This is a genomic window from Mycobacterium sp. SM3041, assembly GCF_039668335.1.
GTDB lineage: Bacteria > Actinomycetota > Actinomycetes > Mycobacteriales > Mycobacteriaceae > Mycobacterium.
This window is the reverse complement of the sequence record NZ_JAYXBQ010000044.1, coordinates 1-112,918: the sequence shown is the minus strand read 5'-3', so window position 1 is coordinate 112,918 and position 112,918 is coordinate 1. Positions and strand designations below refer to the sequence as shown.

The following is a 112,918-nucleotide window of genomic DNA, read 5'->3' as shown; positions in this document are numbered from 1 at the left end:
AGCCGTTCGGTGCGCAGGACACCACCCAGCCGGTCGGCCGGATCGAAGATCGTGATGCGTGCCCCCGGGTCGGCCTGGCGCAACCGGTAGGCCGCGACCAGACCCGAAATGCCGCCGCCGACAACGCAATACGTCTTACTCATCTACAGACTCACAGCGAGTGGGCCAGCGCCACCGCTTCGGTGACCACACCGGGATCGGTCGACGGCAACACACCGTGGCCGAGGTTGAAGATGTGCCCGGCGGCACCGGCCTCGACGGCACGGCGCCCGTCCGCGACCACCTGGCGGACGGCGTCGTCGACCACGCGCCAGCCCGCCAGCAGCACGACCGGATCGAGGTTGCCCTGCAGCGCCTTGCCCGGACCGACCCGGTGCGCGGCGTCGACGAGATTGGTGCGCCAGTCGACGCCGACGACCGTCGCGCCGGCCTCGCCCATGGCACCGAGCAACTCGGCGGTGCCGACGCCGAAGTGCGTCATCGGGACGCCGTGGTCTTTCAGGGCGGCGAAGATGCGGGAGCTGTGCGGCAGCACGTAGTCCCGGTAGTCGGCGAGTGACAGGGTGCCGGCCCAGGAGTCGAACAGCTGGATCGCGTCGACGCCGGCGGCCAGCTGGGCGCTCAGGAACTCGATGGTGAGGTCGGTCAGCTTCTCCATCAGGTCATGCCACGTCGCCGATTCGCCGAGCATCATGGCCTTGGTCTTCTCATGGTTACGGCTCGGGCCGCCCTCCACGAGGTAGGACGCGAGCGTGAACGGCGCACCGGCGAAACCGATCAGCGGCACGTCGCCCAGTTCCCTGGTGAGCAGGCCGATGGCCTCCGCCACCGGCGCCACCTGATGCGGCTCGAGCGGCTTGATGCCCTCGACGTCATCCGGGGTGCGAATCGGGTGAGCGATCACCGGGCCGACGTCCGGCACGATGTCCAGATCGATCCCGGCGGCCTTGAGCGGCACCACGATGTCCGAGAACAAGATGGCGGCGTCGACGCCGTGACGGCGCACCGGCTGCATGGTGATCTCGCAGACCAGCTCGGGGTTGAAACACGCCGAGAGCATGGTGTGGGTGGCGCGCAGGGCGCGGTATTCGGGCAGGGACCGGCCGGCCTGCCGCATCATCCACACCGGGGTCCGGTCCGGGGTGCGGCCGGTGGCGGCAGCCAGATAGGGCGATTGCGGCAGTTCACGACGGGTGCTCATCACCGCTAATGCTGCCATGTCCGCATCGGCCGCTTATACCCTGTCGCGCGGCCAAATATCGGGCTATCGGCGCGCCTGCTTACGCGACCGGCCTGATCGGGCTAGCGTCCCAGAATGTGACCTCCGCCGAGCCGGCCCAATTCCGCACTGCTGTTGCGGCAATGAACGCCGCCACCGTGCGCCCGGAGATCGAACTCGGCCCGATCCGTCCGCCCCAGCGGCTGGCTCCCTTCAGCTACGCGCTGGGCGCAGAGGTGCGTCATCCCGACGCCTCCGTGGTCCCGGAAAGCTCGGAGGGCGACGCCTTCGGACGTCTGATCCTGCTGCACGATCCCGAAGGCGCTGAAGCCTGGGACGGCACCATGCGTCTCGTCGCCTACATCCAGGCTGATCTGGACTCCACCGAGGCCGTCGACCCACTGCTGCCCGAGGTGGCGTGGAGCTGGCTGGTCGATGCGCTCGAGTCGCACGCCGACGGCGTCACCGCGCTGGGCGGCACCGTCACTGCCACGACGTCGGTGCGCTACGGCGACATCTCCGGCCCGCCGCGCGCCCACCAGCTGGAGCTGCGGGCGTCGTGGACCGCGACGTCGCTCGAGTTGGGACCGCATGTGCAGGCGTTCTGTGAGGTGCTCGAGCACGCCGCCGGACTGCCGCCTGCGGGCGTGACCGATCTGGGTTCGCGCACCCGCGCGTGACCGCATGACTGACGCTGATCCGGTCGAGACGTCTGACGACGATCCCGACATCACTCCCCTGCTGGCACCTGCCGACGGCGTGCCACCCGTCGCCGTCTACGCGAGCGACATCGCCCGCGCCGGTGAGCTTCTGGCGTCCGGCCACGGCGCATTCGCGATCGATGCCGAGCGGGCTTCGGGCTTCCGCTACTCCAACCGGGCCTACCTGATCCAGATTCGCCGTGCGGGTGCCGGCACGGTGTTGATCGACCCCGTCAGCCACGGCATCGACCCGCTGAAGGCGCTGGCGCCGGTGGCCGAGGTCGTCAACACCGACGAGTGGATCCTGCACGCGGCCGACCAGGATCTGCCGTGCCTGGCCGAACTGGGCATGAGGCCGCCGTCGCTGTACGACACCGAGCTGGGCGGACGGCTCGCCGGCTACGACCGGGTGAACCTCGCGGCCATGGTGCAGCGGTTGCTGGGGCTGGGGTTGAAGAAGGGCCACGGCGCCGCCGACTGGTCGAAGCGCCCGCTGCCGGCGGACTGGCTGAACTACGCAGCACTGGACGTCGAGGTACTGCTGGAACTGCGGGCCGCAGTGGCCGCGGAACTCGAGGCGCAGGGCAAAACCGAATGGGCCGCACAGGAATTCGAGTACATGCGGACTGTCGAACCGAGCCCGACTCGGCGCGACCGCTGGCGGCGGACGTCGGGCATCCACAAGGTTCGCAACGGTCAGGCCCTGGCCGCGGTGCGCGAACTGTGGCAGACCCGCGACCTGATCGCGCAGCGGCGGGACATCGCGCCCGGCCGAATCCTGCCCGACGCGGCGATCATCTCCGCGGCCGTCGCCAATCCGGACACCATCGAAAAGCTCACGGCGCTACCGATTTTCGGCGGCTCGCGACAGAAGCGCAGCGCGCAGGTGTGGCTCGACGCGTTGGCCCGGGCCCGGGAGGCCGATCCGCCGGCGTCCGAACCGAACAATGGGCTGCCGCCACCGGCGCGGTGGTCGCGCCGCAAGCCCGAGGCGTTCGAACGGCTGGAGGCCTGCCGCAGCGGGCTGACGCTGCTGTCCGAGCGGGTGTCGGTACCGACCGAGAATCTGCTGACGCCGGAGACCGTGCGGCGGCTGTGCTGGGACTGGCAGCCGGTTCCCGACGTCGCCGCCGCGGTCGATGAGTTCCTGGCCGCGGCCGGCGCCCGGCCCTGGCAGCGGGAACTCTGCGGCCCGGTCCTGGTCGCTGCCCTGTCTTCCTAGCCTTTTCCCGCGAGCGGCCGTGTCTGCACACGGTCTCGCGGCGTGTCGCGTGCATTTTGCGCACCCTCACCGCCGACGAGCGGTCACGGACTCCCGATGGCCGGCACCGTGTCGCGCGGATGGGCGTCCTGATAGCCGGGGCACGCGGTCTGGATTTTGAACGTGTGCCACCCCGATTCACCGCGATTCGGCGGCATGCGCCCGCTGACGGTGTAGGTGTCGTCGACCTTGATGCCGGTGATCTCTGCTGGGTCGGCGACGAATCCCGTCGCGTCGCCGTCACGCAGCCCGACCTTCTGGACGACGATGCGGCCCACCTGTGTGAGTTGAATCCGCACCACCTGACCCGTCTTGCCCCGCGCCAGGATGACCAGGCCTCCCCCGGCCGGCTGGCGGGTGCAGACGACCGTGCCGGTGTTGATGGTGTGCGGTTCCCCGTCGAAGACGATCGAGGTGACGGTCGGCGTCCCGGACTCGCACGCACTGATCAACAGCACACCGAGCACCGCCACCAGATCCGGGCGGTGGACGCGCATGTCGCAAGTGAACCAGTTCGCTTCGCGTTGTGCGCGCAAAAGCGAGGGGTCAGCGCGCGCCGAACGGCCGCCACAACAGCGGCGTGACGAACTCCAGGAAGTGCTCGAGCACCGCGTCGGGCGCTTCGATCTGCGGCCAGTGCGCGATGTCGTCGGCCAGCATCACGATGTCGGGGTTCGGGATGACCTCGCGGTACCTGGCGGCCATGTGAGCGCCGGAGTTCGGATCCGACGGGCCGTCGATCAGTCGCATGGGGATCGTCGTCTCGCGCATCGCGCGCACCCAGCGGTTCCGGTGGACGTAGCGGTCATTGATGAAGCGGCCGACCTGGTGCATGACTTTCTTGCCGTCGTTGTAATCGAGGATTTCGTGGAACTTGTCCATCAGCTCCTTCGACGGTTTGGTGTTGACGCCGAACATCTCGTTGATGGTCGGGTCGGCCAGGCGCCGTGACAACGGACTGCCCTGCAGCGGGCGCATGAGGTCGCCCAGCGGGGTTTGCGACATCGCCTTCTGCAGCAGGCGCGGGGTGTAGGACTCGACGAACAGCCCGCCGTTGAGCCACGTGACCGATTCGATGTTCAGATTGCCGTATACCTGATCGCCGAAGTGGTTGCGCGCCAGCAGTTCCTGGCCCACCGAGTCACCGAGGTCGTGGGCCAGAATGTGGACGGTCTGTGCGCCCAGGTGGTCCAGCAGTGCCTCGTGCATGTCGGCGTGATCGTGAATCGAGTACTGATACGCGGACGGCTTGGTGGAGAACCCCATGCCGATCATGTCCGGCGCGATGACGGTGAACTTCTCGCTGAGCGTCGGCCAGATCAGGGACCAGTCCCAGGAATTGAACGGGTAGCCGTGGATGAGCAACAGCACTGGGCCGGTGCCGAGTTCCAACCCGTCGCGGCGGTAGAAGATGTCGAATCCGAGGTAGTCGAAATACTGGCCGGCGGACTTCCAGGCTTCGAGTTCGTCGTGCATGGGGTTGAGCGTAGGCCGCGGACAGTCTGACGTCTCCGCACCGCGTCAGCCAGGCAAGTTGGCGCGCCGAATTACCATTGAGAGCACTGGACAGAGAAGGACATCGGGATGATTCGGCTCCTGCTAGTGCTCGGCGTCGTCGCGGTCATTCTCGCTGTCATCATGATTCTCGGCGGCGCCGCGCTCGGGGCGGTCTTCACCTCCGATCGCAAGGCGCGCCGCCCCCTACCGGCCATGACGCGGGCGTGGCTGTTGTCCATCGCCGTGGTGATCCTGGTCGGTGTCGCGACAGAGGGCATTCTGCTGCTGCCCGCCATGGGCATTGCCGCCATCGGATTGTTGATCACGCACATCGTGATCGACAGTCGGGCCGGGTCTGCGCGTGAACCGTCATCTCAAGAGCTGGAACGTGCCCGGCTCGTCGAAGAATTCGGAGTCGACGGTGTCGAGCTGCTCGACGGTGCACAGGCCGCCATCGAGCAGATCGAACGGTCGGAAGCCGCGGTCGACGGATGGCTCGGTAATGACCTCGACTTCACTGGCGACCTGACGGCGATCCGCGAAAACTGCCGGGCCACACAGGAACTCAATGGCTTGATCACGGAGCTCGGCGGGATCGCCGAGCCCGATTCGGACGATCTGGCGATGCTGGAGGATGCCCGGGCGAAAGTGCGGGAGCTGGGGTCGCGGTCGTGGGCGCGGGTGTATGCCTTGCAGGGCTGCGCCGAGAAGGCCGAGGAGATCGACCGGTCGCTGCGCGACGACCGCGCCCAGGCACAGCTCGCGGAAAAGCGCGACGATGTCCGGAGCCGCATGGCTGCCAAGCTCTATGGGATTGACGCGACGCCTTCGCAGACGCCGTCATCGTCGGTCGACAAGATCACCGCGCTTGCCGCGGCGTTCGCGGAGATCCGGCGCCAGTCCGGAAGTGGCTGACGGAATAGCCCGCTACTCCGTCAGGTGCGACGGTCATCCCTTAGCGGCCGCTTAGCTCAACACATCGGCGTCACAGGTGGTCCTCATCGACCGCGTCGACCGCGACGCACTCCCTTTATGAGTTCGTCCGCACGGTCAGGTTCGACCGCCGGCTCGCAGAGCGGCTCCGATCGGGCCATCTGTAGCAGCTCATCGATGCGATCGGCTTCCTGCCAGACCCTCGATGCGCGGCCAGTCGCAAGCTCGATGATCCGGCCGTCGTCACCCAACGTCACCGTGGTGATCCCACGAGAGGCGAGCACGGCGCCATAGTTGGTGTGGGCGAGTTCTCCTCGACCGCCGCAGCGGTCTCGGCGTTGAACACCACACCTTCCTCGATATTGAGAGCATCGACGTCGATCTCGCCGGCCAGGGCAGCCTCCACGCGGCGCCGCGATGCGGTGTGCTGAGTCGATACCGCCCTACCGATGCGGGCCCAGTGGTCGAGTTGTGGCTTGGCGGAACGGCGCTGTCGGGCGCCCTCGACGGCTGCCGCCTCGAATAGGTCCGCGGCCACTCGAATGACCCGATCATCGGCGTCAGCCATCACACACCTCCGCGTAGCGAGTTACTACAAGGGAAGTAACTCGCTAGCAATAAGGCGTTACAACTGTTCAGGGCGTGGCGAGGGACCGACCCCGACACTCACAGCGCGGGTAGATCGGCTGTTGTCGGTGGACTCCTATATACAGTCCTGTTCAGGTTTGTATGGGGAGGAAAGGAGCGCCGTGATCACCGGTGAGTTGAAGAGCAAGGTCGACCGTGTCTGGGATGCCTTCTGGTCTGGCGGCATCTCCAACCCGATCGAGGTGATCGAGCAGATCACGTACCTGCTGTTCATCCGCCGTCTCGACGACCTGGAGACTCTCGCCGAGAATCGCGCGCGGCGAACTGGATCGTCCGAGGGACTGCGGTTCGGGCCCGACCAGCAGGACCTGCGCTGGTCGCGGTTCAAGAACGACGAGCCAGGTGTCATGTTCGGCCTGATCGCCGACGGTGTGTTCCCGTTCCTGCGGGCACTTGGCGGTGATGGGTCCACTTATTCCGAGCACATGCGCGACGCCCGCTTCACCATCCCGACCCCGGCGCTGCTGTCGAAGGTCGTCGACATGCTCGACGACATCCCCATGGCCGACCGCGACACCAACGGCGACCTGTACGAGTACCTGCTGTCCAAGATCGCCTCGGCCGGCGTGAATGGCCAGTTCCGCACCCCGCGCCACATCATCGAGCTGATGGTGAAGATGACCGCGCCCGGGCCGACGGACGAGATCTGCGACCCGGCATGCGGTACCGCTGGCTTCCTCGTGTCCGCCTCGGAGTACGTGCGTGACACACATGATTCAGTCTTGACCGACGCCGCCCAGCGGAAGCACTTCCACAACAGCATGTTTCACGGCTACGACTTCGACTCGACAATGCTGCGCATCGGGTCGATGAACATGCTGATGCACGGCATCGAGGCGCCGGATATCCGCTACCGCGACTCGCTGTCCGAGGGCGCCTCGGAGGACGCCGAGAAGTACACGCTGATCCTGGCCAATCCCCCGTTCGCCGGCTCACTGGACTACGAGGCGACGTCCAAAGACCTGCAGCGGGTGGTCAAGACCAAGAAGACCGAATTGCTTTTCGTAGCACTGTTTTTGAAGCTGCTGAAGCCCGGCGGACGGGCGGCAGTGATCGTGCCCGACGGTGTGCTGTTCGGATCGTCCAAGGCGCACAAAGACTTGCGACGAATGCTGATTGAAGACCAGAAACTCGACGGCATTGTGAAGCTGCCGTCGGGCGTATTCAAGCCATACGCTGGGGTCTCGACGGCGATTCTCTTGTTCACCAAGACCAATTCCGGTGGCACGGATCATGTTTGGTTCTACGACGTTTCGGCTGACGGTTTTTCGCTCGATGACAAGCGGAACCCTATCGAAGCCAACGATCTGCCGGATGCGTTGTCGCGGTGGGCTTCACGGGACTCGTCGGAGTTGGAGCGGGCGCGCACCGAGCAGTCGTTCTGCGTGCCGGTCGCCGACATTGTGGCGCAGGGCTATGACCTGTCGCTGAACCGGTACAAGGAGATTGTGCACGACGAGGTCGAGCATCGACCGCCGCTAGAGATCATTGCGGAGATCGAGAAGCTGGAAGGCGAAATCGCGAGTGGGCTGGCCGAGTTGAAGGCGATGTTGTCGTGATCAGCGTGGGAGACATGCTCTTCGAGTACAAGGAACTGCCCGGAAACTCGTCAGAACCTCCCGTGTTGACGTTGACTGAGAAGAACGGATTCGTTCTACAAAGCGATCGCTTCAACAAGAGACTCGCGACCAACGACGTGAGCAAGTACAAGGTTGTTCGGCGCAACGATGTCGCCTTCAATCCATACTTGCTTTGGGCTGGGGCCATCGCACAAAACACCATCGTCGACAAGGGCATCATCAGCCCCCTCTATCCGACATTCAAAGTGCGTGACGGATTCGATCCGCGTTATGTTGCGCGACTCTTGCTTAGCCCGCAGATGGTGGCGAGTTACGACACCATCGCGTTCGGCTCCGTGCCTCGACGCCGCCGCTCCTCCGTAAGCGATTTTCTCGCCCTGCAGATTTCCGATCAACCACCGCTCCACGAACAGCGTCGTGTCGCCGCCATGCTTGACCAAGCTGATAGCTTGCGGTCAAAGCTGCGACGATGCTTGGCCCACTTCAATCAACTCACGCAGTCGCTATTCCATGACGCGTTTGGCGACCCGGTGGCCAACAACCACGACCTTCCCGTCAAGTGCCTCCAAGACTGGATCGATCCTAACCGACCGATCACCTACGGCATTCTTAAACCTGGACCTGAAGTCGAGGAAGGAATCCCCTACATTCGCGTTGCCGACATGAAAAACGGTGGCATAGACGAAGAAACCGTGCGGAAGACTTCGCACGAAATTAGCGATCAATACCGACGGTCGATACTGCAAGCGGGGGATCTACTGATGTCCATTCGTGGTCATGTCGGTCGGTTTGCATTCATTCCCGAGTCCCTTGCTGGCTCGAATATCACGCAGGATTCGGCGCGGCTCGCGATTACGGAACCCGCATCTGCGACATATGTCCGCGCGGCGATGGAAATGCCCAGCTTTCAGCATTGGATGGCACGTCGCACCAAGGGTGCAGCCGTACAAGGAATTAACCTTGGCGATCTAAGGCAGGCACCGATTCCGTTGCCATCATTCGAACAACAACAGATATTTGCTGCGATGTTGCGTGAGGTTCGGGTGAACGCCAGTTCCGTGGAGAGGCAGCTGTGGCTTGCTGACGGCGCTTTCGCCTCCCTCCAATCCCGCGCCTTCCGAGGCGAACTCTGATGCCATTCGCTGTAATCGACTTCGAGACAACGGGTCTGGTCCCTGAGCGCACCGACCGCGTCGTGGAGATCGGCGTCGCCCTTACTGATGATTCCGGCCGGATCGAGCACGAATGGACCACCCTGGTCAACCCGCATCGTGATATCGGGGCTACTCACGTCCACGGCATCCAGGCCTGCGACGTCGTTGACGCACCTGACTTCGCCGCCATCAGCGATTACCTGCTCGAAATGCTCACTGGCCGTGTGGTTGTCGCGCACAACGCCAGTTTTGACATGCGGTTTCTGCATTGGGAGCTCCAGCGGGCCCAGTACGTCATCCCCGAACGACCAGCCGCGCTCTGCACACGAAAATGGGGCGGGCGCATGACGGGGGCCGCCAAGCTCGCACACTGCTGCGAAGCACTCGGAATCTCACTGATCAACGCACACTCAGCAATTGGTGACGCTCATGCAACCGCCGAACTCCTGCCACACCTGCTCGCCTTCCACAGCGGCTCCCCCGAGTGGCGCTCCGACCTGGATCACTCGGCGACCTTCGGCTGGCCAGCTGCCCGCACACGTGCATCGCAACCTGCGGTCGCTCATCGTGGGCAGTCATCTGCGGACCCGTACTCGTGGCTGCGGTCCGTCCTGGGAGCTGCCTGGGTCCCCGCCACTCCTGAAGACGAAGCGTCTTACATGGTGGTACTCGATAGCGCCTTGCTCGACCGGGAGATCTCGCGCAGCGAGGGCAAACAGCTGCTGGCCTCCGCCGAAGCGGCGGGCCTATCCCGGGGAACCGTAGCGCGGCTGCACCAGGACTACTTGCGTGCTGTAGCGAAGGAAGCGCTGGCCGACGGCGTAGTCACCGACGAGGAGCGGTCCGAGCTAAATGCTGTCGCCGCTGCCCTGGGTTTCGGCCCACCGTATGTCGATGAGGCGCTGGCGTGGGCAGCTTCCGCAACGCCGGAACTGGTAGACGAGTCGACTGCCTTCACGCTACGCCTGGGCGACCGGATCGTGTTCACCGGCGAGATGAATCGTGGTCGCGACGAATGGGTTTCAGCGATCTGTGCTGCGGGCCTCGCGTCCGGCGGCATCTCCAAATCGACGCGTCTGCTCGTCGCGGCCGATCCTGACTCGCAGAGCGGCAAAGCTGCCAAGGCGCGCCAGTACGGGATTCCGGTGGTCAGCGAAGCGGCGTTCGAGAAAATGTTCGCCACATATCGGGCGGCATCGTGAATCCCACAGCGGCACAGTAATTTTTAGGGGAGATCGTGTTCGACGAGCGATGGATGGTCCAATTCTTGGAAAGGGTGCGCGCGGACAACAGCGAGCAGGGCATCCATGTCCTATACCGAATCCTCCCAGGCTCGACACCGAAGTGGGACACCGTCACCCTTCCGGTACAGAACACACGCGACCCGCTCATTGGCTTGTCGCATGTCCCGACGGCCACCGTCGTTTACGCGCGGTACCGGCCGGCAAAATCAGGCGTCAACTTTCTCGCGTTCGTGTTCTGGCCAGACGGATCGCACTGTGCACTATTCGGGGACAACAGCGGACCAATCCAGTCCGTCGTCGACGGCGCATCCAACTTCCGAATGACGTATCTGGCGCTCAGCAGAATCGCCTGGGACACGCCGATGCTGCCAGATGGTCATTCACCGGATAACTGGATAGTGCGTGCCGCGTTGAAGGATTTCGTCGCGGAGGTCACATGCAGTGGCCTTGTCGATAGCGGCGCCACGTATTGGCAAGTCGACAAGAACCTGCGACTCGGCATCGCGAAACGCATCGCGACGCTGCGGCGAGCAGCGAATCCTCACATCGCAGTGGTGACCGAAGGGCAGGACGAGTGGTACAAGCTCCATGATTTCGCCCCGTTTCTCGGCCGGCTCGACTGGTCAGATTTGGACTCCGTAACGCTGGCAACTGATCTCGGCTACACCAACGACGCGGCCCGTTGGTGGACGTCCCAAGGCATCGGGTGCCTGGAGCTGGTAGACCTCCCAACCACGCAGCAGAGTCTGTCCGCACTCAAGGTCAGATATCCGATCGTCGAGGGCAACGTGTGGAGCATGCTCGGCGCTTTCGAACGGGCAGTTAGCAACCACTATGTGTCTCCGGCAGACCGCATGCGTGCTCGCTGGCAAGCCGACGATCCTCAGGCCCTGTTGCATCTGACGCGGGAAGTCGTTGCGAACAACGCGAATAGGCGGGGACAGATGCTTATCGGGTATGCACGCACCGATAGCGGTCGACTGCAACAACTCTCGCAAGTTGCCGTGGACTACGCAGCCAACTCCATTGGTTTGGATCTCGCGGCCGTCCCTGATGTCGACCAGGCCGACGGCGTTCTCCTGATCGGAGTCAATGAGTGCGGTTGGACCGCCCAAGCCGTGAACCGTGACGGCGAGCACGGCGCAGCGGTGAGTTCAGCCGACGACAACCTCCAGTTCGTCGCCCCAATCGCAGACGCAGACAGCGTCGCCGCGCTGCGGCGGACTTTTACCGGGCACGCGAGTTTCGACGTCGACTACACACCATTCGATTGGCTACGGCGACGCATCATGTTCGGCGTCACACGAGCGCTGGAGAAATTGCCAGTGCAGCGCGACGCCATCCGTCCCATCACCGATGCGCTCGCGACACTCCTCCCCTCGCTCGATGTGGACGCCGACACGCAAGATGAGTCGGCCTCAATCGAGAGAATGCTCGATTTGACACTGCTGCTACAAACGATCGCCCATGCGAAACCCATTGTGGCGGCATCGCTTCCAGCGGACTGGCTGGATGACGCCGAGTCGGGCAACCACGATCCTGCGGAGTTGTGGCAGCTCATCGCCGAAGGTCTTGCAGGAGTCCGACAACTTAGGTGGGACGACTTGGGCGTCGGACCTTTAGCCGAAGCGTGGGCGATTCCCACCGCAGAAGCAACATGGTGGGGGGCTAAAGGGCTGGGACAGCGACAGTTGCTCATGCTCCCGGACGAAACCGAGTCGATGATTCGCGCCGCCAACGTGATCGTACGATTGTCTGACTCCTCCGCACCCACGAAGCATCTGCGCCAGCGGCTGGAACTGCTTTTCGGCCAAGATGTTCCGGTGTTGTGGAGCTTGGTGCCCTAGCATTGTCTGTCCCGTCCGATATACATGCCGGTTAACTACATCGAAGGAGCCAGCATGTCGAACGACTTTCCTCTGAAACCCGGCGACACCGGAACTGTCGCCCAGTTGAGCCTGTGCGCCGGTGGGCTGGTGCGCACCTGGACCGATTCGTCCCGGTTGTGGTCGGTTCCCGACGACCAGTACCTGCGTTCCGTCATGGGATCCGGAACCATCGCCCGCACGGCGCGTGAAGAGCACCGCTTCCGCGAAGTGGCGATCCTCTCCGAGGACACCGGCACCCTGTGGCTCCAATCGCGATTCCCGTCACCAACCGACGATGGCACGTTGCAAGTCCAGGGCAGCATTATCGAACTGCAGCCCGCCCATGAACCGTCGGAATCCACCTACGACGATGTACGCGAACTTCTCACCCAAGCGATCGGCCATGCGCTGAACAACAACGAATATCTGCTGGTCGAGCAGGGCGGATGGGACGCGCCGCCGGAGCCATTTTGCCTTTTCATCGTCATTCCCGACGGCGATGGCTTTGTCAGCATCATCGAAACCGCCCCTGCGCCATCAGCTTCAGAAATTTGGGCACCGCACATTGTGGCCGGAAATGAGAGCACCACGCTGTCCGCTCCAGCCAATGCGGAAACCATCGAAGTCGCTCCCCTGATCATGCTGGATGCCATCGCCACGTGGGGTTTCGCGCCGTGGGACCTGGCGTTGACTTTCGGCACCCGGCAATCACCCGCCGTCTGACGTCACTCACATGGGACTCGATGCGCACGTGGCGTGCAACTGTTTTCGCGACGGACTGAGTACCGAACCGCCAGTTCCTCGAAGCATGCTCACAGTCAACGAATGCGGCGATGTTGAACTGATCGACGAGCAGAACTGCGACTTCGATATGGCGAACGACGTCTACGACTGGACGATTCACGCGTGCACGCACGAGGACATGAAGTTCGTCAGCGAGTGGGTCGGAAATATTTCTGGTGTGGCGTGGCTGCGAAGTGTGGCCGTCGGGTTGCCCGTCGACCGGTTCGGCAATCTGGCGATGATCCTGGCCGGACTCAGTGGACTGATGGACAGTTACACACCAGCGAGCGAGATACGCCGAGCCCTCCCCGAACTGGAATTGCTTCTACAGGAAGGTCATCTGGGGTCGACCCGCACAATCAGCACCCTGAACGGGTTCGTTGTTGAGAACAAACTGGACTGGGGACCAATCGCGTTGGACGAATTTCACTCGCTCGGTCCGTCGCCATACTACGAGTCCCCGTGGCCCGACCTTGTCGAGTTAGGGGTTATCGGTTACGAATTCGTTGTACGCAGCCGCGAACAGCCCGCCAATGAACTGCTGCGCACCCGAATCTTGGAACAGAAGTGGGACCCCGAATCTGTTGAGTTCCGCCAGGCGCCGGACGGCCGCCCGACGTCACGCATCACATTCACAAATCTGCAAACCATGGAATCGGTGACGGCGCGGTCGTTCGGCGTATCGGCGCGGCTACCTCGACTCGGCAGAGTACTGGCGATCGCCGACAAGGATGAGCCTGAACCTGCTCTGGTATATCCCGAGACTCTGATCGTCGGTGAGCGCAGGGTCATGCTCACGGAAGCATGGTGGACGCTCAAGCGCCTCCATCGCCTCTTCGCGGCATCGGCAGCCACAGGCAATCCCGTCGTATGGCATTGAGAATCATCTCGACCAGTTCGTGGTGATCAGTGGGCGCCGGTACCGTTTCGTCCCCGTCGACCTAGCTGGGTGGACGGCGGCGATCCGGGGGCGATCGGTATGTGTCGTCTAGGGAACAACTACGGGGCAGCGTAGGGCCCAATTGCGTGTGGAGACGTACCCGGCGCGTAGCTCCAGAGGCGGCGCCCCTCAGGAGTCAGATTGGTGAACTCGTTCACCCGGATCAGCAGTTCAAACCCGTCGATCCTTGGATCGCGCTTGCGGTAGGCGAATCCTCCTGTTGGTGCCACACCAGGTGTAGGCGGGATGTTCGGGTCGAACTCGAGTACATAGTCGTTCCGGCGCATCATCTTTAGCCAAGCCGCATGGCGTCCCCGCTTGAAGTCGGACATGTCTCGACCGCCCGTGGCGATAAACTCGCCGTGGTCACGCAGGCGTTGATACGCCGCAGACTTGCCGTGTGGGCCTTTGGTCTCCCACGGCCACGCCTGGTTGACGATCTGACGGGTCGATTTCTGTCCCCCGTATGTCGTTTTGTGCCACGAGACAGCCTGTCGTGACACACCGTGAAAATCCGCAATCTCGGTCTGGTTGAAACCCTTTCGCCTCAGCTCTTCGATTTCCCCGAAGACCAGCGGTTGACGGTGGGTTGCCGTCTTGTATTTCTTGCCGCTCATACGTACTCCACTACATGGTTCGGTTCCTGCACGGGCCAATCGCGTTAGGCGTCCGCTGGTGTCACGATCGACCCTCAACTCTCTCGGACAGCGGTGACAACCTCGCGCGCCATCGACAACGGATGGGCCGGAAACTGGTCGTCGAAATCGGGCAGCTCGCTCATGTTCATCACGAAGCCCGTCTTCAGTCCGGTGTAGGGGTCGCGGGCCCAGCCGCCCATCGGGTCGTCGGCAGTGGGCTGCTGGAGCCAATCATTCTGCCGCGCAATCTCATACACCGCAGCGTCGCGCATGCCGGTGGTGTGACCTTCGATGAAGAAACCCTGAACCTGTTGCACATGCTCGGCGTGTAGGTGCAACGTCAGGTTGTACTGCACACCGCCAGACTCCTGCTTGATCTTCATGAGGCTGTACACGTACGGCACCCCGCTCGCCGTCCGCTCGACGTCGACCTCGATCAGCCCGGCCTGTCCGGCAACAACGGCGGCGGCTTCGAGGAGGCCGTCGATCATCTGGTCCTTGTCCAGCGGCATCGCATACCTGGTCGGGTAGGGCCGCGTCGTCACGGTCCCCGTTGCGTCGTCACTGAACAGGTAGCCGAACGCCTGAGTTTCGGGCGGGTCGTCGGGCAGCAGCCCGCTCTGTTGCCAGTAATCAGCAAGTGCCAGCGTCGGTCCGCCACCCCACAGGTTGACGCGCATCATCTACTCCTTCTGAATTTGTCGCTCAAGTCATACACGCCGACTCCGACATTCAGACAGGTGACATCTCTTCGAGCCCGACTTGTCGGTGGCTCGTGCGACGCTATGCGGCTTTCGACCGAACCGATGCAGGAGATACCGCACATGCCCGCACCTCAGCAGCAGAACTTCCGAGTGGATCTCGGCGGAGTCATCTCACTGCTCAGCAAGAACCTCTATTCCAGCCCGGGCGTGTACGTCCGCGAATTGATTCAGAACGCCTTCGACGCCACCCTCGCCCGCGACGCGCTCAGCGACACACCGACCCCGCGGACTATCACCATCTCGCCATTCGGCGTCACCTCTCCGGACTCCCCGGCCAACGAGTTCGCGATCACCGATGCCGGCATCGGCGTCACCGCCGATCAAGTCGAGCAGTTCCTGGCCACCGTCGGCGCGAGTTCCAAGCGTGACGAGTTGGCCCGTAGCAGGCGGACCTACATCGGGCAGTTCGGTATCGGTCTTCTGAGCTGCTTTCTGGCCGCCGACGAGATCACGGTCGTGTCCCGCAGCGCCACCGGCGCCGACCCGATTCAGTGGATAGGCAAAAGCGACGGCACCTACACGGTGCAGACCCTCGCCGATGAGATTGCCGTCGGGACCACTGTGCGACTCCGTCCACGACCGGACATGATCGGCTGGACCCGTGCCGAGCAGGTCATCCCACTGGCGCGCAAGTACGCCGAGTTTCTGCCGGCACAGCTAAGTGTGCTGACAAACACCGGTGCACAAGATGTTTCGCGACCCTGGCGAATCGACTTCGGCACCCATCGTGCAGAGATCGTGCGAGGGGTTCCACCGATCTTCGGCGGTCTCGGTGTCGGCAAGCAGTTCGACGCCATCGAGGTCCACGACACCGCTCTCGGGCTCGACGGCGCCGTCTACATCGGCGCGACATACGGTCGCTCGAAAGCCGCCGGGCGGAACCGCATCTACATCAACAACATGCTCGTCGACGACGCCGACAGCTCGCTGCTGCCCCCATGGGCGTTCTTCGCCTGGGCGGCAATCAATTCCACCACGTTGGAGCCGACCGCCAGCCGCGAATCGGTCATGAACAACCAGGCGTTGGCCTTGACCCGAAGCAAACTCGGCCGGGCAGCGTTGGGCTGGCTGCGAACGCTGGCCGACACCGACCCGCAACGATTTGCCGAGTTCGTCGTCGAGAACAACCTCGAACTGCGTTCCGCGGCAACGCAAGGTACCGATTCCGACAATCTGGAACTCGCCGAGGTCGTGCTGCCACAACTGACCATGCAGACGACCGAGGGCGCACTGCGATTGATCGACGTGGTCCAACGAAACCCGAATGTTCTGTACGCGCTGTCTGACAACGAGTTCCGTACCATCGCCAGTTTCAATTCCGGCGGCAGGATCGTCGTCAACGCCGGCCACACCCTGGACCAGGAGGTGCTGCTCCTGCTGCCGCAGGTGATGCCTGGCGTGACCGTCACCCGCGCATACCCAGCGTCCGAGGTCGCGGCGCTGGCCGATGCCCCGGCCGACACTGAGGCGGTGCCGGCGCTGGAATTGCGGGGTGCCGCGGCGCTGGCCGCATCTGGCTGCCGAGTGGCGGTGCGGCGGTTCCCGTCGACTGCGTTGCCCGCGGTGTTCGTCGGCCACGGTCAGATCGACGTAGCCTCGCCCGGGTACGGCAACATCACGCACCTTGTGCTGAATTGGAGTAACCGCGCCGTGCAAGCCCTCACACGCACCACCGATGACCTGGTGTTCGACCGGCTCATGCAACTGCTGTACGTCCAGGCTCGCATGGCCGCCCAATGCGACGGCACGGAGGACCGAGCGCTGCTATCGGAGGCCCTCGACGACGTCATTCTGCTCGCCGCGGGCGTGGACGGAACGGAGGTCGGGAGATGAGCGGGCAGGCAACAGCCGACGAATACGAGTTTCTCGGCGATGAGGCAGCCGGGGCAGGACGGTTGGAGAAGGCGCTGGATCACTACAGCAAGGCGCGACGATTGCGTTGCGATGCCCTGACGATGGCGTTGGCGGGCGACGATCTCGACTCGCAGTCGATGTCTACTTATGGCACCGATAGCGCCCGGTTGAATCAGAAGATCCGCACGATCGTGGACGAGTTGAATCCACCAAAGACGCTGAGTGAGCGGATCGCGGACCTGCAGGCCGAGATGAACGAGCATCTGACTTCGGGTCGGCTCGATCTCGCCGCTCACCTCAGCACCCAACTCGGCGCTGCGCAGGAGGAATTTGGCGACCTGGACGAGGCCGAGTCGGCATATCGATCCGCCGTGGTGCTCGCCCGGCAGGTCGACGCTCGTGATCCCGAGTTGTTGCTGCACACTTTTTGGGCGTTGATCGACTTCCTGCCGCCTTCCGAGGAATCGGTGGCGCTGGCCAAGGAAATGGCTTCGAATCTGATCGACCGCCGCGAAATGTACCACCCGATGCGGGCAGCTGATGCGGCGTACCGGCTCGCGCTGGCAGAGCTGGATTTCGCCGAAATCGCGCCGCAGCATGTGGATTCCGCGGTCGACGGCAGCACGCGGGAGGCAATCGAGATGCTCGACGGCGTCTGCTTCCACGACAAAAGCCAGGAGCTCCAGCGATGGGCGGCCGCGGTATTGCGCGCGGTCGGCCGCGACGCCGACGCCGACCGTTGGCGGGCCACGGCCGACCGCTACGAAGACTGGGAATGGTTCACGGACCAGCAGATTCCCGGGCACGTGCACCTATGGGACATTCGGGAGTGATCTCACGACCTCGCTAGACTGGCCCTGAAGTCAGCGAAGGGGGTCGCATGGCGGACTTGGGGGCGCACGGCTGCGCATCGAGACCGAGCCGGTCAAAGCAGCTGCAGACGAGTTTCGAACCATCGCCGATGAGTTGCGTGAAGAACTGCGCCAGCTTGTCGCGTCGGTCGATGACGTAGTCGAAGGTTCGTGGCGCGGCGAGGCCGCTCGGATGTTCGGCCGCGATTGGGATGAGTTTCGCGCCGCCGCAACGAAGATCGTCGACGACGCCGACGAGATCGCGATCCGGGTCGTCCAAAGCGTGGAGGCCTACGCAGCACAGGATGAGCGCGGCGGATCGATCGTTCGCAGCGCGTGGGATGAGCGGTAGGTCGCAATGACTGGGTACACCGTCGACGTCGACGCGCTCAATGAACTGCGGTCGAAAATGCAGGCCTACCTGGCGCACTGCGAGACATCGTTGAGCCGGGTGGAATCGCTTATCGGTCAGGTGTCACAGTCGTGGGACGGTGCAGCCGCCGAAGCATACGAGGCTCGCCACCGCGACTGGGTGCGGTCAGCGCACGACATGCGCACGGCGCTCGCGGACTTCACCGCGTGGTCCACCCAGGCCGAAGACGCCTACCGGACCGTCATGGCGATGAATCTGCGCATGGCCGGCCAGTAGCGAGCATCCATGGGTACTTGGGTTGTCGATTCAGACTGGTATTTCCTGACCGCGGCGATACTCGGCCGTGCGGGATCGAAGGTGGCTGGTGCTGCCGGCCTGGTCTCAGGCGCGTCGCACGGCTCCGGCCACATGGCCGGCAACGACCCGGTCGGGACGAAATGGGGATCGCGGTATGACAGCGCCGCGCGCGACGCTCTCGGTGGCGCCGATTCGCTGGCACAAGCCTGGTCCTCGCTGGCTGGACGCGTCTACCAAGCCGGAGTCAACCATGCGTGGGCTGAGTTCCACGCCGGCCGTCGCAAGATTCCCGTCCCGGCGAATCTGCCACCCCGACCGGCGATCTCTGAACCGTCGTCGACGATCTCCAGTTCCGTGGGTGCCAATGGCGTCGGCCTGACCGACATCATCCCGGGCTTGGTCGAGGCGGTCGGCAAGGAGGCTCCGAACGCAGACACGAAGGGCCTCGACGCCGCTTCGGACATGTGGCAACGGTTCGCAACGACGGTCGCTGAAGCTGTCAGTGACGTGGTGAATCAGGTCAGACGACCGGACCACGACATGCCCGACGCCACCGCGTTCTACGAGACAATCGCCAATCTGAGCGCTCCCGCGGATGCCGTCGCCGCCGACGGCCGCACACTGAGTGCCCTAACGCACAGCTATTCTGCAGCCACCAGCGCGATGCGCGCGAACATCGCCAGTGAGGTCAACAGCACCGCGATGTGGATGGGCGGGGCCGCGTCAGTCGTGGTGCTGTCGTCGGAAGTCACTGGCGGCGCGTCATTCCGAGCCGTGCCTGCGGCCATGCGCTGGAGGCTCAACCAGGCCGGCACCAACATCCGGAGCTACATCGCCGCGGTAGAAGCCGCTGCGACAGCCATTGACTCACTCACAGTTGCACTCGACCCGGCCAAAAAAGGTCTGCTTGACAACCAAAAGTTCGTCGACATCGAGATCTACGATCCCGACGGCACCAAGACCCATCACTACCGTATTCCCCTGTCCAAGTGGCTGGCCTGGCAGAACTACCTGCACCGCGGCGGCCAAGAGTGGGACTGGAATCGTTGGAGCTCCAACTACGACCAGCTTCAAGAGAACTCTGCGAACGGCTGGTGGTTCGACAAATACGCGGCCGAAGTGATGGGCTACAGCAAAAATGACGGGTGGACCGACCAGTTCGGCAGCCGCAAGTCGGATCTGGAGAAAGTGCCTGTAACAGGTCGGGTCTGGGACTGGGCCAATCCCGAATTGAAGCAGGTTGTGGAGAACAAGAGCGGACGGCTCGACATGGACCAACTGGCTATAGACGAGGACGCACTTGAAGCCGGCTGGGATGTCACCTACAACATCAACGCTAAACACCCGTACACCGCGGGAGAACTCGCAGCGTTACAGCGGCTACAAGACAAGTACCCAGACCAGTTCACAGTGAACCGACTGTGACCGACAGGAAGACCACCATGGGCTCTACCTTCGACTACGTCCCTACACAACTCACTAAGGCCTTCCGCGATGCACAGTCCAACGAGCAGTTCCTGGGCTGGCTGAAGATGCAGGAAGCCGTCATGGAGATCGAATTCCCGTACTACGACCTCCCCGAGATACGCGAGCAGATGTACACCGAAGCGAGCTTGGCGATAGTCGAACAGAAACTCCTCGACCTGTACGACAACCATCGAAGCGCCTTCTCGCTCGACAACGTCCACACGACCATGAGGTACGTCTACTACGTTGGCGAAACGTTTCGCCGTGCTTGTGAAGGGACATGGGTGGCCCTCCCCGTGGCCGACGCATACCTACCTGCGATTGACTTTCCGATGCGCGAAACCATGACTAAGCCAACAGACCTCGTAGAGGGGGCAGTCAACCGACGCGACGGGAAACACCTGACGAAGGTCTTCGGACACGCCGTGCGCAGCTATCGCGAGTGGACTGAAGCAGGCAAGCCCGAACGGACCTTCCGCGGCACCCTGCGCGAAGCCGACGAATAGGCGGGCCGTCCTAGTTTTTGAACCGAGCTACCAATCAGTCACAACTTGTCGGCTCGACATGCAACACTGCTCGGTTCGCCCGCCAGCAAAGGAATTCGCATCGTGACAACACCTCGACCATTGACCGGCAGAAGTTGACGATCATGTTGCTCACTACCAGTACAGTGACCCTGTGAGTCCGACTATGTTCGTGAATGAACATTCCGGCTGAGCGCGGATGAGCAATTTCGCATTCGTCGGTGCCGCTGAATGGCCCGACATCCAATCCGACTGCGCCCGCGCCGAGAGCTACCTGGCCTCCGATCCGCGCTCGGCCTGCATCTACGGCCGGCGCGCCATCGAACAACTCGTCGGCCTGCTCTACGACGTGATGGATCTGCCGCTGCCCTACAAGGACGACCTGGCCGCCCGGATCAACGAACGTCCGTTCAGTACCCAGGTGCCGCCGGCAATCGTTCACAAACTCAATCTGATTCGCAAAGCCGGCAATGCGGCGGTGCACGAACGGCGCGCGATCGCACCGAACATCGCGCTCGCGGTCCTGCGGGAGCTCCACCACGTCACGGTGTGGGCCGTCTACCACCACTCGGCCTACCCGAAGGCCGCACCGCTGAAGTTGCCGTTCGATCCGAAGCTCGCGGCCAAGGCTGCTCCCCTCAGCCGTGACGAGGTCGCCCAGCTGGCCACGAAGTTCAAGGCGCAGGACGAAGCCCACGCCAAAGCCCTGGCGGAAAAAGACGAGCTCGCCGCGGCCAAAGACGCCGAGATCGCTGCGCTGCGTGAGCAGATCAAGGCCGCCCAGGCCGCGAAGCAGCAGCCCGACGATCGCGACTACAACGAAGCGCAGACTCGCACCGAGTACATCGACCTCGATCTCGCCGAGGCAGGTTGGACGCTCGACCAACCGCGGGACCGCGAGTTCGAAGTCACGGGAATGCCCAGCGGCGGGATGGGTTACGTCGACTATGTGCTGTGGGGTGCTGACGGCCTGCCGCTCGCCGTCGTCGAAGCGAAGCGAACCAGCAAGAGCCCGCACGTCGGCCAGGAACAGGCCAAGCAGTACGCCGACTGCCTAGAGCAGATGACCGGCCGGCGTCCGGTCATCTTCTACACGAACGGCTATGAGCACTGGATGTGGGATGACGCCGGCGGCTACCCGCCCCGTCAGGTCCAGGGCTTCTTCACGGCCGACGAACTGGCCCTGATGATTTCGCGGCGCACGTCCCGTAAGCCGCTGCTTGGCGCCGAGATCGACTCCGCGATCGTCGAACGCCATTATCAGATTCACGCGATCCGCCGCGTCGGTGAGGAGTTCACCGCGCACAAGCGCGAGGCGCTGTTGGTGATGGCGACGGGGTCGGGCAAGACCCGCACCGTCATCGCACTGGTCAAGCAGCTGATGGAGGCCGGCTGGGTCAAGCGGGTGCTGTTTCTGGCCGACCGGACGGCGCTGGTCAACCAGGCCGTCGGCGCATTCAAGGAACACCTGCCGAACGCCACCACCGTGAACCTGGTGACCGAGAAGATCACCGACGGCCGGGTGTACGTCAGCACCTACCCCACGATGCTGAACCTGATCAATTCCGTCGACGACGGTCTGCGCCCCTTCGGCCCCGGCTATTTCGACCTGGTCGTCATCGACGAGGCACACCGATCGGTCTATCAGAAATACCGCGCTATCTTCGAGTGGTTTGATTCCCTGCTCGTCGGCCTCACCGCCACGCCCAAAGACGAGGTGGACCACAACACCTACCGGCTCTTCAACCTCGAAGACGGCATACCGACAGACGCCTACAGCCTCGACGATGCCGTCAAAGAGGGCTTTCTCGTTCCCGCCGTGGGAATTTCGGTGGGCACCAAATTCCTGCGCCAAGGCCTTCGCTACGACGAACTGACCGAAGCGCAGAAGGACGAATGGGATTCATTGGATTGGGGTGACAACGACAGCCCGGACGCGATGTCCGCAGAAGAGTTGGGGCGCTTCTGGTTCAACGCCGACACCGTGGACAAGATCCTGGCGCAGCTGATGTCACAGGGGCACAAAGTCGCCGGCGGCGACCGACTCGGCAAAACGATCATCTTCGCCAAGAACCAGGCCCACGCACAGTTCATCGCCCAACGGTTCGACACCCAATATCCCGAGTACGCGGGCACATTCGCACGCGTCATCACCCACAGCACCGAACGTGCGCAGAGCCTCATCGACGACTTCTCCATCACCGACAAGGCGCCCCACATCGCCATCTCCGTGGACATGCTGGACACCGGCATCGATGTACCGGACGTGGTGAATCTGGTGTTCTTCAAAGACGTCCGATCCAAGAGCAAGTTCTGGCAGATGATCGGCCGCGGAACTCGCTTGCGTCCCAACCTGTTCGGGCCCGGACAGGACAAGGAGAACTTCTACGTCTTCGACTGCTGCAGAAACCTGGAATTCTTCAATCAAGACCTGCCCGGTACGCAGGGCTCGCTACAGAAATCGCTGAACCAGCGACTCTTCGAAATCCGCCTCGGGCTGGTGACTGCGCTGGATTCCGCTGTTCCCGGGACGAATCCGCCTGAGGGCCATGGCACGGAATCTGAACGCGGCCTTCGCGTCGATACCGCATGGAGCCTGCACAAGATCGTCGTCGGCATGAACCTCGACAACGTGTTGGTCCGGCCCCACCGCCGACTCGTCGAACAGTACGCGCAATGGCCGGCGTGGTCGTCGTTGACGCATGAAGCTGCGAGCGACGTCGCCACCCAACTCGCCGGCCTGCCTTCCTCGGAACTGGACAACGACGAGCAGGCCAAGCGGTTCGACCTGCTGATCCTGCGCCGCCAACTGGCGCAACTCGACGGTGATGCTGTTGCCGCTGAACGGATCCGGACAAAAGTTCAGGACATCGCCGAGGAACTGCTGACCAAGACCTCGATCCCGTCGGTGGCCGCGCAACAGGCTCTCCTTGCCGACATCTGCGCCGACGAGTGGTGGGTCGACGTCACCTTGCCCATGCTCGAACTCGTCCGACTGCGGGTGCGGGCGCTGGTCCGCTTCCTGGACCCCGCTCAAAAGACTGTTGTGTACACCGACTTTCAGGACGAACTCGGTGAGACGACATTGATCGATCTGCCCAACGTCACGCCAGGGACCAACTGGGACCGGTTCAAAGCGAAAGCGCGGGCGTACCTCAGGTCCCATCTCGACCACATCACGCTGCAACGCCTGTACCGCAACAAGCCGCTGACGCCCGACGACCTGATCGCTCTGGAGCGCATGCTGCTCGACAGCGGCGTGGGCGATCCGGCCGACATCGACTTGGCGAAAGTAGAGGGCCTCGGACTGTTCGTGAGGTCGCTCGTCGGTCTGGATCGTGCCGCAGCGATAGAAGCGTTCGGGGCGTACCTCGACGGATCGCGCTTCACTGCGGACCAGATTCGGTTCATCAATCTCATCGTCAGCGAGCTGACGGCAACGGGCGTCGTCGCCGTCGCGCGACTCTACGATTCCCCCTACACCGACAAAGCGCCGACCGGCCCTGAAGAGGTGTTTACGGAAGCTGATGTCGACAACATCGTGTCGATACTGAACACCGTGCGAGCCAACGCAGCGCCCGAGGGTGGCGTCGCCTAGGTGCACAGTGAGCGCGAGGCTGACCCTGGTCGCACAAGTCTAGTCCAGAGCAGCCGCGTCAGACGCGGTGAGATGCGGTACCTCGATCGCCGCCGAGCGGCCCCAAAATGCCCGCGACACACCGCGAATCCGTGTACAAACACGGCCGCTCGCGGGAAATAAGGGGGCTACTACTGCGAGGCGATGTCGACCGAGCTGCCGAGGGCGGCGACCCAGCCGGTGACCTGGCGGGCGATGTCCTGGTCGGTCAGGCCGATGGACATCAGCACCTCGCTGCGGCTGGCGTGGTCCTGGAACTGCTGGGGCACGCCGACGTCGCGGCACGGCACGTCGATCTCGGCGCGACGCAGCGACGCCGAGACCGCGGAGCCGATGCCGCCGGCGACACCGTTGTCCTCAAGTGTCACAACGAGTTTGTGGGCCCGGGCCAGGTCGGCGATGGCCGCCGGGACCGGCAGCACCCAGCGGGGGTCGACGACCGTCACACCGATGCCCTGCTTGCGCAACCGGTCGGCGACGACGAGCGCCATCCGGGCGAACGCGCCGACGGCGACCAGCAGCACGTCGTCGGACAGGCCGTCGGCGGGCTCGGTCAGGATGTCGACGCCGTGCTGGCGGCGGACGGCGGGAATATCTTCGCCGACAGCGCCTTTCGGGAACCGCACCGCGGTGGGTCCGTCAGAGACCGCAAGCGCCTCGCCGAGTTCCTCACGCAGCCGGGCGGCATCGCGCGGTGCGGCGACCTGCATGCCGGGCACGATGCCGAGCATCGACATGTCCCACATGCCGTTGTGGCTGGCACCGTCGTTGCCGGTGATGCCGGCCCGGTCGAGAACCATGGTGACCGGCAGCTTGTGCAGCGCCACGTCCATCATGATCTGGTCGAACGCCCGGTTCAGGAATGTCGAGTAGATGGCGACGACGGGGTGCATGCCGCCCATCGCCAGACCCGCGGCCGACGTCATCGCGTGCTGCTCGGCGATACCGACGTCGAAGAACCGGTCCGGGAAACGCTGCCGGAACGCCGACAGGCCCGTCGGGCCCGGCATGGCCGCGGTGATCGCGACGATGTCGCGCCGCTTGGTGGCCTGCTTGATCAGCTCCTCGGAGAACACCGACGTCCAGCCCAGCACCGACTCGGCCGTGGACCGCCCGGTGTGCGGGTCGATGATGCCGGTCGAGTGCATCTGCTCGGCTTCGTCGTTCTCCGCGTGCGAGTAACCCATGCCCTTGCGGGTGACGACGTGCACGATCACCGGCGCGTTGAACCCGCGGGCATGCCGCAGCGCCGCCTCGACGGCGTGCTCGTCGTGCCCGTCGATGGGCCCGACGTACTTGAGCCCCAGATCGGTGAACAGTGCCTGCGGTGCCAGCGCGTCCTTGATGCCGGCCTTGATGCTGTGCACGCACTGGTAGCAGAACTCGCCGACCACGGGCACGCCGCGCAGCGCGTGCTTGCCCCGCTCCAGCGCCTTCTCGTAGCCGGGCTGCAGGCGCAGTGCCGCGAAGTGGTCGGCCAGGCCACCGATGGTCGGCGCGTAGCTGCGGCCGTTGTCGTTGACGACGATGACGATGGGCCGGTTGGCGGCCGCGATGTTGTTGAGCGCCTCCCAGCACATACCGCCGGTGAGCGCGCCGTCACCGACGACGGCGACGACGTGCCGGTTCCGGTAGCCGGAGAGTTCGAAGGCCTTGGCCAGGCCGTCGGCGTAGGACAGCGCGGTGCTGGCGTGGCTCGACTCGACCCAGTCGTGCTCGCTCTCGGCGCGGCACGGGTAGCCGGACAGGCCGCCCTTCATGCGCAGGGTCTCGAAGTCCGGGCACCGTCCGGTCAGCATCTTGTGGACATAGGCCTGGTGACCGGTGTCGAAGATGATCGGGTCGTGCGGCGAATCGAAGACGCGGTGCAGGGCGAGCGTCAGCTCCACGACGCCCAGGTTGGGGCCCAGATGCCCGCCGGTGGCGGCCACCTTGTGCACCAGGAATTCCCTGATCTCGGCGGCAAGTTCCGTCAGCTGAGGCTGCGACAGGTGCGCCAGATCAGCTGGGCCGCGGACCTGTTCAAGCATTCCGACAGTCTACGCACGCACTACGGGTAGAGCCGGTCAAGGCTGATAGATGTCCGGCACACCGTCGCCGTCGTCGTCGGCGGTCTCACGTTCGTGGATCCGGCGGTAGGCGGCGTTGCGCGACAGCAGCACGACCGCGGCCAGCATCCCGGCGATCACCGAACCGGCGAGCACGCCGATCTTGGCATCGGCGCCGGTGGCCGTGCCGGTGCCGAACGCCAGCTCACCGATCAGCAGCGAGACGGTGAAGCCGATCCCGGCCAGCATCGCCACCCCGGCGACGTCCAGCCAGCCCAGGCCCTCGTCGAGTTCGGCGCCGGTGAATCGCGCCAGCAGGAATGTGGTGCTGAACACACCGATGGCTTTGCCGAACACCAGCCCCAGCAGTACGCCGCCCGTCACCGGATGGGTGATCGCGTCCACCAGGCCGGGCCAACCACCGACGCTGACGCCCGCCGCGAAGAACGCGAAGACCGGCACCGCCACCCCGGCGGACAGCGGCCGCAGCGCGTGCTCGAACGCCTCGGCCGAGGCGTGCCTGCCCAGAACGGGTACCCCGAACCCGAGGAGCACGCCGGCCACCGTGGCATGGATGCCGCTCGCGTGCACCAGCGCCCAGGTCGCCACCGCGAGCGGCAACAGCAGCCACCAGTGCCGGATGCCGCGCTGCACGGCCGCGACGAACAACCCACCGGGAATCACCGCGAGCGCCAGCGCCGTGGGATTGAGGTGATCGGTGTAGAAGCACGCGATGACGATGATGGCCAGGAGGTCGTCGACCACGGCGAGCGTCAGCAGGAACGTGCGCAGCGCGGTGGGCAGATGTGTGGAGATGACGGCCAGGACCGCAAGGGCGAAGGCGATGTCCGTCGCGATCGGCACCGCCCAGCCGTCCAGATTCTCGGGGTGCCCGAGCGCCAGGTTCAGGCCCACGAAGATGGCGGCGGGTGCCGCCATGCCACCGACGGCCGCTGCGATGGGCAGCGCGGCGCGCGCCGGATCGCGCAGGTCGCCCGCGACGAATTCGCGCTTGAGCTCGACACCGACGACGAAGAAGAAGACCGCCAGGAGCCCGTCGGCCGCCCAGGCCGAGAGGCTCAGGTGCAGATGCCACGACGCCGGGCCGACCGCGAACTCGGACAGTGCGTGATAGCTGTGCGCGGCAGGCGAATTGGCCCAGATCAGGGCGACACCGGCCGCCAGCAACAGCAGGATGCCGCCGACGGTCTCCTTGCGCAGGATCTCGGTGAACCGCTGGGCTTCGGGCCAGCTGCCCCGGCTCAGCAGGCGCCGGCGCGTGTTGCGGTTGGTCATCGGGACTCTCCTGGGCAGCGTTGAACGGCGCCGACCAGGCTTCCCGGCACACCTGTCCGCTAAGTTAGCAGCCGGGCCGAGCACCGACAGCGTGCCCGCACCGCGCCGCTACGCGCCCTCCGATTCGAGGATGGTCTTCAACCGCTTGAGGTCATTGGTGGTGGCGCGCTTCATCGCCCCCGCCATCAGCGGCGCGACGAGGCGCGAGAAACCGCTCGGCGCACCGCGATTGCGCAGCCGCATCCGCGTGGTCTGCGCGTCGACATCGGTCCACTCGTAGATGGTTTCCATCGGGAATGGTCCTTCGGCGGTGCGCATGACGAGACGGCGGTCGGGAACCAACTCCACGACCTCGTAGGTGTACGTCAGGGTCCGGCGCAGAAACGAGGCGGTGAAGGTGAATTGCGACCCCACCGCCAACGGTCGGGCGGTGACCCAACTCGCAGACCGGATGTTGACGTACCACTGTGGGGCGTTGTCGGGTTCGGCGGCGTAGGCGGCCACGACACCGCGGGGCCGCGCAATGACGCATTCCACAGACACATCCACGGTGGCCATCAGGCAGCCCTTCCACTTGTGAAACCGCTAGCGCGTCAGCAGCGCCACACACTCGACGTGGTGCGTCAGCGGGAACGAGTCGAAAACCCGCAGGTTCGCCACCTCGTAACCGTGTCCACGGTAGAGACCGATGTCGCGCGCGAAAGAGGCTGCCTCACAACCGATGTGGATCACGCGGGGCACCCCTGCAGCGGCCAGCTGATCGATGACCTCGTGCCCGGCGCCGGTCCGGGGCGGGTCCAGCACCGCGACGTCGGCCGCCACCCGCTGGGTGCCCAGCGCCCGGCGCACCGAATCGGTCAGCACCTCGACGCTGCCCAGGTCGCCCAGCGCGGCCCGGGCGGCGCGCGCCGATCCGCGCGACGTGTCGACCGTCAGCACGCGACCCGACTCCCCCACCGCGCCGGCCAGTGCCGCCGCGAAAACGCCTGCGCCGCCGTACAAATCCCATGCCGTCTGGCCCTCGGACAGCTCCGCCCACTCGGCGACCAGGGCACTGTAGGTGGTGGCGGCGTCACGATGGGACTGCCAGAACGCCGTCACGGGCACGCGCCATTCCCGATCGCCGACGCGCTGCACGGCCTCGTACTCGCCCGAGACCACCTCGGTCAGGCCGCGTTTGGCGTTCTTTCCCGCGCCCTTCTTGGCGTGCGGAACGGACCGCACGACGTGCCGGTGTCCGGCGTCGTCGAGTACGACATGCAGGTGCGCGCCGGGCGGTTGCAACGGCAGATCGTCCAACATCCCGGCCGGCACCTGGGCACACGACAGGTCGGTCACCAGTTCGTCGCTGTGATACCGGTGGAACCCGGCGCGGCCGTCCGCGCCGACCTCCAGGCGCACCCGGGTACGCCACCCGGTCGGGCCGACGGTGCCGACCTCTTCGGCGACGAGGTCGCCCGCCTCATAGCCGCCGAGGCGCGCCAGCTGATTGGCCACCACCTCGCCCTTGAGCCGCCGCGCCGCGGCGGGATCGACGAAAGCCAGGTCGCAGCAACCGGATCCCTGTGCACCGGCGATCGCGCACAGTGATGCCACCCGGTCGGGCGAAGGCTCGAGCACCTCGACAGCGTCGGCGTGCCAGTACGACCCGCGCTCGGAGGTCACCTCGGCGCGCACCACCTCGCCCGGCAGGGCATGGCGGACGAAGATCACGCGGCCGTCGTGGCGCGCGACGCAGCTGCCACCGTTGGCCGGCGGGCCCACGGTCAGTGTTACTTCACTCACTCGATGATGCCCCGTCGGGTGTCACCGGGCGCCGAGCCCGGCGTCATGGTCACCTTCACGCGCTCGGACGAATTCAGCTGCCACGGAACGGAAGTCACCATCACATTCGGGATGAACAGCAGCCTGCCCTTGAGGCGCAGCGCGCTCTGGTTGTGCAGGATGTGCTCCCACCAGTGGCCCACCACATACTCCGGGATGAACACCGTCACGACGGTGCGCTTCGACTCGGCCGTGATGCGCTTGACGTAATCGAGGATGGGCCTGGTGATCTCGCGGTACGGCGAGGCGATGACCTTGAGCGGTACCGACACGTCGCTGTCTTCCCACTTGTGCACCAGCTCGCGGGTCTCGGCGTCGTCGACGCTGACGGTGATGGCCTCCAGGACATCCGGGCGGGTCGCCTTCGCGTAGGCCAGGGCCCGCAGCGTCGGCAGGTGCAGATTGGACACCAGCACGACGGCGTGGTTTCGGCTGGGCAGCACCACGTCCTCGTCCGGCCCCGATTGGGAGCGCAGCTCCTGGGCGACGGTGTCGTAGTGCTTGTGGATCGCCTTCATGAGGACGAACAGCAGGCTCATCGCCAGGATCGCGATCCACGCGCCGGCCAGGAACTTCGTCACGATGACCACCAGCAGCACGGCGCCCGTGCAGATGAATCCGATGGTGTTGACGACCCGCGCGCGCTGCATGCGGCGACGCTCGGACGCTTCGGTCTCGGTGCGCAGCAACCGGTTCCAGTGCCGCACCATGCCGATCTGGCTCAGTGTGAACGACACGAACACGCCGACGATGTACAGCTGGATCAGCGCCGTGACCTCGGCGTTGAACGCCACCACGAAGGCGATGGCGGCGAACGCGAGGAACAGGATGCCGTTGGAGAACGCGAGCCGGTCACCGCGGGTGTGCAGCTGCCGCGGCAGGTAGCGGTCCTGCGCCAGGATCGAGCCCAGCACCGGGAAACCGTTGAACGCGGTGTTGGCGGCCAGCACCAGGATCAGCGCCGTGACACCGGCGATCAGATAGAGCCCCACCGGGAAGCCCTGGAACACCGCCTCGGCCAGCTGGGTGACGACCGTCTTCTGGTGGTAGTCGGCGGGCGCGCCCTCCAGCTGGTCGACGCTGTCGGCCATCTTCAGGCCGATCTGCTTCGCCAGCACGATGATGCCCATGAACAACGACACCGCGATGGCGCCGAGCAGCAGCAGCGTCGTTGCGGCGTTGCGCGACTTGGGCTTCTGGAACGCCGGCACGCCGTTGCTGATGGCTTCCACACCCGTGAGGGCGGCACAGCCCGACGAGAACGCCCGGGCCACGAGAAAGACCATCGCGAAGCCCAGCACGTCGCCGTGCTCGGACTTGATGGTGAAACCGGCGGACTCGGCCCGCAGCGGGTGGCCCAGCACGAAGATCTGGATGAAGCCCCAGGCCAACATGATGTACATGCCGATCATGAAGGCGTAGGTGGGAACCGCGAAGGCAGTACCCGATTCCCGGATGCCGCGCAGGTTCAGCGACGCCAGGATCAGGATCGCCAGGACCGACAGCAACACCTTGTTCTGGGCGATGAACGGTACGGCCGATCCGATGTTGGACATCGCGGACGCCGTCGACACCGCGACCGTCAGCACATAGTCGACCAGCAGCGCGCTCGCCACCGTCAACCCCGCGGTGTGCCCGAGGTTGGTCGTGACCACCTCGTAGTCGCCGCCGCCGGACGGATAGGCATGCACGTTCTGCCGGTAACTGGCGATCACGATGAGCATGACTGCGGCCACCGCGAGACCGACCCAAGGCGCCATCGAATAGGCGGACAGACCGGCGACCGACAGCACCAGGAAGATTTCCTCCGGCGCGTAGGCCACCGACGACAGCGCATCCGACGCGAACACCGGAAGAGCGATACGTTTGGGCAGCAACGTGTGGGCGAGCTTGTCGCTTCGGAAGGGTCGGCCGAGGACCAACCGGCGCGTCGCGGTCGAAAGCTTGGACACGAGAGCCAAGGGTAAGCCCCAAGGGCCCGGGTTGTAGCGTTCGGACTGAGCTGAGGCATGAAATTCGCTTCAGGGCCGGCTTCCGGCCCAGAAAGGATCGGCTGGTGCGAGTAGTCGTGATGGGCTGCGGCCGCGTTGGCGCATCGCTGGCGGACGGATTGGCCCGCATCGGCCATGAGGTCGCCGTGATCGACCGGGACAAGACGGCGTTCCACCGGCTGTCCCCGGAATTCCCCGGAGAACGCGTGCTGGGCATGGGTTTTGACCGGGATGTGCTGGAGCGGGCCGGTATCGAAGAGGCCGGTGCCTTCGCCGCGGTGTCCTCCGGTGACAACTCGAACATCATCTCGGCGCGCGTCGCGCGCGAGACGTTCGGTGTGCAGCGCGTCGTGGCGCGTATCTATGACGCCAAGCGCGCGGCGGTGTACGAGCGGCTGGGCATCCCGACCATCGCGACCGTGCCGTGGACCACCGACCGGTTGCTGAATCTGCTGACCCGCGAGACCGAGACCACCAAGTGGCGCGATCCGTCGGGCAACGTCGGCGTCACCGAACTGTCCCTGCACGAGGACTGGGTCGGCTACCGCGTCACCGCGCTGGAAGGCGCGACCGGCGGCCGCGTCGCGTTCCTCATCCGGTTCGGCAGCGGCGTGCTGCCCGACGCCAAGACCGTCATCCAGGCCGGCGATCAGGTGTACATGGCCGCGGTGTCGGGCCGTGTCGCCGAAGCCATCGCCATCGCATCACTGCCGCCCGGCGACGACGTCGAAAGCCACTAGGAGCGCACATGAAGGTCGCAATCGCGGGCGCCGGCGCCGTCGGCCGCTCCATCGCGCGGGAACTGGTCGATCACCACGAGGTGACGCTGCTGGAACGCAATCCGGACCACATCGACGTCGACGCCGTCCCCGCGGCGCAGTGGCGCCTCGGCGACGCCTGCGAGATCTCGCTGCTCGAGTCCGTCAAGCTGCATGAGTTCGACGTCGTCATCGCCGCCACCGGCGACGACAAGGCCAACGTGGTGGTGAGCCTGCTCGCCAAGACCGAGTTCGCGGTCCCCCGCGTCGTGGCCCGCGTCAACGACCCGCGCAACGAGTGGCTGTTCGACGACAGCTGGGGCGTCGACGTCGCCGTGTCGACGCCCCGCATGCTGGCGTCGCTGGTCGAAGAAGCCGTGTCGGTGGGCGACCTGGTCCGGCTGATGAGCTTCCGCAAGGGCCAGGCCAACCTGGTCGAGATCACGCTGCCCGACGACACACCCTGGGGCGGCAAGGCCGTCAAGCGACTCCAACTGCCCCGGGATGCCACGTTGGTGACCATCCTGCGCGGCCCGCGCGTCATCGTGCCCGAATCGGACGAGCCGCTCGAGGGCGGCGACGAACTGCTGTTCGTCGCGGTGGCCGAGGTCGAGCAGGAGCTGCGCAACCAGGTGCTGAATCCGGGCTAATCCTCGGTGACGTGGTGTTCGGCGTCGCGGATGGCCTTCTGGGCCGTCCGGATGGCCAGGTAGGACGCCAGCGCGGCGACCGCGGTGAGCGGCCAGCCCATGGCGATCCGGGCCACCCCGAGCAGACCCGTCTGGTCCAGCCCGTACAGGTGGTTCTGGACCAGGAAGCGTGCCCCGAACACCAGCGCCCACACCGCGGTCGCGATGTCGAACGCCAGCACCGCCCGCCGGACGTCGCGCCAGCTGCGGTCGTGTCCGGTGACCCAGCTCCAGCCGTAGCCGACCAGGGGGCGCCGGATGAGGATCGAGATCGCGAACACCGCGGCATAGATCAGCGATGACCAGATGCCAAGCAGGAAATAGCCTTTCGAGGCGCCGATCACGTAGGCGATCAGCGCGCTGATCCCGACGCCGATGAAGCCCGACACCGCCGGCTGCACCGATTCGCGCCGCGCCAGCCGCCAGATGAGAACCAGGGCGGCGACGCCGAGCGCTGCGTAGATCGCGGCGGTCAGCCCGAAAAAGCTCGAGACGGGGACGAAAACGAGGACCGGCAGGGACGAATAGATGAGGCCGCTCAGGCCGCCCATCTGCTCCAGCAGGACGTGCGCCGTCAGTTTGGCGTCGCCGTCATCCTGCTGGGCCTCGATGTCGGCTTCGGCCTGCGCGTCGTTCGCGGTCCCCTTGTCGGGGAAGGTCACTTCTGAATCTCGTAATGCGGGTTGTAGATCGCTTTGGCCCCGCTGTCCAAGTTGCCGAGTCGTCCGTGCACCCGCAGGGTGCGCCCGGATTCGATGCCTGGGATACGCCGCTGACCCAACCAGACCAGCGTGACCGTGTCGGTGCCGTCGAACAGCTCGGCTCGCACGCCGCCCGAACAGCCCTTGCCGTTGGTCTCGACACACCGCAGCGTGCCGACCATCGTCACTTCCTGTCCGCGCGTGCAGTCCACCGCTCGCATGGCGCCGGTGTTCAGGGCCTCGTCGTTCAGCTCCTGGACATCGCTCTGTTCGAGGTCCTCGGTAAGCCGCCGGGTGAGTCGGCGTAAATAGCCTTCCGCCGTAGCCATGGTCTCTCCTGAGACTTGCTGCGAATCCACCGTGGACCCGCTATCTAACCAACGTCACGCTAGACCTCTTGGTTCCGATTCGCCATTTCGGCACGGGATATATCTTCGTTATCCCGCTCACTGGACGGCACGGCCGCCCGGACCCCCTTGCGTGCGCCGTCCCGGCCGCCGGGCACCATCGAGGGATGACGGCCAACTTGCAGGGGATGACCGCGGTACTGCTGCCCGGGACGGGATCGGACGACGACTACATCCGCCGGGCCTTCGGCGGCGCCCTGCTCGAAGCGGGTGCCGTGGTGATCGCCCCGCGGCCGCTGCCGGGCGACCTGATCGCCGGTTATGTCGAGGCGCTCGACGCCGCCGCGCAACACGGCCCGATCATCGTCGGCGGCGTGTCCCTGGGCGCTGCGGTCGCCACGAACTGGGCGCTCAAGCATCCCGAACAGTGCATCGCCGTCCTGGCCGCCCTGCCCGCCTGGACCGGCGAGTCCGACGGCGCGCCGGCCGCCCAGGCCGCCCGCTACTCGGCGCAGCAACTACGCGAGATCGGGCTCGATGCGGCGGTCGCCGGCATGCGCGCGGGCAGCCCGGCCTGGCTCGCGGATGAACTGACGCGGTCGTGGACGGCACAGTGGCCCGGCCTGCCGGATGCGATGGAAGAAGCGGCCGGTTATGGCGGGCCGACGCGCGAACAGCTCGCCGAGCTGCAGGTGCCGATGGGTGTCGCCGGGGCGGTCGACGACGCCGTGCACCCCGTCGCGGTCGCCGCGGAGTGGGCCGTGGCGGCTCCCCGGGCCGCGCTGCGGACCGTCACCCTCGATGCGATGGGCGAAGAGCCGACAGTGCTCGGTGACGCCTGTGTGGCCGCGTTGCGGGAGGCCGTCAGCCTCCTGTGATGGTGCCCATCTGCTGGGTGCGCAGCTGCTGCATGGCCGAGCCCTGCTCGCTGCGACGGGCGTCGGGCTCCCCTTCGGGCTGCTGTTGCCCGAACTGCTGCTGCAGCTGTTCGAGCGCCTGCTGAGCCTGCTCCATCTGCTGCTGCGCCATCTGCTGGGCCGCGGCGCGCAGCTGCTCCAGCAGCGGCTCGGACAGCTGCACCGGCAGCGGGCTGCGAACCGGCAGCGGGGTGTCGCCACGACGAACCACGGTGTCCGCCAACGAGGTTCGCGCCTCGTCGGCGATGGCGTCGATGGTCTCCTCGGTGCCGACGACGACACAGCGCACCATCCACCGGTAGCCGTCGGTCCCGATGAAACGCATCACGACCTGCGGCTGGCCGGGCTGCGGCACCGGCAGGCCCACGACCTCCCGGCCCCACGGCCCGTCTTCGATGCGCGCCTGCGCGTTGTCGTTGCGCAGCGATTCGGCCAGTTCCGCGGCGATCTCACGCCACAGCCCGCCGGTCTTGGGTGCGGCGTACGCGGCCACGGAGAACCGCCCGTTGGGCGTCATGATCCAGACGGCGTTCGGCACGCCCTGCTCGTTGACCTCGACGTTGAGCTGCGAACCGTCGGGCACCGGGACGAGCACGCCACCCAGGTCCAGGCGGGCCGCCTCGGCGTCGGCCGGGTCGTCGAAGTCCTCGATGTCGAAGGGGCCGTCTTCTTCGGGGTTGAACTCGAATGCCATCACAAACTCGCATGTCCGCCGGAGGAACCGTGGCCGCCCGCGCCACGTGAGGTGTCAGCCAGCCCCGCCTCGTCGAACGACGTGACCTCGACCAGCTCGGGCAACTCGACCCGCTGCACGAGCAGCTGCGCGATCCGGTCACCGCGTTTCACGATGATGGGCTCGCTGGGGTCGAGGTTGATGAGCGCCACCTTGATCTCACCGCGGTACCCGGCGTCGACGGTCCCGGGCGCGTTGACGATCGAAAGGCCAACGCGGATGGCCAATCCCGATCGCGGATGCACCAAGCCGACCATGCCGTGCGGAATCGCGACGGCGATCCCCGTCGGCACCAATTCGCGCTGACCGGGGGCCAGTTCGAGGTCGATCGCGCTGAACAGATCGACGCCGGCATCGCCGTCGTGAGCACGGGCCGGCATCGGCAGATCCCGGTCCAACCGAACTACCGCCAGAGAGGTGGACACGACCGCACAGACTACCCTTGGCGGCGTGTCAGACACGCGAGCAGCCACCCAAACCGTCCGCTATCGGGAGCGGTTGACGGTGCCTTTGTGGTGGTGGTTACCGGGTTTCGGGCTGGCGGCCCTGATCGCGCTGGAAGTGGTGCAAGGCGTGTCGGGCGTGCCGGCCTGGGCGCCGTTCGCCGTGCTGCTGCCGGTCGCTGCAGCGACGCTGGTGTGGATGGGGCGCATCGAGCTGCGGGTGGTGAGCACCGGCACCGGGCCGGACGCCGAGACCGAGCTGTGGGTGGGACCGGCGCACATCCCGACGAGCGTCATCTCCCGGTCGGCCGAGGTGCCGCGCTCGGCGAAGTCGGCGGCGCTGGGACGCCAACTGGATCCGGCCGCGTACGTCGTGCACCGGGCCTGGGTCGGGCCGCTGATCCTCGTGGTGCTCGACGATCCGGATGACCCCACGCCGTACTGGCTGGTGAGCACCCGTCATCCCGATCGGGTGCTGGCGGCACTGCAGGGCCGCTAGCAGCCCCATAAGACGCCCAATGGCCGGTCCCCGCACGCATTCGTGCGAGACCGGCCACTGACGTGAACGTGAATCCTCAGGCGGCGCAGTCGGTGCAGATCATCACGCCGTTCTTCTCGCTGGCGAGACGGCTGCGGTGTTGCACCAGGAAACAGCTCGAGCAGGTGAACTCATCGGCCTGCTTGGGCACCACGCGGACCGAGAGTTCCTCGCCCGACAGGTCAGCGCCGGGCAACTCGAAGTTCTCGGCCGAGTCGGTCTCATCGACGTCGACGACGGCGGACTGTGCTTCGTTGCGCCGTGCTTTCAGCTCCTCCAGAGAGTCCTCGGACACCTCGTCAGTCTCAGAACGCCGCGGGGCGTCGTAATCGGTAGCCATGGTCATCCCCTCCGTTACCTTGCAGCAGAGCTTTGTACCAGCGTCGAACGCTTCCGCCAAACGATTCGTGCCCGAAAAGCGCGCCGACTATATGTGATTTGCATCACATAAGCAAGAGGTGGTCGGCAATCATGCAGGGTGCGGTGCATCTAGAGTGCTCATGTGGTCGCACAAATCACCGAGGGCACGGCCTTCGACAAGCACGGTCGGCCGTTCCGCCGCCGCAATTACGTGCCCGCCGCCGTGCTGTTCGCGGTGCTGGCCGTGGCGACGCTCATCGCGTGGCTCGTCGTCGCGAACCAGCCCGCCGAAATCCACCAGGCGATCACCTGCAATCCCCCACCCGCGCCCACCGAGCCGAACCAGCCGAAGCTCGGCGACGAGGTGTCGCAGTCCTCGATGGTCAACGTGGTGCCGGCCAAGCTCGCCGACACCAAGATCAAGGTGCTCAACGCCAGCGGCCAGGGCGGCCAGGCCAGCGAGGTCGCCGGTGAGCTGCGCGACCTCGGATTCGGCCAGCCGGCGGCGAGCAACGACCCGGTGTACGCCAGCACCCGCATGGAATGCCAGGGCCAGATCCGGTTCGGCCCGGCCGGTAAGTCCGCGGCCGCCGCGCTGTGGCTGGTGGCGCCGTGCACCCAGCTGTTCCAGGACCAGCGCCCCGACGACTCCGTCGACCTCGCGATCGGCACCGAGTTCAACGAACTCGCCCACAGTGACGACATCGAGGCCATGCTGGCCAGCCTGAAGCCGGACGCCACGCAGCCGGCAGACACCTCGCTGCTGCCGAAGATCCACAGCGGGACCTGCTAGCGATAGTCGACCCGCTCCAGATGCCCGGTCAGCGCTGCGGCCACGCCGGGCGCCGCGGCGATGACCAGATCGTCGTCGTCCGCACCCGGTGCGGGCAGCCGCACGACGGCGCCCGCCTCCTCGGCGACCAGGGCCGCGGCCGCCCAATCCCACACGTGCACACCGGATTCGAAATACGCGTCGAGCCGGCCGGCGGCCACCATGCACAGATCCAGGGCGCACGACCCGACCCGGCGGATGTCCCGCACCTCGGCCAGCAGCTCGGCCACCGCGCGGGCCTGCTGCCGCCGCCGCTCCCGCGCGTAGGCGAACCCGGTCGCCACCAGCGCCATCGGGAGCTCGTCGATGACGTTGCAGCGCAAGGTTTCCCGCACCCCGTCCCGCGTCGCCACGGCCCCGTGGCCGCGCGCGGCCGAGAACACCTCTCCGGTCGCGGCGTTGGCCACCGCACCGGCGACGGACACGCCGTCGATCTGCACCCCGACCGACACCGCGTAGGCGCCAAGCCCGTACATGAAGTTCACGGTGCCGTCGATGGGGTCGAGCACCCACACCGGCACGCCGGCGGCCGCCCGCGCCGCGCCACCCTCCTCCTCGCCGAGGATCGCGTCGTCCGGTCGCAGCACTGCCAGGCGCTCACGCAACAGCCGCTCGGTCTCGGTGTCGACGACGGTCACCGGATCGGTCGGGCTGCTCTTGGTGCGCACCGCGCCGTCGTCCTGCTGAACGCCGGCGAAAACCTCGGCGCGCCGCCGGCGGACGAAGGCGGCGGCCTCTGTGGCCAACTGCTCGGCGAGTGCGCGCAGTGCAGCAGGTGCGGTGCCACTTCCGGGTTCGCGTGCTGTCATGACACCTATCGCAGCACACGCGGTTAGGGTGTGGGTCGCGCCCTCTTGCCCACCCCCTCCAAGGAGTGCAGATGACCGAGACGCCCACCGCCGCGACCGACGCCTCACAGCATCGAGCGCTGGGGATCGATGTCGGCGGCAGCGGCGTCAAAGGCGGCATCGTCGACCTCGACACCGGCCAGCTGATCGGCGAGCGCTTCCGCCTCCCCACCCCGCAGCCGGCGACGCCCGAAGCCGTGTCGGAGACCGTGGCCGCCGTCGTGCGTGAGTTCGGCTGGACCGGACCACTGGGCGTCACGTATCCGGGCGTGGTGACCGAGGGCATCGTGCGGACCGCGGCCAACGTCGACAGCAGCTGGATCGGCACCAACGTGCGGGACATGTTCGCCTCGCGGCTGGACGGCCAGGACGTGACGGTGCTCAACGACGCGGACGCGGCCGGACTGGCGGAGGAGAAGTTCGGCGCGGGCCGCGAGGTGAGCGGACTGGTCGTGCTGCTGACGTTCGGCACGGGCATCGGCTCGGCGGTGATCTACGACGGGGTCCTGTTGCCCAACACCGAGTTCGGGCACATCGAGGTCGGCGGCAAGGAGGCCGAGCACCGGGCCGCGTCGTCGGTCAAGGAACGCAAGGACTGGTCGTACGAGCGCTGGACCGAGGAGGTCACCAAGGTGCTGGTGGCGGTGGAGAACGCCATCTGGCCGGACCTGTTCATCGTCGGCGGCGGCATCAGCAAGAAGGCGGACAAGTGGGTGCCGCTGCTGAAGAACCGCACCCCGGTGGTCGCCGCGACGCTGCAGAATTCGGCCGGCATCGTCGGCGCCGCGATGGCCGCCGACGGCGCCTTGCATCGCCATTGACGGGCCGTTGACGGCCGCCAACGCTCCGAGACCGGCGCTGATACGGCTTCTGGCCACTATGTCGTTACAATGGTCAACGGCGGCCGCCTGAACGGATAGCGGTGATCATCCGATCGAAGATCGACGCCAATATTCGACAGCCGACGCTTTTCGGTGGCGCATGCCCACGCCACCGTTGTACGAAAGACCGAAAGGGTGGCCGTGGTAGCGACCAAAGCCAGCGAGACAGCCGACGAGCCGGTGAAGCGCACCACCAAAGCCCCCGCGAAGAAGGCCGCCGCCAAGGCTGCGCCGGCCAAGCGTGCCGCCAAGGCACCCGCGAAGAAGGCCGCCGCGAAGGCGCCCGCCAAGCGCGCGGCGAAGGCCGCCACCAAGCCCGAGGACGGTGGCGTCGCTGACGACGTGACCGATGTCGACGACCTCGCCGTCGAACCCGACGAGATCGACGTCGACGACGCCGACCTGGAACTCGACGACGACCTCGAGGCCGACGACGACGTCAGTGACGATGACGACGAGGACGACGCCGAAGAAGGCGAGTCCGAAGCCGAAGCCAACACCGAAGGCACCAAGGCCGCGCCGAAGGCCGCCGACGGCGACGACGCCGACGAGCCGTCCGAGAAGGACAAGGCCTCCGGCGACTTCGTCTGGGACGAGGAAGAGTCCGAGGCGCTGCGGCAGGCCCGCAAGGATGCCGAGCTCACCGCGTCCGCCGACTCGGTGCGTGCCTACCTCAAGCAGATCGGCAAGGTCGCGCTGCTGAACGCCGAGGAGGAGGTCGAGCTCGCCAAGCGCATCGAAGCCGGCCTCTACGCCACGCAGCTCATGTCCGAGCTGATGGAGAAGGGCGAGAAGCTGCCCGCCGCGCAGCGTCGCGACATGCAGTGGATCTGCCGCGACGGCGACCGCGCCAAGAACCACCTGCTGGAAGCCAACCTGCGTCTGGTGGTGTCGCTGGCCAAGCGCTACACCGGCCGTGGCATGGCGTTCCTGGACCTCATCCAGGAAGGCAACCTGGGCCTGATCCGCGCGGTCGAGAAGTTCGATTACACCAAGGGCTACAAGTTCTCGACGTACGCCACCTGGTGGATCCGTCAGGCCATCACCCGCGCCATGGCCGACCAGGCCCGCACCATCCGTATCCCGGTGCACATGGTCGAGGTCATCAACAAGCTCGGCCGTATCCAGCGTGAGCTGCTGCAGGACCTGGGTCGCGAACCCACGCCCGAAGAGCTCGCCAAGGAAATGGACATCACGCCGGAGAAGGTGCTGGAAATCCAGCAGTACGCGCGTGAGCCCATCTCGCTGGACCAGACCATCGGCGACGAAGGCGACAGCCAGCTCGGTGACTTCATCGAGGACAGCGAGGCCGTCGTGGCCGTGGACGCCGTGTCGTTCACGCTGCTGCAGGACCAGCTGCAGTCGGTGCTGGAGACCCTGTCCGAGCGCGAGGCCGGCGTCGTCCGCCTGCGGTTCGGGCTGACCGACGGCCAGCCGCGCACGCTGGACGAAATCGGCCAGGTCTACGGCGTCACCCGTGAGCGCATCCGCCAGATCGAGTCCAAGACCATGAGCAAGCTGCGGCACCCGTCGCGCTCGCAGGTTCTGCGCGACTACCTGGACTAGTCCCCCGCTTCAACGACGACTGCCCCGAAACTCCGGTGTCGGGGCAGTCGTCGTCTGCGTGGGTTCCAGCGGCCGCGTGCGCGACACCCCCGAAAAACCGGAAGCGGGAAAAGTCCTGTGTGTGAAAGGCTTTCGTGCATGCCGATCTCGCAGCACCCGCTGGGCCAGGCCATGCTGGACGTCTCGTCCGAATGCTTCGCCGCGATGGCCGACATCCTCACCGTGCTCGGTGACGACCTCGCCAACCGCCGGCCCGACCTGCCCGGTGCGAACAGCTGCTACGCCATCGTCAACCACTGCATCGGTGTGGTCGACTACTGGGCCGGCTCTTTCATTGCCGGACAACGCATCCCGCGCGACCGCGACAGCGAGTTCACCGCCACCGGGCCGGTCGACGAGCTGCTGGCACGGCTGACGGCCCTGCAGCAGTGCTTCCCCGGCTGGGTCGAGGTGGCGGTCACCGAGGGCATCCGGGACCGCGAGCTGGCCGACGGGGTGCGCGGCGGCACCACGCGCGCCTCGGTGCTGGCCACGGCGAGCCCGGAGTGGACGCTGCTGCACATCCTGCACGACATCGCGCAGCACGTCGGGCACATGGAGATCACCAGAGACCTGCTGCTGGCCGCCCGCTCGGACAGCTGACACGAATCGGCCCCCTCCTCCGCGGAGCAGGGGGCCGATCGCGCGACGGTGACCGTCAGTCGGTGCCGGCCGCGCCGGCAGTGGCGTGCGCCTTTGCCGCGTCGGCCTTGGCGGCCGCCTTCTCGGCAGCCGCGGCCTTCTTGGCGTCGGCCTTGGCCTTGGCTGCCGCCTTCTTCTCCTCTGCCTTGGCCTTGGCAGCGGCCTTCTTGGCTTCGGCCGCAGCCTTCTTCGCCTCGGCCTTGGCCTTGGCGGCCTCGGCCTTGGTGGGCCCGTCGACCTTGGCCTGGTCGGCCTGTTTGTCGTCGGCCTTGGCGTTCGCGTCGACCTTCACCGCGTCGCCCTTGACCTCCGCAGGCTTGACCTCGGCAGCCTTGGCATCGGAAGCCGGAGCGTCCGCCACCTTGGCCGGCGAGTCGCCCGCCTGCGCCGCGGCCGGGGCCTTGGCCGCAACCGGAGCCGGAGCCGGACCCGAGAACGCGGCCGGCGACACCGCTGCACCCGAGTGCGCAGCCGGAGCCTCGGTGCCGGCCGCAGGCGCCGGCGGGTGCAGCTTCTTCTGCAGGTTGTTGATGGCCGTGGTGACCCCGCCGATGACCTGGGCATTGATGGCGCGCGCGAACTTGGCCGTCGAGAACAGCGCGTCGGCCGCACCATGGTTGATCGCGGTCAGGATCTTGCCGACGTCACCGGTCTTGAACGCCGTGGCGACGTCCTGCACCACACCGCCGAGCTGACGGGTCAGGGTGCGGACCTGCGTCAGCACCTGCTCGATCGGGCCCTTCTGCATGCCGGCGATCTCGACGCCGTTCCAGTTCACCAGGTTCCAGCCGACCTCGGGGTTGCCCTCGACGACGACGTAGTTGGTGTTGGACAACGGATGCTGGGTGAACAGCATGATCTTCTGCTCGACGCTCAGATTCTTGGCGTTCATCATCGTCCAGATCATGATGGTGCCGCCGTGCGAGAACACCGCCGCATTGCGGTCGCCGTTGTCGTAGATCGTCTGCAGCGCACCGTTGACACGGTCCTGGAACTGATGTCCGTTGAGGCCCGTGGTGCTACCCGGTGCGCTCGGGATGAACGCGTCCAGGTTCGGGGTGATCGGGTTGAAGCTGACGTTCGGCGGCGGGGTCACCGACAGACCCGCCCACGCCAGCGGAGCCGTCAGGTAGCCGAACAGCGCTGCCCGTTCGGGCGTGCCCTCGTACATGCCGGCTTCGATCTCCTGGATGCCCGGCAACACCGTGATCGGCAGACCCAGATACTGCGACATGGGCACGGCCGTCTGCTGCGTCCGGACCATCGTCGAGGCGTAGATCGCGTCGTAGTTGTTGTCGCCGAGTTTGGCCGCGATGTCCTTGGCCTGCTGCTGGCCGAGGTCGGTCAGCGTCGGCCCGGGTGTCGAGGTGTCACCGACCCCCGACAGGTTGCCGTACGACTGACCGTGCCGGATGAACGTGATCGTCATGTTCTCGGCTGCCCATGCCGGCAGCGCCGACATGACCAGAAGGGCGCCCGCGGTCAGAGCGACACCGAGTCCCTTCAGCCCACGCGCGCGACGACGATGTCCCGCGCCTGAATTTGTGTGGTTAATGATGTCCTCACTGTCTCGGGGGATATTTACCCGCGCGGCAGTGCCAGCCCGGTAATGGTGATACAGGCCACAATCCCGGCCAGTGGACAGGTTTCGTCACAATTGACGAAACTTCGACGACGCAAATCGGCCCCCTTCCCGAGGGAGAAGGGGGCCGATCTGTGGTTACCCGACAGCGAGCTGTCAGTCGGCGCTTCCAGCGCCTGCGCCGGCAGTGGCCTTCGCAGACTCTGCCTTGGCCTTCGCCTCAGCCTTCTTGGCCTCGGCGGCAGCCTTCTTGGCGTCAGCCTTGGCCTTGGCCTCCGCCTTCTTGGCCTCGGCGGCAGCCTTCTTCTCCTCGGCCTTGGCCTTGGCAGCGGCCTTCTTGGCCTCGGCCGCAGCCTTCTTGGCGTCAGCCTTGGTCTTGGCCTCGTCGGCTTTGGCCTGGCCCTCCGCCTTGGCGGCATCGGCGCCGGCCTTGGCGTCGTCGGCCTTGGCTTGCCCCTCCGCCTTGGCGGCGTCGGCGTCGGCCTTGGCCTCGTCGGCCTTGACCTGACCGTCAACCTTGTTGTCCGACGCCGGAGCGTCGGCAACCTTGGCCGGCGAGTCGCCCGCCTGCGCCGCGGCCGGAGCCTTGGCCGCAACCGGAGCCGGAGCCGAGAACGCGGCCGGCGAGACCGCAGCACCCGAGGTCGGGGCGGTGGTCTGCGTGCCCGCAGCCGGAGCCGGCGGGGCCAGCTTCTTCTGCAGGTTGTCGATGGCCGTGGTGACCCCGCCGATGACCTGGGCGTTGATGGCCCGGACGAACTTGGCCGTCGAGAACAGCGCGTCCGCGGCACCGTGGTTGATCGCGGTCAGGATCTTGCCGACGTTTCCGGTCTGGAACGCCGCGGCGACGTCCTGCACCACCGAGTTGAGCTGACGCGACAGCGTGCGGACCTGCGTCAGCACGTTCTCGATCGGGCCCTTCTGCATGCCGGCGATCTTGACGCCGTTCCACTCGACCAGGTTCCAGCCGTCCTCGGGGTTGCCCTCGACGACGACAACGCCCGTGTTACCCAGCGGATGCTGGGTGAACAGCATGATCTTCTGTTCGGCGCTCAGGTTCTTGGCGTTCATCATCGTCCAGATCATGATGGTGCCGCCGTGCGAGAACACCGCGGCGTTGCGGTCGCCGTTGTCGTAGATCTTCTGCAACGCGCCGTTGACCCGGTCCTCGAACTGGTGACCGTTCAGACCGGTGGTCGGATCGGCCGCGGACGGGATGAACGCGTCCAGGTTCGGGGTGGTCGGGTTGAAGGCGATGTTCGGCGGCGGCGTCACGGTGATGCCTGCCCACGCCAGCGGTGCCGTCAGGTAGCCGAAGATGCCCGCGCGCTCCGGGGTGCCTTCGTACTTGCCGGCTTCGATCTCCTGCAGACCCGGCAACACCTGGATCGGCAGACCGAGGTACTGCGACAACGGCGTCGCCGTCTGCTGCGTCCGAACCATCGTGGACGCGTAGATGGCATCGAAGTTCCGGTCGCCCAGCTTGGCCGCGATGTCCTTGGCCTGCTGCTGACCGTCCGGCGTCAGGACCGGGCCCGGCACCTGGGTGTCGATGTTGCCCGACGTATTGCCGTACGACTGACCGTGCCGGATGAACGTGATCGTCATGTTCTCGGCCGCCCATGCCGGCAGCGGCGACATGACCAGAAGGGCGCTCGCCGTCAGTGCGACACCGAGTCCCTTCAGTCCTCTTGCGCGACGGCGCTTACCCGTCGCGTCTTCAGAATTCGTGTGGTTGATCATGTCCTCACCGTGTCGGGGATATTTACGCGCGCGATCGTGTCAATCCCCGGACGGTGACTCGGGCCACAATCCCGATGAGTGGACAGATTTCTCACACTGTCGTTCATTTTCCGTTAACCAACGGCGCCGGCCCCGAAATTTGCCGGCAGAACTGGGAAAACGCCCTCGGCGTCAGGCCGGTAGGGCACGGTGCGCGTCACCGCGCCGGCGGGCAGGGCACCGTACAGATGCGGGAAGAGCATCGAGGCCGGATCCGTCGGCACCCCGGGCTCCCAGCGAACCGGCGACCCCAGCAGGTCCGGGTCACAGACCAAGAGCAGCAGGTCGGACTGCCCGCGGTAGAGCCGATTGGCCGGCAGGTGGACCTGTTCCGGAGCCGACAGGTGCACGAACCCCACCTCGTCGAGTGAGGGTGGTCTGAGCTCGCCATCGAACTGGGCACGCGCCCAATCCGTTTCACTACACAGATGGACCAGGACTGTGGGCGCGGCGATCATGCGGTCAGCCTGCCGCGCCCGCAACTCCAACGATAGGTGAGACACGACACACCCGTGAACACCTGGGGAACAACGCTGGAATCCAAATCGTCTGAGAGAGTAGAGATGTGTAACCGGCAAAGCGCCCAGGCGGCGACGAGCAGAAGGAGGCGCCATGAACGCAACTCTGACGGGCCCGGCACTGACACGGGCCGACCGCTGTGACCGGTGCGGCGCTGCCGCCCGCGTTCGCGCTACCCTGCCGTCCGGCATGGAGCTCCTGTTCTGCCAGCACCACGCCAACGAGCACGAATCCAAGCTGGTCGAGCTCGCCGCCGTGCTGGTGGTCAGCGCCGAGACCGAGTGACCCGCCGGCCACCTCAAATACGGTCCTGATGGGATCTCTTCGGTAATGCTGGTCTGGTCATGAACGACCAGACGAAGCCGATCAAGCCGACACGTCACCACGTGTTACGGGTCATCCGACGCGCACTGTCGAAAAGCTGGGACGACTCGATCTTTTCCGAGTCGGCTCAGGCTGCGTTCTGGTCGGCACTGTCCCTACCGCCCTTGCTGCTGGGCATGCTGGGCAGCTTGGCGTACGTGGCGCCGTTGTTCGGCCCCGAGACGCTGCCGATGATCCAGGAACAACTGATCGGGACGGCGAAGAACTTCTTCTCGCCGAACGTGATCAACGAGATCATCCAGCCCACGGTCCGCGACATCGCCGTGGGCGCCCGCGGCGAGGTGGTGTCCCTCGGGTTCGTCATCTCGCTGTGGGCGGGCTCGTCCGCGATCTCGGCATTCGTCGACGCGGTCGTCGAGGCCCATGATCAGACGCCGTTGCGCCACCCGGTGCGGCAGCGTTTCTACGCGCTCGGGCTGTATCTCGTGATGCTGCTGTTCGTGATCGCGACGGCCCCGGTGGCCGCCATCGGACCGATGAAGATCGCCCAGCACATTCCCCAGACCTGGTCCAACGCGATGAAGTACGGGTACTGGCCCGCGCTACTGCTGGGCATCGTGCTGGCCGTGACCGTGCTGTATCGCGTTGCGCTGCCCCAACCGCTGCCAACCCATCGGCTGCTGTTCGGCGCAGTGCTGGCGACCGTGGTCTTCGTGGTGGCGACGGTGGGCCTGCGGTTCTATCTGACCTGGATCACCGCGACCGGCTACACCTACGGCGCGCTCGCGACGCCGATCGCGTTCCTGCTGTTCGCCTTCGCGCTGGGTTTCGCCATCATGATCGGCGCCGAACTCAACGCGGCGATCCAGGAGGAATGGCCGGCGCCGGACACCCACGCCCGACGCCTGCGCGAATGGCTCGAAGAAAAGGCCGAGACCCTCACGGGCGATCAGCCCGCCGATCAACCCGCCGAGCGGGTGGCCGAGCCGCCGGCCTGACCGGTTGCGGCTATTTCTTCATCTGTTCGTAGATGCGCTTGCAATCCGGGCACACGGGCGACCCGGGCTTGGGTGACTTGGTCACCGGGAACACCTCGCCGCACAGCGCGACGACATGGGTGCCCATGACGGCACTCTCGGCGATCTTGTCCTTCTTGACGTAGTGGAAATGCTTAGGTCGGTCGTCGTCCGTACCGTCGTCGACCTGTTCATCGGAATCGGTGCGTTCGAGGGTGTCGGTCTGCATGGATTCATTGTGGCACCTCAGGCGAACCGGTCGCGGCGGCACTGAGCCAGATGTGGGACAGTGGAGGTATGAAACACGGCCCTGAGCTGAGTTTCGACGACGACGGTCGGCCGGTCCTCATCACTCGCGCAGCACCCGCCTATGAGGAGCAGCACCGCGCGCGCGTCCGTCGCTACCTCACCATCATGTCGTTCCGCGTGCCGGCGCTGTTGCTGGCCGCACTGGCCTACAGCATCTGGCACAACGGCCTGATCTCGCTGGGCATCCTGATCGCATCCATTCCCCTGCCGTGGATCGCGGTGCTGATCGCCAACGACCGCCCGCCGCGCACCGCGCAGGAACCGCGCCGCTACGACGCGGCCCGCCGGGCGCCGATGTTCCCCACTGCCGAACGGCCCGCGATCGAGGACCGGCACCCAGTCATCGACGGCGATATCGAGTCTTGACCTCTACCTGAGTTTCCTTCTTTCTCCTTTCTAAGGACATTCTCAGGTCGACCTCGAAAAACCGCTGGTCAGAGGCCATGAGCCGAGAGGGCCTCGGGAACTTCTCCTGCCGCTGGGGCGTTGAAGCAAGTGACAGTTCGAGCTGAGCACGAGCAGGAGGCCGCAAATGGCAAACGCCACCACAAGCCGTATCGATTCCGATCTTGACGCCCAGAGTCCCGCCGCGGACCTGGTGCGCGTGTACCTGAACGGCATCGGTAAGACCGCTCTGCTCAACGCCGAGGACGAGGTGGAACTGGCCAAGCGCATCGAGGCCGGCCTGTACGCAGCCCACCTGCTGGAGACCAAGAAGCGACTCGGCGACAACCGCAAGCGTGACCTGGCCGCCATCGTCCGCGACGGCGAAGCCGCACGCCGGCACCTGCTCGAAGCCAACCTCCGCCTCGTGGTGTCGCTGGCCAAGCGTTACACCGGCCGCGGCATGCCGCTGCTGGACCTGATCCAGGAAGGCAACCTCGGCCTCATCCGGGCGATGGAGAAGTTCGACTACGCCAAGGGCTTCAAGTTCTCGACGTACGCCACCTGGTGGATTCGTCAGGCGATCACCCGCGGCATGGCCGACCAGAGCCGGACCATCCGGCTCCCCGTCCACCTGGTGGAGCAGGTCAACAAGCTGGCACGGATCAAGCGCGAGATGCACCAGAGCCTGGGACGTGAGGCCACCGACGAAGAGCTCGCCGAAGAGTCGGGCATCCCGGTCGAGAAGATCAACGACCTGCTCGAGCACAGCCGCGACCCGGTGAGCCTGGACATGCCGGTCGGCACCGACGAGGAGGCTCCGCTCGGGGACTTCATCGAGGACTCCGAGGCGCTCTCCGCAGAGAACGCCGTCATCTCGGAGCTGCTGCACACCGACATCCGGCACGTGCTCGCCACCTTGGACGAGCGCGAGCAGCAGGTGATCCGGCTGCGGTTCGGCCTCGACGACGGCCAGCCCCGCACTCTGGACCAGATCGGCAAGCTGTTCGGCCTGTCCCGCGAGCGGGTCCGCCAGATCGAGCGCGAGGTCATGTCGAAGCTCCGCAACGGCGAGCGCGCCGAGCGCCTGCGGGCCTACGCGAGCTGATCGCCGCCACCCAACAACTGCACACCCTGGTGCCCGCCGGAATATCCGGCGGGCACCGTTTTTTCCGGCCGGTCTGCCCGCCGTTGTCCACCGCAGGAATCACAGCGTCGATCGGCCGTGGTGGATGCCTGTTGACCCGGCCAAACCGGTAAGCTGGGCACCGGCGGAGGCCTGGAGGAATTTGGCATGAACGATCTGATCGATACGACCGAGATGTACCTGCGGACGATCTACGACCTCGAAGAAGAGGGCGTGGTGCCGCTGCGTGCGCGCATTGCCGAACGACTCGAGCAGAGCGGCCCCACCGTCAGCCAGACGGTGTCGCGGATGGAGCGCGACGGGCTGCTGCACGTCGCCGGTGATCGCCACCTGGAACTGACCGACAAGGGCCGCTCGCTGGCCGTGTCGGTGATGCGCAAGCACCGGCTTGCCGAGCGTCTGCTGGTCGATGTCATCGGCCTGCCGTGGGAGGAAGTCCACGCCGAGGCGTGCCGCTGGGAACACGTGATGAGCGAGGACGTCGAACGCCGGCTGGTCCAGGTGCTCGACAATCCGACCACGTCCCCGTTCGGTAACCCGATCCCCGGCCTCGCCGAACTCGGCGTCATCTCGACCGGTGACTCCGACGTCAGCCTCGTCCGGCTCACCGAGCTGCCCACCGGATTCCCGGTCGCGGTCCGCGTGCGTCAGCTGACCGAACACGTCCAGGGCGACACCGAGCTGATCGCCCGGCTCAAGGACGCCGGCGTCGTGCCGAACGCGCGCGTCACCGTGCAGGCCACCGAGCAGGGCAGCGTGCTGATCGTCATCCCCGGCCACGAACAGGTCGAGTTGCCGCATCACATGGCGCACGCGGTTCGCGTCGAGAAGGTCTGACCGGGCCCACGAGGCTCACGCCGACCTGCCGAAGATGCGCCGCGGCGGCATCTGCACGCCGAGGCGCTCGGCCAGCTTGTAGCCCGTCAGCGCCAACTCGCGGATCCGGTCCGGTCGCATGCCGTTTTGCAGGGCAGCGTCGAGCATGCCCGCCATCCGGTGCCCGCTGTCGACGTCCAGCGCGGCCTGCAACGCCACCCCGGCGAGCGGTCCGTCACCCCGGGCGTACGCGCTGAACGCCAGCAACACCAATATCTCCACCCGCCACGGCGCGGGCAGGGTGCGGGTCAGTGCGGCCCACACCGACTCGGCCGCGGCCGCGCACTCCCCGACCGCCAACGCGTACAGCGTGTCCCGCACCCGCCAATCCGTCACCGCGCACGCCAGGCGCACCGCATCGTCGTCGGGTAGTGGCAAGCCGTCCGGGGACCCGGTGGCACACGCCACCGCATGCTCGATATCCGCGCGCACCTCGGCATCGGGACGACCGCGGTAATCGACTGTGGCAGACCGCTTTTCGATCGCCGGCCGCAACGCCTCGGCACGCCGCGCGTCGGTGACGGCGACGACGTCGACGAGGTCCGCGCGCCGGGCGTAGAGGCGCCGGCCGTCGAGCACCGCGGCCATGGTGACGGGTGACGATTCGGGATCCTCGACGACGCCGGCGTTCCCGCAGCCGTCGGCGCACTGCCAGCGGCCGCCGGCCGCCACCCGGTCGACGACGTGCACCGCGAGCAGTTCGATGCCGCGCTCGGCCAGCGCCTCCTCGAGTTCGTCGGTCACGTCGCGATACATGTCCGCGCACATCACGCAGTCGACGCCGTGTTCGTCGACGATCACCCCGACGGCCGCGTCCGCATCTGCCGCGGCGGCCATGTCGGAGAGATGGCCGAGGGCCTCGGGCAGGGCCTCGAAGAATCCTGCCGAGAGGTCTACACGCAGGACCGCGCCCATCTCACCGCCGATGATGGTGACGAGGACCAGCGACTTCTCCGGCGCGAACCCCAGGACCGCGGGCACTGCCGCGATCAGGGCGCCGGGCCGGTTCAGTTGGAAATCGAATGAGCTGAAAGTTGTCATGCCCTGAACGTGGCAGCACGGTCCGTCAGGAATCGTCGGCCGACGCCGCCGGCGGCCCCGGCTGTGGATGAACTCGGATCTGTGGATAACGGGCCGCACCCGTGGTGTTTCCGCAAAGTTCGCCGATGATCCGGCTGCATGATCACGCGTGCCGTGCCAACCTGGCTGTCATGGGTTCCACGCAGGAGTTCGACCTCGTCGTCATCGGATCCGGTCCCGGCGGGCAGAAGGCTGCGATCGCCGCCGCCAAGCTGGGAAAATCCGTCGCAGTCATCGAGCGTGGGCGCATGCTCGGCGGGGTCTGCGTGAACACCGGGACCATCCCGTCCAAGACATTGCGTGAGGCGGTCGTCTACCTCACCGGAATGAGCCAGCGCGAACTGTACGGCTCCAGCTACCGGGTCAAGGAACGGATCACCCCCGCCGATCTGTTGCGCCGCACCACGCACGTCATCGGCCGGGAACAGGACGTGGTCCGCAACCAGCTGCTGCGCAATGGGGTCGAGCTGTTCGAAGGCCACGGCAGGTTCCTCGACCCGCACACCCTGGTCATCGAGGACCCCACCCGCGACGAGAACGTCAACATCAGAGCGCGGTATGTCGTCATCGCGACCGGTACCAAGCCCGTCCGCCCGGCCGGGGTGAAGTTCGACGAGGAACGCGTCCTGGACTCCGACGGGATCCTGGACCTCAAGAGCCTGCCGCAGTCGATGGTGGTGGTCGGCGCGGGAGTCATCGGTATCGAGTACGCGTCGATGTTCGCGGCGCTCGGCACCAAGGTGACCGTGATCGAGAAGCGCCCGACAATGCTGGACTTCTGCGATTCCGAGATCATCGAGTCCCTCAAATTCCATCTGCGCGACCTCGCGGTGACGTTCCGTTTCGGCGAAGAGGTGACCGCGGTGGACGTGGGTCCCGGCGGAACCTTGACCACGCTCGCCAGCGGCAAGCAGATCCCCGCCGAGACGGTGATGTACTCGGCCGGCCGGCAGGGGCAAACCGAGCACCTCGACGTCGGCCAGGCGGGCCTCGAGGTCGACAGTCGCGGAAGGATTTTCGTCGACGACAACTACCAGACCAAGGTCGACCACATCTACGCCGTCGGTGACGTCATCGGCTTCCCGGCGCTGGCCGCGACCTCGATGGACCAGGGCCGGCTGGCGGCGTACCACGCGTTCGGCGAGCCCTGTAAGGGCATGACCGACCTGCAGCCGATCGGCATCTACTCCATTCCCGAGGTGTCGTACGTCGGCGCCACCGAGGTCGACCTCACCGACAGCTCGATTCCCTACGAGGTCGGGGTGTCGCGCTACCGCGAACTGGCGCGCGGGCAGATCGCCGGTGACTCGTACGGCATGCTCAAGCTGCTGGTGTCCACCGAGGACCTGACGCTGCTCGGCGTGCACATCTTCGGCTCCAACGCGACCGAACTGGTCCACATCGGCCAGGCCGTGATGGGGTGCGGCGGGACGGTGGAATACCTGGTCGACGCCGTCTTCAACTACCCGACCTTCTCGGAGGCCTACAAGGTCGCCGCGCTCGACGTGATGAACAAGCTGCGGGCGCTGAACCAGTTCAGACGCTAGGCGCTGCAGCCGTCGTCAGGGGCGCCGGTGGCGCGGTCCGCGGGACCGCCCTCCTGGGCCCGCTGGTACAGGACCTGGATCTGCACATCGAAGGGCGACGAGTACGACAGGTCGTTGCCGCTGCAGCCACCGCCCTGCAGGCCGCCGACCACTCCCCTGACCTCGGTCGCCGACACCCACGGCGAGCCGCTGGTGCCGTCGACCAGTCCCGGGCAGCGCAGCGCCGGGAACCCGCGGTCGGGGCGCGATGTCGGCGCACTACAGCTGACCTGGCCCCCGCCGTCACCGAGCGGGTATCCCGTCACCGTGATCGGAACGTCGGGGCCCGGTGCGGCGCCGAGCACGAAGCCGCCGCCGGCGTGCCGTTCCAGCGTCTCGGTCGTGGCCGCGCCGCCGTGGCTGACCCGGGCGATCGCGAAATCGGCTGCCGGGTCCTGACTGCGAACCCAGCGCGGGTCCAGGTACACCGCATCGATGTGCCAGAAGTCGCCGGGGACGCCGCCGCGGTAACCGGGCGCGAACGTCGCGTCGAACGACGCGTCGAGGCAGTGTGCGGCCGTGATGATCAGATTCCCCGCCAGCGAATCGAGCACCGCGCCACTGCAGGTGTGCACGGAATCGCTGCCCAGGAACACCGCGCCGACGCGTGGATCGGGCCGGGGTCCCGGGACCACGGCCGCGCCGGCGGCGACCGTACCGGGGTCGCCGGCGCGGGGATCGGCCTTGATCGCAGGCGGGCTGCACGCGGTGGCCAGCAGCGCGGCGAATGCGCTCACGGCCAGTCGGGTGCGAAGCATCTGTCCGATCTTGCCCGATACCGACGGCACGAGCAGCACCTGGTGCACCATGCGTACTGCGGGCCGACACTGGGAACAACACAAGAATGCGCGACACTTGTAGGAGACACATCCGGCGAGATGTGAACGCACGACGGCAAGGAGTGTGAAGGTGAGCGAGCACGACGGGAACGCGAGCGGCCAGCGGCCCGACGACAGCCGGGGCCAGCAGTATCAGCCCGAGCAGAGCGGTATGTACGAGCTGGAATTCCCCGCGCCCCAGTTGTCCGCCGCCGACGGCCGCGGACCGGTGATGGTGCACGCCCTCGAAGGCTTCTCCGATGCCGGCCACGCCATCCGGCTGGCCGCCGAGCACCTGAAGAACACGCTCGACACCGAATTGGTCGCGTCGTTCGCCATCGACGAACTGCTGGATTACCGGTCGCGCCGGCCGCTGATGACGTTCACCACCGATCACTTCACCAAGTACGACGATCCCGAGCTGAACCTGTACGCGCTGCACGACACCGCCGGCACGCCGTTCCTGCTGCTGGCCGGGATGGAGCCGGATCTGCGCTGGGAACGTTTCATCACCGCGGTGCGGCTGCTCGCCGAGCGGCTCGGGGTTCGGCAGGTCATCGGGTTGGGCGCCATCCCCATGGCCGTTCCGCACACCCGCCCCGTCACCATGACCGCGCACGCCGGCAACAAGGAGCTCATCGCCGATCACACGCCGTGGGTTGGCGAGGTCCAGGTTCCGGCGAGTGTGTCGAACCTGTTGGAGTACCGGCTCATTCAGCACGGCCACGAAGCTCTGGGCTTCACCGTGCATGTGCCGCACTACCTGGCACAGACCGCGTATCCGCCCGCCGCCGAGGCATTGCTGGGTGAGGTCTCCCGGATCGCGTCGCTGCAGATTCCGCTGAATGAGCTATCGGAGGCGGGCGCCGAGGTGTACGCCAAGATCAGCGAGCAGGTGGAGGCCAGCGCCGAAGTCGCTCAAGTGGTCAGTGCACTGGAACAACAGTACGATTCGTTCGTCGCTGCTCAGGAAAATCGGTCGTTGCTGGCACGTGACGAGGAACTACCCAGCGGCGACGAACTCGGCGCACAGTTCGAGCAGTTCCTCGCCGAACAGTCCGGTGACGGATTCTCCGATCCCCAAGCCGGCGACGACGGCACTGTCGGCGACTGACCACGCGGTCGGCTTGGCCGACACCATGGGAAGGAGCTGGGACGATGCCCGATGGAAAGCCCAACCTGCACTCGGTGCGTGACGTGACGCCGCGGCTGGAGTACCGCACCATCCATGGCTACCGCCGCGCGTACCGGGTGGCGGGCTCGGGGCCGGCGATTCTGCTGATCCACGGCATCGGCGACAACTCCACCACGTGGGAAACCGTTCAGACGCGCCTCGCCCAGCGGTTCACCGTCATCGCCCCGGACCTGCTGGGCCACGGCCAGTCCGACAAACCGCGCGCCGACTACTCGGTGGCGGCGTACGCCAACGGCATGCGGGACCTGCTCAGCGTGCTCGACATCGAACGCGTGACGGTCGTCGGCCATTCACTGGGCGGCGGCGTGGCCATGCAGTTCGCCTATCAGTTCCCGCAATTGGTCGATCGCCTCGTGCTGGTCGGTGCCGGCGGTGTCACCCGCGACGTGAACATCGCACTGCGACTCGCGGCGCTGCCCCTGGGCACTGAAGCGCTGGCACTGTTGCGAATCCCGTTGGTACTGCCCGCCCTTCAGCTCGCCGGGCGTCTCGGCGGAGCGCTGCTCGGGTCGACCGGCCTGGGCCACGACCTGCCGAACATGCTGCGGATCCTCAACGACCTGCCCGAACCCAAGGCCTCATCCGCCTTCGCCCGGACCCTGCGCGCAGTGGTCGACTGGCGCGGCCAGGTGGTCACGATGCTGGACCGATGTTATTTGACCGAAGCCATTCCGGTGCAATTGGTTTGGGGCACCCAGGACGCCGTCATCCCGGCCGCCCACGGAGAACTCGCCCACGCCGCGATGCCGGGCTCCCGGCTCGAGTTCTTCGACAACTCAGGACATTTCCCATTTCACGACGACCCCGACCGGTTCGTGAAACTCATCGAGGAATTCATCGACACGACGGCGCCGTCGGTCTACGACCGTGATGCGCTGCGCGGACTTCTGCAGACCGGCGTCACCGCGAAATCGATCGACGCCCCGCAAGATACGAAGTATGCGGTTCTCGACGCCATGGAGACCGACGAGCGCAGCGCGACCTAGCTGCCGTCAGCCCGACGACGTCACACCGCGGTGCGCCCGCAGCGCCTCGATTTCGCGTTCGAAGTCCTCCGCGGACGAGAAAGAGCGGTACACCGACGCGAACCGCAGATAGGCGACCTCATCGAGGTCACGCAGAGGACCGAGGATCGCCAACCCGACCTCATGGCTCGGCACTTCGGGAGATCCGGTGGCCCGCACCGCATCTTCGACCTTCTGCGCCAACTGGTTCAGGGCATCGTCGTCGACCTGCCGCCCCTGGCAGGCGCGCCGTACGCCCTTGATCACCTTGTCCCGGCTGAACGGTTCGGTGACGCCGCTGCGTTTGACCACCGCGACGACTGCGGTCTCCACCGTGGTGAACCGGCGACCGCACTCGGGGCATGACCGGCGACGCCGAATCGCCTGCCCTTCGTCAGCTTCTCGTGAATCGACCACACGCGAGTTCGGATGCCGGCAGAACGGACAGTGCATCACCGCTCCTTCGCCGCACCGACAATCGACCGTTTCGAACGGTCTCGAGCCTACCCGTGCCGCTCTGACGCGGCCGGGCGCCGTGCCGATCGACGCGCGCACGGACTGTCCTCAGCCGACCGGCGCGATCAGCGTCTGCCCGGCGTTCAGGGCCACCGACGGCAGCTTGTTCAGCTCCTTGATGCGGTCGACGACGGCACTGACCGGCGCGTCGGGCGCCACCCGCCGCGCGACCTGCTGAATCGACTCCCCCGTCTGCACCCGGACCACCGCGAGCTGCGCGGGCACGGAGGCCGTCGAAGAAGTCGGCTGGACCGCTTCACCGAACTGCGCCACCAGACCCAGCCACACCGTGATCCCGGCCGCGACCAGGGCCAGCATCACCGTGGTCAACGGGGTGATCGGACTGCGGCGGTGCGAGGCACGCGACGTCAGCACGCCCGTACCGCGGTGCCGGAAGGCCGCGCCCGAGGGACGCGCGCCGGCCGGCCGCAGCCGGGCCTGGCGGTGCCGGTTGACATCTGAACGCCGAGGCACGGTGCGGACGACGACGTCGGTCGGGTATTCGCGGGTGATGACGGTCATGTCGGTTCCTCTCAGGAGTTCGTACATAGGTTCGATCGCTCTCGTGTTCGACTATATCGCCCAAATGTTCGAACGGTAGAACATGTGATCGAACTGTTGCGAACGATACGACCACCCACCGACAAGTTCCGTTCCCCGACTCCGCCACCCTTTTCACGACGTCACCACCGGATCACGCCCGCGACACGCCGAGCCGTCCGATCTCGAACACATGTTTGATGAATCGGGTGCGCTGGGCTAGATTCGTCTCCATGAGCGACAGCACCGATACCCCGGACACCCAGGCAGGCGGACGGTCCAGCAGCCTCACCGAGCGCCAGCGGACCATCCTCGATGTCATCCGCACCTCGGTCACCACGCGCGGTTATCCGCCCAGCATCCGGGAGATCGGTGACGCCGTCGGTCTCACCTCGACGTCGTCGGTGGCCCACCAGCTGCGCACATTGGAGAAGAAGGGCTACCTGCGCCGTGACCCGAACCGCCCGCGCGCGGTGGACGTGCGCGGCGCAGACGATTCGACCGGAGCCACCATCACCACCGATGTCGCCGGGTCGGACGCGCTGCCCGAGCCGACCTTCGTCCCGGTGCTCGGCCGGATCGCGGCCGGTGGCCCGATCCTGGCCGAAGAGGCCGTCGAAGACGTCTTCCCGCTCCCCCGCGAGCTCGTGGGCGAGGGCTCGTTGTTCCTGCTGAAGGTCGTCGGCGAGTCGATGATCGACGCCGCGATCTGCGACGGCGACTGGGTCGTCGTGCGGCAGCAGAATGTGGCCGACAACGGCGACATCGTCGCGGCGATGATCGACGGCGAAGCCACGGTGAAGACCTTCAAGCGCACGAAGGGCCAGGTGTGGCTGATGCCGCACAACCCGGCGTTCGATCCAATCCCGGGCAACGACGCGGTCGTGCTCGGCAAGGTCGTGACCGTCATCCGCAAGATCTGACGCCGGCCAGACCTACAGATGAGCCCCGCTGCAGTCGCTCGCAGCGGGGCTCAGTCGTGACTCCGGTCAGCCGCGGATGAACCCGTTGGTGACCGCGAATTCCTCACTGGCAAACCAGATTTGGACAGGCGCTTCGGCATATCCGGGCGATCCGGGCACCCAGTACAAACCCGACTCCGTGTTGGCCTTGATGTCATAGCCCTCGGGCGGCTCGGCACCGGTGGCCACACGGAACGACATCTGCGCGGTCTCGGGTTCCTCGGCCCCCAGCGCATGGTGTCTGCCGCTGGCGGGACCGGCCGCCACCGTCTCCTCCGGCGGTGTCGCGACCGCAGGCGGCTCGTGCACAGGAGGCTCGTCCACGGGCGTCTCGGTGGCCGGTTCCGCTGCCTGGGTCTCAGCCGCCTCGACCTCGGGGGCCTGTTCTTGCGGCTCGGGCGCGCGCTCGTCACCGGCCTGGGAGTCGGCGTCCCGGCCGTCGGCCGGCGCTGCCCAGACGCGGTCGCCGGGGTCCCGGGGCCGTAGGCCCGCGAAGCCCGCCAGTCCGGCCGCGGTGAGGCCTGCCGCCGCACCGCCGCGACGCAGGGCGTCGGGCAGTTGCACCGATGTCGTCGGCTCGTCGGCGGATTCGCCGGCGTCCGGCTCCGGCTCCGGCTCGGTGGGCTCGGCCGCGTCCACCGGCTGGGCCTCGGCTTCGGCCTGCGCCTCGGGCACCTCCTCGGACCACTCACCCTCGGCCGTCTCGGCCGGCGTTTCAGTGGGCTGTTCGGCCGCGAAATCCGGGTACACCGTCGGCGCGGTGTCGATGACATCCGGGTTGCTCTGGAACGCGGGGCCGCCGTGCGGGTTGTCGAACTGCTGGTCCTCGGCCGCGTACTCGTCGCCGTACTCGCTGTCGGCGCCGCCATCGGCATACTGCGGGTCGCCGTACTCGCCGTCGCCGAACTCGTGGTCGTCGTAGTCGTACGCGTCCTGGTCGTCGACGGCGTCTTGACCGGCATTCCGCCGGCGCCGCAGCAGTGCCGCGATCACGATGCCGACCACCACCAGCAACAGCGGGATGATCGCCAGCAGCCACCACCAGTGGAACTGGTACCACTTGCCGGACTCATCGGCCTGCGAGGTCACGCCACCCGGCAGATCGACACTGGGCACCTGGAGGCCGCTCAGTTGCGACGCCAGCTCGGCGGGCTCGGTGCTGAACGCCCGGGTGGACTTGTTCCACGAGATCGAACCGCCGGTGAACTTCTGGCTGACGACGTCGCCGTTGACGGTCTGGTCGGCGGTCGGTGCGCCGAGCTTGCCGGTGGCGCCGCCGAGCTTGTCCCACGCCGCGTTCATCGCGCCACGGACGACGAACGCGCCGTGCTCGGGCGTCCAGAAGATCGCCGGGTTGTCGGCGGCGGCGAAGGTGGCGATCCGGCTCGTCGGGGAAATGCCGCCGTCGGTCTCGTTGCTCGCCGGGAAGCCGAGATCGCCCTGCGGTCCGCCGGCCGCGCGGTACTTGGCCAGCACATCGCCGGTGATCGCGTGCGCCCCGGTTGCCGGCGAATAGAAGATGGTGCCGCCGGCGAAGTTCTGTGCCACGCCGTCGCCGACCTTGTACTGGGCCCCCTGCTCGTCCCCGAGCGTGCCTTGCGGCCCGCCGGCCGCGCGGCGTGCCGCGGCGATGGCCGTCGTCGCGTCGCCCGGCACGTCCAGCCCGGTCAGTTGGCCTGCCAGGTCGGCGGGCGTGGTGGTGAACGTCTTGGTCTTGGCGTTCCAGCTCACCTCACCGCCGGTGAAGGGCTGGGTGACGACGTCGCCCTTCCAGGACTCGTCGGCCGTGGGTACGCCGAGGGTGCCCGCCGAACCGCCCAGCTTGTCCCAGGCGGCGTTGATGGCGCCGCGAACCACCCAGGCGCCGTTGTCGGGCGTCCAGAAGATGACCGGCTTGTCGGCCGCGCTGAACGTGCTGTTCCGGCTGTCGGTGGCCTTGCCCGCACCCTCGTCGATGGTCGGGAAGCCGAGATCGCTGTCGGCGGCGCCGCCCAGCGCCTGGTACTTGTCGAGAATCGCGCCGTAGATGAGATGAGCGCCGGTGCTCTCGCTGAAATAGATCTTTCCGCCCGCGAAGTTCTGCGCGAACCCCGCGCCGACCTGGTAGACGTCGCCGTCCTTGGCGCCCAGCTCACCTGTGTCACCGCCCGCGGCATCCCAGGTGTGGGATATCGCCGCGTCGGCGTCGCTTTCCGGTGTCGCAAATGCCGTCGGCGCCATGAGCAATGCCACCGCGACAGAAAGGGCACCGATACCAGCCCATCCGCCGCGGGTTCGCAGCCCGGTCATCGAATTCCTCCCGCGGTCGGCAAAACTCCGGACACAATTCCGTCAGACAAACTCTCTTGATCGAGAGATTCTGTCAACTTTGCTTCAGTTCATGCCCATAGTGCGGGATATCCGGCGGTGACGCACCAGTGTGTCGCGGATCGATATGCGAATAAATTCCGCACGGTCAATTAGTTAAACGCCCAATCCGCGCCCGATGATCTCCTTCATGATCTCGGTGGTGCCGCCGTAGATGGTCTGGATCCGCGAGTCCAGGAATGCCCGCGCAATGGGATATTCGCGCATATAGCCGTAGCCGCCGTGCAACTGCAGGCAGCGGTCGACCAGCCGGACCTGCGCCTCCGTCGAATACCATTTGGCCATCGCCGCCTGGTCGATTGTCAGCTTTCGATCGAGATGCAGGCGAATGAACTCGTCGACCATGATTCGGACGGCCGTCGCCTCGGTCGCCAGTTCCGCCAACACGAATCGACTGTTCTGGAAGCTGCCGATCGGCTTGCCGAACGCCTTACGCTCCTTGGCGTATTGCAATGTCGATTCCAGCACGGCCTCCATCGCCGCAGCAGCCATCACGGCGATGGAAATGCGCTCCTGGGGCAGGTTCTGCATCAGATAGACGAATCCCATGCCCTCGACGCCGAGCAGATTCTCGACCGGGACTTTGACATCGGTGAACGACAATTCCGCGGTGTCCTGCGCGTCGAGGCCGATCTTGTCGAGGTGACGGCCGCGTTCGAAACCCGCCATGCCACGCTCGACCACCAGCAGGCTGAAGCCCTGTGCGCCCTTGTCCGGATCGGTCTGCGCGACGACGATCACCAGGTCGGCGTGAATACCGTTGGTGATGAACGTTTTCGAGCCGTTGAGCACGTAGTGGTCACCGTCCCGGACCGCGCGGGTCTTGATGCCCTGCAGGTCACTGCCGGTGCCCGGTTCGGTCATCGCGATGGCGCAGATCAGTTCGCCGCTGCAGAACCCCGGCAGCCAGCGCTGCTTCTGCTCGTCGTTGGCCAGCTCCAGCAGATACGGCGCGATGACGTCGTTCTGCAGCGTGAAGCCCAGACCGCTGTGGCGTCCCGCCGCGGTCTCCTCGCTGACGATGACGTTGTAGCGGAAGTCCGGGTTCCCGCCGCCGCCGTACTCCTCCGGTACGGCCATGCCGAGAAAGCCCTGCTTACCCGCCTCACGCCAGACCTCGCGGTCGACGATCTTGGCCTTCTCCCATTCCTCGCGGTAGGGCTCGGCATGCCGGTCGAGGAACGCGCGGTACGACTCCCGGAACAACTCGTGCTCAGGTTCGAACAACGTGCGGTCGTACTTGATGACACCCATGCGAGACCTCCGGTACTGGATAAGTTTGCACCAACTTATCCCAACCGGACGGTTGGTTGTGAGCGGGCCCACACCCGGCGCGTCGCCGGGCACGAACTAGCGCGACTGGCTACGTCCCGACTGGCTACGCGCCGACTGCGAACGGCCCGACTGCGACTGCGCACGACCCGACTGCGCACGCCCCGGAGCCTGCAGACCGCCCGTGCTGCGGCGGCGGCGACGCTGCGCCTGACCCGCAGTGGCCGTCTTGGCCGGCCGGTTTCCGCCACGCGGCGCGGGCGCCTCCTTGGGTGCGGGCGCGCGGTACGGCGCGATCTCGCCGACGAGCGCCTGCACCGACGCCGAATCGGCGACGACCTCCTGCGGACGGGCGGTGATACCGGCCTTGCGCAGCAGCTGCTGGGCGTCCTTGCGCTGCTCGGGCAGCACGACGGTGACGACGTCGCCGGCGCTCCCGGCTCGGGCCGTACGGCCCGAGCGGTGCAGGTATGCCTTGTGCTCGGCGGGCGGGTCCACGTGGACCACGAGCTCGACCTCGTCGACGTGGACACCGCGCGCGGCGATGTCGGTGGCGACGAGGACGCGCGCCTCTCCCGAGCTGAATGCGGCCAGGTTGCGGTCACGCGCCGGCTGAGACAGGTTGCCGTGCAGGTCGACCGACGGCACGCCGGCCTCGGTGAGCTGCCGGGCCAGCTTGCGGGCCTGGTGCTTGGTGCGCATGAACAGGATGCGCCGGCCGGTGCCCGACGCCAGCCGCTGCACCAGGTCGCGCTTCTCCGCCGCACCGGCGACGTGGAACACGTGGTGGGTCATGGCCGGCGGCGGCGCGTCGATCTCGTCGACCGAGTGGGTGATCGGGTCGGACAGGAAGCGCCGCACCAGCTTGTCGACGCCGTTGTCGAGCGTCGCCGAGAACAGCAGCCGCTGACCGCCGGCGGGGGTGGCCGCCAGAATCCGGGTGACACCCGGCAGGAAGCCGAGGTCGGCCATGTGGTCGGCCTCGTCCAGCACGGTGATCTGCACCGCGTCGAGGCTCACCAGCTTCTGCTTCATGAGGTCTTCGAGACGGCCCGGGCAGGCGATGACGATGTCGACGCCCGCCTGCAGCGCCGCCACCTGACGGTTCTGCGAGACGCCACCGAAGATGGTGGTGACGTTCAGCCCGACTGCGCTGGCCAGCGGTTCGACGGTCGCGGCGATCTGGGTGGCGAGCTCGCGGGTCGGGGCCAGCACCAGACCGGTGGGACGCGACGGGCGCCGCGCGGCGCCGGCCAGCCGGGCCACGAGCGGAATGGAGAAGGCCAGCGTCTTGCCGCTGCCCGTGCGGCCGCGGCCGAGCACGTCCCGGCCCGCGAGGGTGTCGGGCAGGGTGCTGACCTGGATCGGGAAGGGCGCGGCGATACCGCGTCCGGCGAGCGAGGCGACGAGCGCCTCGGGAACGCCGAGCTCGGCGAACGACGATGATTGTTCTGCGGACATGAGGGATTACAGCCTTTCAGGCACGGTGGGTCGACAATGCCGGCGGCAATATCGGTCGCCGCGAGAAATGCTGGTGCAGAGGGAACTGAAGGCTCTCAGCCGTTCCACGACGTGATCGGCGGCCATGACCTGCGAAGGTGCGCAGCCGATGTTGGTCAAAGCCTAGTGCCGAACGAGTCGCCTCCGGACGACCGCCCATGGCCCCGCCCGGCCCGCGGTGCGAAACACCTTGCCCCGCAAGCGGTATCGCCGCGATGTGATTTCACCCACGGTCGACCGGTACGGGCGTACCGAAGAATCGACACGCTCGACAAATTTTCGGCAAACACCGGATACCGGCCAGGTCACAGTGCGACGATGCGAAACGGGTGCCGATGACCGGATCGGCGACGTCGAAAGGGGGCGAGGGATGCGCACACTCGGACGCACGATTCCCGCAACGCTGGCCGTGATGCTGACGGTGCTCGGCACGGTCCTGCTCGGCGTGGTGTCGATGGTCACGGCCGCGTTCACCCTCGCCGCGACCGCGCTGATCGTCCCGGGCACCGGCACACCCAACGCCAACATCGTGCCCGGCTACCGGGAGAACGCAGACAACTACTACATCGCCCCGTTCAACCCGGCGTGCACGCAGCCGAGCTGCAACCTGCAGGGCATCAACTACCCCGCGCAGTTCTGGCCGATTCCCCTGCCCGGCTGGGGTGGCCTCTCCGGCGCCAAGTGGAACGAATCGACGGGTGAGGGCCTCGCCAACCTCGACACCGCGCTGATGGCCGCGCTGCCGACGGCGACGCTCGTCGATCCGATCATCGTCTTCGGTTACTCGCAGGGCGGCAACATCGTCAGCCGCGAGAAGGCCAGCCTGTCGGGGCTGACCGATGCCCAGAAGGCCAAACTGGCGTTCGTCATGATCGGCAACACCAACCGGCCCAACGGCGGCCTGTTCGAACGGCTGGCGTTCCTCGGCACGGTGCCCATCTGGGACGTCACCTTCGGCCTGCCGGCACCCACCAACACCGGCATCAAGACCACCGACATCGCGTTCGAGTACGACGGCGTCGCCGACTTCCCGCTGTACCCGATCAACCTGCTCGCCGACCTCAATGCCATCGCCGGTTTCTGGTACACCCACGGCACCTATCTGGCACCGAACGCGAACAGCGACGTCGGCGAAATCCCCGATCTCGAGTACACGCCGGCCGAACTGGAGGCGGCCCTCACCGACCCCAAGAACCAGACCACATACGGCGACACCACGTACATCACGATCCCGACCAAGACCCTGCCGATCGTGCGGCCGTTCCTGGAGTTCGGCGGCTTCACCCACACCAGCTTCATCATCAAGCCGCTGGTCGACCTCGTCTCGCCGGTACTGCGCGTGCTCATCGACACCGGCTACGACCGCAGCCTCAGCCCCGGCGTCCCGGCACCGTTCCGGTTGATCCCGCTGCTCAACCCGATCACGCTGACGCAGGACCTGATCAATGCGGCCGGCGCGGGCGTCAAGGCCGCGATCAGCGACATCACCGGCGGCAAGGTGCAGCTTCCGATCGCCGCGACCACTCCCGCCCCGACCCCGGCGACGGTGGCGGCCCGCAACGTGTCGAGCACGCCGGCGGCGGTGTCCGCCACGCCGGCCGGTGACACCAAGGTCGCGCCCGTCACGGCACCGAAGGTGACGACGACGCCCGATACCAAGGACACCGACACCAAGACCCCGGACACCAAGACCCCGGACACCAAGGTGACCGACAAGACCCCCGACACGACCGGCCCGAAGCAGGACCCGAAGCCCGGCACCGACCCGACCACCGATCAGGCCCCGGCCAAGGACGGCCAGACCTCGGCCGGCGACAAGGGTGGCGACAAGGCCACTGACAAGGGCGACAAGGCCACCGACAAGAACTCGGACAAGACCAAGAAGCCGAAGAAGGACAAGAAGGTCAAGACCCCCAAGGCCGTGAAGCCGGCTGCCGACAAGCCGGCCAAGGCTGCCGCCTGATCAGGCGGTGACGAACTCGCCGAGGCTGGCGGCCAGGGCCATCGGCACCCAGCCCTTGATCCGGGTGCCGTCGGCGGTGTGCTCGGTGGCCTCGACACGACCTTCGGCGTGCACCCGGGCCACGAGGTCGCCCCGCTCGTAGGGAATGGTCACGTCGACGGCCGCGTCGGTCGGCTCGACCAGCTCGCACATGCGCAGCCGCAGCCGGTCCAGCCCCTCACCGGTGTGCGCGGACACGAACACGGCGTCCGGCAACGCGCGCCGCAGGTGGGCCAGCGACAGATCCCCGGCGGCGTCGATCTTGTTGACCACCAACAACTCTCGTGGCGCAGTGATGTCGTATTCGGCGACGACTTCGCCGACGACCTTGCGTACCGCGTTGATCTGCGCCAGCGGATCGGCGTCGGAACCGTCGACCACGTGCACGAGCAGGTCGGCGTCGACGACCTCCTCCAGCGTCGACCGGAACGCCTCGACCAGCTGGGTCGGCAGGTGCCGCACGAACCCGACGGTGTCGGTCAGGGTGAAGGGCCGGCCGTCGTCCAACTGGCCGCGGCGCGTCGTCGGTTCGAGGGTGGCGAACAGCGCGTTCTGCACCAGCACGCCGGCGCCGGTGAGGGCGTTCAGCAGGCTGGACTTGCCGGCGTTGGTGTAGCCGACGATCGCGACGGACGGGGTGTCGCTGACCCGGCGGCTGTGCCGCTGGGTGTCGCGAATCTTCTTCATGTCCTTGATCTCGCGGCGCAGCTTGGCCATCCGCTCGCGGATCCGTCGCCGGTCGGTCTCGATCTTGGTTTCACCGGGACCACGGGTACCCACGCCGCCACCGGCACCACCGGCACGACCACCGGCCTGCCGGGACATCGACTCGCCCCAGCCGCGCAGTCGCGGCAGCATGTACTCCATCTGGGCCAGCGACACCTGGGCCTTGCCCTCACGGCTGGTGGCGTGCTGGGCGAAGATGTCGAGGATCAGCGCGGTGCGGTCGATGACCTTGACCTTCACCACCTTTTCCAGCGAGTTCAGCTGCGCGGGGCTCAGTTCACCGTCACAGATGACGGTGTCGGCGCCGGTGGCGAGCACGATCTCGCGCAGCTCCTGGGCCTTGCCGGAGCCGATGTACGTCGAGGCGTCCGGTTTGTCGCGGCGCTGGATGAGGCCTTCGAGCACCTCGGAGCCGGCGGTCTCGGCGAGCGCGGCGAGTTCGGCGAGGCTGTTGTCGGCGTCGGCCGACGTACCGTCGGTCCAGACACCGACCAGCACCACGCGTTCGAGGCGCAGCTGGCGGTATTCGACTTCGGAGATGTCGGCCAGTTCGGTCGACAGACCGGCAACGCGGCGCAGTGCCGCCCGGTCTTCGAGGGCTAGTTCACCGACGCTGGGTGTTTCGGGATAGGTCATAGGTAGTTATCGATGGTGCCCGCAAAGTCAGCGGGCCGCATCTGAATTTCCTTCGTTCTCGTGCCACCATTCGGCGGCCAGTTCGCCGTGCGCCAGCAGCACCGACGGCCCGCGCAGGTAGCTGGTGTCCGCGGTGATGGTCACGCTGACCTCACCCCCGGGGATCACCACCCGCAGGCTGCCGGTGTCCGCGCCGGTGTGGTTCAGTGCTGCCAACGTCGCAGCGACCGTTCCGGTTCCACAGGAGCGGGTTTCGCCCACGCCGCGCTCGTGCACCCGCATGGCCACCACCCCGTTGGCGGGCGCGGTCAGCACCTCGACGTTGACGCCCTCGGGGAACTGGTCGGCGTCGAAGGACACCGGCGCCGCGATGTCCAGCGCGGTGAGCCCGGCCATGTTCAGTGACGGATCGACGCACGCCAGGTGCGGGTTGCCGACGTCGACGGCCAGGCCCTCGAAGGTCCGGCCGGCGATGACCGCCTTGCCGTGCCCGTACGAACGGGCCTTGCCCATCTCGACGGTGACCTCGGCGTTGACCGCGTCGGCGCCGTGCAGGGTCACCGGACGTGGCCCGGCCAGGGAACCGACCACGAATTCGTCACGGTGCTCGAGCCCGGAGGCGCGCAGGTAGTGCGCGAAGACACGGACGCCGTTGCCGCACATCTGGGCGATGGAGCCGTCGGCATTGCGGTAGTCCATGTACCAGTCGTCGGCGGCCACGCCGTCGGGCAGGCGGTCGAACACGCCGGCCTCCTGTGCGGCCCCGGCCTTGGTGACCCGCAGCAGGCCGTCGGCCCCCAGTCCGCGGCGCCGGTCGCACAACGCGGCGATGACCGAGGGGGTCAGCTTCAGTTCGGCGTCGACATCGGGCAGCACCACGAAGTCGTTCTGGGTGCCGTGCCCTTTCGAAAACCGCACAGCTTCAGGATACGTGGCGCCACCGACGCGCCACCTCGGCTGCGTTGTCCGGAGCGTCACCGGCCAGCCAGACGATCCGGTGATCGCGGCGGAACCAGGACCGCTGCCGGCGCACGTAGCGCCGGGTGCCGATGAACGTCCGCTCCTTGGCTTCTGTCATCGCGGCTTCGGCCGTAGCGGGGTCGTCACCGGCGTCCAGCGCCGCCAACACCTGCGCGTAGCCCAGGGCCCGGGCCGCCGTCACTCCGTCGCGCAGGCCGCGGGCACGCAGCGCCACCACCTCCTCGACCAGCCCGGAGGCGAACATCAAGTCGGTACGGCGCTGCAGCCGGTCATCGAGAACCTCTGTGTCCCAGTCCAATCCGACGATCAGGGTGTCCCAGCGCGGGGCCCCGATCTGTGGCGCCGACGCCGCGAACGGCTGCCCGGTGAGTTCGACGACCTCGAGCGCCCGCACGATGCGCCGGCCGTCGGTGTTCAGGATCGACGCGGCGGCCTCGGGGTCGACGCGCGCCAGCTCGCCGTGCAGGGCGGTGACCCCGACCTCGGCCAGCCGGTCCTCCCACCGGGCCCGCACCGCGGGATCGGTCGCCGGGAACGACCATTCGTCGAGCAGTGCCTGGATGTACATCATCGATCCGCCGACGATCACCGGCACGGCGCCGCGAGCGGCGATGTCCTCGATGTCGGCCGCGGCGGCCGCCTGGTACTTCGCGACGGTCGCGTTGTCGGTGACCTCGAGGACGTCGAGCTGGTGGTGCACGATGCCGCGCCGCTCGGGCACCGTCAGCTTGGCGGTGCCGATGTCCATGCCGCGGTAGAGCTGCATGGCGTCGGCGTTCACGATCTCGCCGCCCAGCTGTTCGGCGAGGTCGAGTGCCAGGGCCGACTTGCCGGTGCCGGTGGGGCCGACGACCGCGATGGGCCTCACTGCGCGGTCCAGGTACCGACGAAGTAGCCGACGCCGTAGGGCGCGCCGCGATACAGCTCCGTCGCTTTCGGGTCGGGTCCGGCCAGCCCGGCCAGCACCTGGTAGGCGACGCGGCCGAGGACGCCGGACAGCCCCGCGATCGCGGCCACGTCACCGGTGCCCAGCGCGTCATCCCACTGTGCTTGTCGCACAACCGAATCCGGATCGAAGCCGCCGGGCGCCGCGGCCGTCAGGGTGTTCGCGCCGTCGGCGACCACCAGCACACCGACGGCGTCGTCGGCGGCGTCCAGCTCCGCGCGCAGGGCACGACCGCGCTCCAGCGCGATGTCCGGTGCCAGGCCGTCGGCGAAAACCCGCACGTCGACGGTCGCTCCCGCGTCGACACTCCCCCGCAGCCAGCCGGCGATCAGCGCGCACAGCGGCAGAGGCCGTACCGCCCCGTCCGCGGCCGGCGTGAACGTAACCCGGACGTCGGCGCCGTAACCGGCGAAGGTGCCGACCGCGTCGGCGGGCACCCGGCCATCCTCCGGACCGACGCCGATTGCCACCCAATGCGACGGCAGGTCCTGCACCGCCCCGCGCACGGCGGCTGCCAGGTCGGCCAGTTCGACCGCCGCGCCGGACGCCAGCTCAGGCACCAGAATGGGGGCCGACGGGACGATGGCGATATGTGTCAGGCCGGCGCTACGCACGCGTCCACGCTAACGAGTCCGGCAAACGCCTGCGCAGACGGCGGGTCGACCTGTTTGAATAGCGTGCGAGTACCAGATGACGGCGCCGCGTCGCGCGGCAGAAGCGTGGGTCACCCACGCGCGGGCATGAGGAGCACGAGATGACCACCACCGAACCCGGCAACACCCCGAAACCGACTCCTCGGCCCGGTCCGCCGCGCCCCGGTCCCAAACCGAGCGCCATCCCGCACCACCCTCCGGCGCCACCTGTGGCCGCCGCGCCGACGTGCGATCCGCACCGCTTCGGCCGCGTCGACGACGACGGCACGGTATGGCTCATCACCGCCGCCGGCGAGCGCAAGATCGCGTCGTGGCAGGCGGGCGACGCGGAGGCCGCGTACGCCCACTTCGGCCGCCGGTACGACGACCTGAGCACCGAGGTGGCGCTGCTGGAGCACCGGCTCGGTAGCGGTAGCGGCGACGCCCGCAAGATCAAGTCGGCCGCCGCGACGCTGCTGGAATCGCTGCCGGAGGCCTCGGTACTGGGCGATGTCGATGCCCTGAGTGCCCGGCTGAGCACCATCGTCGAGCAGGCGGGCGCCAGCGCGCAGGAGGAGCGGGCCAAGCGCGACGAGCACCGGGCCGCCCAGACCGCCCGCAAGGAAGCCCTGGCCGCCGAGGCCGAGGAGATCGGCGCCAACTCCACGCAGTGGAAGGCCGGCGGCGACCGGCTGCGCGCGATCCTCGACGAGTGGCGGACCATCACCGGCCTGGACCGCAAGGTCGACGACGCGCTGTGGAAGCGCTACTCGGCGGCCCGCGAGGCGTTCAACCGGCGCCGGGGCTCGCACTTCGCCGAGCTCGATCGCGAGCGGGTCGGCGTCCGTCAGGCCAAGGAGGCGCTGTGTGAACGCGCCGAGGCGCTGTCCAGCTCCACGGACTGGGGCGCCACCTCCGCGACATTCCGCGATCTGCTGACGCAGTGGAAGGCCGCGGGCCGCGCCGCCAAGGACGTCGACGACGCCCTGTGGAAGCGGTTCAAGGCCGCCCAGGACACGTTCTTCAGCGCCCGCAACGCGGTCAACGCCGAGAAGGACGCCGAGTTCAACGCCAACGCCGACGCCAAGGCCGAGCTGCTGGCCGAGGCCGAGAAGATCGACATCAGCGATGTCGAGGCCGCGCGCGCGGCATTCCGGGCCATCGGCGACAAGTGGGACGCCATCGGCAAAGCTTCACGCGACCGCACCGCGGAGCTGGAGCGCCGGCTGCGGGCCGTCGAGAAGAAGATCCGCGACGCCGCGCAGAGCGGCTGGAGCGACCCGGAGGCGCAGGCCCGGGCCGACCAGTTCCGCGAGCGCGCCGAGCAGTTCGAGCGTCAGGCCGAGAAGGCCGAGGCCGCCGGCAAGACGAAGGATGCCGAGAAGGCGCGGGCCAGTGCGGCGCAGTGGCGCGAGTGGGCTTCGGCGGCGGACGCCGCGATCAAGAAGTAGTCGCGTCGGGCGTTTAAGCGCCAGGCGAGTCCGGGCCGTCGAGCAGCCCGCGTTTCTGCTGCTCGGCGGTCGATTCGCGGCGCTGCGCCTCGGCGGCCAGCTGCACCGCGGTGCGTGACCACACCACGCGGGCCCAGTGGAACGTCAGCAGGATGACGGCGATCCACGCCAGGTAGAGCCCGAATCCGGGTCCCGGGTAAGGCTTGACGACGGTGTTCCGCGACCAGATGGCCAGCATGCCGAGGAAGCACGACACGGCGGAGCCGGCCAGCGCGATCCAGGCCAGGCCCCAGCGGCGGGTCAACAGCGCCAGCATCGAGAAGCCGACGCTGAACACCAGGATCAGCCAGACGAACACCCGCGACGGCAGCAGAATCTTCGCGTCCAGGGCGGCCTGATCGCCGAGCAGCACGTCGAAGCCCTTGACGCCACCGGTGTGCGGCAGCACAAACGACAGCAGGATGACGAAAACGCAGATCGCCACGACCATGGCGCGGCCGCCCGGGTCGATCTCCCGGGCGATGCGCTGCTCGGCGGCGTCGATGTCGTCCTTGAATTCCTCGAATTCGCCGTTCGCGCCGCCGTTGGGCTGTCCGGGCTTGGTGTCGTTCATCGTGAACATCCCTGCTCTACGGGCGTGACGGGGGGCGCGCCGATCTGCGGCATGCCCAGCCCGACGCCGGTGGTGGGTTTGCGGCCCGCGGCGTGCGCGTCGCCCGCGCGGGTGCGGCGGTGGCTGATGATCGGCGTGTCGGCGATCAGGTGGTGCGGGGCGGCACCGGTGACGGTCGTGGTGACGATGTCGCCAGGACGGATGTCGGCGTCACCCGGGGTGAAGTGCACCAGCCGGCCGTCGCGCGCACGGCCCGACATTCTCTCGGTCGCGGAATCCTTGCGGCCTTCGCCGGTGGCCACCAGCAGCTCGACCTCACGGCCGACCTGTGCCAGGTTCTCCTCCCAGGAGATGCGCTCCTGCAGCTCGATGAGCCGCATATACCGTTCGGACACAACCTCTTTCGGAAGCTGGTCGGGCAGCTCGGCGGCCGGGGTACCAGGCCGCTTGGAGTACTGGAACGTGAAGGCGCTGGAGAACCGGGCGCGTTCGACGACGTCGAGGGTGGCCTGGAAGTCCTCTTCGGTCTCCCCGGGGAACCCGACGATGATGTCGGTGGTGATGGCCGCATGCGGGATCGCGGCCCGCACCCGTTCGATGATGCCGAGGTACTTCTCGGCGCGGTAGGAGCGGCGCATCTCCTTGAGGATGCGGTCCGATCCCGACTGCAGCGGCATGTGCAGCGTCGGGCAGATGTTCGGGGTGGCCGCCATGGCTTCGATGACGTCGTCGGTGAACTCGGCGGGGTGCGGCGAGGTGAACCGGACCCGCTCGAGGCCCTCGATGTCGCCGCAGGCGCGCAGCAGTTTGGCGAACGCGCCGCGGTCGCGCTCGATGTCGGTCCAGGCGTCCGGATTTTCGCGGAGTCGTTCGTCCTGCGAGAACGAAACGCCATACGCGTTGACGTTCTGGCCCAGCAGCGTGATCTCCAGGACGCCCTGGTCCACGAGGGACTTCACCTCGGCGAGGATGTCGCCGGGACGCCGGTCGACTTCCTTGCCGCGCAGCGACGGCACGATGCAGAACGTGCAGGTGTTGTTGCAGCCCACCGAGATGGAAACCCAAGCGGCGTAAGAAGATTCGCGCGTGGCCGGCAGCGCCGAGGGGAACTCCTGAAGGGCCTCGACGATCTCGACCTGGGCTTCGCGGTTGTGGCGGGCGCGTTCCAGCAGCACCGGCAGTGAGCCGATGTTGTGCGTGCCGAACACCACGTCGACCCACGGCGCCTTGCTCAGCACCGTGTCGCGGTCCTTCTGCGCCAGGCAGCCGCCGACGGCGATCTGCATGTTCGGGTCGGCTTCCTTGCGCGGCGCCAGGTGGCTGATGTTGCCGTAGAGCTTGTTGTCGGCGTTCTCTCGCACCGCGCAGGTGTTGAAGACCACGACGTCGGCGTCGGTGCCGTCCTCGGCACGCCGGTATCCGGCGTCTTCGAGCAGGCCGGCGAGCCGCTCGGAATCGTGGACGTTCATCTGACATCCGTAGGTGCGGACCTGGTAGGTGCGTCCCGCGCCGGAACCCGTAGCGGACTCCGTGGCGTCAGCTTCCACGTCCGGAGTCGCTGTCGAAATCACGTGCCAATCGTACGGGCGACGCGATTTATACCAAATTTGCCGAAGGGTTTCCGGGTTTCTGTGACTGATCCGCGCGCCGTGGTTTACCTGGGTAGTGTCTGTGCGCATGGTCACCGGCGAGCCGTCACCTGCCACCCCGATGATCTCGGTCAAGGGGGTCAACAAGCACTTCGGCGCACTGCATGTGCTGAAGGACATCAATCTCGAAGTCCCGCGCGGACAGGTGGTCGTGCTGCTCGGGCCGTCGGGTTCGGGCAAGTCGACGTTGTGTCGCACCATCAACCGGCTGGAGACCATCGACTCCGGCTCGATCCACATCGACGGCGAGCTTTTGCCCGAAGAGGGCCGCAAGCTGGCCACGCTGCGGTCCGAGGTCGGCATGGTGTTCCAGTCGTTCAACCTGTTCGCGCACAAGACAATTCTCGAGAACGTCACCCTCGCGCCGATGAAGGTCCGCGGCAAGGGCAAAGAGGAGGCGCGCAAGAAGGGGCTCGAACTGCTGGAGCGGGTCGGGGTCGCCAACCAGGCCGACAAGTACCCGGCGCAGCTGTCGGGTGGTCAGCAGCAGCGCGTCGCGATCGCCCGGTCCCTGGCCATGGGCCCCAAGGTCATGCTGTTCGACGAGCCCACCAGCGCGCTGGACCCCGAGATGGTCAACGAGGTGCTGTCGGTGATGACGTCGCTGGCGACCGAGGGCATGACCATGATCGTGGTGACGCATGAGATGGGCTTCGCCCGCCGCGCGTCGAACCGGGTGGTGTTCATGGCCGACGGCACCATCGTCGAGGACGCCGAGCCCGACGAGTTCTTCACCGCCCCGAAGTCCAACCGGGCCCGGGATTTCCTGGGCAAGATCCTGGACCACTGATCGTGGAACGATCGATTGGGCAGAGGTTCGTGACGCGCACTCTCCGCCGCCTGGCCGCCGTCACGGTGCTGATCGTGGCGTTGTTGTCGCTGAGCGCGTGCGGCGCGAACAGCAAGAAGATCACCATCGGCACCAAGTTCGACCAGCCCGGCCTGGCCGCGAAGAAGCCCGACGGCACACTGGCCGGCTTCGACATCGACGTCGCGACCTACGTGGCCGGGCAGCTGGGCTACAAACCCGACGACATCGAGTGGAAAGAAGCGCCGTCGGGTCAGCGCGAGAACCTGATCCAGAATCACCAGGTCGACTTCATCGTCGCCACCTACTCGATCACCGACGCCCGTAAGCAGAAGGTGTCGTTCGCCGGACCGTATCTGGTGACCGGCCAGAGCCTGTTGGTGCGCGCCGACAACAACGAGATCACCAACGTCGAGTCGCTGCAGAACCACAAGAAGCTGTGCTCGGTGTCGGGTTCCACACCGGCACAACGCATCAAGGACAAGTACCCGGGCGTGCAGCTGCAGCAGTACGACACCTACTCGGCGTGCCTGGAGGCGGTGAAGACCGGCGCCATCGACGCGCTCAGCACCGACGAGGTGATCCTGGCCGGCTACGCCGCGCAGACGCCGGGCGCCTTCAAACTGGTCGGCAAGCCGTTCTCGGTGGAGAAGTACGGCATCGGATTGCTCAAGGGCGACAAGGAATTACGCCAGAAGATCAACGACGCCATCCAGAAGATGCAACAGACCGGCGAGTGGCAGGCCGCGTTCGACCGCAACCTGGGGCCGGCCGGGTTGTCGGCGCCGCCGCCTCTCCCGCTGGACACCAACATCAATGGCGCCGGCGGCGCCAAGCACGTCGATCTGTGGGGCACCTACGGCGGCAAGATCGTGAAGGCGTTCTGGACGACGATCCAGCTGACGCTGCTCGCCGCGGCCGGGGCACTGATCCTGGGCACCGTGCTGGCGGCGATGCGGCTGTCGCCGGTACCGGTGCTGCGCTGGCTGGGCACGGCGTACGTCAACGTGGTGCGCAATACCCCACTGACGCTGATCATCCTGTTCTGTTCGTTCGGTATCGGCAACACCCTGCGGATCACCCTGGTCGATCCGCATTCACCGACTGCCGTGGTGGACAGCAACTTTCGGCTCGCGGCGCTCGGGTTGACGGTCTACACCGCGTCGTTCGTGTGCGAGACGCTGCGTTCGGGCGTCAACACCGTGCCGCTGGGGCAGGCCGAGGCCGCGCGCTCGCTGGGCATGAGCTTCGGGCAGAACCTGCGGTTGATCCTGTTGCCGCAGGCTTTTCGCGCGGTGATCAATCCGCTGGGTTCGGTGCTGATCGCCCTGGTGAAGAACACCACCATCGCGTCGGCCATCGGCGTGGCCGAGGCGGCGCTGCTGATGAAAGAGATGATCGAGAACACCGCGGCGCTGCTGGCGGTCGGCTCGATCTTCGCCGCGGGTTTCGTGGTCCTGACGTTGCCGTTGGGGCTGTTGTTCGGTTGGTTGGGTAAGCGATACGCGGTGGTGCGGTGATGAGCGCTTGCGCGAAGAACAGAGGACTCCGGTTGAGCGCGTGCGCGAAGGGCGGGCACTGATGAGCGAAGCTTCCGTCCTCTACGACGCCCCGGGCCCACGGGCGCAGCGGCGCAACCTGTTGTTCGCCGCCGTCATCGTCGCGGTGATCATCGCGATGGCCGGCTGGGTGCTGTGGCAGTTCGAGTCGAAAGGCCAACTGACCGAAGCGAAATGGCACCCGTTCCTGACCGCGAACCTGTGGACGACGTACGTGCTGCCCGGCGTGGCCGGCACGTTGACGGCGGCCGCGGTCTCGATCGTGCTGGCGCTCGTCCTAGGTCTGGCGCTGGGCATGGGCCGGTTGTCGGATGCTCGTCCGGTGCGCTGGCTCTGCTCGGTGGTCGTCGAGTTCTTCCGCGCCGTCCCGGTCCTGATCATGATGTTGTTCGCGTATTTCCTGTACGCGCTGTACGACGTCTTCCCGTCGCGCCAACTGGCACTGGCCGGCGTGATCACCGGCCTGACGCTGTACAACGGCGCCGTGATCGCGGAGATCGTGCGGGCGGGTGTGCACGCGCTGCCGCGCGGCCAGCGTGAGGCCGCCGTCGCACTGGGTCTGCGGCCCGGTCAGACCCTGCGGCTGATCCTGCTCCCCCAGGCCGTGACGTCGATGCTGCCGGTGCTGGTGTCCCAGATGGTGGTGGTGCTCAAGGACACCGCGATCGGCTACCAGATCACCTTCGTCGAGATGGTCCGCCAGGGCACGAACATCGGTTCGGCGTACAGCAACTACATCCCCGCGCTGCTGGTGATCGCGGCGCTGATGATCAGCCTCAACTTCGCACTGTCGGCACTGGCGACGCGCCTCGAAGCCCGGCTGCGCAAGTCCCGGCGCAGCCCCGAACCACTGCAGATGAAGACCGGAGTTCAGGAGGACACGCCGGGAACCCCGGCCTGACGCGGTTCGGGCCAGGCGCGCAGCGCCTGATCGGCGACCGCGTGCAATTCGTCGCGGTCGGCACCGCTGTTGGCCTGGACTGCCAGGCCCTGACACACGGCCCCGATCCAGCGGGCCAGCACCTCCGCGTCCGCCCCGGATAGTTCACCCACACGTTGGGCCGCGGTGAACCGTTCGGCCATTTGAGCGACCGCGTCTTCGCGCAGTTGCGCCAGTTCGGCGTGCAAGGCCGCCGCCTCGTCGCCGGCGGCCAGGGCGCTCTGCACCAGCAGGCAGCCGCGCGGGCCCGCTGTCCCGGCTGACGCGTCGACGGCGCCGTGCACCATGGCGTACGCGGTATCCCACGCGGTGGGCAGGGCCAGCGCCCGTTCCGCGTACCCTCCGGGCCCGGCCTGGTAGCGGCGCACGGCGGCCCGGAAAAGGTCGGCCTTGGAACCGTATTCGGCGTACAGCCCGCGCCGGTTCACCCCGGTGGCAGCCGCGAGATCGGCGATGGACACTCCGTCGTAGCCGTGCGCCCAGAACAACCGCATCGCAATGTCCAGGACGCACTCCGGGTCGTACATGCGAGGTCTGCCGATCGCCATCAGCCCTCCTGGTGTGATCCGGGCCACAGTTCGGAATGAAGTCCGGCCGTAGCGGCTTGTCCTGAGCGTACTTAGTAACCGATCGGTTCGAAAGAATCATCCCCACGACTTGGAGAGCTCATGAGCACCACCTCGGAAGCACCACTTGCCGGCCGACGTGCACTGGTCACCGGCGGTTCTCGCGGCATCGGCGCCGCGACTGTGCGCCGGCTCGCCGCCGACGGCGCCGCGGTCGCGTTCACGTACCAGTCGTCGCCCGATGCCGCGCAGGACCTGGTCGACGAACTCGAAGCGACCGGTGCCAAGGTGGCCGCCATCAAGGCCGACAGCGCCGATGCGCTGGCCGTCGCCGCGGCCGTGGACGAAGCCGTCGAGCGGCTCGGCGGCCTCGACATCCTGGTCAACAACGCCGGCGTCGCGCAGGGCGCGCCGATCGAGTCGTTCCCGTTGGAGGACTTCGACCGGATGCTGGACATCAACGTCAAGGCGGTGTTCGCGGCGATCCAGCGCGCCGTGCCCCACCTGGGTACCGGCGGCCGGATCATCACCATCGGCAGCGTGAACGCCGACCGCGTGCCGACCCCCGGCTTCTCGGTGTACGCCCTCACCAAGGCCGCCGTCGCCGGACTGACGCGCGGCCTGGTGCGCGAGCTCGGCCCGCGCGGCATCACCATCAACACCATTCAGCCCGGCCCGGTCGCCACCGACATGAATCCCGACACCGGCGACTTCGCCGACGAACTCCGGCCGCTGATCGCCGTCGGCCGCTACGGCCAGCCGCGCGACGTGGCCAGCGCCGTCGCCTATCTGGCGTCCCCCGAGGCGGGGTTCGTCACGGGCGTCAGCTGGAACATCGACGGCGGTTTCGTGATCTGACGCCGCGTCATCGCAGCAGTCCGCGGGGTTCGCCTTCCCGGGTGTGAACCCCGCGGGCATGCATGTCGTGTCCCTGATGGAGGTTCACTCGATCCCGGGAGGCGTCATGAGCGTCGCGGTACGTGCGTTCACAGCAGTTCCAGCTCCAACCCAGACCGTCGCGGCGCTGTGCACCGCGTGCCTGGTTCTCACCGCGGCACCGTCGCCAGGGCACGCCGCCGCCCAAGCGGTGCCGATGCTCACCGAACCGAGCATCTCGCTGACGGCGCAGCCGCTGCCGCTGCCGCTCGATCTGCTCAACCAGCAGGTGATGTTCAACGTCGGGCTGTTCGTCGACTGGGTCACCACCGGCGCCGCCCTGTTCCAGCGCCAGGCACAGATACCGGGGAACTTCGTGGCAGCCATCGGCAGTGGCACGCCGCCACCGGCTGCTGCCACGCAAGCCTTGAGTGCGTTCGCCGACATCGAGTTCGAGGCCGGACGCGATCTCGTCGGGTTCGCCCAGGACATCGCGGTGTTCCAGCTCCAGTTCCGAGCCACCACCCTGTCCGCATTCCCGCCGTTCAACTCGGGACCCGGTCAGCAGTTCGTCGTCGACACCACCGCATTCGGCCTCAACGTCACACAGCAGATGGCGGACTTCGCACGAGCGGTGATCGCGTCAGTGGAAAAGTTCACCCACAACATGCTCGGCACGCCGGTGCCGACAACGATCGCTGCGGTGAATCCCACCGCAGCCACTGACGGCCCGCAGACACCGAAGACACTGGCCCCCACGAAAACACCGACCACGCAACAGGATTCGATCGCCTCGACGTTCAGCCCCAAGCCGCCCAAGCTCCCGGCGCCGCCGAAGAAGCCCCGCCAACTTGTCGACGTGGCGGCCGGCGACATCGATCACCCACCGGCCGGCAAGTTCGCGCCACCCAAGTTGCCCGCACCCAAGTTCTCGGCGCCGAAGTTCTCCGCGCCCAAGTTGTCGCTACCGAAGCTGTCGCTGCCCAAGATCACGCACCCGCACCCCAAGGGACCGGCCAAAGGCTAGACCGCGCGGCGCTGCCGTTCCTGCGTGAGCTGGGTGTTGACCACATCGAAGGCCATGCCCTGGCTGTACCCGCGGCGTGCCAACATCGCGACCAGGCGCCGGGTCACCTTCATCTCGTCGTCGAGGTTCTCCCGTCGCAGCTTCGCGGCGACCAGTTCCTCGGCGCGCACCCGCCACTCACCCGCGTCGACGCTGTCGAGCGTCTCGGCGATCACGTCGGCGTCGATTCCTTTGGTCCGCAACTCAGAAGCCAAGGCACGCTTGCCTTTTCCCGCATTGGTGCGACGTTCACGCACCCACTGCTCGGCAAAGGCCACGTCGTCGACGAGGCCGACCTCGGCGAGCCGGTCCAGCACCCGGGCGCTGACATCCTCGGGGAAGCCGCGCTTGGTCAGCTGAGCTTCGAGCTCGGCCCGGCTGCGCGCCCGGGTGGTGAGCAGACGCAGGCACACGTCCCGCGCCTGCTCCTCACTCCGCTGCGGCTGCGCCGGCTCGGCCTCAGAAGTCGACCGGGGCGGGAAGGACGTCATCGGCCGCACCATCGGTCACCACTGCACCGATACCGAGCTTCTCCTTGATCTTCTTCTCGATCTCGTTGGCGGCATCCGCGTTCTGCAGCAGGTAGTTACGGGCATTCTCCTTGCCCTGCCCCAGCTGCTCGCCGTCGTAGGTAAACCACGAACCGGACTTACGGATGAAGCCGTGCTCGACACCCATGTCGATGAGCGAGCCCTCACGCGAGATGCCGCGACCGTAGAGGATGTCGAACTCGGCCTGCTTGAACGGCGGCGACACCTTGTTCTTGACGATCTTGACGCGGGTGCGGTTACCGACCGCGTCGGTGCCGTCCTTGAGCGTCTCGATACGGCGCACGTCCATACGCACCGAGGCGTAGAACTTCAAAGCCTTACCACCCGTGGTGGTTTCGGGCGAACCGAACATCACGCCGATCTTCTCGCGCAGCTGGTTGATGAAGATGGCGGTGGTACCGGAGTTGTTCAGCGCACCGGTCATCTTGCGCAGCGCCTGGCTCATCAGGCGGGCCTGCAGACCGACGTGGCTGTCGCCCATCTCGCCCTCGATCTCGGCGCGCGGCACCAGGGCGGCGACCGAGTCGATGACCAGGATGTCGATGGCGCCGGAGCGGACCAGCATGTCGGCGATCTCCAGCGCCTGCTCACCGGTGTCCGGCTGGGAGACCAGCAGCGCGTCGGTGTCGACGCCGAGCTTCTTGGCGTACTCGGGGTCCAGGGCGTGCTCGGCGTCGATGAACGCCGCGATGCCGCCGGCCGCCTGGGCGTTGGCCACGGCGTGCAGGGCCACGGTGGTCTTACCCGAGGACTCCGGGCCGTAGATCTCGACGACGCGGCCACGCGGCAGGCCACCGATACCGAGCGCGACGTCCAGTGCGATGGATCCGGTCGGAATGACCGAAATCGGTTGGCGCGACTCTTCTCCCAGCCGCATGACCGAGCCCTTACCGAAGCTCTTGTCGATCTGTGCCAGCGCGAGCTCGAGTGCCTTCTCGCGATCTGGGGCCTGTGCTGCCATGGTGGTCTCCGTCCTCGTGGGTGTCCGTTGATCGGGTTTCCGATCGGTTGGCCGTGACGCTAGATGAGGCCACCGACAAGTTTTTCGAACTGACACCACAGTAGCGAACAGATGTTCGACTTCAAGCGGACACGCCGATCAATGACCGGTCACCCGGTGATCGCCACGGTCTTCGTGGGCATCGCCCATCGCGGTCACAGTGAACGCTGGCGCCGCAGGCCCAGCGCCCTCATCAGGGACAGCGCGCGCAGACCGGCGGCCGGTGCCACATCGGTGCCGCGGGCGATCACGCCGCGCCAGCGCGGTACGACGCGGAAGATCTGACGGGAATCCATCAGCTCCAGGGCAGCTCGTGCGATGTCGTCGGCGGCCAGCGGCTTGGGACCCGAGAACAGCAGCGCCGCACCGGGGTCGTGGGTCCGCGAGTTGACCATCTCGGTGTTCACCACATCGGGGCACAGCGCCCTGACCCGGATCGGCAGGCCCGCGCCGCGCAGTTCGCCCTGCAGAGAGGTGGTGTACGACACCACCGCGGCCTTGCTCGCGGCATACACGGCCAGCCCCGGCACAGGCGTCAGCGCCGAGATGGACGCGATGTTGAGGATGACGCCGCCACCGGCACCCATGGCGTTGACCGCCGCCATGCAGCCCGCCATCATGCCGCGGACGTTGACGTCGAGGGTCTGCACGACGTGCTCGGCGGGCTGCTCCCAGGAGTTCCCCGCGTGCAGCACACCGGCGTTGTTGACCCACACCGCGAGTCGGCCCTGCTGCGCAGCCAGTGCCGCAACGGCCTCATGGCCGGCGACGTCGCGCACGTCCTGGGCGACGCCCCACGCACCGCGCCCGACGGACTCCGCCGCGCGCTGCGCGGCGTCCCCGTCAACGTCGGTGATCAGCACGCGGTGTCCCGCCGCGGCAAGGGCTTTCGCGATGGCGAGGCCGATTCCCCGCCCAGCTCCGGTGACTACGGCAATGCTGGCGCTCATCGGCGTGTTGTCGTCCTTCCATCGTGGGGTTCACGCACGACGCTATCGGGGCAGTCTCGGCGAACACCATGTCGTCGGCCGACAAACACCGAAGCGCGAACCGTGCGGAGAGACCAAAGACCGGCGCTCACCACTGATCGCGCGGGACGTCGAAGTCCGCGCACAGGGCGCGCCAGACATCGCGGGGTTCGACGCCCGCTTCGATCGCTTGCGCCGGGGTACGGCCACCGAGCGCGGCCAGCACGTGGTCCGACACCAACGCAGCGCCGCGCGCCGCACCGAACTGCTCTTCGATCAGCAGGGTGAATTCGGTCAGTCGCACCGCACCAACCTACTCAGCGGGGCCGCCGAGCGCCGCTCGGCATACGGCCACCGGGTCCGCGACGCCCGCTCCGCTGGCACCGGCGCGCCGGGCCGCCTCCCGGTAGGACGGTGTCGCCAGCACGCGGCCCACGGTCGCCGCCAGCGATTCCGCGGTCAATGGCCGGATCAGCTCGCCACTGCCTTGCCGCACAATCCGATTGGCGATCTCCCACTGGTCGCCGCCACCGGGCACCACGACTAACGGGACCCCGGCCAGCAGCGTCTTGGACACGATGCCGTGCCCACTGCCGCAGATCATGACATCGGCCCGCTTCAGCAGTTCGTCCTGCCGCCCGAGTCCGACGGCGGCCCACGGCGGCACCGGCGCGTCGGGGCCGCGCAGCCGCGAGACGACGACGCGCGCGCCGTCGGGCAGCGTCTGCCCGGGGATCAGTGTCTCGAGCGCCAGGTCGTCCAGGCCCTGCATCCCCGTCGTCGCGGTCGACGGCGCCACCACCACGACCGGCCCCGAACCGGGCGGTATGTCGAGCACCGCGGTCGTGGGCTCGAAGTGCAGCGGCCCCACGACGACGGCTTCGGCCGGCCAGTCCGGCCGCGGCACCTCCAGCCCGGGCAGGGTCGCGATCAGCCGCCGCGCCGGCCCGGGATCGGTTGCGGGCAAGCCGATTCCGACGCGCGCCGCGGACCGCTGCCGGTTGCCCTGACGCACCGAACGAGCCGTGAGGAACCGTAGTGTCGCGTCCCGCAGCCGGCCCCGCACGCCGACGCCGGGCGCCAGGCCACTGCCCAGCGGCGGCAATCCTTTCGACGGCAGGTACAGCGGGTGCGGGGTCAGTTCGACCCACGGCAGGCCCATCGACTCGGCGACCATCCCGCCGCAGGCCGTGATGACGTCGGACACGATCAGGTCCGGCGCCGGCTCTCGCAGCGACGACTCATTGAGCACCGCCATCCGGGCCGCACGCTCGTGAATCTTGGCGCCCGAGTCGAGGTCGTCGTCGCCGTCCTCGGGATCCAGCCCGAGCAGCTCCCGTGCGTCGACGCCGGCCTGCCGTGCGGTGTCGAGCCATTGCCGGCCGGTGAACAGCACCGGATGGTCGCCGGCAGCCCGGAACCGGAGGCACAGCGCGATGGCCGGAAAGGCATGGCCGGGGTCCGGCCCGGCAACGACGGCGACGCGCATCGGGTCACCCTGTCACACCGGGGCCTGTGCGCCGGCGGGCAGGCGCACTACCGTGGCCGGTATGACACAGAGCACACCGGCCGTGACCCAGACCAACGCCGAGATCGTCGAATCGTTCCTCTACGCCCTGCAGGCCGAGGACATGGACACCGCAGACCGCCTGCTCGACGACAACCTCGTCTACGAGAACGTCGGGCTGCCGACCATCCACGGCCGCACGCGCGCGATGAAGCTGTTCCGCCCGATGAAGAAGAGCCCGGTCAGTTTCGAGGTCAAGTTCCACCGCATCGTCGGCGAGGGCACGACGGTGCTCAACGAGCGCACCGACGCGCTGGTCATCGGTCCCGTACGCCTGCAGTTCTGGGTCTGCGGGGTCTTCGAGGTGCACAACGGCAAGATCACGCTGTGGCGCGACTACTTCGACATGTTCGACATGGCCAAGGCCACGCTGCGCGGCCTCATCGGCGCCGTCGTCCCGGGCCTGCGTCCGACCATGTAGTCCCCGGTAAAATCGGCCACCATGGCCAATGAGAACCGCCCGAAGCCCAACGCCTGGCAGTACATCAAGTACAGCTACGGCGGCCGGCTGCCCGACTCGATGCGGGCGTGGGTGACCGAGGACCTCATCGGCAAGGGCGCAACGCTGCGGATCGTCATCCGCATGTTCGTCCCGGCGTTTCTGATCCTGATCCCCATCTGGTTCCTGCCCGAGCTCCTCGGCATCACCGGAGGGCAGGATCTGGTGATCCGCCTGAGCGCGACAGTGCCGATCCTGATCCCGGTGATCTACTTCTCGCACGCCCTGAACAAGATCTGGCGCCGCCACATGCTGGTCAAGCACGGCATCGACCCGAAGCTCCTCGAAGAGTCGTTGCGGCAGAAGAACGCCCACATCCACGCGGCCTACGAAGAGCGGTACGGCCGCCGGTCCGACGACGGCACGGGCAGCACCACGATCTAGCGGCCGTCAGGCCTGGCGCAGCCGTCCGAGTTCGTCGAAGGCCTGCGCCCAGGCGCTGAGCCGGTCCGTGGCGGCCACCAGTTCGCTGCGGTAACGCTGCTCGGACATCGACCGCGCCGAGCCCGCACCGCTGTTCGCCGCGGACACCAATTGTGCTGCCGCCGTAGCGATGTCGCCGTACTGCCGCACACCTGCCTCGAGCTGGGCCGTGTACGCCTTGATGGTCGGGGCCAGATGTCCGCGGGACTGCGGCACCGAGCCGGCCGCGCGTTCCATGGCGACGATTTCCCCGGCCGTACCGGCCAGCGCCGCAGCCGACACGTTGGCCGCGGCGGTCACCTCGGCGATCTCGCCGGCCGGCAGCAACTGGCCGCGCTGGATGACGCTCAGCAGTGAGTACAGCCCGCGTTCCGCCGACGCCAGGGTCTCCATCGGACGCCGCGCTGCCGAGCCTCTGGGCGGCAGCCGCCGTGACGTCCGCGCGGGCGGCAGGGGCTCGCCGCGCAGCCACCGGTACCGCAGGAAGCACAGCGTGGCCAGGAAGGCGGCGCCGCCGGCGATGGGTCCGGTGATGATCAGCACCCAGAACGGCGTGCTCCAGGCCGCCAGCAGTGCCGTCAGCCCGATCCAGAAGGCGCTGGCGCCGGCGAAGAGCCAGCCCAACCGCAGCGCCCAGCGCCGCTTGCGCAGCAGGCGCGCCCGCGGGTCGGCGGCGGCGCCGAGGCGTTGAGCCACCAGGTCGGACAATTCGGCAGCGGTGTCGATGCTGCGTTGCAGGACTGCCTGCCAGCCCCGGGTCTCCCCGGGACGGCCGGCCGACTGGGCGTTCACCGCTGCCCCCTCACATCTCGAAAGTTACTGCGACAGTGGATTTTCCGGAGCCGGGTTGGCTGCCGGAGCCGCGGGAGTGGCGGGCGCGGCGGCACCGCCGGACGGCAGGGAGTTGCCCTGCATCGAGGCACGGATCTGCTCGAGGCGCGAATGCCCGGCCATCTGCACGCTGGCCTGCTGGACCTCCATCATGCGGCCCTGCACCGAGTTCTGCGCCAGCTCGGCAGAGCCCATGGCGTTGGCGTAGCGACGCTCGATCTTGTCGCGCACCTCGTCGAGGCTCGGGGTGTTGCCCGGCGCGGCGATCTCGGTCATGGAGCGCAGCGAGGCACTGACCTGCTCCTGCATCTTGGCCTGCTCGAGCTGCGACAGCAGCTTGGTGCGCTCGGCGATCTTCTGCTGCAGCACCATGGCGTTCTGCTCGACGGCCTTCTTGGCCTGCGTCGCGGCCTGCAGCGACTGGTCGTGCAGCCCCTTGAGGTCCTCGACGCTCTGCTCGGCGGTCACCAGCTGGGCGGCGAAGGCCTCGGCGGCGTTGTTGTATTCGGTGGCCTTGGCGACATCGCCGGCCGTGGTGGCCTGGTCGGCCAGGGTCAGCGCCTGACGGACGTTGGCCTGCAGCTTCTCGATGTCGGCGAGCTGACGGTTCAGGCGCATCTCCAGCTGGCGCTGGTTGCCGATGACCGAGGCGGCCTGCTGCGTCAGGGCCTGGTGCTGGCGCTGGGCCTCCTCGATCGCCTGCTGAATCTGCACCTTCGGGTCGGCGTATTCGTCGACCTTGGAGCTGAACAGCGCCATGAGGTACTTCCAGGCCTTGACAAAGGGATTGGCCATGAGATCGGTCCGCCTTCGTGTCGTTCGTTGATTCGGGATCGGTTGTCAGGTTGCCGGCCACACGGTGGCAGCGCGTCTACAGCCAACCTAGTGGGTATGGACAGCCGGACGCAGCCCGCATGCAGGATTACGGCGCGGCGAATGCCGGACGCGTTCGAGCTGCGGTTCAGGCCTCGGCGACTCAGGCAACTGCCATGGCGAGAGCCTGTGGGATGACGACCTTGGTCGCGACGTCGATGTTGGCCACCGTGCGGTCGGCCTCGGCGCGCTCGGTGTGCAGCATCTGCTCGGCGGCGTCGGCCAGCACCTGGGACAGCGGCACGTCCAGGGCGCCGCAGATGGCACCGAGCAGTTCACTCGAGGGTTCCTTGCGGCCCCGCTCGACCTCGGACAGGTAGCCCAGGCTCACCCGAGCACCGTCGGACACCTCGCGCAGTGTGCGTCCCTGCCCGGTACGGGCCTGACGCAGCACGTCGCCGATGACCTCACGTAGCAATGTCGTCATCGTGTTTCCCCTTCGCCCTGAAGTAACAGCAGCCGCGCAGCCCGGCCGGACCACCCGTTCTACACGGTCTTGTAGGCACCAACGTGGCGACGCACCGCTTTGGTTCCCGGGCTGCCGGATCAGGGCCGGCGAAAAGCGGAGACGGCGTAGTCGATGCCGGTCAGCACCGTCAGCACGACGGCGGCCCACATGAACACCCAGGCGGTGGTCAGCCATGGCGCGGGCCAGGCATGCAGGGGCAGGACGAACAGGCCGATCGCCACGGCTTGCACCAACGTCTTGAGCTTGCCGCCGCGGCTGGCGGGGATGACGCCGCGCCGGATCACCGCGAAGCGCAACAGCGTCACCGCGAGCTCGCGGGCCAGGATCACGACCGTGATCCACCACGGCAGGTCGCCGAGCATCGACAGTCCGATCAGCGCGGCCCCGATCAGCGCCTTGTCGGCGATGGGATCGGCCAGCTTGCCGAATTCGGTGACCATGTCGAAGCTGCGGGCGATCTCGCCGTCGAACCGGTCGGTGATGACGGCGGCCGCGAACACGACGAAAGCAGCTATCCGCCAACGGGTTTCGTGACCGTCACCAGCGAACAGCGCGGCCAGGAACACGGGCACCAGCACGATGCGCAGTCCGGTCAGCAGATTGGCGATGTTCGCCACGCCGGCGCGCGAGGCGCGCGGATCGGTATCTGACTGGCCTGTCACCGACACAGGATATCCGGTCACCTACCGGGCGATACGCAGCCGATACCCTCCACATGTGAGCGACGCACCGAAACCCGCCACCACTGGGCTGGTGGTTCGCCGCGCCCGGACTTCCGATGTACCGGGAATCAAGGCCCTCGTGGACATCTACGCGGGAAAGATCCTGCTGGAAAAGAACCTGGTGACCCTCTACGAGGCGGTCCAGGAGTTCTGGGTCGCCGACCTGCACGGCGAGATCGTCGGCTGTGGCGCATTGCACGTGCTGTGGGCCGATCTCGGTGAGGTGCGTACCGTCGCCGCGCACCCCAAGGTGCGCGGTATGGGCGTTGGGCACGCCGTGGTGGCCAAGCTGCTCGACGTGGCGCGGGAACTGCAGTTGCAGCGCGTCTTCGTGCTGACCTTCGAGACCGATTTCTTCAGCCGCCACGGCTTCAAGGAGATCGAGGGCACGCCGGTCACCGCCGAGGTGTACGAGGAGATGTGCCGCTCGTACGACACCGGTGTGGCGGAGTTCCTCGACCTCTCCTACGTCAAGCCGAACACCCTGGGCAACACCCGGATGCTGGTCACGCTGTAGCTAATCGACGCTGTCGGCCGCGGCGTTGCGGCGTGCGACGATCCGGTCCCGCATGTCCATGATCGCGGCCCGCCGGCGGGACCGCCCGCCCCGGCCGAACGACGGCAGTGTCGGGATCACCTCGATCTTGTCCGAGACCCCGATCATCAGCTCGGCGATCTCCAGCACCAGTTCGTTGAGCTCGTCGACCTGCTGGCCCATCGCCATGAACGCGCTCAGCGACTCGAGGACCACCCGCGCCACCAGCACGATCGCGACGCAGGTCACGGGGCCGGCGAGCAGCAGCCAGAACACGCCGAGCCAGGCAGACAACTCGAAGGCAACGACGGCGCCGGTCAGGTACAGAACCACCGCACCGGCGACGACGAGCCCGTACAACAGCGGGACCACGTGCTGCGCCGTCGACTTCCGGAACCCGAAGTCGGTGAACGCCGCCAGTGCGGGCCGGCTGCGGCCACCGGATTCGTACTCGGCGTCGAGCTCCGCTTCCGTCGCTGCGCTGCGCGAAATGTCAACCACGGCAAAGCCTCCTTAGGAGTCCAGCCTCCCACAGTCGGCGCCGTCAGCCACCGATCGTCGGTGTTATCCGCACCGCCGATCAACCCGGGTGTGACCCCGGCAACACCGGTCAGAAGCCCGGGTCGTCGCCCACCGAGCCGTTGGCGTCGGAGCCGCCCTGGATCAGCATCAGCGTGCCGGCGAGCTCGTCGGGCTTGACCAGGACCTCACGGGCCTTGGAGCCCTCCGACGGTCCGACGATGCCGCGCGTCTCCATCAGGTCCATCAGGCGGCCGGCCTTGGCGAACCCGACCCGCAGCTTGCGCTGCAGCATCGAGGTCGAGCCGAACTGGCTCGACACCACGAGCTCCACGGCCTGCAGGAAGACGTCCATGTCGTCGCCGATGTCGCTGTCGATGTCGCGCTTCTCGACGGTCTTGACCGTGACGCCGTCGATGAACTCGGGCTGGGCCTGCTGTTTGGTGAAGGCGACGACGGCCTGGATTTCGTCGTCACTGACGAAGGCGCCCTGCACACGGATGGGCTTGGGTGCCTCCGACGGCTGGAACAGGCCGTCACCCTTGCCGGTGAGCTTCTCGGCGCCGATCTGGTCGAGGATGACGCGCGAGTTGGTCGCGTTGGTGACGCCGAATGCCATGCGGGACGGCACATTTGCCTTGATCAGACCGGTCACCACCGACACCACCGGCTGCTGGGTGGCCAGCACCAGGTGGATGCCCGCGGCGCGGGCCTTCTGGGTGATGCGGACGATGGCGTCCTCGACGTCGCGCGGCGCCTGCATCATCAGGTCGGCCAGCTCGTCGACGACGCACAGGATGTACGGATAGGTCTTGTAGACCCGCTCGCTGCCCAGTGGTGCGGTGATCTCGCCCGAGCGCACCTTCTTGTTGAAGTCGTCGATGTGCCGGACACCGCTGGCACTCATGTCCTGGTAGCGCTGCTCCATCTCCTCGACCAGCCAGGCCAGCGCGGCGGCGGCCTTCTTCGGGTCGATGATGACGGGCGTGATGAGGTGCGGAATGCCTTGGTACGGCGGGAATTCCACCATCTTCGGGTCGACGAGGATCATCCGCACCTCGTCCGGGGTGGCGCGCTGCAGCAGCGACACCAGCATCGAGTTGATGAAGCTCGACTTACCCGAACCGGTGGAGCCGGCCACCAGCAGGTGCGGCATCTTGGCCAGGTTGTAGCTGATGAAGTGGCCTTCGACGTCCTTACCGATGCCGAACACCATCGGGTGGTGGTCCTTGCGGGTGGTCGGCGCGTTCAGCACGTCCTTGAGCCGCACCATCTCGCGGTCGCTGTTCGGGACCTCGACACCGACCAACGACTTGCCGGGGATCGGGGCGAGAAGGCGGATGTGCTCGTTGGCCACCGCGTAGGCGAGGTTGCGCTGCAGCTGCGTGAACCGCTCGACGCGCACACCGGGCCCGAGCTCGATCTCGTACCGGGTGACGGTCGGGCCGCGCTGGAATCCCACGACCGTGGCGTCGACCTTGAACTGCTCCATCACCTCGGCGATGGCGTTCATGATGCGGTCGTTGTCACGGCCGACGCGCTTGGGCGGGTCGCCGTCGGCGAGCAGGTCCAGCGGCGGCAGGGTGTAGTCGCCCTCGATGACACGGTCGATCGACAAGCCGTCGTCCTGCGCCTTTTCCACAGCCTTGGCCTTGCTGGGCACCGGGTCCGCGACGTTCTGCGCCTTGCGGCGGCGCGGCTTGGCGGCCGGCTCGGGCGCGGTCGGCGCCTCGTCGGCAGCGGGTTCGACCGGGTAGTTGTCCATCGGCGTGCGGCCCAGCGGCCGCGTCATCGCCGCGGTGGACTGGTCCGAACCGGGCCAGGCCTCGGGCTCGTCCCGGTTGTACGTCGGGTCGTCGTAGTAGCCGTCGGAGAAGTCATCGGCGAAGTCGTCGACGAAACCGGCCGGTGCGTCGTCGTCCTCGTCATGCTCGCCGTGCAGGCGACCGGAAACCATGTAGCGCAACGTGTCCGGCAGTTCGCGGATCGTCGTGCCGGTGACCAGCAGCAGGCCGAACAGCACGCCCATGATGAGCAGCGGCGTGGCGATCCAGACGGTCAGGCCGTCCGAGAGCGGCCCGCCGATGACGAAGCCGACGAAGCCGGCGGCGCCGCGGCGCTCCCCCGGCTCGGTGGGCCCGCCGGCCCAGATGTGCCACAGGCCCAGTACCGGCAGCCCGATCATCGCGGCACCGAGGATCAGCCGGGGCCGGGCGTCGGGGTTCGGGTGGGTACGCATCAGCGTGACGGCCAGCGCGAGCAGCAGCACCGGCAGCACCACGACAGCGGATCCGACGACGGTGCGGACGCCGTAGTCGATCCAGGCACCGACCGGCCGGGCCGCGTCGAACCAGGAGCTCGCCGCGATCAGGAAGGCGACGCCGAGCAGCGCCAGCGCGATGCCGTCACGGCGGTGTCCGGGCTCGAGTTCGCGGGCGCGGCCGACGCTGCGGGCGGTGGTTCCGGCGCCCTTGGCGAGCATCAGCCAGCCGGCGCGGGCGCCACGACCCACCGCTGCGCCGGCGGTCGCGACGGGAGACGGATGCGGCGCGGGTTTGCGGGCCGGCTTGCGGGCGGGTGATTTCGGGGCCGGCGGACGCGCCGGCCGGCCCGACTTTGCACTGCCTGACTTGGATGAACGCGCCCCCGAACCGGCTGCGCCACGATTCGCCGACCCGGCCTTGGCCCGGTTAGCTGAGCTCGTTGCGGTTTTACTCGCCATGGCTGCCAGCCTAGTCGCAATTACCCCATCTGCACCATCTGCCACACAAGTAACGCTTGGGTCACGACCCCGGCCACATATCCGCTGGTCATGCCGCAGTGGGAGCCACGTCACACGCGCCGCGCGGCCCGGTCTAACGTGGACACCTGTCTAGGTCAGCTAGCTATCGAGGAGTCGTTCATGCCCGTCGTCGTCGTCGCCACCATGAAAGCCAAGCCCGAGTCCGTCGACCTGGTCCGCGCCGCGTGCGTCGAGGCCGTCGACGCCGTCCACGGCGAACCGGGCTGTGAGCTCTACTCACTGCACGAGGCCGAGGGCGGCACCTTCGTGTTCGTCGAGCAGTGGGCCGACGCGGACGCCATCAAGACCCACAGCACCGCCCCGGCCATCGGCAAGCTGTTCGGCGCCATCGGCGAGCACCTCGACGGTGCGCCCGACATCAAGATGCTGGCTCCCGTGGTCGCCGGCGATCCGGCCAAGGGCCAGCTGCGGGCGAGCTGACGATGGGTGAGCTGAGCGGCAAGGTCGCCTTCATCACCGGCGCGGCGCGCGGCCAGGGCCGTGCGCACGCGGTGAAGCTGTCGTCGATGGGCGCCGACATCATCGCCGTCGACCTGTGCGACCAGATCGCGTCGGTCCCCTACCCCATGGCCACGCCCGACGATCTGGCCGCGACGGTCAAGCTGGTCGAGGACAACGGCGCGCGAATCGTCGCCAGTCAGGCCGACGTCCGCGACCGCGACGCCCTCAAAACCGCGCTCAAGGCCGGCGTCGACGAGCTCGGTGGGCGGCTGGACATCGTGATCGCCAACGCCGGGATCGCCCCGATGGCCGGCGAAAACGCCTGGCAGGACGTCATCGACGTCAACCTCACGGGCGTCTACAACACCTTGGACGTGGCGGTGCGCCCGATGGTCAAGGCCGGCAACGGCGGGTCGATCGTGCTGATCAGCTCGGTCGCCGGACTGGTCGGACTGTCCTCACCGATGGCCGGGTCGGTGGGCTATGCCGCCGCCAAGCACGGCATGGTCGGCCTGATGCGGGTGTACGCGAACCTGCTGGCCTCGCAGAACATCCGGGTCAACTCGATCCATCCGGCCGGGGTCAACACCCCGATGATCGACAACGAGTTCACCCGGAAGTGGTTGAGCCAGTTGACCGAGGAAACCAAAGGGGGCCCGGACATGACGAACGCGCTGCCCGTGCAGGTGCTCGAGGTCGAGGACATCGCCAACACCGTGGCGTGGCTGGTGTCGGAGGCCGGCCGGTACATCACCGGCGTGACCCTGCCGGTGGACGCCGGCTTCGTCAACAAGCGCTGACATGGCCCGGAACGCAGCGGCGCAGACGGCTTTCGGGCCGATGGTGCTCGCCGCGATCGAGCAGCACGAGCCGCCGGGTCGTCGTCTGGTCGATGACGACCTGGCGGCATCGTTCCTGCCGCCGGGCCTTCGCACGCTGGTCGCGGCCACCCGGTGGTCGCCGGTGCGCAGCGCCATCATGGCCGCGTCGGACCGGTCGGCGCCCGGCATGTGGGCCGGCATCTTGTGCCGTAAGCGCTACGCCGACGACAACCTGATCGCGGCACTCGGCGACATCGACGCCGTGGTGATCCTGGGCGCGGGCCTCGACACCCGGGGCTGCCGGTTGTCGCGCCGCAGCGCCATCCCGGTGTTCGAGGTGGACCAGCCGCTCAACACCGAGCGCAAACGCGCTGTGCTGAACCGGGTCTTCGGCACTCCCCCACCGTCCGTCCACCTGGTCGCCGTCGACTTCGAGCACGACGACCTGATGGCCACCCTCGCCGCTGCGGGGTACCGCCGTGATGCCCGCACGTTCTTCATCTGGGAGGGCGTCACGCAGTACTTGACCGCTGAGGCGGTCGATGCCACGCTCGCGCAACTACGGTCCGCGCCGGCGGGCAGCCGACTCGACTTCACCTACGTGCAGCGCGATTTCATCGACGGCGTCGACATCGCCGCCGCGCCATCGCTGTACCGCCGGTTCCGCGAGCGCAGCGAGGTCTGGAAGTACGGGCTCCGACCCGACGAGGTCGACCGGTTCCTGGACGGTTACGGCTGGCGACTGCTCGACCAGTTGGGGCCGGACCAGGCGCGTGACCGCTATGTGCGCCCGACCGGCCGGGCGCTGCCGACCTCGGGTCTCGAGTGGTCGGCGCTGGCCCGGAAGATTTAGACCTCGAGGACGGTCGGCACGATCATCGGCTGGCGCCGGTAGGTCTCGCCGACCCACTTGCCGACGGCCCGCCGCACCGCCTGGGCGATGCGCGCGGGATCGGTGACTTGCTCGGAGACAAGGGTTTCCAGCGCCGTCTGCGCCTTCTCGGCGCCCGGCTCGAGGGCCTTCGGGTCCTCGGAGAAGCCGCGCGAGTGCAGGTGCACCGGGGCCACCGGCTTGCGGGTCTCGCGGCTGATCACCACGGTGACCGCGATGAAACCCGAAGTCAGCGTGAGCCTTTCACCCAGGGTGGCGTCGCCGACGTCGCCCAGTACCAGACCGTCGACGAACACCTTGCCGACCGGCACGGCGCCGGCGATCCGGGCCTGCCCGTTGATCAGGTCGACACTGACGCCGTTCTCGGCGAGGACGACGTTTTCCTCCGGCACCCCGGTACGCATCGCGAGTTTGGCGTTGGCACGCAGGTGCCGCCAGGTGCCGTGCACGGGCATGACGTTGCGCGGCCGCACCCCGCGGTACAGGAACAGCAGCTCGCCGGCAAAGGCATGCCCGGAAACATGCACGCGCACTTGCTGATTGGTCACGACGCGGGCGCCGATCTTGGCCAGCGAGTCGATCACGCCGTAGACGGCTTCCTCGTTGCCGGGGATCAGCGAGCTGGACAGGATGATCAGGTCGCCGGCGGTCAGTGTGATGCTGCGGTGCTCGCCGCGGGACATCCGGGACAGCGCCGCCATGGGCTCGCCCTGGGTGCCGGTCGTGATCAGCACGACCCGGTCGGCCGGCAGCAGCTCGGCCGCACCGATGTCGATGACGTCATCGTCGTCGACGTTGAGGAAGCCGAGTTCCTTGGCGATTCCCATGTTGCGGACCATCGAGCGGCCGACGAAGGAGACCTTGCGCCCCAGCGCCACGGCGGCGTCGATGATCTGCTGCACACGGTCGACGTTCGAGGCGAAGCACGCCACGATGACGCGGCCGTCCGCGCCGCGGATCAGCCGGTGCAGGTTGGGACCGACCTCGCTCTCGGAGGGACTGACTCCGGGAATCTCGGCGTTGGTCGAGTCGCACAGGAACAGGTCGACGCCCTGTTCGCCGAGCCGGGACATGCCGGGCAGGTCGGTGGGCCGGCCGTCCGGCGGCAGCTGGTCGAGCTTGATGTCACCGGTGTGCAGCACCGTGCCGGCGCCGGTGTGCACGGCGATGGCGAGGGCGTCGGGAATCGAGTGGTTGACCGCGAAGTACTCGCACTCGAACACCCCGTGGGTACTGCGCTGACCCTCGGCGACGATCTGCATGTTCGGCTTGAGCCGGTGCTCGCGGCACTTGGCGGCCACCAGGGCCAACGTGAACCGAGAGCCCACCACGGGAATGTCCGGCCGCATCTTGAGCAGATACGGGATGGCGCCGATGTGGTCCTCGTGCGCGTGGGTGAGCACCAGGGCCTCGATATCGGCCAGCCGGTCCTCGATGTGCCGGATGTCCGGCAGGATCAGGTCGACGGCGGGCTCGTCGTGCGTCGGGAACAGCACGCCGCAGTCGATGATGAGCAGCCGGCCCAGGTGCTCGAAAACGGTCATGTTGCGGCCGATTTCGCTGATGCCGCCCAGTGCCGTCACACGCAGACCGCCCGGCTCCAATGGGCCGGGCGGTGCGAAGGCGGGTCTGGTCACGCAAGCACCGATGCCGTGCGCAGGTCCGCGGCGAGTGCCGCCAGCTGGTCCGGCGTGGCGGGCACCTGCGGCAACCGCGGGTTACCGACCTCGATACCCAGCAACCGCAGGCCTTCCTTGCTCATGGTGACGCCGCCCAGTCGGTTCTGCGCCTCGCCGAGCGAGTACAGGCCCACATGAATCTTGCGCGCGGTCGCGATGTCGCCGGAATTGAAGGCCGACAACATGTCCCGCAGCTGGCCGGCGGCCACGTGACCCCAGACGCTGATGAACCCGGTGGCGCCCATCGCGAGCCACGACAGGTTGAGCGTGTCGTCGCCGGAGTAGTAGGCCAATCCGGTCTCGGCCATCATCTGCGCGCCGCCGTTGAGATCACCCTTGGCGTCCTTGACCGCGACGATGTTCGGGTGCGCCGACAGCGTGCGGATGGTGTCCCATTCGATCGGGACCGCCGAGCGCGGCGGGATGTCGTAGAGGACCACCGGGAGGTCGGTGGCGTCGGCGACGGCGGTGAAGTGCGCGACGAGGCCGGCCTGCGGCGGCTTCGAGTAGTACGGCGTCACCACGAGCAGACCGTGCGCGCCGGCCGCGGCGCTGGCCTTCGCCAGGTGGACGCTGTGTGCGGTGTCGTAGCTGCCGGCGCCGGCGATGATCCGGGCTCGGTCGCCGACTTCTTCGAGAACCGCCTCGAGCAGGGCGACCTTCTCGTCGTCGGTGGTGGTCGGCGACTCGCCGGTGGTGCCGGAGACGACGAGGCCGTCACACCCCTTGTCGACCAGATACTTGGCTACCTTCTTCGCACCAGCCAGATCAAGCGAGCCGTCCGGGCCGAACGGCGTCACCATGGCAGTCAGCACGGTGCCCACACGTGCGCTGACATCAATTCCGGTGGTGCTCACGGGCAACAAGATTACCCGCCGGTTCCACCCACTTTGCACCGCCGCCCACTCCCGGCCGCGTGCGGTGCCGGGCGGAGCGTTCAGTCGATGAGCATGCCGGCACGCCGCATCGCCGCCGTGATGTTCTCGAAGTCGATGGCCACATGGGCCCGCGCCAACGCCTCGGCGGCATCCCCGTCGCCTTCGGCGATGGCTTCGACGAGTGTTGTGTGCTCGCCGAGTGCCCGCTGTTCCATTGCCCGCATCGTCACCGGCTCGCCCCAGACGTGAGCGGGTGCGCCGATACTGACCGACGCTTCCATTTCCAGCAGCACCTGCTTGAGGACGGAGTTGTGGGCGGACTCCATGATCGCCAGGTGCAGAGCGCTGTCCGCCTGCTGCGCGGCCAGTCCACTATCGGCCAGGCGGTAGTCCTCCAGCCGCTGCCGCAGGGCGCTGATATCGGCGTCGGTGCGAGATTCGGCGGCGGCGCGGCTGATCGCACCGTGAATACGGCAGATCGCGTCGCACCGGTCCCGAATCTCGTCGACGCGCATCCGCAGCGTGCGGACCACCGCGTCGGTGGACGAGTCCGGCCACTGCTGCAACACGTACGAGCCACCGCCACGGCCCCGCCGCGTCTCCACCAGGCCGCGGTCCACCAACCGGGCGAGCGCCGCGCGCACCGTCATCCGGCCGACCCGCAGCGACGCGGCCAGTTCACGTTCGGCGGGCAGCCGGGCATTGGGCAGGTATTCGCCGATGGCGATGGCGGTGACCAGCCGATCGGTGATCTCGTCGACCCGACTCGATGATTCGAGTTCGCGGTCGAGCAGGCCGGGGGCATCCACACCGTGGAGATGTGTCATCGCCGGCTCCCTTCCTGTCGACACACAGAGTATCGACACGGATTGTTAAATCTCGATTAATGGTCTTGTGGCGAGACCATTGATGAAACATGCTGGCCGTCATGCCGACCACCCGCCACCACGTGCCGTTCCGCGACTACGAGACCTGGGTCCAGGTGACCGCGCCCGAGTCGCCCGCGCCGGGCGCTCTGCCGCTGTTCGTCCTGCACGGAGGGCCGGGCATGGCCCACAACTACGTACGCAACATCGCCGAGCTGGCCGCCGAAACCGGCCGCACCGTCATCCACTACGACCAGCTCGGCTGCGGCAACAGCACCCATCTGCCCGACGCCCCCGCCGCGTTCTGGACACCGGAGCTCTTCGTCGACGAATTCCACACCGTCCGTGCCGCCCTGGGCATCGACGAGTACCACCTGCTGGGCCAGTCCTGGGGCGGCATGCTGGGCGCGGAGATCGCCGTGCGCCGACCAGCCGGGCTCGCGTCACTCGTCATCTGCAACTCGCCGGCGTCGATGGAACTCTGGATGGCCGGCTGCGCACAGCTGCGCGCGCAGTTGCCACCGGATGTCGAGGCCGCGCTGACGCGCCACGAGGAAGCGGGCACGGTCGACGATCCGGAGTACCTGGCGGCGACCGACGAGTTCTACGCGCGCCACCTGTGCCGCGTCGTCCCCATGCCACAGGATCTGACCGACACCATCGCGCAGATGGAGGCGGAGCCCACCGTCTATCACACGATGAACGGGCCCAACGAGTTTCACGTCATGGGCACGTTGCGCACGTGGAGCATCATCGACCGGCTGCCCGCGATCGACGCGCCGACGCTCGTCATCGCCGGCGAGTTCGACGAGGCCACCCCCGACTCCTGGCAGCCGTTCCTCGACCACATCGACGGTGCCGTCGGCCACGTGTTCCCCGGCACCAGTCACTGTTCGCATCTCGAGAAGCCCGCGGAATTCCGCGCTTTCGTCGCCGCATTCCTCGCCAACCACGACGCCAACCACGATCTGGCCACCGACGCCCTGGTCTGAACCCATCCGCTCGACCCGATAGGACTGCCATGGCAACCACCCGCCTCGCCACCGGCGAAGGTCAACGCGCCCTCGAATCATTCGGCTACAAGCAGGAACTCAATCGTTCCGTCTCGACCGTCGACCTCATCGTCTACGGGCTGGTGTTCATGGTGCCGATCGCACCGTGGACCATCTTCGGCGTCGTCTACAACAGCGCCGGCGGCATGGTGCCGCTGGTGTATCTGATCGGCCTGATCGCGATGGTGTTCACGGCGACGGCGTACGCGCAGATGGCCAAGTCGTTCCCGCTCGCCGGATCGGTGTTCTCGTATGTCGGCCGCGGAATCCATCCCGGCGCGGGCTTTTTCGCGGGATGGGCGATCCTCCTGGATTACCTCCTGATACCGACGCTGCTGTACGTATTGGCCGCCGAATCGATGATCGGCCTCTTCCCCGGGACGCCGCGATGGCTGTGGGCGCTGGTGTTCGTACTGGTCAACACCGTCATCAATCTGCTCGGCGTCGACTCGCTCAAGATGGCCAACCGGCTGTTCCTGGTACTCGAGCTCGTCTTCCTCGTGATCTTCGTAGTCATCGCGGTGCGGGCCATCCACGGTGACTCGCTACCCAATGTGCATTGGAGCACGACGCCGATCTGGAATCCGGAAACCGTCAGCGCTCCGCTGATCGCCGCCGCACTGTCGATCGCCGTCCTCAGTTTCCTTGGCTTCGACGGCATTTCGACCCTCGCCGAGGAATCCACGGGCACCCGCAACCCGGCCGGCAAAGCGATGATCGGCGCGTTGTTCATCGTGGCGTTCCTGTTCATCGGCCAGACCTGGCTGGCCAGCCTGTTGGCCGGCGGTCGGGCCTCGTTCAGCGACGACGAGGCAGGCAACGCATTCTTCAAACTGGTCGAGGCAGCGTCCAGCACGGGGTGGATGAACGCCTTCTTCGTCGTCAACGTGCTGGCCGTGGGATTCGCCAACGCGATGGCCGCGCAGGCCGCGACCAGTCGGCTGCTGTTCTCGATGAGCCGCGACCGGCAGCTACCCGCTTTCCTGTCCAATGTCAGCTCACGCAAGGTGCCATACGCCGCGATCCTGTTGGTCAGCGCGATCAGCGTGGTGCTCGTGCTGTTCTTCGTCGGCCAGATCGCGCTCATCTCGTCACTGGTGAACTTCGGCGCGCTGTTCGCCTTCTGCCTGCTGCACGTATCGGTGGTTTGGTACTACCTCGGCCGCAAGAAGTCGCGGAACTATCTACTGCACCTGGTGGTGCCGACACTCGGCTTCCTCATCATCGGCTACGTGCTGTTCAACGCGGATTCGCTGGCCAAGATCGGCGGCATCGTGTGGCTGGGCATCGGGACGGTGGTGTTCATCGTCAACAAGCTGCGCGGCCGCGCCGTGCCCGCGCTCGGCGAAACACCGCAACACGACGTCACCGGCTAGCACCCGGCATTAGAGTCGGATGATGCTCGGCCATCTCGGCATCAACGTGCCCGATCTTGGGGCGGCCAAGAATTACTACGACGAATTGATGCCGTTGGTAGGTTTCGAGCCTTTCATCGCCGCCGATGATCAGTTCGCCTTTCGCCCGGCGGGCGGCAAACCTGGCACCTTCCTGTTTTTCTATCCGACCGCAGAGCCCGGTGACTACTCGCGGCACCGCACCGGGCTGCAACACCTCGCCTTTATGGTCAAGACGCGATCCGCGGTCGAGGGCGTCCATCAGTTCGTCCAGCGGACCGGCGGCGAGGTGTTGCACAGACCACAGGCGTTCCCGCAATACCCGCCGCCCTACTTCGCCATGTTCTGGCTGGATCCGTTCGGCATGATGCTGGAAGTGGTGTGCCACCACGACGCGCAGTGATCGCGTTCGCGCGGGAACGCGCAGTGAATCATATTGGGGCCGTGGGAATTACCCGCACAATTGAATTCTCGATATTCAGTCGGATTGCCGTGAAAAAGCGCTGAGCGGGCGTACTACTACCGGCAATGAAGACTCCGGGGTGCCCTTCTTATTTTTTATCGTTACACTTCCGGCCGAACACCCCCGATAAAGGAGATCATTCGTGGCCGAACGCATTGTCGTCCAACTTGTCGACGATATTAACGGCACTGAAATCACCGACGACACGGGTGAGCGGATTAACTTCTCGGTACGCGGGGTTGATTACCAGATCGATCTTTCTGCTGCGAACGTGGCGAAGTTCGAGAAGGCGCTGGCACCGTATCTGGACGCCGCGACCCGCGTCGGCGGCCGTCGCACCCGGACCCAGAAGGTCGCGGAGCCGAGCACTCGGGCCGCCAAGAGCGGCACGTCGCGCCGCCGCGGCAAGAAGGCCGCGTCCTCGAAGGAACAGCTCGCCGCGATCCGCGAGTGGGCACAGGAGAACGGCTACGACGTCGCCGCCCGCGGCCGCATCAAGGCCGACATCGTCGAGGCGTACCACGCCGCGAACTAGCCGGCGCTAGACCCGCCGTCCCAGCTCGGCGACCAGATCCCCGCGGTCCCCGACCGTCACGTCGCCGACGCCGAGCCACGTCGCCATCGAGCTGAGCTCCGGCACCAGGGCCGCGGCCACCCGCGCGCGGTCCTGGCCGTCCTCGGCGAACGCGCCCACGACATGCAGCGCGTCGGCCGTGCGTTTCAGGTCGACGCGCGCCACCAGCCGGCCGTCGAGCAGGAAAGGCCAGACGTAGTAACCGAATTGGCGCTTCGGGGCCGGGGTGTAGATCTCGATCCGGTAGTGGAAGCCGAACAGCCGCTCGACGCGGGGCCGGAAGAAGATCAGCGGGTCGAACGGGCACAACAGTGCGGTGCCCCGGTCCGTGCGAGGCACTTTCTGCCCGGCGCGCAGGTAGGCCGCAGCCCCGTCGATCGTGACGGGCTCCAGCTCTCCGGACGCCACCAGCGCCGCCAAAGCGGGCTTCACCTGACGGGCGCCCAGCCGGAAGTAGTCGCGAATGTCGGCCTCGGTCCCCACGCCCAGCGCCCCGGCCGCCTTGAGCACCAGTTGCCGGACCGCCTCGTCGTCGGAGACCTCCCGGGCCAGCACCTCCGCCGGCAACACCCGCTCGACCAGGTCGTAGTGCCGCGCGAACCCGGCGCGGGTGGCCGTGGTGAGCACGCCCGCCGACCACAGCGCCTCGGCCACCCACTTGGTGTCACTGCGCCCCCACCACGGCCCTTTGGCGCCGCGGGGTTCGGCTTCGAGGTGGGCCTCGATCTGTCCGGCCGTCGACGGCCCGAGTTCGGCGACGGCGGCGACGATCTTCTCGGCCAGCTCACCGTTGCGCTTGACGATCTCGGTGCCCCAGCGCCCGTGGGTGTACTCACGCATGCGCCAGCGCAGCAGCGGCCAGTCCTCGACCGGCAGCAACGCCGCCTCGTGCGCCCAATATTCGATGAACTGCCGCGGCGACCGCGCGCTGTGGCTCCACGCCAGCGCGTCGAGCGCGTCGCGATTGTAGGGACCGAGCCTGCTGAACACCGGCGCGTAATGCGCCCGCACGCAGACCGATACCGAATCCAATTGCAGCACTTGTATTCTGGACATCAAACGCTTCAGGTGTGCCCGGGTTACCGCCCCGGACGGCTTGGGTTCGTGAAAGCCCTGGGCGGCGACGGCGATGCGACGGGCCTGGACCGTGGTGAGTGCTGCCACTGTCACATCGTGGCGCAGACCACCGACAAACTCGCGCATGGATCTGCAAGGTTGTCGGCCGAACCGCCTACCATTCCTGCGGCACACCCTGTATTGGGGCTTCGGTCTCACCCGGCCGGCCCTGACGGAAAGGACCAGCAGTGAGCTACAACGCTGCGGACATCACCGAACTCGACGATGTTCAGCACACCCGCCTGCGACCGGCGGTCAACCTGGGCCTGGATGTGCTCAACACCGCCCTGCGCGAGCTGGTGGACAACGCGGTCGAGGAGGTCGCCGACCCCAGCCACGGCGGCTCCACCGTCACGATCACCCTGCATGCCGACGGCTCGGTGAGCGTGGCCGACGACGGACGCGGCCTTCCCATCGACTCCGACCCCGTGACCGGCAAGAACGGCATCGTCAAGACCCTCGGGACGGCGCGCGCCGGTGGCAAGTTCTCGGCCCACGCCGACGCCAGCAGCACCGGCGCCGGCCTGAACGGCATCGGCGCCGCGGCCGCGGTGTTCATCTCCGCCCGCACCGACGTCACCGTGCGCCGGGCCGGCAAGACCTACCTGCAGAGTTTCGGCCACGGCTACCCCGGCACGTTCGAGGGCAAGGAATTCGACCCGAACGCCGAGTTCACGCGTGCCGACAACCAGAAGCTGCGCGGCGTCGGCAACCGCAAACCCGACGCCCACGGCACGACCGTCCGGATTCTGTTCGACCAGGCCGTGGTGCCGGACGCCAGCGTGGACATCGCCGAGGTCCTGCTGCGCGCCCACGCCGCGGCCCGGATGTGCCCCGGTGTGCACCTGACCGTCGTCGACGAGGGCTGGCCCGGCGAGGAGGTCCCCGCCGCCCTGCTGAAGCCGTTCAACGGGCCCTGGGGCACCGAGGCGCTGCTGGACCTGATGTGCACCTCGGCCGGCACTCCCCTGCCGCCGGTGCGCGCCGTCGTGGAGGGCCGTGGCGAATACACCACCGGGCGCGGGCCCACCCCGTTCCGCTGGTCGATGACCGCCGGACCGGCCGAGCCGACCACCGTGGCCGCGTTCTGCAACACCGTGCGCACCCCCGGCGGCGGATCGCACCTGACCGCGGCCATCAAGGGACTCACGGAGGCACTGGCCGACCGCGCGTCCCGGATCCGCGACCTGGGCCTGGCCAAGGGCGAGGACGGACCCGAACCGCAGGACTTCGCCGCGGTGACCGCGCTGGCCGTCGACACCCGCGCACCGGATGTGGGCTGGGACTCGCAGGCCAAGACCGCGGTCTCGTCGCGCTCGCTGAACGTCGCGATGGCCCCGGATGTGACGCGCAGCGTCAACGTCTGGGCGGCGAATCCCGCCAACAGCGAGACGGTGTCGTTGTGGACGAAGCTGGCGCTGGAGTCGGCCCGGGCGCGCCGCAGCGCCGAGGGCGCCAAGGCGCGGTCCCGCGCGGCGTCGAAGGCCAAGGGGCTGGGCACCAACCTGTCGCTGCCGCCGAAGCTGCTGCCCAGCCGCGAGACCGGCCGCGGGTCGGGCGCCGAACTGTTCCTGTGCGAGGGCGACTCGGCGCTGGGCACCATCAAAGCGGCGCGCGACGCCACCTTCCAGGCCGCCTTCCCGCTGAAAGGCAAGCCGCCCAACGTCTATGGCTTCACCGTGAACAAGGCGCGGGTCAAGGACGAGTTCGATTCCATCGAGCGCATCCTGGGCTGCGGCGTGCGCGACAACTGCGACCCCGAACAGTGCCGCTATGACCGGATCCTGTTCGCGTCCGACGCCGACCCCGACGGCGGCAACATCAACTCGAGCCTGATCTCGATGTTCCTGGACTTCTACCGCCCGCTCGTCGAGGCCGGCATGGTCTACGTGACGCTGCCGCCGCTGTTCGTGGTCAAGGACGGCCAGGAGCGCATCTACTGCCAGGACGAGTCCGAGCGCGACACCGCCGTGGCCGAGTTGAAGGCCCGCTCGAAACGCCGGGTGGAAGTGCAGCGCAACAAGGGTCTCGGTGAGATGGACGCCGACGACTTCTGGAACACCGTGCTGGATCCGCAGCGGCGCACCGTGATTCGCGTGCACCCGGACGACGCGGAGAAGAAGCTGCACCACACCCTGTTCGGCGGGCCGCCCGAGGGCCGGCGCACGTGGATGGCCGAGGTGGCCGCCGTCGTCGACACCCTTGCGCTGGACCTGGACTAGAAAGAGTCAACCGTGACCTCGACCCTGGATGTTCCCGAGCAGAATCCGGACCTGGTCCTCGACCAGAGCGCCGACGACTACTGGAACCACTATCAGCTGACGTTCGCGCTCTACAGCGTCAGTGACCGCGCCATCCCGTCGGCTTTCGACGGCCTCAAGCCGGGCCAGCGCCGGCTGCTGTACCAGATGCACGACTCGAAACTGCTGCCCGGCAACAAGCCACAGAAGTCCTCGAAGGTGTGCTCGGCCGTCACCGGCAACCTGCACCCGCACGGCGGCGCCTCGATGTACGGCGCCGCGGCGCTGATGGCCGCCGAGTTCCAGCGCGTGAAAGTCATTGACGGACAAGGCGCTTTCCCGCGCATCCAGGGCGACATCCCCGCCGCGGACCGGTACACCGAGATGCGGCTGTCGGCTCCCGGTGCGGCACTGACCGCCGAACTCGACGACCACGCGGTACCGATGGTGCCCACGTTCGACGGCGAGTGGATCGAGCCCACGATGCTGCCGGCCCAGTGGCCGGTGCTGCTCTGCAACGGTGCCGTCGGTATCGCCGAGGGCTGGGCCACCAAGGTGCCCGCGCACAATCCGCGCGAGATCATGGCGGCCTGCCGGGCGCTGCTGAAGACGCCGAACATGACCGACGACCGGCTGGCCAAACTCATTCCCGGCCCGGACTGGGGCTGTGGGGCGACGGTGGTCGGCACGGCCGGGCTGCGTGAGTACCTCACCACCGGCCGGGGTGCGCTCACCGTGCGCGGCACCTTGTCGATCGACGGCAAGAACGTCGTCATCACCGAACTGCCGCCCGGTGTCGCGAGCAACACTGTGCAGGACCGGATTCGGGCGCTGGTCGAGTCCGGTGAGCTGGCCGGTGTGGCCGACATGTCCGACCTGACGGATCGCCGCAACGGGCTGCGGATCGTCGTCACCGCCAAACGCGGCCATGCCGCCGAGACCATCCGCGACCAGCTGCTCGCGCTGACCCCGCTGGAGTCGACTTTCGCCGCCAGCCTGGTCGCGCTCGACGAGGACCGCGTGCCGCGCTGGTGGACGGTGCGCGAGCTGATCGGCGCGTTCCTGCACCTGCGCGACTCCGTCGTGCTGCACCGCAGCCAGTACCGGCTCGAGAAGGTCACTGCCCGTAGGCATCTGGTGGCCGGGTTGATGAAGATCCACCTCGACATCGATGCCGCCGTCGCGGTGATCCGCGGTTCCGACACCGTCGACGACGCCCGCCGCGGGCTGCAGGAACGGTTCAGCATCGACGAGGAACAGGCCAACTACGTTCTGGCACTGCAGCTTCGGCGACTGACCAAGCTCGACGTCATCGAGCTGCAGGCCGAAGCGGACAAGCTGGACGCCGAGTTCGCCGAGCTCACCGAGCTGGTGTCGAACCCCGACGCCCGGCGCGTGGTGATCGACAACGAATTGAAAGAGACGGCGAAGCTGTTCGCGGGGCCCGAATTCGACCGCCGGACGGTCCTGGACTTCGAGGGCACCCCGACGGCGTCGAGCTCCGACGACGACGGCCCGCGGGAGAAGAAGGTCAACGCCAACTGGCGGCTTGACGACCGCGGCGTGTTCTCCGACACCCACGGCGACCTGCTCTCCGCCGGGCTGGGCTGGGCGGTGTGGACCGACGGGCGCATCAAGTTCACCAACGGCAATGGCCTGCCATTCAAGACCCGCGACATCCCGGTGGCCCCGGACATCACAGGGCTGCTGCGCTCGGGTGTGCTGACGCCGGGGTATCACCTGGCACTCGTGACGCGCCGCGGCAAGATTCTGCGCATCGACCCAGCGGCGGTGAACCCGCAGGGCGCGGCAGGCAATGGTGTCGCGGGCGTGAAGCTGGCGGGTGACGGCGACGAAGTGATCGCCGCGCTGCCGATCACGTGCGGCAACGGCGAAGCCATCCTGTCGACCTCTGAAAAGGGTTGGAAGGTAACCGAAGTCGCCGACATCCCGGTCAAGGGCCGCGGCGGCGCCGGCGTGGGCTTCCATCCGTTCGTGGGTGGCGAGGACGCGCTGCTGTCGGCGGCGGTCTCCCCCACCGGGTTCGTGCGCAACGGCAAGGCGGTGCGTGCCGAGAAGCGCGCGAAGTCCTCGGTGAAGGGCACGGGTGCCGACGTGGTGCCTGCCGAGGCGTAGGCACCGGTGCAGTTCGACTGGGCAGGATTCGAAACCGATCTGACCGCTGCGGCGGTGACGGCCGTCCGGGCGCTGGTCGGCGCGGCGGCCGGGCAACAGCCGTACGCGGTGGCATTCAGCGAGTTCTACGCCGAGACCACGGGCGTCATCTACCTGCCCAATCTGGCGCTGGGCACCGAGGAGTCGGTGCCGGAGCCGTCCTGCCGGTTCAGCCCGCCGGACTGGGAGCACCAGGACTACGAGTGGGGCGACAGCGCCGGCGACTGGGGTGACCGGTTGATCGAGGCGGTGTCGGGCTTGCCGCGCGCACAGTGGGACCAGGCCTGGGAGCGGTTCGCGCAGGCGATGCTGACCATCGCCGCCGGCGTGCGAGCGGCGCTGGTCGCCGACGGCATCCTGCCGGCCGACGTCGTCGTCTATCTCGACGACGAGGACGGCGACCTGCTGGTGCGCTCATTGACGCCCGACGAATTGCGGCGACACTTCCCCGAGTACCTCGCGGCCGACGAAGCCGAGCAGGCGCTGCTGGCGTTGCCGGTCGAACAGCGGGTCGCGGCGCTCGCGGCTGCTGCCGGGTTGGTGCCCGGACCGCCGGGCGACTTGGGTCAGGAACGCGCGCGGACCCTGCTGCTCGATCTCGGCGCCGCCGCGGTGCCGGTCGCCGTCGCGGCCCTCGAACGTCGGGATACCGCCTGGCTCGGCGCCAAGCTGTTGGCCGACCTCGACATCGCATCGGCTGACGTCATCGACGCGCTGTGGGCGGCGGTGCCCCTGTCGGGCCCCGGCCACGACTGGGCGGCCACCGCGTTGGGGCGGTTGGGCTGCGGTCCGCAGGTGCTGGAGAGCGACCTGCCCGCGGCCAGCCGCGCGGCCGCCGTCACGGCGCCGTATCGGTCGTTCCGCGATCACGGCCGCAGCCATCGGCCGCTCGACTACGCACTCCTGGCCGCGGGACTGGCCGACCCGGCCATCGCAGCGCTGATCGCGCAGGAACTGGCGCCTGGTCAGGGCTACTGCACGCTGGATGCCGCCGACCTTCCCGGCGCCCGGCGGGGACTCGACCACCCCGAGCCGGTGATCCGCCGGCATGCCGTCGTCGTTCTCGGTGAACTGATCGGGCCCATGGGGCCGGAAGGTCTGGACCCCGACGACGTCGCGGCACTGCGCGCCCGGATCACCGACCTGGCCGCCCACGATCCTGACGACGACGTCCGGCGGCTCGCCGGCTACCGCCGATAGGTGCAGAACCGGTAGCGCAGGCCGGTTCTGCTGGTCTGCCACTCGCCGTGCGTGACGGTCCAGGAGTCGTCCAACTCGGGCGCGAATGCGTCACCGTCCGGCACGTCGACATCGATCTCGGTGACCTCGCACAGCGTCGCCGACGGCAGCGCCAGCGCGTACAGTTGCGCCCCGCCCATCACCCAGCCGTCGACCTCGGCGGGCAGCGACGTGACCACCTCGGCGCCCTCGGCGACATAACCGGCGTGGCGGCTGACCACGACGTTGCGGCGGCCCGGTAGCGGCCGGAAGCGTTCAGGCAGCGACTCCCAGGTGAGCCGGCCCATCACCACCGTGGAGCCGAGCGTCAGCTCCTTGAAGCGCGCCATGTCCTCGGGCAGCTGCCACGGAATCTCGTTGTCGCGGCCGATGACACCGCCGTTGGCCTGGGCCCAGATCAGCTTCATGGCATCAGACCGCAACGGGTGCCTTGATGGCCGGGTGCGGGTCGTAGTTGACGATCGCGATGTCCTCGTACTGGTAATCGAAGATCGAATCACGCGGCGCGAGAACAAGTTCCGGGTACGGCCGGGGCTCGCGCGACAGCTGCAGCCGCACCTGCTCGACGTGGTTGTCGTAGATGTGGCAGTCGCCGCCGGTCCAGACGAAGTCGCCCACCTCGAGGCCCGCCTGGGCGGCCATCATGTGCGTCAGCAGCGCGTAGGAGGCGATGTTGAACGGCACGCCGAGGAACAGGTCGGCGCTGCGCTGGTACAGCTGGCAGCTCAGCTTGCCGTCGGCGACGTAGAACTGGAACAGCGCGTGGCACGGCGGCAGCGCCATCTGGGCGATCTCGCCGACGTTCCACGCCGAGACGATGTTGCGCCGGCTGTCCGGGTTGGTCTTGAGCATCTCGAGCGCCGCGCTGATCTGGTCGACGTGCTCGCCGGACGGCGTCGGCCACGACCGCCACTGGACGCCGTACACCGGCCCGAGTTCGCCTGTCTCCGAAGCCCATTCGTCCCAGATGGTGACGCCGCGCTCCTGCAGCCAGCGCACGTTCGAGTCGCCGCGCAGGAACCACAGCAGTTCGTAGATCACCGACTTGGTGTGCACCTTCTTGGTGGTCAGCAGCGGGAACCCGGCGGCCAGGTCGTAGCGCAGCTGATGGCCGAACAGGCTCCGGGTGCCGGTCCCGGTGCGATCCGATTTGGGCGTGCCCTGTTCCAACACGAGGCGCAGCAGGTCTTCATAGGGAGTCGGCACAGCCACACTGCCAGCTTACGTTCTGGGCCGAGGAGTAGAACGGAAGCCATGCCAGTGACCAAGGACACCATCACCACCGCCGACGGCACCTGTGCCGTCACCGTCGCCACTCCTGAAGGCCCCGGCCCGTGGCCCGCGGTCGTCATGTACCCCGATGCGGGCGGCCCCAGGCAGACCTTCGACGACATGGCCGCACAACTCGCCGAGCTCGGCTACGTGGTGCTGGTGCCGGACATCTACTACCGCGAGGCCGGGTGGGCACCGTTCGACATGGCCACCGCCTTCTCCGACGAGAACGAGCGGGCGCGGCTGTTCGGGATGATGCGCAACGTCACACAGGACGTCATGGCCGCCGACGCCGGCGCCTTCTTCGACTATCTGGCGGCCCGGCCCGATGTCACGGGCGACAAGTTCGGCACCACCGGCTACTGCATGGGCGGACGCACGTCGTTCGTCGTCGCCGGCAAGCTGCCCGACCGCGTCGCCGCGGCGATGTCGTTCCACGGCGGTGGCCTCGTCACCGACACCGACGACAGCCCGCATCTGCGCGCCGACCGGATCAGCGCCGTCGTCTACGTCGGCGCTGCCGAGAACGACGGGTCCTTCACCGCCGAGCAGGGCGAGATTCTGGACCGCGCGCTCACCGACGCCGGCGTCGAGCACACCGTCGAGTTCTACCCGGCCGCACACGGCTTCGCGGTGCCCGACAACGTCGGCGCCTACGACGAAGCCGCGGCCAAGCGGCACTGGGATGCGATGCAGCGGGTGTTCGGCGCGGCACTGAAGTAACCCCCGGGGCGGGGGCTGCTCCCGCTGTGCGGGACGATTGACGGGTGTACGACCAGACCAGCACCTACGAACCTGATGCCAACGAGCACGGATCCCGCCTGGACCCGGTACTCGCGCGCAGCTGGCTGCTGGTCAACGGATCGCAGTTCGACCGGTTCTCACCGGCGACGCGCTCCAGCGCCGACATCGTCATCATCGACATCGAGGACGCGGTAGCACCCAAGGACAAGGACTCCGCCCGCGACAACGCGGCGCGCTGGCTCGGCGGCGGCAACACCGACTGGGTGCGCGTCAACGGCTTCGGTACCCCGTGGTGGGCCGACGACCTGGAGATGCTGTCGAAGACGTCCGTCGGCGGCATCATGCTGGCGATGGTCGAGTCCGTCGACCATGTCACCGAGACCGCCAAGCGGCTGCCGAACGTGCCGATCGTCGCGCTGGTGGAGACCGCCCGCGGGCTCGAGCGCATCACCGAGATCGCGTCGGCCAAGGGCACGTTCCGGTTGGCGTTCGGTATCGGCGACTTCCGGCGTGACACCGGCTTCGGTGACAACCCGGCGACGCTGGCCTACGCCCGCTCGCGGTTCACCATCGCCGCCAAGGCCGCGCACCTGCCGGGTGCCATCGACGGCCCGACCATCGGTTCCAGCTCGCGCAAGCTCAGTGAGGCCACCGCGGTGTCTCTCGAGTTCGGCATGACCGGCAAGATCTGTCTGACTCCGGAGCAGTGCGGGACGGTCAACGAGGGCCTGTCCCCCTCACTCGACGAGATCGCTTGGGCGCAGGAGTTTTTCGCGGAGTTCGAGCGCGACGGCGGCGAAATCCGCAACGGCTCGGACCTGCCGCGTATCGCGCGCGCCAACAAGATCCTCGATCTGGCGAAGGCGTACGGCATTCACCCGTCGATGTTCGGCGACGACCCCGACCACGTGTCGGCGCCGTCGGACACCTACCACTACTGAGCGGCGTCCCCCGCCTTCTTGTTCCGGTGCAGCACCGACGAGAACGCCCGGGCGATGCCGCGCAGTGCGTACCAGCCGGACAGCACGGTGAAGACGATCAGCGCGACGAACATCGGCAGCCAACCGGTGCGCGAGTGCTTGAGGTTCCACCAGATGATGCAGAACAGCACCGCCATGATGAAGACGAGGATGTCGCGCAGCCGGCCCTCGCGGTTGAACGCGTAGCCGATCGCCGTCGACTTGAGCTGGCGGCTGCGGTCGACAGCTGCGATCACCTCGTCGATCCGCATGTCGATGCTGCGTTGCAACTCGGCGCGACGCTCGACCTGCTCGGCCGGCAGCCGGTCCAGCAGGTCCATGTCGGCCTTGATCGCGGCGCGCACGTCCGGTGGCTTCAAGTTGCCCGCGACGGCGCCCAGCAGCGCGCCTCCGGCGAGCGGCGCGGCTCCCAGCGCCAGGTCCGCGATTCCCATGTCGGCCCCTCCCTATCGACGCAAACGTCAATCACCATACGGCGTTTTGAGATTTGATCCTGAATCCAGGGCGCATTTGTTCGAGTGCGGTGCGCCGTCACGTCAGGGTCAATGGTTCTGGGCACCGAAACCGAGTTGACCGTGCATTCTGGGCGTAGTTGTGCGAGTAGACCCTCAATAACGCTGCACGCTCAACCACCAACAACAGCGTTCCGAGATCGGATAGACGCATGAGTGAAGGTCAAGACCTGCCACCGATCCCAGCCGAATTCGAGCAGTTCACGCCCCGCACCGCCCGCGTGCTGGTCCGCGAGGGCTATCGCTGCCTCGCTGACGTACAGGCGGCCAGCGACGACGAACTCCTGAAGCTGCGCAACTTCGGGTACCTCAGCCTCGCCGAAGTGCGAGCGGCGGGCCGATGACGTGAGCCTCGGCCTGACTCAACTCGACGAGCAATCTCGCCAGCACAGCCGTCAACGCGCTGCGTCTGAACGGGCCTAGTCGATGTGGTGTGGCGGTTGGCCAAGCGGTAGCGGTGGAATCTGGTCCGCCGCAGGCACCACGAAGCAGTTCTGCACTGGCGGGATGTACCCACCGGCTGCGGTGTATTGCGAATGTGCAAACATGCACCGCTTCCACGAACCGTCTTCGCGGATAGGACCATCGCAGTAGTTGGCGAACACTTGTGTTTCGCACCCGGCCATGGGGTCGCCGGGCACCGCAATTGCGGCAGGGCTGACAAACAGGGCCATCGCGGGGACGGCAATAGCCGACGCCGCCAGCGTTGCTGCGATCCTCACGGTGGTTTCCTTCGGTCGGGGAACCTAGGTCTATCAGAAAACCACAGCCAAAATCAGCGCAGCGAATAATCGACTAGCGGCGACGCACACGATCCGCGAAAGCGGAATGCTTATGCAGCGGCCTCAAGTTGTCGAGTGCAGTCGATAACTCAGACAGGCGGTCAATCGCCCGACTGAGCCACGCAATATCGATCGCGACAGTGCGGGTCGGTCCCTTCCAGTCGGCGGGCTTCCACCGAGAGAGACGTTGGTCGTTACCAAACGTCGCGGGGCGAGCATGAAGCACGTCGTTGCGCAGCTCGGCAGCCTCGCTTAGCACCTCTCCAGCCTTCGCAACATAAGACCGGACATCGTGGTCCCCAACCTCGCTCGCCTTCTTGCTGAGTGCACCTGCAATTTGGCCGGTGGACTTACCTGCCAGCATCGTGGTCGTGAGCTCGGATGGGAGGTACTGAGCCAGTCCTGGCAGGTCACCCAGAATGGTCCATTCGAGCGAGCTGACCATGTAGGCCACCTGGCCGATCAGGAGGAGGTAGCCGTCTTCTGGCAGAGCAACGCGCGCCGATCGAGCCATCTAGGTCACTAACCCATCAACGTCGCGGCGACCGTCGCGCCCAGATTCCAGCAGGCCTCCACGTCGGCCTTGCTGGGTTTGCCCGAAACCACCACGTACTCAGCCGCTTTCACCCACCCCAGCCCGGTGGTGATGGACGTGACAGCCTTCTCGGCGCCTTCGGTGCCTTCGTTGCCGTGCAGCCACAGACCGAATGGCCGGCCACGCGTCGCATCCAGGCACGGGTAGTAGATCTGGTCGAACGCGTGCTTCAAGGCACCCGACATGTAGCCCAGGTTCGCCGGCGAGCCGAGCAGATAGCCGTCGGCCTCCAGCACGTCGGCGGCCGACAGCGTGAGCGCCGGACGGCGCACGACGTCGACGCCCTCGATCTCGGGATCGGTTGCTCCGGCGAGCACCGCCTCGAACATCTCCTGGCAGTGCGGAGACGGAGTGTGGTGCACGACAAGGAGTTTCATCGTGATGCCTGCTCCAGCCGGACGGCCTTGCGGATGGTCTCGCGGGCCCGGGTCCGGTCCCCGGCATAGTCGTAGGCCCGGGCCAGCCGGTACCAGCCGCGCCAATCGTCAGGGCTGGCCTCGACTTCGTCGCGCACCGACTCGAACAGTGCGTCGGCGGCGTCGCGTTCGATGCGGCCCGACGGGCGCTTGGGCAGGTCACTGACGTCGAGTTCGACGCCCTCCTCGTGGGCCAGCCGGGCCAGCCGCTGGTGCGCGAACCCGGCGCGCAGCGTGGCGACCATGGCCCACAGGCCGATCAGCGGCAGCACGAAGATGCCGATGCCGAGGCCGATCGCCGCGGCTTCCCCCGACTGCATCAGGATGACGCCGGAGCGCCCGAGCATCACGAAGTAGACCACCAGTGCCACGCACAGGAATGCGACGACCAGCTGGATGCGGAATACCTGCGAGCTCGGTTTCGTCATCACCGCCCCGTCACAGCCCCATGAGCTTCTCGATGCCGATGGTCAGCCCGGGGTACTTGGCGACCTCGCGGACACCGAGCAGCACGCCGGGCACGAACGACGTGCGGTCGATGCTGTCGTGCCGGATGGTCAGCGTCTCGCCCTGCGTGCCGAACAGCACCTCCTGGTGCGCCACCAGACCACGCAGCCGCACCGAGTGCACGGGGATGCCATCGACGTCGGCGCCGCGCGCGCCCTCCAGGCCGGTGCTCGTGGCATCGGGGTTGGGCGGCAGGCCTTTTCGCGCCTCGGCGATCAGCTGGGCGGTGCGGGTGGCGGTGCCTGACGGGGCGTCGGCCTTCTGCGGGTGGTGCAGTTCGACGACCTCGGCCGACTCGAAGAACGGGGCGGCCAGCTTGGCGAAGTGCATGGACAGCACCGCGCCGATGGCGAAGTTCGGGGCGATCAGCACCGCGACTCCGGGCTTGGCGGCCACCCACTCGCGAACCTGGTCCAGGCGTTCGGCGGTGAAGCCCGTGGTTCCGACGACGGCGTGAATGCCGTTGTCGATGAGGAACTTCAGGTTGTTCATCACGACGTCGGGGTGGGTGAAGTCGACGACGACGTCGGTGCCGCTGTCGGTGAACAGGCTCAGCTCGTCACCGGCGTCGACGCCGACGGTGAACGTCAGATCGTCAGCGGCTTCCACACCGTCGACGATGGTCGCACCGACTTTGCCCTTGGCACCCAGAACTCCGACTCGCATGAGGTCAACCCTAGCGGCCCCCTACTATCAGCCCCATGCGCGGCGCCAAGATCCTCATCACCGGAGTCACCGGCCAGGTGGCCACCCCGATCGCCACGGCCCTGGCGGCCGACAACGAGGTGTGGGGTATCGCCAGGTTCAACAACCCGCAGGCCCGGCAGAACCTGGAGCAGGCCGGTGTCCGGTGCGCGGCGCTCAACCTGGCGGTCGGCGACTTCAGTGCCCTGCCAACCGATTTCGACTACGTGGTGAACCTCGCGGTGGCCAAGAGCGGCCGGTGGGACAAGGACCTCGCGGCCAATGCGGAGTCGGTGGGTCTGCTGATGGCGCACTGTCGTGAGGCCAAGGCGTTCCTGCACACCTCGTCAGCGGCGGTGTACGACCCGCCCGGCGACGAGCCGCGTTCGGAGTCGGCGGCGTTGGGCGACAACCACAAGCACCTCTTCCCCACCTATTCGATCTCCAAGATCGCCGGCGAGACGGTCGTGCGCACCATGTCGCGGGTCCTCGATCTGCCGGCCACCATCGCCCGGTTCAACGTGCCGTACGGCGACAACGGCGGCTGGCCGTACTACCAGATGGAGATGGTCCTGGCGGGCATCCCGATCCCGGTGCCGCCGGGTGGGCCGGCGCAGTACAACCCGATCCACGAAGACGACATCCTGGCGACGCTGCCGAAGCTGCTGGATGTGGCATCGGTGCCCGCGACGACCGTGAACTGGTGTGGCGATCAGACCGTCAGCCTGCAGGAATGGTGTGCCTACATCGGTGAGCTGGTCGGCCGCGAGCCGGTCTTCGCCGAGGATCCGAACGCGCTGCGCGGCGGCCCGACCGACACCACCCGCATGCACGAACTGATCGGCGGCACCTCGGTCGACTGGCGTGACGGCATCCGCCGGCTGGTGACCAAGTTCCACCCGGAGCTGGTCGGCGTCTAG

114 protein-coding genes and 2 pseudogenes (1 of these 116 cut by a window edge) are annotated in these 112,918 nt (G+C 67.2%); 58 read left to right on the top strand and 58 right to left on the bottom strand.

Annotation, left to right across the window (positions count from 1 at the left end; genetic code table 11):
* Together VXD91_RS12685 and hemE are read right to left on the bottom strand one after the other, a co-directional pair.
* A protein-coding gene (locus VXD91_RS12685; RefSeq protein ID WP_212811665.1) for a protoporphyrinogen oxidase crosses the window boundary here: on the bottom strand, nt 1-143 show its 5' portion. 1,210 nt of this gene lie to the left of the window's left edge; 143 of the gene's 1,353 nt are visible here — the first part of the coding sequence; the start codon lies at nt 141-143; the stop codon falls past the left edge of the window.
* A gap of 8 nt (nt 144-151) precedes the next feature.
* Complete coding sequence (gene hemE / locus VXD91_RS12680) at nt 152-1,201, bottom strand: uroporphyrinogen decarboxylase (RefSeq protein WP_212811667.1); 1,050 nt, start codon at nt 1,199-1,201, stop codon at nt 152-154.
* Between the two features lie 116 nt (nt 1,202-1,317).
* On the opposite strand from hemE, the gene VXD91_RS12675 reads away from it, so the two are divergent.
* Both VXD91_RS12675 and VXD91_RS12670 read left to right on the top strand, forming a co-directional pair.
* On the top strand, nt 1,318-1,899 hold the full coding sequence (locus VXD91_RS12675; RefSeq protein WP_029105313.1) for a DUF3000 domain-containing protein: 582 nt from the start codon (nt 1,318-1,320) through the stop codon (nt 1,897-1,899).
* 4 nt (nt 1,900-1,903) lie between these two features.
* Nucleotides 1,904-3,142 (top strand): ribonuclease D, encoded by a 1,239-nt coding sequence (locus tag VXD91_RS12670; protein WP_212811669.1) that lies wholly within the window; start codon nt 1,904-1,906, stop codon nt 3,140-3,142.
* A gap of 83 nt (nt 3,143-3,225) precedes the next feature.
* Here the strand turns inward: VXD91_RS12670 and VXD91_RS12665 are convergent, their stop codons facing one another.
* Both VXD91_RS12665 and VXD91_RS12660 read right to left on the bottom strand, forming a co-directional pair.
* On the bottom strand, nt 3,226-3,678 hold the full coding sequence (locus VXD91_RS12665; protein WP_212811671.1) for a lipoprotein LpqH: 453 nt from the start codon (nt 3,676-3,678) through the stop codon (nt 3,226-3,228).
* A 49-nt stretch (nt 3,679-3,727) separates the two neighbouring features.
* Nucleotides 3,728-4,657, bottom strand: a complete 930-nt coding sequence (locus VXD91_RS12660; protein WP_212811676.1) for an alpha/beta hydrolase — start codon at nt 4,655-4,657, stop codon at nt 3,728-3,730.
* A 108-nt stretch (nt 4,658-4,765) separates the two neighbouring features.
* Between VXD91_RS12660 and VXD91_RS12655 the strand changes: the two genes are divergently transcribed.
* Complete coding sequence (locus VXD91_RS12655; protein ID WP_212811678.1) at nt 4,766-5,593, top strand: hypothetical protein; 828 nt, start codon at nt 4,766-4,768, stop codon at nt 5,591-5,593.
* Nucleotides 5,594-5,835: 242 nt separating this feature from the next.
* On the opposite strand, the pseudogene VXD91_RS12650 reads toward VXD91_RS12655, so the two are convergent.
* Nucleotides 5,836-6,179, bottom strand: a pseudogene (locus VXD91_RS12650) (hypothetical protein); the annotation flags it as partial.
* A gap of 181 nt (nt 6,180-6,360) precedes the next feature.
* Here VXD91_RS12650 and VXD91_RS12645 point away from each other — a divergent pair.
* Genes VXD91_RS12645 through VXD91_RS12620 form a run of 6 tightly spaced genes read left to right on the top strand, consistent with a single transcriptional unit; the run spans nt 6,361 to nt 13,768 of the window.
* Nucleotides 6,361-7,818, top strand: a complete 1,458-nt coding sequence (locus VXD91_RS12645; protein ID WP_212811680.1) for a class I SAM-dependent DNA methyltransferase — start codon at nt 6,361-6,363, stop codon at nt 7,816-7,818.
* Nucleotides 7,819-7,832: 14 nt separating this feature from the next.
* Complete coding sequence (locus tag VXD91_RS12640; protein ID WP_212811682.1) at nt 7,833-8,972, top strand: restriction endonuclease subunit S; 1,140 nt, start codon at nt 7,833-7,835, stop codon at nt 8,970-8,972.
* Nucleotides 8,972-10,195, top strand: a complete 1,224-nt coding sequence (locus VXD91_RS12635) for an exonuclease domain-containing protein (protein WP_212811684.1) — start codon at nt 8,972-8,974, stop codon at nt 10,193-10,195. The genes VXD91_RS12640 and VXD91_RS12635 overlap by 1 nt, the downstream gene beginning before the upstream one ends.
* 35 nt (nt 10,196-10,230) lie before the next feature.
* Complete coding sequence (locus VXD91_RS12630) at nt 10,231-12,084, top strand: hypothetical protein (RefSeq protein ID WP_212811686.1); 1,854 nt, start codon at nt 10,231-10,233, stop codon at nt 12,082-12,084.
* A gap of 54 nt (nt 12,085-12,138) precedes the next feature.
* Nucleotides 12,139-12,828, top strand: a complete 690-nt coding sequence (locus tag VXD91_RS12625) for a hypothetical protein (RefSeq protein WP_212811687.1) — start codon at nt 12,139-12,141, stop codon at nt 12,826-12,828.
* 10 nt (nt 12,829-12,838) lie between these two features.
* A complete protein-coding gene (locus VXD91_RS12620; protein WP_346415550.1) occupies nt 12,839-13,768 on the top strand; it encodes a hypothetical protein in 930 nt (309 codons plus the stop codon).
* Nucleotides 13,769-13,887: 119 nt separating this feature from the next.
* On the opposite strand, the gene VXD91_RS12615 is transcribed toward VXD91_RS12620, so the two are convergent.
* Both VXD91_RS12615 and VXD91_RS12610 read right to left on the bottom strand, forming a co-directional pair.
* Nucleotides 13,888-14,445, bottom strand: coding sequence for an XRE family transcriptional regulator (locus VXD91_RS12615; protein ID WP_346415549.1), 558 nt, complete (start codon nt 14,443-14,445; stop codon nt 13,888-13,890).
* A gap of 74 nt (nt 14,446-14,519) precedes the next feature.
* The gene (locus VXD91_RS12610) at nt 14,520-15,146 is read right to left on the bottom strand and encodes a hypothetical protein (protein WP_346415548.1); all 627 of its coding nucleotides are present in this window, start codon (nt 15,144-15,146) and stop codon (nt 14,520-14,522) included.
* A gap of 144 nt (nt 15,147-15,290) precedes the next feature.
* On the opposite strand from VXD91_RS12610, the gene VXD91_RS12605 reads away from it, so the two are divergent.
* From VXD91_RS12605 to VXD91_RS12575, 7 genes are all read left to right on the top strand, one after another.
* Nucleotides 15,291-17,063, top strand: coding sequence for an ATP-binding protein (locus VXD91_RS12605; RefSeq protein WP_346415547.1), 1,773 nt, complete (start codon nt 15,291-15,293; stop codon nt 17,061-17,063).
* Nucleotides 17,060-17,917: a hypothetical protein gene (locus VXD91_RS12600; RefSeq protein ID WP_346415546.1), complete on the top strand. Its 858-nt coding sequence runs from the start codon at nt 17,060-17,062 to the stop codon at nt 17,915-17,917. The genes VXD91_RS12605 and VXD91_RS12600 overlap by 4 nt, the downstream gene beginning before the upstream one ends.
* 70 nt (nt 17,918-17,987) lie before the next feature.
* Complete coding sequence (locus VXD91_RS12595; RefSeq protein WP_346415686.1) at nt 17,988-18,287, top strand: WXG100 family type VII secretion target; 300 nt, start codon at nt 17,988-17,990, stop codon at nt 18,285-18,287.
* A gap of 6 nt (nt 18,288-18,293) precedes the next feature.
* A complete protein-coding gene (locus VXD91_RS12590; protein ID WP_064859600.1) occupies nt 18,294-18,584 on the top strand; it encodes a WXG100 family type VII secretion target in 291 nt (96 codons plus the stop codon).
* 9 nt (nt 18,585-18,593) lie between these two features.
* Nucleotides 18,594-20,030, top strand: a complete 1,437-nt coding sequence (locus VXD91_RS12585) for a hypothetical protein (RefSeq protein ID WP_346415545.1) — start codon at nt 18,594-18,596, stop codon at nt 20,028-20,030.
* The gene (locus tag VXD91_RS12580; protein WP_244872573.1) at nt 20,027-20,578 is read left to right on the top strand and encodes a hypothetical protein; all 552 of its coding nucleotides are present in this window, start codon (nt 20,027-20,029) and stop codon (nt 20,576-20,578) included. Before VXD91_RS12585 ends, VXD91_RS12580 begins: the two co-directional genes overlap by 4 nt.
* Before the next feature lie 217 nt (nt 20,579-20,795).
* Entirely contained in the window at nt 20,796-24,194 is a 3,399-nt protein-coding gene (locus VXD91_RS12575) for a DEAD/DEAH box helicase family protein (protein ID WP_346415544.1), read from the top strand.
* A gap of 170 nt (nt 24,195-24,364) precedes the next feature.
* Here the strand turns inward: VXD91_RS12575 and dxs are convergent, their stop codons facing one another.
* The 5 genes from dxs to VXD91_RS12550 all read right to left on the bottom strand — a co-directional run bounded on the left by dxs (nt 24,365) and on the right by VXD91_RS12550 (nt 31,353).
* Entirely contained in the window at nt 24,365-26,263 is a 1,899-nt protein-coding gene (dxs, locus tag VXD91_RS12570) for a 1-deoxy-D-xylulose-5-phosphate synthase (RefSeq protein WP_318984409.1), read from the bottom strand.
* 36 nt (nt 26,264-26,299) lie between these two features.
* Complete coding sequence (gene nhaA / locus VXD91_RS12565; protein WP_318984408.1) at nt 26,300-27,577, bottom strand: Na+/H+ antiporter NhaA; 1,278 nt, start codon at nt 27,575-27,577, stop codon at nt 26,300-26,302.
* A gap of 108 nt (nt 27,578-27,685) precedes the next feature.
* Nucleotides 27,686-28,135, bottom strand: coding sequence for an SRPBCC family protein (locus tag VXD91_RS12560; RefSeq protein WP_318984407.1), 450 nt, complete (start codon nt 28,133-28,135; stop codon nt 27,686-27,688).
* Between the two features lie 27 nt (nt 28,136-28,162).
* A complete protein-coding gene (locus VXD91_RS12555) occupies nt 28,163-29,362 on the bottom strand; it encodes a TRAM domain-containing protein (protein WP_318984406.1) in 1,200 nt (399 codons plus the stop codon).
* Nucleotides 29,359-31,353 (bottom strand): APC family permease, encoded by a 1,995-nt coding sequence (locus tag VXD91_RS12550; RefSeq protein WP_318984405.1) that lies wholly within the window; start codon nt 31,351-31,353, stop codon nt 29,359-29,361. The genes VXD91_RS12555 and VXD91_RS12550 overlap by 4 nt, the downstream gene beginning before the upstream one ends.
* Before the next feature lie 104 nt (nt 31,354-31,457).
* Between VXD91_RS12550 and VXD91_RS12545 the strand changes: the two genes are divergently transcribed.
* Both VXD91_RS12545 and VXD91_RS12540 read left to right on the top strand, forming a co-directional pair.
* Complete coding sequence (locus VXD91_RS12545; RefSeq protein ID WP_081633431.1) at nt 31,458-32,132, top strand: TrkA family potassium uptake protein; 675 nt, start codon at nt 31,458-31,460, stop codon at nt 32,130-32,132.
* Between the two features lie 8 nt (nt 32,133-32,140).
* Nucleotides 32,141-32,800 (top strand): TrkA family potassium uptake protein, encoded by a 660-nt coding sequence (locus VXD91_RS12540; RefSeq protein ID WP_020101827.1) that lies wholly within the window; start codon nt 32,141-32,143, stop codon nt 32,798-32,800.
* On the opposite strand, the gene VXD91_RS12535 is transcribed toward VXD91_RS12540, so the two are convergent.
* A complete protein-coding gene (locus VXD91_RS12535) occupies nt 32,797-33,450 on the bottom strand; it encodes a DUF3159 domain-containing protein (RefSeq protein WP_212814837.1) in 654 nt (217 codons plus the stop codon). The genes VXD91_RS12540 and VXD91_RS12535 overlap by 4 nt on opposite strands.
* 47 nt (nt 33,451-33,497) lie before the next feature.
* A complete protein-coding gene (locus VXD91_RS12530) occupies nt 33,498-33,869 on the bottom strand; it encodes an OB-fold nucleic acid binding domain-containing protein (protein WP_020101829.1) in 372 nt (123 codons plus the stop codon).
* Between the two features lie 185 nt (nt 33,870-34,054).
* On the opposite strand from VXD91_RS12530, the gene VXD91_RS12525 reads away from it, so the two are divergent.
* Entirely contained in the window at nt 34,055-34,765 is a 711-nt protein-coding gene (locus tag VXD91_RS12525; RefSeq protein ID WP_318984404.1) for an alpha/beta hydrolase, read from the top strand.
* Here the strand turns inward: VXD91_RS12525 and VXD91_RS12520 are convergent.
* Nucleotides 34,752-35,498, bottom strand: a complete 747-nt coding sequence (locus VXD91_RS12520; RefSeq protein ID WP_318984403.1) for a DUF3710 domain-containing protein — start codon at nt 35,496-35,498, stop codon at nt 34,752-34,754. The two genes, VXD91_RS12525 and VXD91_RS12520, sit on opposite strands and share 14 nt — an antisense overlap.
* Nucleotides 35,498-35,962 carry a dUTP diphosphatase gene (dut, locus tag VXD91_RS12515; RefSeq protein WP_061006033.1) on the bottom strand — a complete coding sequence of 155 codons (465 nt, stop codon included), beginning with the start codon at nt 35,960-35,962 and terminating at the stop codon, nt 35,498-35,500. The genes VXD91_RS12520 and dut overlap by 1 nt, the downstream gene beginning before the upstream one ends.
* 25 nt (nt 35,963-35,987) lie before the next feature.
* Here dut and VXD91_RS12510 point away from each other — a divergent pair, with 25 nt between their 5' ends.
* Nucleotides 35,988-36,479, top strand: coding sequence for a DUF3093 domain-containing protein (locus tag VXD91_RS12510; RefSeq protein ID WP_029105317.1), 492 nt, complete (start codon nt 35,988-35,990; stop codon nt 36,477-36,479).
* Between the two features lie 76 nt (nt 36,480-36,555).
* Here VXD91_RS12510 and VXD91_RS12505 read toward each other — a convergent pair whose 3' ends face one another.
* Nucleotides 36,556-36,858, bottom strand: a complete 303-nt coding sequence (locus VXD91_RS12505; protein WP_029105318.1) for a DUF4193 domain-containing protein — start codon at nt 36,856-36,858, stop codon at nt 36,556-36,558.
* Between the two features lie 162 nt (nt 36,859-37,020).
* On the opposite strand from VXD91_RS12505, the gene cei reads away from it, so the two are divergent.
* Entirely contained in the window at nt 37,021-37,671 is a 651-nt protein-coding gene (gene cei, locus VXD91_RS12500; RefSeq protein WP_318984402.1) for an envelope integrity protein Cei, read from the top strand.
* Here cei and VXD91_RS12495 read toward each other — a convergent pair.
* A complete protein-coding gene (locus tag VXD91_RS12495; protein WP_318984401.1) occupies nt 37,668-38,519 on the bottom strand; it encodes an inositol monophosphatase family protein in 852 nt (283 codons plus the stop codon). The genes cei and VXD91_RS12495 overlap by 4 nt on opposite strands.
* 71 nt (nt 38,520-38,590) lie before the next feature.
* Here VXD91_RS12495 and VXD91_RS12490 point away from each other — a divergent pair, with 71 nt between their 5' ends.
* The 3 genes from VXD91_RS12490 to VXD91_RS12480 all read left to right on the top strand — a co-directional run bounded on the left by VXD91_RS12490 (nt 38,591) and on the right by VXD91_RS12480 (nt 41,647).
* On the top strand, nt 38,591-39,379 hold the full coding sequence (locus VXD91_RS12490) for a polyphosphate--glucose phosphotransferase (RefSeq protein ID WP_064984481.1): 789 nt from the start codon (nt 38,591-38,593) through the stop codon (nt 39,377-39,379).
* A 153-nt stretch (nt 39,380-39,532) separates the two neighbouring features.
* Nucleotides 39,533-41,005 carry an RNA polymerase sigma factor gene (locus tag VXD91_RS12485; RefSeq protein WP_318984400.1) on the top strand — a complete coding sequence of 491 codons (1,473 nt, stop codon included), beginning with the start codon at nt 39,533-39,535 and terminating at the stop codon, nt 41,003-41,005.
* 138 nt (nt 41,006-41,143) lie between these two features.
* Nucleotides 41,144-41,647 carry a DUF664 domain-containing protein gene (locus VXD91_RS12480; RefSeq protein ID WP_318984399.1) on the top strand — a complete coding sequence of 168 codons (504 nt, stop codon included), beginning with the start codon at nt 41,144-41,146 and terminating at the stop codon, nt 41,645-41,647.
* 55 nt (nt 41,648-41,702) lie between these two features.
* Here the strand turns inward: VXD91_RS12480 and VXD91_RS12475 are convergent, their stop codons facing one another.
* The 3 genes from VXD91_RS12475 to VXD91_RS12465 form a co-directional block, all read right to left on the bottom strand.
* Nucleotides 41,703-43,148: a histidine phosphatase family protein gene (locus VXD91_RS12475; RefSeq protein WP_318984398.1), complete on the bottom strand. Its 1,446-nt coding sequence runs from the start codon at nt 43,146-43,148 to the stop codon at nt 41,703-41,705.
* Between the two features lie 276 nt (nt 43,149-43,424).
* Complete coding sequence (locus VXD91_RS12470; RefSeq protein ID WP_346415542.1) at nt 43,425-45,011, bottom strand: histidine phosphatase family protein; 1,587 nt, start codon at nt 45,009-45,011, stop codon at nt 43,425-43,427.
* Between the two features lie 113 nt (nt 45,012-45,124).
* Nucleotides 45,125-45,508: a DUF952 domain-containing protein gene (locus tag VXD91_RS12465; protein ID WP_318984396.1), complete on the bottom strand. Its 384-nt coding sequence runs from the start codon at nt 45,506-45,508 to the stop codon at nt 45,125-45,127.
* 154 nt (nt 45,509-45,662) lie between these two features.
* On the opposite strand from VXD91_RS12465, the gene VXD91_RS12460 reads away from it, so the two are divergent.
* A complete protein-coding gene (locus VXD91_RS12460; RefSeq protein ID WP_212811709.1) occupies nt 45,663-45,854 on the top strand; it encodes a hypothetical protein in 192 nt (63 codons plus the stop codon).
* A gap of 59 nt (nt 45,855-45,913) precedes the next feature.
* Nucleotides 45,914-46,891 carry a YihY/virulence factor BrkB family protein gene (locus VXD91_RS12455; RefSeq protein WP_212811710.1) on the top strand — a complete coding sequence of 326 codons (978 nt, stop codon included), beginning with the start codon at nt 45,914-45,916 and terminating at the stop codon, nt 46,889-46,891.
* Nucleotides 46,892-46,901: 10 nt separating this feature from the next.
* Here VXD91_RS12455 and VXD91_RS12450 read toward each other — a convergent pair whose 3' ends face one another.
* Nucleotides 46,902-47,138, bottom strand: a complete 237-nt coding sequence (locus VXD91_RS12450; RefSeq protein WP_029105322.1) for a DUF3039 domain-containing protein — start codon at nt 47,136-47,138, stop codon at nt 46,902-46,904.
* Nucleotides 47,139-47,206: 68 nt separating this feature from the next.
* Here VXD91_RS12450 and VXD91_RS12445 point away from each other — a divergent pair, with 68 nt between their 5' ends.
* The 3 genes from VXD91_RS12445 (at nt 47,207) to VXD91_RS12435 (ending at nt 49,586) form a co-directional block, all read left to right on the top strand.
* Nucleotides 47,207-47,584 (top strand): DUF3099 domain-containing protein, encoded by a 378-nt coding sequence (locus VXD91_RS12445; protein ID WP_244872575.1) that lies wholly within the window; start codon nt 47,207-47,209, stop codon nt 47,582-47,584.
* A 166-nt stretch (nt 47,585-47,750) separates the two neighbouring features.
* A complete protein-coding gene (locus tag VXD91_RS12440) occupies nt 47,751-48,710 on the top strand; it encodes a sigma-70 family RNA polymerase sigma factor (RefSeq protein ID WP_212811712.1) in 960 nt (319 codons plus the stop codon).
* 186 nt (nt 48,711-48,896) lie between these two features.
* Entirely contained in the window at nt 48,897-49,586 is a 690-nt protein-coding gene (locus tag VXD91_RS12435; RefSeq protein ID WP_212811713.1) for a metal-dependent transcriptional regulator, read from the top strand.
* A 15-nt stretch (nt 49,587-49,601) separates the two neighbouring features.
* On the opposite strand, the gene VXD91_RS12430 is transcribed toward VXD91_RS12435, so the two are convergent.
* Entirely contained in the window at nt 49,602-50,666 is a 1,065-nt protein-coding gene (locus VXD91_RS12430; RefSeq protein ID WP_318984395.1) for a DUF4192 domain-containing protein, read from the bottom strand.
* A 170-nt stretch (nt 50,667-50,836) separates the two neighbouring features.
* Between VXD91_RS12430 and sthA the strand changes: the two genes are divergently transcribed.
* Nucleotides 50,837-52,252, top strand: coding sequence for a Si-specific NAD(P)(+) transhydrogenase (gene sthA, locus VXD91_RS12425; protein WP_212811715.1), 1,416 nt, complete (start codon nt 50,837-50,839; stop codon nt 52,250-52,252).
* On the opposite strand, the gene VXD91_RS12420 is transcribed toward sthA, so the two are convergent.
* Nucleotides 52,249-53,100: a serine protease gene (locus VXD91_RS12420; protein WP_318984394.1), complete on the bottom strand. Its 852-nt coding sequence runs from the start codon at nt 53,098-53,100 to the stop codon at nt 52,249-52,251. The two genes, sthA and VXD91_RS12420, sit on opposite strands and share 4 nt — an antisense overlap.
* Nucleotides 53,101-53,281: 181 nt before the next feature.
* Here VXD91_RS12420 and VXD91_RS12415 point away from each other — a divergent pair, with 181 nt between their 5' ends.
* Nucleotides 53,282-54,223: a PAC2 family protein gene (locus VXD91_RS12415; protein WP_318984616.1), complete on the top strand. Its 942-nt coding sequence runs from the start codon at nt 53,282-53,284 to the stop codon at nt 54,221-54,223.
* Between the two features lie 44 nt (nt 54,224-54,267).
* Complete coding sequence (locus VXD91_RS12410) at nt 54,268-55,290, top strand: alpha/beta hydrolase (RefSeq protein ID WP_318984393.1); 1,023 nt, start codon at nt 54,268-54,270, stop codon at nt 55,288-55,290.
* Nucleotides 55,291-55,296: 6 nt separating this feature from the next.
* On the opposite strand, the gene nrdR is transcribed toward VXD91_RS12410, so the two are convergent.
* Entirely contained in the window at nt 55,297-55,761 is a 465-nt protein-coding gene (nrdR, locus tag VXD91_RS12405) for a transcriptional regulator NrdR (protein ID WP_138248984.1), read from the bottom strand.
* A gap of 111 nt (nt 55,762-55,872) precedes the next feature.
* Complete coding sequence (locus tag VXD91_RS12400) at nt 55,873-56,346, bottom strand: LysM peptidoglycan-binding domain-containing protein (protein ID WP_318984392.1); 474 nt, start codon at nt 56,344-56,346, stop codon at nt 55,873-55,875.
* A gap of 251 nt (nt 56,347-56,597) precedes the next feature.
* Here VXD91_RS12400 and lexA point away from each other — a divergent pair, with 251 nt between their 5' ends.
* Nucleotides 56,598-57,287 carry a transcriptional repressor LexA gene (lexA, locus tag VXD91_RS12395; protein ID WP_212811719.1) on the top strand — a complete coding sequence of 230 codons (690 nt, stop codon included), beginning with the start codon at nt 56,598-56,600 and terminating at the stop codon, nt 57,285-57,287.
* A 66-nt stretch (nt 57,288-57,353) separates the two neighbouring features.
* On the opposite strand, the gene VXD91_RS12390 is transcribed toward lexA, so the two are convergent.
* The 3 genes from VXD91_RS12390 to VXD91_RS12380 all read right to left on the bottom strand — a co-directional run bounded on the left by VXD91_RS12390 (nt 57,354) and on the right by VXD91_RS12380 (nt 62,426).
* A complete protein-coding gene (locus tag VXD91_RS12390; protein WP_318984391.1) occupies nt 57,354-59,615 on the bottom strand; it encodes a hypothetical protein in 2,262 nt (753 codons plus the stop codon).
* A gap of 174 nt (nt 59,616-59,789) precedes the next feature.
* Nucleotides 59,790-60,947, bottom strand: a complete 1,158-nt coding sequence (locus VXD91_RS12385) for an acyl-CoA dehydrogenase family protein (RefSeq protein ID WP_212811721.1) — start codon at nt 60,945-60,947, stop codon at nt 59,790-59,792.
* 96 nt (nt 60,948-61,043) lie between these two features.
* Nucleotides 61,044-62,426, bottom strand: a complete 1,383-nt coding sequence (locus VXD91_RS12380) for a DEAD/DEAH box helicase (protein WP_346415541.1) — start codon at nt 62,424-62,426, stop codon at nt 61,044-61,046.
* 409 nt (nt 62,427-62,835) lie between these two features.
* On the opposite strand from VXD91_RS12380, the gene VXD91_RS12375 reads away from it, so the two are divergent.
* On the top strand, nt 62,836-64,428 hold the full coding sequence (locus VXD91_RS12375; RefSeq protein WP_346415540.1) for a PE-PPE domain-containing protein: 1,593 nt from the start codon (nt 62,836-62,838) through the stop codon (nt 64,426-64,428).
* Here VXD91_RS12375 and hflX read toward each other — a convergent pair whose 3' ends face one another.
* Genes hflX through VXD91_RS12355 form a run of 4 tightly spaced genes read right to left on the bottom strand, consistent with a single transcriptional unit; the run spans nt 64,429 to nt 68,370 of the window.
* Nucleotides 64,429-65,829, bottom strand: coding sequence for a GTPase HflX (gene hflX, locus VXD91_RS12370; RefSeq protein ID WP_318984389.1), 1,401 nt, complete (start codon nt 65,827-65,829; stop codon nt 64,429-64,431). It abuts the gene before it with no gap.
* A 27-nt stretch (nt 65,830-65,856) separates the two neighbouring features.
* Nucleotides 65,857-66,747: a diaminopimelate epimerase gene (dapF, locus tag VXD91_RS12365; protein WP_318984388.1), complete on the bottom strand. Its 891-nt coding sequence runs from the start codon at nt 66,745-66,747 to the stop codon at nt 65,857-65,859.
* Nucleotides 66,748-66,751: 4 nt separating this feature from the next.
* Complete coding sequence (gene miaA / locus VXD91_RS12360; protein ID WP_318984387.1) at nt 66,752-67,678, bottom strand: tRNA (adenosine(37)-N6)-dimethylallyltransferase MiaA; 927 nt, start codon at nt 67,676-67,678, stop codon at nt 66,752-66,754.
* On the bottom strand, nt 67,675-68,370 hold the full coding sequence (locus VXD91_RS12355) for a hypothetical protein (RefSeq protein WP_318984386.1): 696 nt from the start codon (nt 68,368-68,370) through the stop codon (nt 67,675-67,677). Before VXD91_RS12355 ends, miaA begins: the two co-directional genes overlap by 4 nt.
* A 140-nt stretch (nt 68,371-68,510) precedes the next feature.
* Here VXD91_RS12355 and VXD91_RS12350 point away from each other — a divergent pair, with 140 nt between their 5' ends.
* Nucleotides 68,511-69,839, top strand: coding sequence for a DUF349 domain-containing protein (locus VXD91_RS12350; protein WP_318984385.1), 1,329 nt, complete (start codon nt 68,511-68,513; stop codon nt 69,837-69,839).
* A gap of 13 nt (nt 69,840-69,852) precedes the next feature.
* Here the strand turns inward: VXD91_RS12350 and VXD91_RS12345 are convergent, their stop codons facing one another.
* On the bottom strand, nt 69,853-70,461 hold the full coding sequence (locus VXD91_RS12345) for a hypothetical protein (RefSeq protein ID WP_318984384.1): 609 nt from the start codon (nt 70,459-70,461) through the stop codon (nt 69,853-69,855).
* Nucleotides 70,449-71,999, bottom strand: coding sequence for a tRNA (N6-isopentenyl adenosine(37)-C2)-methylthiotransferase MiaB (gene miaB / locus VXD91_RS12340; RefSeq protein WP_318984615.1), 1,551 nt, complete (start codon nt 71,997-71,999; stop codon nt 70,449-70,451). The genes VXD91_RS12345 and miaB overlap by 13 nt, the downstream gene beginning before the upstream one ends.
* Nucleotides 72,000-72,162: 163 nt before the next feature.
* Between miaB and VXD91_RS12335 the strand changes: the two genes are divergently transcribed.
* From VXD91_RS12335 to VXD91_RS12320, 4 genes and pseudogenes are all read left to right on the top strand, one after another.
* On the top strand, nt 72,163-72,891 hold the full coding sequence (locus VXD91_RS12335; protein ID WP_318984614.1) for an amino acid ABC transporter ATP-binding protein: 729 nt from the start codon (nt 72,163-72,165) through the stop codon (nt 72,889-72,891).
* 65 nt (nt 72,892-72,956) lie between these two features.
* Nucleotides 72,957-73,715: pseudogene (locus VXD91_RS12330) on the top strand (glutamate ABC transporter substrate-binding protein); the annotation flags it as partial.
* Between the two features lie 39 nt (nt 73,716-73,754).
* On the top strand, nt 73,755-74,429 hold the full coding sequence (locus tag VXD91_RS12325) for an amino acid ABC transporter permease (RefSeq protein WP_234791633.1): 675 nt from the start codon (nt 73,755-73,757) through the stop codon (nt 74,427-74,429).
* A gap of 61 nt (nt 74,430-74,490) precedes the next feature.
* Complete coding sequence (locus VXD91_RS12320; protein WP_318984383.1) at nt 74,491-75,369, top strand: amino acid ABC transporter permease; 879 nt, start codon at nt 74,491-74,493, stop codon at nt 75,367-75,369.
* Here VXD91_RS12320 and VXD91_RS12315 read toward each other — a convergent pair.
* Nucleotides 75,339-75,956, bottom strand: coding sequence for a helix-turn-helix domain-containing protein (locus VXD91_RS12315; protein WP_318984382.1), 618 nt, complete (start codon nt 75,954-75,956; stop codon nt 75,339-75,341). The two genes, VXD91_RS12320 and VXD91_RS12315, sit on opposite strands and share 31 nt — an antisense overlap.
* A 120-nt stretch (nt 75,957-76,076) precedes the next feature.
* Here VXD91_RS12315 and VXD91_RS12310 point away from each other — a divergent pair, with 120 nt between their 5' ends.
* Both VXD91_RS12310 and VXD91_RS12305 read left to right on the top strand, forming a co-directional pair.
* Complete coding sequence (locus VXD91_RS12310) at nt 76,077-76,832, top strand: 3-oxoacyl-ACP reductase family protein (RefSeq protein ID WP_318984381.1); 756 nt, start codon at nt 76,077-76,079, stop codon at nt 76,830-76,832.
* A gap of 106 nt (nt 76,833-76,938) precedes the next feature.
* Nucleotides 76,939-77,877 (top strand): hypothetical protein, encoded by a 939-nt coding sequence (locus tag VXD91_RS12305; RefSeq protein WP_346415538.1) that lies wholly within the window; start codon nt 76,939-76,941, stop codon nt 77,875-77,877.
* On the opposite strand, the gene recX is transcribed toward VXD91_RS12305, so the two are convergent.
* The 5 genes from recX to VXD91_RS12280 all read right to left on the bottom strand — a co-directional run bounded on the left by recX (nt 77,874) and on the right by VXD91_RS12280 (nt 81,924).
* Nucleotides 77,874-78,407 carry a recombination regulator RecX gene (gene recX, locus VXD91_RS12300; protein WP_318984379.1) on the bottom strand — a complete coding sequence of 178 codons (534 nt, stop codon included), beginning with the start codon at nt 78,405-78,407 and terminating at the stop codon, nt 77,874-77,876. The genes VXD91_RS12305 and recX overlap by 4 nt on opposite strands.
* A complete protein-coding gene (gene recA, locus VXD91_RS12295; protein WP_212811736.1) occupies nt 78,376-79,428 on the bottom strand; it encodes a recombinase RecA in 1,053 nt (350 codons plus the stop codon). Before recA ends, recX begins: the two co-directional genes overlap by 32 nt.
* Nucleotides 79,429-79,622: 194 nt before the next feature.
* Nucleotides 79,623-80,417: an SDR family NAD(P)-dependent oxidoreductase gene (locus VXD91_RS12290; RefSeq protein ID WP_318984378.1), complete on the bottom strand. Its 795-nt coding sequence runs from the start codon at nt 80,415-80,417 to the stop codon at nt 79,623-79,625.
* 127 nt (nt 80,418-80,544) lie between these two features.
* Nucleotides 80,545-80,739, bottom strand: a complete 195-nt coding sequence (locus VXD91_RS12285) for a DUF3046 domain-containing protein (protein ID WP_212811738.1) — start codon at nt 80,737-80,739, stop codon at nt 80,545-80,547.
* Nucleotides 80,740-80,748: 9 nt separating this feature from the next.
* On the bottom strand, nt 80,749-81,924 hold the full coding sequence (locus tag VXD91_RS12280) for a nucleotide disphospho-sugar-binding domain-containing protein (protein ID WP_318984377.1): 1,176 nt from the start codon (nt 81,922-81,924) through the stop codon (nt 80,749-80,751).
* 61 nt (nt 81,925-81,985) lie between these two features.
* On the opposite strand from VXD91_RS12280, the gene VXD91_RS12275 reads away from it, so the two are divergent.
* The gene (locus VXD91_RS12275; protein WP_318984376.1) at nt 81,986-82,423 is read left to right on the top strand and encodes a limonene-1,2-epoxide hydrolase family protein; all 438 of its coding nucleotides are present in this window, start codon (nt 81,986-81,988) and stop codon (nt 82,421-82,423) included.
* Nucleotides 82,424-82,444: 21 nt separating this feature from the next.
* Complete coding sequence (locus VXD91_RS12270) at nt 82,445-82,885, top strand: DUF5313 domain-containing protein (protein WP_212811741.1); 441 nt, start codon at nt 82,445-82,447, stop codon at nt 82,883-82,885.
* Between the two features lie 6 nt (nt 82,886-82,891).
* Here VXD91_RS12270 and VXD91_RS12265 read toward each other — a convergent pair whose 3' ends face one another.
* The 4 genes from VXD91_RS12265 to pgsA form a co-directional block, all read right to left on the bottom strand.
* Nucleotides 82,892-83,716 carry a hypothetical protein gene (locus VXD91_RS12265; protein ID WP_318984375.1) on the bottom strand — a complete coding sequence of 275 codons (825 nt, stop codon included), beginning with the start codon at nt 83,714-83,716 and terminating at the stop codon, nt 82,892-82,894.
* Nucleotides 83,717-83,740: 24 nt separating this feature from the next.
* Nucleotides 83,741-84,550 carry a phage shock protein PspA gene (gene pspA, locus VXD91_RS12260; RefSeq protein WP_318984374.1) on the bottom strand — a complete coding sequence of 270 codons (810 nt, stop codon included), beginning with the start codon at nt 84,548-84,550 and terminating at the stop codon, nt 83,741-83,743.
* 181 nt (nt 84,551-84,731) lie between these two features.
* Nucleotides 84,732-85,055, bottom strand: coding sequence for a transcriptional regulator ClgR (clgR, locus tag VXD91_RS12255; RefSeq protein ID WP_212811743.1), 324 nt, complete (start codon nt 85,053-85,055; stop codon nt 84,732-84,734).
* Between the two features lie 119 nt (nt 85,056-85,174).
* On the bottom strand, nt 85,175-85,759 hold the full coding sequence (gene pgsA / locus VXD91_RS12250; RefSeq protein WP_318984373.1) for a CDP-diacylglycerol--glycerol-3-phosphate 3-phosphatidyltransferase: 585 nt from the start codon (nt 85,757-85,759) through the stop codon (nt 85,175-85,177).
* A gap of 88 nt (nt 85,760-85,847) precedes the next feature.
* Here pgsA and VXD91_RS12245 point away from each other — a divergent pair, with 88 nt between their 5' ends.
* On the top strand, nt 85,848-86,336 hold the full coding sequence (locus VXD91_RS12245) for an amino-acid N-acetyltransferase (RefSeq protein ID WP_029105329.1): 489 nt from the start codon (nt 85,848-85,850) through the stop codon (nt 86,334-86,336).
* On the opposite strand, the gene VXD91_RS12240 is transcribed toward VXD91_RS12245, so the two are convergent.
* The gene (locus VXD91_RS12240; protein WP_346415537.1) at nt 86,337-86,855 is read right to left on the bottom strand and encodes a DUF4282 domain-containing protein; all 519 of its coding nucleotides are present in this window, start codon (nt 86,853-86,855) and stop codon (nt 86,337-86,339) included.
* A 109-nt stretch (nt 86,856-86,964) separates the two neighbouring features.
* On the bottom strand, nt 86,965-89,595 hold the full coding sequence (locus tag VXD91_RS12235) for a DNA translocase FtsK 4TM domain-containing protein (RefSeq protein WP_318984371.1): 2,631 nt from the start codon (nt 89,593-89,595) through the stop codon (nt 86,965-86,967).
* Between the two features lie 180 nt (nt 89,596-89,775).
* Here VXD91_RS12235 and VXD91_RS12230 point away from each other — a divergent pair, with 180 nt between their 5' ends.
* The 3 genes from VXD91_RS12230 to VXD91_RS12220 are packed head-to-tail and all read left to right on the top strand — an operon-like array spanning nt 89,776 to nt 91,791.
* Nucleotides 89,776-90,096, top strand: coding sequence for a putative quinol monooxygenase (locus tag VXD91_RS12230; protein ID WP_318984370.1), 321 nt, complete (start codon nt 89,776-89,778; stop codon nt 90,094-90,096).
* 2 nt (nt 90,097-90,098) lie between these two features.
* Nucleotides 90,099-90,917, top strand: a complete 819-nt coding sequence (locus VXD91_RS12225) for a mycofactocin-coupled SDR family oxidoreductase (RefSeq protein ID WP_318984369.1) — start codon at nt 90,099-90,101, stop codon at nt 90,915-90,917.
* A gap of 1 nt (nt 90,918) precedes the next feature.
* Nucleotides 90,919-91,791: an SAM-dependent methyltransferase gene (locus VXD91_RS12220; protein ID WP_318984368.1), complete on the top strand. Its 873-nt coding sequence runs from the start codon at nt 90,919-90,921 to the stop codon at nt 91,789-91,791.
* Here the strand turns inward: VXD91_RS12220 and VXD91_RS12215 are convergent.
* The 3 genes from VXD91_RS12215 to VXD91_RS12205 form a co-directional block, all read right to left on the bottom strand.
* Nucleotides 91,788-93,467: a ribonuclease J gene (locus VXD91_RS12215; RefSeq protein ID WP_318984367.1), complete on the bottom strand. Its 1,680-nt coding sequence runs from the start codon at nt 93,465-93,467 to the stop codon at nt 91,788-91,790. The genes VXD91_RS12220 and VXD91_RS12215 overlap by 4 nt on opposite strands.
* Nucleotides 93,464-94,366 carry a 4-hydroxy-tetrahydrodipicolinate synthase gene (gene dapA, locus VXD91_RS12210; protein ID WP_346415536.1) on the bottom strand — a complete coding sequence of 301 codons (903 nt, stop codon included), beginning with the start codon at nt 94,364-94,366 and terminating at the stop codon, nt 93,464-93,466. The genes VXD91_RS12215 and dapA overlap by 4 nt, the downstream gene beginning before the upstream one ends.
* 80 nt (nt 94,367-94,446) lie before the next feature.
* On the bottom strand, nt 94,447-95,214 hold the full coding sequence (locus VXD91_RS12205; RefSeq protein ID WP_346415535.1) for a GntR family transcriptional regulator: 768 nt from the start codon (nt 95,212-95,214) through the stop codon (nt 94,447-94,449).
* 101 nt (nt 95,215-95,315) lie between these two features.
* Here VXD91_RS12205 and VXD91_RS12200 point away from each other — a divergent pair, with 101 nt between their 5' ends.
* From VXD91_RS12200 to VXD91_RS12185, 4 genes are all read left to right on the top strand, one after another.
* Complete coding sequence (locus VXD91_RS12200) at nt 95,316-96,245, top strand: proline iminopeptidase-family hydrolase (protein WP_346415534.1); 930 nt, start codon at nt 95,316-95,318, stop codon at nt 96,243-96,245.
* A 29-nt stretch (nt 96,246-96,274) separates the two neighbouring features.
* The gene (locus VXD91_RS12195; RefSeq protein WP_346415533.1) at nt 96,275-97,681 is read left to right on the top strand and encodes an APC family permease; all 1,407 of its coding nucleotides are present in this window, start codon (nt 96,275-96,277) and stop codon (nt 97,679-97,681) included.
* 22 nt (nt 97,682-97,703) lie between these two features.
* Complete coding sequence (locus VXD91_RS12190; protein ID WP_346415532.1) at nt 97,704-98,102, top strand: VOC family protein; 399 nt, start codon at nt 97,704-97,706, stop codon at nt 98,100-98,102.
* Nucleotides 98,103-98,304: 202 nt separating this feature from the next.
* Nucleotides 98,305-98,697, top strand: a complete 393-nt coding sequence (locus tag VXD91_RS12185) for an Lsr2 family protein (protein ID WP_318984361.1) — start codon at nt 98,305-98,307, stop codon at nt 98,695-98,697.
* Between the two features lie 6 nt (nt 98,698-98,703).
* Here the strand turns inward: VXD91_RS12185 and VXD91_RS12180 are convergent, their stop codons facing one another.
* Nucleotides 98,704-99,900: a crosslink repair DNA glycosylase YcaQ family protein gene (locus VXD91_RS12180; protein ID WP_346415531.1), complete on the bottom strand. Its 1,197-nt coding sequence runs from the start codon at nt 99,898-99,900 to the stop codon at nt 98,704-98,706.
* 140 nt (nt 99,901-100,040) lie between these two features.
* Here VXD91_RS12180 and VXD91_RS12175 point away from each other — a divergent pair, with 140 nt between their 5' ends.
* The 3 genes from VXD91_RS12175 to VXD91_RS12165 are packed head-to-tail and all read left to right on the top strand — an operon-like array spanning nt 100,041 to nt 105,467.
* Nucleotides 100,041-102,074, top strand: a complete 2,034-nt coding sequence (locus VXD91_RS12175) for a toprim domain-containing protein (RefSeq protein WP_346415530.1) — start codon at nt 100,041-100,043, stop codon at nt 102,072-102,074.
* Between the two features lie 12 nt (nt 102,075-102,086).
* The gene (locus VXD91_RS12170; RefSeq protein WP_318984358.1) at nt 102,087-104,228 is read left to right on the top strand and encodes a DNA gyrase subunit A; all 2,142 of its coding nucleotides are present in this window, start codon (nt 102,087-102,089) and stop codon (nt 104,226-104,228) included.
* Nucleotides 104,229-104,234: 6 nt separating this feature from the next.
* Nucleotides 104,235-105,467: a DUF4303 domain-containing protein gene (locus VXD91_RS12165; protein ID WP_346415529.1), complete on the top strand. Its 1,233-nt coding sequence runs from the start codon at nt 104,235-104,237 to the stop codon at nt 105,465-105,467.
* On the opposite strand, the gene VXD91_RS12160 is transcribed toward VXD91_RS12165, so the two are convergent.
* Nucleotides 105,455-105,913 carry a dihydrofolate reductase gene (locus tag VXD91_RS12160; RefSeq protein WP_346415528.1) on the bottom strand — a complete coding sequence of 153 codons (459 nt, stop codon included), beginning with the start codon at nt 105,911-105,913 and terminating at the stop codon, nt 105,455-105,457. The genes VXD91_RS12165 and VXD91_RS12160 overlap by 13 nt on opposite strands.
* Nucleotides 105,914-105,917: 4 nt before the next feature.
* Nucleotides 105,918-106,718, bottom strand: a complete 801-nt coding sequence (locus VXD91_RS12155; protein WP_346415527.1) for a thymidylate synthase — start codon at nt 106,716-106,718, stop codon at nt 105,918-105,920.
* A gap of 42 nt (nt 106,719-106,760) precedes the next feature.
* Between VXD91_RS12155 and VXD91_RS12150 the strand changes: the two genes are divergently transcribed.
* Complete coding sequence (locus VXD91_RS12150; protein ID WP_346415526.1) at nt 106,761-107,501, top strand: dienelactone hydrolase family protein; 741 nt, start codon at nt 106,761-106,763, stop codon at nt 107,499-107,501.
* A 44-nt stretch (nt 107,502-107,545) separates the two neighbouring features.
* On the top strand, nt 107,546-108,463 hold the full coding sequence (locus VXD91_RS12145; RefSeq protein ID WP_318984353.1) for a CoA ester lyase: 918 nt from the start codon (nt 107,546-107,548) through the stop codon (nt 108,461-108,463).
* On the opposite strand, the gene VXD91_RS12140 is transcribed toward VXD91_RS12145, so the two are convergent.
* Nucleotides 108,457-108,936, bottom strand: a complete 480-nt coding sequence (locus tag VXD91_RS12140) for a hypothetical protein (RefSeq protein ID WP_346415525.1) — start codon at nt 108,934-108,936, stop codon at nt 108,457-108,459. The genes VXD91_RS12145 and VXD91_RS12140 overlap by 7 nt on opposite strands.
* Before the next feature lie 230 nt (nt 108,937-109,166).
* Here VXD91_RS12140 and VXD91_RS12135 point away from each other — a divergent pair, with 230 nt between their 5' ends.
* Nucleotides 109,167-109,358, top strand: a complete 192-nt coding sequence (locus tag VXD91_RS12135; RefSeq protein ID WP_346415524.1) for a DNA-directed RNA polymerase subunit alpha C-terminal domain-containing protein — start codon at nt 109,167-109,169, stop codon at nt 109,356-109,358.
* 451 nt (nt 109,359-109,809) lie between these two features.
* Here VXD91_RS12135 and VXD91_RS12130 read toward each other — a convergent pair whose 3' ends face one another.
* The 4 genes from VXD91_RS12130 to dapB are packed head-to-tail and all read right to left on the bottom strand — an operon-like array spanning nt 109,810 to nt 111,980.
* On the bottom strand, nt 109,810-110,310 hold the full coding sequence (locus tag VXD91_RS12130; RefSeq protein ID WP_346415523.1) for a hypothetical protein: 501 nt from the start codon (nt 110,308-110,310) through the stop codon (nt 109,810-109,812).
* An 8-nt stretch (nt 110,311-110,318) separates the two neighbouring features.
* Entirely contained in the window at nt 110,319-110,768 is a 450-nt protein-coding gene (locus VXD91_RS12125; protein ID WP_318984351.1) for an NAD(P)H-dependent oxidoreductase, read from the bottom strand.
* Entirely contained in the window at nt 110,765-111,235 is a 471-nt protein-coding gene (locus VXD91_RS12120; protein ID WP_346415521.1) for a tetratricopeptide repeat protein, read from the bottom strand. Before VXD91_RS12120 ends, VXD91_RS12125 begins: the two co-directional genes overlap by 4 nt.
* 10 nt (nt 111,236-111,245) lie before the next feature.
* The gene (gene dapB, locus VXD91_RS12115; RefSeq protein WP_346415520.1) at nt 111,246-111,980 is read right to left on the bottom strand and encodes a 4-hydroxy-tetrahydrodipicolinate reductase; all 735 of its coding nucleotides are present in this window, start codon (nt 111,978-111,980) and stop codon (nt 111,246-111,248) included.
* 35 nt (nt 111,981-112,015) lie between these two features.
* Between dapB and VXD91_RS12110 the strand changes: the two genes are divergently transcribed.
* The gene (locus VXD91_RS12110; protein WP_346415519.1) at nt 112,016-112,918 is read left to right on the top strand and encodes an NAD(P)-dependent oxidoreductase; all 903 of its coding nucleotides are present in this window, start codon (nt 112,016-112,018) and stop codon (nt 112,916-112,918) included.

Bases quoted from the DNA above. Each gene is read 5' to 3' on its own strand.
- VXD91_RS12520 (WP_318984403.1), bottom strand. From the start codon at position 35,498: ATGGCATTCGAGTTCAACCCCGAAGAAGACGGCCCCTTCGACATCGAG.
- VXD91_RS12305 (WP_346415538.1), top strand. From the start codon at position 76,939: ATGAGCGTCGCGGTACGTGCGTTCACAGCAGTTCCAGCTCCAACCCAG.
- pspA (WP_318984374.1), bottom strand. From the start codon at position 84,550: ATGGCCAATCCCTTTGTCAAGGCCTGGAAGTACCTCATGGCGCTGTTC.
- VXD91_RS12275 (WP_318984376.1), top strand. From the start codon at position 81,986: ATGACACAGAGCACACCGGCCGTGACCCAGACCAACGCCGAGATCGTC.
- VXD91_RS12290 (WP_318984378.1), bottom strand. From the start codon at position 80,417: ATGAGCGCCAGCATTGCCGTAGTCACCGGAGCTGGGCGGGGAATCGGC.
- VXD91_RS12635 (WP_212811684.1), top strand. From the start codon at position 8,972: ATGCCATTCGCTGTAATCGACTTCGAGACAACGGGTCTGGTCCCTGAG.
- VXD91_RS12220 (WP_318984368.1), top strand. From the start codon at position 90,919: ATGGCCCGGAACGCAGCGGCGCAGACGGCTTTCGGGCCGATGGTGCTC.
- VXD91_RS12310 (WP_318984381.1), top strand. From the start codon at position 76,077: ATGAGCACCACCTCGGAAGCACCACTTGCCGGCCGACGTGCACTGGTC.
- VXD91_RS12460 (WP_212811709.1), top strand. From the start codon at position 45,663: ATGAACGCAACTCTGACGGGCCCGGCACTGACACGGGCCGACCGCTGT.
- VXD91_RS12585 (WP_346415545.1), top strand. From the start codon at position 18,594: ATGGGTACTTGGGTTGTCGATTCAGACTGGTATTTCCTGACCGCGGCG.
- VXD91_RS12320 (WP_318984383.1), top strand. From the start codon at position 74,491: ATGAGCGAAGCTTCCGTCCTCTACGACGCCCCGGGCCCACGGGCGCAG.
- recX (WP_318984379.1), bottom strand. From the start codon at position 78,407: ATGACGTCCTTCCCGCCCCGGTCGACTTCTGAGGCCGAGCCGGCGCAG.
- VXD91_RS12190 (WP_346415532.1), top strand. From the start codon at position 97,704: ATGCTCGGCCATCTCGGCATCAACGTGCCCGATCTTGGGGCGGCCAAG.
- VXD91_RS12110 (WP_346415519.1), top strand. From the start codon at position 112,016: ATGCGCGGCGCCAAGATCCTCATCACCGGAGTCACCGGCCAGGTGGCC.
- VXD91_RS12615 (WP_346415549.1), bottom strand. From the start codon at position 14,445: ATGAGCGGCAAGAAATACAAGACGGCAACCCACCGTCAACCGCTGGTC.
- lexA (WP_212811719.1), top strand. From the start codon at position 56,598: ATGAGCGACAGCACCGATACCCCGGACACCCAGGCAGGCGGACGGTCC.
- VXD91_RS12465 (WP_318984396.1), bottom strand. From the start codon at position 45,508: ATGATCGCCGCGCCCACAGTCCTGGTCCATCTGTGTAGTGAAACGGAT.
- VXD91_RS12610 (WP_346415548.1), bottom strand. From the start codon at position 15,146: ATGCGCGTCAACCTGTGGGGTGGCGGACCGACGCTGGCACTTGCTGAT.
- nhaA (WP_318984408.1), bottom strand. From the start codon at position 27,577: ATGACCAACCGCAACACGCGCCGGCGCCTGCTGAGCCGGGGCAGCTGG.
- VXD91_RS12280 (WP_318984377.1), bottom strand. From the start codon at position 81,924: ATGCGCGTCGCCGTCGTTGCCGGGCCGGACCCCGGCCATGCCTTTCCG.
- VXD91_RS12125 (WP_318984351.1), bottom strand. From the start codon at position 110,768: ATGAAACTCCTTGTCGTGCACCACACTCCGTCTCCGCACTGCCAGGAG.
- hemE (WP_212811667.1), bottom strand. From the start codon at position 1,201: ATGAGCACCCGTCGTGAACTGCCGCAATCGCCCTATCTGGCTGCCGCC.
- VXD91_RS12575 (WP_346415544.1), top strand. From the start codon at position 20,796: ATGAGCAATTTCGCATTCGTCGGTGCCGCTGAATGGCCCGACATCCAA.
- VXD91_RS12440 (WP_212811712.1), top strand. From the start codon at position 47,751: ATGGCAAACGCCACCACAAGCCGTATCGATTCCGATCTTGACGCCCAG.
- VXD91_RS12490 (WP_064984481.1), top strand. From the start codon at position 38,591: ATGACCGAGACGCCCACCGCCGCGACCGACGCCTCACAGCATCGAGCG.
- VXD91_RS12625 (WP_212811687.1), top strand. From the start codon at position 12,139: ATGTCGAACGACTTTCCTCTGAAACCCGGCGACACCGGAACTGTCGCC.
- VXD91_RS12655 (WP_212811678.1), top strand. From the start codon at position 4,766: ATGATTCGGCTCCTGCTAGTGCTCGGCGTCGTCGCGGTCATTCTCGCT.
- VXD91_RS12530 (WP_020101829.1), bottom strand. From the start codon at position 33,869: ATGGCTACGGCGGAAGGCTATTTACGCCGACTCACCCGGCGGCTTACC.
- VXD91_RS12130 (WP_346415523.1), bottom strand. From the start codon at position 110,310: ATGGCTCGATCGGCGCGCGTTGCTCTGCCAGAAGACGGCTACCTCCTC.
- VXD91_RS12620 (WP_346415550.1), top strand. From the start codon at position 12,839: ATGGGACTCGATGCGCACGTGGCGTGCAACTGTTTTCGCGACGGACTG.
- VXD91_RS12435 (WP_212811713.1), top strand. From the start codon at position 48,897: ATGAACGATCTGATCGATACGACCGAGATGTACCTGCGGACGATCTAC.
- VXD91_RS12430 (WP_318984395.1), bottom strand. From the start codon at position 50,666: ATGACAACTTTCAGCTCATTCGATTTCCAACTGAACCGGCCCGGCGCC.
- VXD91_RS12470 (WP_346415542.1), bottom strand. From the start codon at position 45,011: ATGATCAACCACACGAATTCTGAAGACGCGACGGGTAAGCGCCGTCGC.
- VXD91_RS12420 (WP_318984394.1), bottom strand. From the start codon at position 53,100: ATGGTGCACCAGGTGCTGCTCGTGCCGTCGGTATCGGGCAAGATCGGA.
- VXD91_RS12380 (WP_346415541.1), bottom strand. From the start codon at position 62,426: ATGTCCGCAGAACAATCATCGTCGTTCGCCGAGCTCGGCGTTCCCGAG.
- VXD91_RS12140 (WP_346415525.1), bottom strand. From the start codon at position 108,936: ATGGGAATCGCGGACCTGGCGCTGGGAGCCGCGCCGCTCGCCGGAGGC.
- VXD91_RS12665 (WP_212811671.1), bottom strand. From the start codon at position 3,678: ATGCGCGTCCACCGCCCGGATCTGGTGGCGGTGCTCGGTGTGCTGTTG.
- VXD91_RS12450 (WP_029105322.1), bottom strand. From the start codon at position 47,138: ATGCAGACCGACACCCTCGAACGCACCGATTCCGATGAACAGGTCGAC.
- VXD91_RS12345 (WP_318984384.1), bottom strand. From the start codon at position 70,461: ATGTTCACGATGAACGACACCAAGCCCGGACAGCCCAACGGCGGCGCG.
- VXD91_RS12525 (WP_318984404.1), top strand. From the start codon at position 34,055: ATGACGGCCAACTTGCAGGGGATGACCGCGGTACTGCTGCCCGGGACG.
- VXD91_RS12415 (WP_318984616.1), top strand. From the start codon at position 53,282: ATGTACGAGCTGGAATTCCCCGCGCCCCAGTTGTCCGCCGCCGACGGC.
- VXD91_RS12230 (WP_318984370.1), top strand. From the start codon at position 89,776: ATGCCCGTCGTCGTCGTCGCCACCATGAAAGCCAAGCCCGAGTCCGTC.
- VXD91_RS12350 (WP_318984385.1), top strand. From the start codon at position 68,511: ATGACCACCACCGAACCCGGCAACACCCCGAAACCGACTCCTCGGCCC.
- VXD91_RS12455 (WP_212811710.1), top strand. From the start codon at position 45,914: ATGAACGACCAGACGAAGCCGATCAAGCCGACACGTCACCACGTGTTA.
- VXD91_RS12480 (WP_318984399.1), top strand. From the start codon at position 41,144: ATGCCGATCTCGCAGCACCCGCTGGGCCAGGCCATGCTGGACGTCTCG.
- VXD91_RS12640 (WP_212811682.1), top strand. From the start codon at position 7,833: ATGCTCTTCGAGTACAAGGAACTGCCCGGAAACTCGTCAGAACCTCCC.
- dapB (WP_346415520.1), bottom strand. From the start codon at position 111,980: ATGCGAGTCGGAGTTCTGGGTGCCAAGGGCAAAGTCGGTGCGACCATC.
- VXD91_RS12400 (WP_318984392.1), bottom strand. From the start codon at position 56,346: ATGACCGTCATCACCCGCGAATACCCGACCGACGTCGTCGTCCGCACC.
- VXD91_RS12270 (WP_212811741.1), top strand. From the start codon at position 82,445: ATGGCCAATGAGAACCGCCCGAAGCCCAACGCCTGGCAGTACATCAAG.
- hflX (WP_318984389.1), bottom strand. From the start codon at position 65,829: ATGACCTATCCCGAAACACCCAGCGTCGGTGAACTAGCCCTCGAAGAC.
- VXD91_RS12445 (WP_244872575.1), top strand. From the start codon at position 47,207: ATGAAACACGGCCCTGAGCTGAGTTTCGACGACGACGGTCGGCCGGTC.
- VXD91_RS12315 (WP_318984382.1), bottom strand. From the start codon at position 75,956: ATGGCGATCGGCAGACCTCGCATGTACGACCCGGAGTGCGTCCTGGAC.
- recA (WP_212811736.1), bottom strand. From the start codon at position 79,428: ATGGCAGCACAGGCCCCAGATCGCGAGAAGGCACTCGAGCTCGCGCTG.
- VXD91_RS12120 (WP_346415521.1), bottom strand. From the start codon at position 111,235: ATGACGAAACCGAGCTCGCAGGTATTCCGCATCCAGCTGGTCGTCGCA.
- VXD91_RS12475 (WP_318984398.1), bottom strand. From the start codon at position 43,148: ATGTCGGCGCTGCCGGCATGGGCAGCCGAGAACATGACGATCACGTTC.
- VXD91_RS12225 (WP_318984369.1), top strand. From the start codon at position 90,099: ATGGGTGAGCTGAGCGGCAAGGTCGCCTTCATCACCGGCGCGGCGCGC.
- VXD91_RS12195 (WP_346415533.1), top strand. From the start codon at position 96,275: ATGGCAACCACCCGCCTCGCCACCGGCGAAGGTCAACGCGCCCTCGAA.
- VXD91_RS12670 (WP_212811669.1), top strand. From the start codon at position 1,904: ATGACTGACGCTGATCCGGTCGAGACGTCTGACGACGATCCCGACATC.
- nrdR (WP_138248984.1), bottom strand. From the start codon at position 55,761: ATGCACTGTCCGTTCTGCCGGCATCCGAACTCGCGTGTGGTCGATTCA.
- VXD91_RS12505 (WP_029105318.1), bottom strand. From the start codon at position 36,858: ATGGCTACCGATTACGACGCCCCGCGGCGTTCTGAGACTGACGAGGTG.
- VXD91_RS12495 (WP_318984401.1), bottom strand. From the start codon at position 38,519: ATGACAGCACGCGAACCCGGAAGTGGCACCGCACCTGCTGCACTGCGC.
- VXD91_RS12235 (WP_318984371.1), bottom strand. From the start codon at position 89,595: ATGGCGAGTAAAACCGCAACGAGCTCAGCTAACCGGGCCAAGGCCGGG.
- VXD91_RS12205 (WP_346415535.1), bottom strand. From the start codon at position 95,214: ATGACACATCTCCACGGTGTGGATGCCCCCGGCCTGCTCGACCGCGAA.
- VXD91_RS12600 (WP_346415546.1), top strand. From the start codon at position 17,060: ATGAGCGGGCAGGCAACAGCCGACGAATACGAGTTTCTCGGCGATGAG.
- VXD91_RS12660 (WP_212811676.1), bottom strand. From the start codon at position 4,657: ATGCACGACGAACTCGAAGCCTGGAAGTCCGCCGGCCAGTATTTCGAC.
- VXD91_RS12540 (WP_020101827.1), top strand. From the start codon at position 32,141: ATGAAGGTCGCAATCGCGGGCGCCGGCGCCGTCGGCCGCTCCATCGCG.
- VXD91_RS12605 (WP_346415547.1), top strand. From the start codon at position 15,291: ATGCCCGCACCTCAGCAGCAGAACTTCCGAGTGGATCTCGGCGGAGTC.
- VXD91_RS12200 (WP_346415534.1), top strand. From the start codon at position 95,316: ATGCCGACCACCCGCCACCACGTGCCGTTCCGCGACTACGAGACCTGG.
- VXD91_RS12390 (WP_318984391.1), bottom strand. From the start codon at position 59,615: ATGACCGGGCTGCGAACCCGCGGCGGATGGGCTGGTATCGGTGCCCTT.
- VXD91_RS12375 (WP_346415540.1), top strand. From the start codon at position 62,836: ATGCGCACACTCGGACGCACGATTCCCGCAACGCTGGCCGTGATGCTG.
- sthA (WP_212811715.1), top strand. From the start codon at position 50,837: ATGGGTTCCACGCAGGAGTTCGACCTCGTCGTCATCGGATCCGGTCCC.
- VXD91_RS12560 (WP_318984407.1), bottom strand. From the start codon at position 28,135: ATGGCCACCGTGGATGTGTCTGTGGAATGCGTCATTGCGCGGCCCCGC.
- VXD91_RS12410 (WP_318984393.1), top strand. From the start codon at position 54,268: ATGCCCGATGGAAAGCCCAACCTGCACTCGGTGCGTGACGTGACGCCG.
- VXD91_RS12160 (WP_346415528.1), bottom strand. From the start codon at position 105,913: ATGAAGCTGATCTGGGCCCAGGCCAACGGCGGTGTCATCGGCCGCGAC.
- VXD91_RS12135 (WP_346415524.1), top strand. From the start codon at position 109,167: ATGAGTGAAGGTCAAGACCTGCCACCGATCCCAGCCGAATTCGAGCAG.
- VXD91_RS12335 (WP_318984614.1), top strand. From the start codon at position 72,163: ATGATCTCGGTCAAGGGGGTCAACAAGCACTTCGGCGCACTGCATGTG.
- VXD91_RS12590 (WP_064859600.1), top strand. From the start codon at position 18,294: ATGACTGGGTACACCGTCGACGTCGACGCGCTCAATGAACTGCGGTCG.
- dxs (WP_318984409.1), bottom strand. From the start codon at position 26,263: ATGCTTGAACAGGTCCGCGGCCCAGCTGATCTGGCGCACCTGTCGCAG.
- clgR (WP_212811743.1), bottom strand. From the start codon at position 85,055: ATGACGACATTGCTACGTGAGGTCATCGGCGACGTGCTGCGTCAGGCC.
- VXD91_RS12150 (WP_346415526.1), top strand. From the start codon at position 106,761: ATGCCAGTGACCAAGGACACCATCACCACCGCCGACGGCACCTGTGCC.
- VXD91_RS12385 (WP_212811721.1), bottom strand. From the start codon at position 60,947: ATGGGTGTCATCAAGTACGACCGCACGTTGTTCGAACCTGAGCACGAG.